Raw genomic sequence first — 115,343 nt, 5'->3', positions numbered from 1 at the left:
AATGAAAGAACGGACGCCAATAACTCTATCCGGATTGTGCCTGCTCCCGCTGCTCTTCTTTGCAGGCAGCCTGCGGGCACAATCTCCCGCCAGCCAACTGGCCACCCTTACCCGCGTTTGGGCCACTGCCAAATACTACAGTCACGATGTTTCCGCCGGCCAGTACAACTGGGATACCACCTTCCTGCACGCGGCGTCCCGCATCCTTGCCAGCCGGAAATACCCCGTGATCAATACCGAAGTGCAGCACCTGCTTACCCTGGCCGGGCGCAACCCCGAGCCCCCCATCAAGGTGTACGACAGCATGGCCATCATGTACCGTAACTATGATACCTTATGGATTGGCGATGACCGCAACCTTACCGATACCCAGCGCCTGCAGTTGCACTACATGATGCAGCATCCCACGCGCCTGCATAATTATTATGTGCGCACAGAAGCATCGATCGACAGTGTGTATGCACCTGCCAACGAGAACGTCTATACGCAATCACCCTACCCGGATGCGCCTTACCGCCTGCTTAGCCTGGCCCGTTTCTGGGGCTGCATCCAGTACTTTTTCCCCTATAAATATTTGCAGGACCGGCCCTGGGTGCAAAGCCTGGAGCCTTTAACGGAAGTATTTCTCAACGCCAAAGACGCCAATGCCTACCAGCGTGCCCTGGCCCAGATGACCGCCACCGTAAACGATGCCCGCACCAGCCTTGTGCCGGACAACTGGGACGCCGTGGCCGGCCACTACCAGGTGCCGTTTACGGTGTACATCGTCGATAATAAAGCGGTGGTGCTGAACATCTCTGACAGTAACGCCATCAAAGGCACGGAGATAAAACCGGGCGTCGTGATCGATGAAGTGGATGGCACCCGTATCGCAGACCGCATCCGTTATCTTATCCCCTACATCCCGGCCAGCACGCCCGGCACCCTGCTGCGCGACATGGCGCCCCTGCTGCTGCGCAGTGACAGGCAGGAGGCCTCCCTGGTGTGTTATACCAAGGAAGGCCGCAAGTTCAAGGCTAAGTTCAAACGCCCGGACAAGGTAGCGCCCGCGCCGGATACCCTGGCCCAGGCGCCGGCTTTCCGCCTGCTGGACAACAACATTGGTTACATCCGTTTTTCACAACTGCACATGGATAATACGGATTCCGTATTGCAGGCCATGATGAAAACAAAGGCCATCCTGTTTGATATGCGGGAACCCGTTACCGATACCTCTGTATTGTACGAGGTACCCCGCTACCTGCTTACGGACATGACGCCCTATGCTTTTGTAACCGCGCCCTTTTTCCCGCTGCCCGGTACTTTCCATTACCAGCTGGCCAGCCACGGTGCAGACGACAACCATTACATAGGCCTCAAAGCCAATCCAGACCATTATCCCGGTAAAATAGTACTGCTGGTAAACGAGCACACGCAGAACCTGGCAGAATGGGCCGTGATGCTCATCCAGGCATCCCGCCGCGCCATCGTGGTGGGCACCCAGAGTGCCGGATCTGTAGGGCCGCTTACTACCCTGCCGCTGGCAGACGGGCACCAGGTCACCTTTACCGCCCAGGGCAGCTATGCACTGAACGGGAATGTGATCCAGCGCAAAGGGGTGTCCCTTTCCATCCCGGTCAGTGTGTTTATTATTGATGTGCAGCATAACCGGGACGTGATCCTCCAGAAGGCACTGGATTTCGTGAATAACAATCCTTAACGCCTGTACAACGTATTATTCCAAAGCAGAACTGGGCAATACCTGCGTTTACCACAACAATAAAAAAGGCCTGTTGCAAACCAGCAACAGGCCTTTTTTATCAGATCGTCAGATTATAGAGGGCGTTCTTATTAAGCAGTCATCCACCTATTTAAAATGCACCACCTTGTCCTTTATGTAAAAGGCGGGGCCGTTGGTATATTCCAGGTTGGTCAGGTAAGTTTCCAGGGTATCGGTGCGGCGCAGCATGCCGTTAAAGCGCATGGAGCTTACACCGGGATTGTCCAGTACCACGTCTACCCCAAACCAGCGGTTGAGGATATGGCCCAGGTCTTCCAGGGAGGCGTCCTGGTAAATGCAGATGCCCTCGCGCCAGCCCAATACCACGCGGGGGTCAAAGCGTTCATTGCTTTCCTCTTTGGTATCGGACACGGTGAGCTGGAAGCCCGGCTGCACGGTGAGGGTCTTATTGGGCAAGGCCAGGTTTACAGCGCCTTTTACCAGGGCCAGGCGGGTTTGCCCGGAGTCGTAGGTATTGATGTTAAATTCTGTGCCCAGCACATTTACCGTGCTGTGGGGCAGGTGTACCATGAAAGGCTTGCCCGCCTGGGGCACTACTTTTACATAGGCTTCCCCGTCTATGTCTATTTCGCGGGTGTTGCCGGTGAAGCGCAGGGGGAAATGGATCTTCGTGGCAGAATTCAGCCACACTTCCGATCCGTCTGGCAGGTTCAGTTTGTAATCCTTACCGATGGGCACGGTGAGGGTTGCCCACTGTGCATCGGCGGGCACATCACTGAAGCTCAGGGTGTGCTGCTGGTTATGCACGGTCATACTGTTCACCTGTACCTGGGGGCCGCTGCTGGAGAGGTCCACCGTTTGCCCGTTAGCCAGGGCCAGTTTAATATGATGCGGGTCTATGTTGGCGGCAATGGGTGCCGGCGTGTTGGAAGATTTGCTGCCGGAAGAGGAGTTAAAGTAAGGATAGATCCGGATGATCCCCAGCAACAGGGCTGCGGCCGCACCATACATGACCAGGCGGCGTACCCGGGTACGTTGTTGTTTGCGTCGCCCGTACTCAAATACGGCTTCTACCGGCTGTTCCGGCCGGTGAAGCGCACGCTGGCCTGCATCCGTAGTGAATACAGCGCGTACCTCCGACTGGATGTCACTGCCATCCGGGTGTTCCTCCAGCAGGCTGTCCAGCAGCTGGCGGTTATCCGGCGTGAGTGTACCCTGCAGTTCATCGATGGTCAGGTCTTCAATTTGTTGGCGGTAAGGCTCCATATCACATAACTATACAAAAAAATACGCGGGAAGTAACACGCGTTATCGAACAACGTGGCCCAGTTTCTCGCGTACCACTTTCAGGGCACGACTGACCTGATTCTTAACAGTGCCGAGACTGATGTTCATTTCGTCGGCGATTTCCTTCTGTGATTTATTTTCCAGGTAGGAGAGCTCAAAGGCCCGGCGGGCGGCAGGCGCGGAAATACCCGCTATGGCAGAACGGATCTGGTCTCCCAGCTCCGTCATCTCCAGGTTGGCCCTGGGTGTTTCAAAAGTATCCTTGTAATGCCGGTAATCCGCCTGGCTGCGCAGGTGGTTCCTGGCAGTTTTGATCCGGTTATGGCACCTGTTGCGTGTGATGGTCAGCACATAAGGCTGAAAAGGACGGCTGGGATCTATCTGGTCGCGCTTTTCCCAGATGGTCCAGAACACATCCTGGGTCAGGTCATGCGCATCCGTTTCATCCCGCAGCAAATAAAAAGCAGTGGCATAAACTTTTTCCTGGTAACGCTTGTAAAGCAGGGCAAAAGCAGTCTCATTGCCTCCTATCAAGGCTTCCAGGATCTGTGCATCCTCCAGTAAGTCCGAGTTCAGCATAATCAAACTGTTAAAAAATGACAATCCAACACTCCAGGTGTTAAACAAAGCAGTCAGTGCGAAAATAGATCAATTTAAAGGTGATGCTACCGGCGTGCACACCGGCCAGGAAAAGCGCTTCTCATTCCATTCAATCTTAGTCCCAAGATAGTTCAAGTTCAGGAAAATATAAATTGAAATCGGAATGGTTAACGCTGCGTTAACTTAAGGTTGAGGCGGCTCTGTCAAATCGATCATTGGTGTTTCATTGGCCCGTTCAGTTCTGGCTATACTAAAACGCGCTGGCCCCGGGGGCATCCGGAAATTATGTACGGGGGAAAAACCTGGGCGGATTGAACAGGAAGGAAAATTTCTCCCGGCAGGTGTTCGGGCGGCGGGCCGCGGGCCACAGGGAGCCAGGAGAGCGGATCACACCATAAAAAAGGCCGCTCCATCCCGGAGCGGCCCCGCCAGCAAGCTGGGATAGGTTTATTTATAAATGTACACTTCGATCTTTCCGTCCTGTGTAATGGCGCCGCGGTACATGCCTTCCGTATTAAAAGGCATGGCCATGTTGCCATTCTTGTCCAGTGCAATGAGGCCTCCATCGCCACCCAGGGCCCCTACTTTGCTGATCACTGCCTTGCCTGCATCCTTTACACTGGCTCCTTTGTATTCCATCTGCGCACTCAGGTCATAAGCCACCACGTTACGGATATAAAACTCGCCCCAGCCGGTGCAGGACACCGCCACCGTTTTGTTATTGGCATAGGTGCCGGCGCCAATGATGGGAGAATCTCCCACGCGGCCATACTTCTTGTCTGTCATGCCACCGGTGCTGGTGGCTGCGGCCAGGTTGCCGTCCTTGTCCAGCGCCACGGCGCCCACGGTTCCAAATTTATTATCCCGGTTCTGGATACCCAGCTTTTCCGCCATGGCATGTCCCTGGGCCGCTTTGACGGAGTCTTCCTTCAGGGCCTGCTGCAAGGCATCCCAGCGCTCCGGTGTCCAGAAATAATGCGGGTCTACGATCTCCAGGCCTGCCTCTCGGGCAAACTGCTCTGCGCCTTTGCCTACCATCATCACATGCTCCGATCTTTCCATCACGGCACGTGCCGCGCTGATGGGATTTTTGATCACGGTAACACCTGCCACGGCGCCAGCCTGCAGGGTTTTCCCGTTCATGATGGCTGCATCCATTTCATTCCGCCCATCGTGGGTGAATACGGAACCTTTCCCTGCATTGAACAGGGGGTTATCTTCCAGCGTGCGCACGGCGGCTTCCACCGCGTCCAGGCTGCTGTGGCCTGTTTTCAGCAGGTCATAGCCTGTTTGCAGGGCCTTGGTAATGGCCGCTTTGTACGCTTCCTCCTTTTCCGGTGTCATGTTCTTTTTCAGGATGGTGCCGGCACCGCCGTGGATCACCATCACATACTTTTGTGCGCTCACGGCGCCTGCGGCCACCAGTAAGCAGATCATCATCCCAATGATGCGCTTCATATTATTGCTTGGATTTTTGTTGTTGATGTAATACCCCATTGCGCACCCACCACCAGTACCAGGTACCACCAGTGGCCTTTGCCGGATTAAAGTCCGCCACGCTGAAATGCCCGTTGCCCGCGGGTGTAGCGGCTATCTCATACACTTCCAGCGCCTGCTGGTGATGCTCCCATTGCAATGGTTTACCGGGTGCACATACTTCCGGCCTGCTGCGGGCAATAATGAAATAGGCCCTGTTCTCTCCCATCACGGTGGCCTGTCCATTTTCGTCAATGCACACTGCCGTTCTTTCATCGGGGGCTATGCCCCAGGGCAAGGTATGCCAATCCGTAACAATGCGCGCCATAAACGTCACATGGCGGCCGGCGCGCTGACGGGTTATATAATGCTGGTCTGTGAGCACCTTCTCCATAAAAGGCGGGTGCAGGAAATCATTATTGTGCACCGTTACACTACTGTCGTATGGATCTCTGAGCACCACGCTGCTCTCTGCACTGATATCCCCGCTGTAAAAAAATCCACTCAGTGAAGCGCATCCCGCGCTGGTACCGCCTACCGGCACATGCTTCACGCGCATCAGGTAGTCTATCGCATCGCTGGTCTTGGTATGCTTCCAGTAGCGGTAATAGTTAGACTGGTCTCCCCCGGAAATAAACAACATTTCTGCATTCCGGATCATGCGGGCCACACTGTCATTATCCGCCAGTTCCCGGCTGTTGATCACCAGTGTTTCCACGGAATTCACCTTGCCGCAGCTATCAATATCGCGGTTATACGCATCATCTCCCGTGGCGCGCAGCACCACTACATCTCCTCCCCCACTCCGGTCTATCATCCACCGGAAAGCCGTCTTTACATTCCCGCCGCCGCCAATAATGCAGAGCCCTCCTTTTGTAATGGCCTGCACATCCGCCGTATCGCCCAAAACCCCAACAGAAGCGGGTCTCCGCTGGGCCAGGACAGGGATCATGTAGCAGGTAGTAAGTATTAAATACGCGAAGATTACGCGGGTTTGTTTTTTCATGTTTCGGTTTTGAAAAAATGTACAGCGTACAACGTATAGCGTACAGCGTACAGCGTACAACGTACAGCGTACAACGTACAACGTACAGCGTACAACGATGATCTAAGCGTACCAGCACTCGCAGTACGTTGTACGCTGTACGTTGTACATTGTACGATTATTATGGATTCTGCCGCATGTTCTTATTTGCCTTCATTTCCGCATCGGGGATGGGATACACGTAGCCTTTGTCTGTAGGCTTCAACGTGGCGGCTCCGGCGGCGTTCACCACATCCGCAGGCTCCCGGGTGATGGTCATATTACGGCGACGCAGGTCGTAATAGCGGTGCCCTTCGAAAGCCAGCTCCTTGAAGCGCTCCAGGTAAATGGCATCTATGGCGGCGGTTTTGTCGGCCAGGGTTACCGGCGTGTAACCATTGATGCGGGCAGCTCTCAGCGTATTCAGGTCATCGGCGGCGCCGGGCAGGTCAGACAGTTCTGCACGGGCCTCTGCGCGGACCAGGTACATTTCACCGGCACGGAATAACTTGATATCCGCCAGGTTGGTTACGTCGGCCAGGGGCTGGTATTTGTTGACGATATACGGGGCCAGGCCGGGTGTATTGTCGGGATTGGGCAGGGCCACCCAGGGAAAGCGGATATCGTTCGTTTTATCAAAAGTGTTCAGCAATTCAAAGGATGGAACATACAGCGCCACGCCATTGCCATAATCATAAAAAATATCGCCCAGGTACAGGGCATCATCCGTGGTACGCTTGTTTTTCCAGATCACATCTTCCGTGCCCTGGTCTGTCCAGATCTTGCCGAAGGCCGCTTTGGAAGCCAGGGGTACCGCGTCTATGGCTTCCGTGCTGAAAATGCGGGCACTGTCCCACTCATTATCATACAATGCCACACGGGCCTGGATGGCGCTGATGGCCGGTTTGGTAATGCGGGTCACATCGGTGAAATCGTCCGGCATCAGCTCCTTGGCGGCATGCAGGTCGCTGCGGATGTCCTGCAGCACTACTTCATAGTTATCGCGGGCGGGGGAGCTTATTTTGGAAGAAAGCATATAAGGCACGCCCATAGCGCCGCTGTGATAGGCTTCTGCAAAATTGCGCAGCAGGTCAAAGTGACAATAGGCGCGCAGTGCCAGCAGCTCCGCCTTGTACCGGTCGCGGGTGGTTTCTTCACCGGCTTTTACCTTTACGTTATCTGCCGCTGCCAGCACGCGGTTCAGGCGGTCTATCACCACGTAGTCCTCTTCAAAAGGGGCGGTGATGGTGGTATTGGAGGCATCCAGCTGCCAGCGGTACGTGTCAATATTCCGTCCGGAAGTATTGTCGGCCGGCAGGGTACACTCATCGCTGGTAAGCGCGGAGTTGCGCACGTAAGAAAAGCTTACACCGGCATAAGCGCCCAGCAGGCCTTTGTTCAGGTCCGGCACGGTTTCGTAGGCCGTGGAGGCATCCAGTTCATCGTTGGGTTTCAGGTCCAGTTTATCCGAGCAGGCCATGGCGCCTAACGTGCACGCGCCTACGCAGTAGTATAAAATATGTTTCAGTGTCATGAGGTGCCGCATTAAAAGTTAAGATTTAAACCAGCCGTGAAAGTCTTGGGATTCGGGTACGCAAAGAGCGCTTCGTTGTCGCTGTTCTCCGGGTCAAAGCCTTTCCATTTTGTCCAGGTAACGAGGTTCTGTCCCTGTACGTAAATGTTCACGTCTTTGATAAAACCATTTGCCCATTTATTGAGCACCGTTTTAGGCAGGTGATAGCCAATGCTCACATTGCGCAGGCGCAGGTAGCGGGCTTCCTGTACGTCCAGGCTGGAATAATGGCGGGAGTAGTCCAGGCTGGGCAGGATAGCCTTGTCCCCTGGTTTGCGCCAGCGGTCGTACAGTTCCCGCTTGGTCTGGTTACTGGTGTTGTATTTCTCGTTCTCGTTGTAATAGTCCTCGTTGTTATAGCGCATGGTATGGCCGGTGAAGGCAAAGAGGGCACTGCCGTACAGTCCCTTCCAGGTTACGCTGGTATTGAAACCGCCCGTCAATGCGGGGATGTAACTGCCCAGGGTAAAGTTCTGGTTCACATCGTCATACTCGGTCGTGATCTTGCCATCGTGGGTGTAGAACTGGCCACGGCCTGTCTCGGGGTCCACGCCGGCCCATTTGGGCGCGTACTGGGTGCCAAAGGGCAGGCCTTTGCGGATCAGTACCGTTTCGTTGTTGCCGTACAGGAATTCACCGGTATTGCCCAGGTCTGTAATCACGTTCTTGTTGTAGCTCACGTTTACGCCTATACGCCAGGTGAGGTCCCTGGCACGCACCACCTCACCCTGCAGGTCTGCTTCTATGCCGCGGTTGCGCATGGCGCCCACGTTGAGCAGCAGGGTTTCAAAACCGGAAGTGAGGGAAAGGGGCTGTTCCACAAACAGGTTGTAGGTCTTCTTGTTATACACATCCGTTACCAAACGCAGGCGGTTATTGAACAGGCCCAGGTCAAAGCCGATGTTCAGCTCACGGGCATATTCCCAGTCGTACTGCGGATAGCCGGGCGATACCGGGATCTGCGCGGGAATGCCGCCATAAGAAGTGGTGCCAAAGGCTGCAAAGTAGCCATAGGGGCTACCAAACGGGCTGGCCACCGTACCATAGCTGGCGCGGAAACGCAGGTCGCTGATGGCGGTGATGTGCTGAAAGAATTCCTCTTTCTTGGCTTCCCAGCCCAGGCCCACGGAGTAGAACGGATGCCAGCGCTGTGCCACTGGCACCGTGGAAGATCCATCATAACGCAGGCTGGCATTCACCGTGTACTTTTCATTCAGCGTATAGCGGCCCAGTGCCATGTAAGACACCAGCCCGTAAGCAGATCGGGCGCCGCTTACATCGGGAATAAAAGAATTGTCCGGTGTACCGGGTGTGATGGCGCCTGCGGAGTAAGGCAGGCGGTCGTCCAGGCCATAGCCGGTGTAATTGAAACTATGCAGGCGGCGTTGATTGTATTCAAAATAAGCAGATACTTCCAGGTCATGCTTTTGTGCAAAAATGTTGGAATAAGTAAGGCCGGAAGTGGAGATCAGCGCGGTATTGCGGCTCAGGCCTTCCCCGTAGCTGCCCTGCCCGCCTTTGTCTACCGAGCGGCCAATATGACTATCCGGGTTCACATAACTTTCAGACACAATATCACGATAGTCAACACCCAGGCGGGCCTTGGCCACCAGGCCTTTTGCAATGCGGTAATTGAAATTGCCGCTCAGCAGGCCTTTCAGCTGGCCTTCCGTGTTAGTGGCATTCAGGATCGCGTCCAGCGCATTGCTGCCTTCCCGGTCGCCAATAGCGCCGTAATCCGTTGCAATATCAGATGTGATGAGGGTGCCATCCGGCGCGTAGGGCGATTCATAAGGCAATGCATAGAACGTGGAAGCCACGGGGTTGATCACTTTACTGCTCCCCTCGCGGGAAATATAGCGGCTGCGTGCATAGCCTACGGTGAGGTTTACGCTGCCGGTAAAGCGGTCCAGGTTAATGTCCATGTTATGCTTAAACGTGTAGCGTTCCAGGCCGGAGCGCTTTACGATGCCATCCTGTTTAAAATAATCCAGGGACGTGTAGAAACGCACGTTGTCGCTCCCCCCTGTGAGGGCCAGTTGCTGCTGGGAGAAACGGCCATTTTGCAGGAGCACCTTGCGCCAGTCTGTGTTGATGTGGCTTACGCTGTCCAGCTTATGATCCAGCAGCGCCAGTTCATCGGGGGAAAGGTTTGCATTGTCCGGGTTATCGCGGGCATATTCCCAGCCGGCGCCCAGTGTTTGCCCTTGTTCCAAGCCTACCTGGTGTTCAAACTCCAGTCGTTCTTTGGTGTTCATCATGCCATAATGAGCGGTGGGCAGCTCTGAAAAACCGTACTGGGAACGGTATTCCAATGCCACCTTGCCGGCCTTGCCTTTGCGCGTGGTGATCACCAGCACGCCATTGGCCCCGCGCGAGCCATACAGCGCGGTAGATGCCGCATCTTTCAGCACCGTTACAGATTCAATATCATTACTGTTAATTGCCTGCAGGTAGTCCGGTTCAATGGGCACACCATCCAGTACATACAGCAGCTGGGAGTTGCCCGCCAGGGTGCCGATGCCGCGCAGCACCACGTTAGCGCTGGTGCCGGGCTGGCCGGAGCCGGAGGTCACTACCAGGCCGGGCACGCGCGCCTGCAGGATATTATCGAAAGTGGCCATGGGCACTTCCGCAATTTTATCAGCGCCCACTACGGCGGCGGCGCTTACAGATTTATTACGGGTATAGTTCGTATAGCCGGTTACCGTTACACTGTTCAGGGTTTGCACATCCACTTCCAGGTGCACATCCAGCAGGCTGCGCCCCCCTATCACGTGCTGCTGCTTTGTATAGCCCACCAGGGTAAATTCCAGGCTGGTAGCGCCTTCCGGCAGGGTAAGGGTGTAATTACCGTTAGCATCGGTCATGGCACCGGCGTGGGTGCCGGTGGCGCGCACGGTAACGCCGGGCAGGGGCAGGTTATCAGCGCCAGTCACCCTGCCACGGATGGTATGGTCCTGTGCCGCGCTGGTATTGGTATAAAGCACCACCAGCCCGTTTTCTTTGAGGGCATAAGTGAGCGTGGTGCCGGCAAAGGCCTGACGCAGCACTTCGTCCAGCGTGGCGGCGGTGGCACTCACCGTTACCTGCGGTACGGAAGCCAGGCTTTCATTATGGTAAACAAAGCGGTAGTCCGTTTGTTTTTCCACCGCCTTGAGCACCTGGGTAATGCCCGCATTGCGGAGTTGCAGGGTGATCTTTTCCTGCGCGTGGCTCTTGGCCACCACCTGCATGCAGGCCACTAAAAACAATAGCGATGTCAATTTCATAGTCAGGAGGAATTGCCTCGCCCGGCGGGAATGCAATTCCCGGCGACAAACAGCGATTTTTCGCATAAATTTGGTTGGGTTTAGTGAAATGAATAATACGTATGCATTTTCCTCAAACCTGCTTTTTTACAGGGGCAATGTTGGCGCATTGTCCCTGCTTTTTTATGGGCAGGCGTCAGTGACTTGGTTGACTTGATTTACAGGTGACTGTTACTTCTTTATTACGATCTGATCCTGGTTTGTTGTGAAATTAAAATGATAGGAAAGCTGCAAAGCCTGCAGGGCCTCTACGATACTCTCGCTCTCAAATGTTCCACTGTATCTGTATTGTTGCACTTCATTGTCTTCAAATACGATGGGAATGCCGTACCATTTTTCCAGCCGTGCGGCGATATCTTTTAGTGATTCGTTCTCAATTTCCAACCGGTTGTGGACCCAGGCATTCTCTGCGTTCCCGCCATGGTACTGCATTTGCAGGGGTACGGTGCGGGGCATGTTCTTTTGCGGGGCAGTAGGCGCCCCATTACCCACCACCAGTTTTTCATGGGCTGAGAGTACCACTGGTGCGGCGCCCTGTGCCTGCACGGATACCTGGCCGCGGTACAGGGCCGTTTCTGTGGCCTTGCCGGGATAAGCGCTTACATTAAAGCGGGTGCCCAGTACTGTGATATCTGCATGCGGGGTATGCACCACAAAAGGGCGGGCGGCTGCGTGCTGCACATCAAAGAAGGCTTCCCCTTCCAGGGTGAGGCACCGGTTGCTCTGGTTAAAACCTGTGTCCAGCGTCACTTTACTCTGGGTGCGCAGGGTGATCACAGAGCCATCGGGCAGCAGTACAGTTTTACGGGGCAGGCTGCCCGCGCTAAAAGTGGTATTGGCTATTGCATGCGCATGTTGCGTACGGAAAGTAAAAGTGGTAATCAGCAGCACCAGTGTGGCGGCAGCGGCTGCACCGGCCATCCACAGATAGCGGCTGCCGGCGGGTTTGCGCAGAGTGGTGGCCGCTTCGCGGAATGCATCAGCTGCGGGCGTGACCGTTTCACCGGATACAGCTGCTCCAGGTGAAATCGCTTTACCCAGCAATGCCTGCAACTTTGCCTGCTGCGCCATACCTTGGCGCAGTTGCTGTAGCTGCTCCAGGCGGTTGCCCTGCCTGGCGGAGAGGATCGTTACCAGGTGGCGGGCTTCCTCCAGGACGGCCGCCTGTTCGGGATGCGCCCGGGCATATTCTTCCCAAAACAGCACCTGTGCCGGGTTTGCGCCGGTACACGAGGCCTGGAAGCTTTCGTCGCACGCGAAATCTTCTATGCGGTATTGGGAGTAATCCATCGTCATCGTTTTTATACTGACGGTAAATGGGCGGCTATTTCCCGGAAAAATCTCAACTTTTTTTTCCGCCCGGCTGTAGTAAGGCCTGGCGCAGGGTTTTAATGGCGTCGTACACCGTGTTGTAGGCGGTTTTAATGGTCTGTTCCGTTTGGGCGGCGATCTGCTCATAAGAGAGGCCTTCAAAGAATTTAAGCCGGATCAGCTCCGTCTGGCGGGGGGTAAGTTGTTGTAAGGCAAGGTGCAGGCGGTGTTTCAGCTCCTCATCATGCTGTACCCGGATGATGATCTCTTCATAGGATAGTTCACTGTGATCGCCCTCGATGGCCATATCACGGGCTGCGGCGCCCTGGCGGGCCTGGTAGTGATGCTGGTCAATGAGGGCATGGCGCAGTGCCGTAAAAAGATACGCCTTTACCTGCTCCACCTCGGGCAGGCGCGTGCGCTTGTCCCACAGGCTGAGGAACAGCTGGTTCACGCAGTCCTTTACCAGTTCATCATCCGCACAGCACTTCAGTCCAAAGCGCAGCAAATGGAAGTAGGTATTGTTGTACAACGCAAACAACGCCGCTTTGTCACCCTGGCGGACCTGCTCCCAATACAGGCGGTTATCTTCGTCCATGGGGGGAAAATAATAATTTCCGGTTAACAATTTCCAGGGTTGTCGAAATCGCAGGTGCAGCTCATTACTCTTCCTTCAGCAACTCCCTGTTCCCGTGTTCATCCACCCGGTAGTATTTACCGCGGTCCACCATCAGCGCCTGGTGCTCCCCGTTGTGCTGGTTCACATCCACGGCTATCACTTTCCCGTTATAATGCGTGGTCACCACGGAATCCACAATAGTATGGCCCACCACGATGTGCTGTACACCATAGCTGCGCAGTGTACTGTCTACCTGCTCCATGCTGGCCTTGGGTGTGGCAAAGTAGCCGCGGTACCAGAAAATGCCGGTGCGGCCCAGGAAGGGTTGCAGGTGCTCCGGTGCCTGCGCGTGGGGCGTGGCGTAGTACGGGCGGCAACGGTTGTTGATATCTGCTAAGGCCAGACCTTGCTGGTTTACCTCCTGCGATACGCCCCCATGCAGTACAAGCAGGTCTCCTATTTTCTCAATGATATTCTTGGTGCGCAGCCAGCGGCCCAGTTCCGTCTGGGAATCAAACAGGTCCTGGTAAGAACGCTCCATCAAAGCTGCATGGGCCGTGTATTTGGGCTGCACGTAGCGGAAGTCGCCACTCAGGTTCATGATGTCATGGTTGCCCAGGATCACGTGCACCATGCCGCCGTGCGCGCCGGCGTCCTGCTCCAGTTTATACAGCAGCCAAAGGTATTCCACCACGGTGCTGCCCCGGTCAAAGAGGTCGCCGGCTATCACCAGGTGGCCTTTGCCATAGGTCCAGTTATATTGTTCGTCGATGATCTTATTGGCCAGCAGCAGCGTGCGGAAGGCGCCAAACTCGCCCTCAATATCGGATACGATAAAGAGCTTGTCCGGCATGTGGTATTCCACGGGCGGGCTTTGCAGTGCTGCCTGTAAGGGCACTTCAAAATCCCAGTTGGGCCGGTCGCTGAACTGTACGGGAAGGGAAAGGCCGTTCTTCATATCGGCCAGCATGGTATCGGTGCGCACGGTGCTGTCTTTCAGGTACTGCACGTGCAGGTGGATGTCTTTATAAAAAACGTAAGGTCCGTCGTTGGTTGTCTGTGTTGAATCTTGTGCCATAGCTTGATGGGCCAAGATAGTAAAAACTGCGCTCACGCAGGCAGTGCGCCAGGATAAATGCATGCAGGGCCTGTATTAGGGATGTTGGTTTTCTTCCAGTAAGTGCCAAAATACAAAAATCTACAGATAACTGAGCCACCACTGGCGGTGTGTGGCCTTGTATTGCCCAAACCTGCGGCAGGGCCAGTACAGGAGCGCGATCACCAGGGCCCACACGGCGTACACTACGCCCAGGGAAAAGCCCCAGTCAGCGGGGCGGAAGGCAAATAGCAGGTTCCCGCTGGTACCCTCCGCAAAGGTGCCGCCCGTGGCAAAGAACGCAATGGTGCAGAGCAGGTGTACCAGGTAAAAATGCAGCACATAGTAGAAAAATGGCACCTTGCCGTACACTTCCAGGAAGCGGGTAAACGCGGTGTTCATCCTTTCTGCAAGGCTCAGGCCCACCAGCAGGGCACCCACGGTAAGTGTGCTGTATGCCAGGGAGGGCGGGTATTTGTTTACATTGATAAACGACAGGAAGGTGCGCCAGCCTTCGGCCTGGTGGCTCCAGGGCTGGGGATCGCCATAGCCGTTAGCGGCGCGCAGCACCACGAAAAATGCCAGTGCGCCCAGCCCCATGTACAGCAGGCGGCGCTGGCGGGTAAGTACCTGCACGCCGGCGTTCCAGCACCACTGCCCGCAGGCAAAGCCCAGGAGCATGAGGGCTGTCCACGGCAGCACGGCATAGAGATCCAGGAAGCGCTGGTGGCCTATCTGCACTATGCTGCCGCTGGAGGTAAGCGCCACGCGCAGGAAGGTGCCCAGGCCACCTGCTGTGGGCAGGGTAAGCAGGTCCGTGATGTTATGTCCCAGCAGCAGTATGAAGCCCACGGCTGCTACCACCGGCCGTCCCAGGGGCTGCAGCAATGCCAGTATGATCATGCTCCAGCCGATGGCCCAGATCACCTGCCAGATGATGAGGTGATAAAGCGGGTCAAAGGTGATGGCAAGGGTCATGATCGCCATTTCCACTACCAGCAACCAGCAGCCGCGCTTTGCCAGGAAAACGGACAAGGCGGTGGGGGTGCGGCGCTGCCCTGCTATGCTGGCTGATACGCCGGACAGGAAGAGGAAGCCAGGCGCGCAGAAATGGGTGACCCAGCGGGTAAAGAACAGGGCGGGATAGGTCGCCGCGGGATCTACCGGGTTGATGCTGCTGTTGTGAAAAAAATCGCGTACATGGTCCAATGCCATGATGATCATGATAAGACCGCGCAGTATATCTACCGAACGGTAACGCGTGGATGGGGTTGCGGAAAGTGGCTGCATTGTGGTGGACGGGATGTGCCCTTTGTAAAGCTAGGGAATGTGGGCGACATTTCCCGTTGCAAAGCCAGCGCAGGCGGGCCTGTGCGGATTTTACCCCCACTGGATATTTTTCCCGCATTTTGCGTTAATGCAGGCTATTGTTGTTACTACTTATTTTAGCTAAATCGTTTTTTTACTGCGCCCCGTCCTCGATATCCATCTGCTAAATCGATTTTTTTTAGAAAATTTTGTTAAATTCACTTGCATTAATCTTGGATATTACCTACGTTTGTTATGTGAGAGAGAACGGTAGCACCACAGTACCGTAGCGTATGTAGAACCAGAAAGAGAATTATCAACCGGATCGCATATCATTAGCGTAGGACCAGCAGACCACTGACGGGTTCCATTAACATTCAACCAGTTTTTTCCTGAACGGCAGTATTGCAGTTTACAATGCCGTATTCCAGGCCTGGCGCGCCTTTCACGCTGCTATGCCTATATTAAGAACATATTTCCGCAACGCGTCGCAGCCCGCTGCCAAGAATTACAGTGCGGCCTGTGATCAGGCTTTCCATGCATGCACAAGACACCCGCCCGTCAAAAAAATAATGTCGGCAGGTGAACAGGATTGTTATGCATTTACCACAACGCAGGTCGTAGTTAAAAAACAGTTGCCTGGGACAGGGGATTTTATTGCCAAAAAATCAATGTAGGGAATGCTTACAAAAGCCCTTTCCCCCCAACGGAAGATTGTATGCCTTTATCAGACCAGCAGGCGCGCAAAAACAACCATCAACAAATCAACAAGCGAATGACTCAACCATTTTTCTAAACGTATCTCGTCTTTTCATTTCAGCACACAAAACACAATTTCATGACTGTTAATTTTACCAAAAACAGCCATCGTTGGGGCTTTATGCTCTTAACGATCCTCCTGTTCTGTGCCACCACGCTACGGGTGGTAGCCCAGGGACCGCCTTTAAATATTACTGGCGTGGTTAAAGACGCCAAGGATGGCAACCAACTGATTGGCGTAACGGTAACGGTGTCCGGCACCAAAGGCGGCTCAGTGACCAATGCAGAAGGTGCATTCAGCGTAAAAGCTTCCGAAGGCGCCAATATCACCTTCAGCTGCATTGGCTATGTACCGCAAACTGTAAAAGCACACCAGGGCCAGGCCCAGCTCACCATCCTGCTGAAACTGGACCAGCGGCAACTGAACGATGTGGTGGTGATCGGCTACCAGCAAACATCCCGCAGGAATGTGACAGCGGCGGTGACCTCGGTGAACCCGAAAGAAATGCAGGACATCCCCACTCCCACCTTTGACGCCCTGCTGCAGGGCCGTGCACCGGGGCTGGACGTACAGAACTTTTCCGGTGAACCGGGTGTGCGTTCCAACGTGGTAATGCGCGGTAACACGGCTGTAAGCCGGAACATCAACAGCAACATGGCCGATCCCAACGGCCGCGCCTCCCTGGCCCGTGCACTGAGTGGCCCCCTCTACGTGATAGACGGTGTGCCCCAAAGCACGGAAGACCTGGCGGCCATTGCCTATGGCGACGGTACCAACACAGACGTACTGGCGGGTATTGCTATCAATGACATTGAAAAAATCGACATCTTAAAAGATGCCTCCGCCTCTGCCATCTACGGTTCACGCGGCGCAGGCGGCGTGATCATCATCACCACGAAGAAAGGCGTGGCCGGCCGTACCAAGGTGGATTTCACCACCTATCACGGTTTCACGGAAAGACCACACCTCGATAAAGTGGTGATCGGTGCAGAGGAACGCCGCGCAAAAATGGCGCTGATCAATCACTACGGCAACTGGGATAATCTCCAGGATATTCCCCAGATCCTGACAGATTCGCTGAACACTGCATTTAATAATGCCAACGATTACCTGGGCCAGATGTACCAGACCGGTTATGTGGGAGATTACAACCTGTCCTTTACCGGTGGCGGCGATAAAGTGACCTACCGCTATGGCCTGGATTACTACAATGAAGAAGGCATCGTTAAAAAATCAGGGTTGAAGCGCTACGCATTTAATTCCAGCATTGGCCTTAATCTTGCCAAGAACCTCACGCTGAATACGCAGATCCGCTACTACCGCCTGGACCGTCCCCGTTCCATGAATGAGTCTACCGGCAGCTATGCCGCATTTGACGGCGGCTACTATGCAAACAGCTACCTGCCTACCTCCCTGCTGTACCTGACACCGGCCAACAAGGAATATATCTTCGGTGATTCCGGTAAGAGCACAGATGGTAACGTGAACAACAACCTGTCCATCAGCCCTATCCTGAACTGGAACATTTCCAAACATTTCAGCTTTAACACCACGCTGTCTTACACGATAAGCAACAGCCGCCGCGATACTTACATCCCCAGCACCGTGCGCAGGGATGGTACCGGTGAAGCCACCAGCTTCGAGGATAACTCCTTCTACTACCTGATGTACAATACGCTGCAGTACACCACCGCGTTCGGGAAAGACCATCACTTCAATGTGCTGGTAGGCCAGAATACGGAATACAGCCAGTACCGCATGACGCAGGCTTCTGCCATTGGCATTCCCAATGACCAGATCCACACGGTGACCGTGGTGGATAAAAACCTGGCAGATACCCGCACAGACCTGCTGCAAAGCGGCATCCAGACCGGGTTCCTGCGCGCTAACTATTCTTTCAAGGACCGCTACCTGCTGTCTGGTGTATTTAATGCAGACGCATCTTCCCGCTTTGGTTCGGACAACCGGTGGGGCTATTTCCCCTCCCTGTCTGTGGGCTGGATCATCAGCGACGAGCCTTTCATGAAGCAATACGCCAACTGGCTTACCCTCCTGAAACTGCGCGGCAGCTTTGGTGTGAACGGTGCACAGCCGGATGGTGGCGACATGTATCTGGCCTATAACACCTATGATATTGGCAACGGTAGCTTCAGTGGCTCCAGCAGCCCAGTGACCGGCAATAACATGGCTTATACCTACAATGGTGTTCCTTCCGTGGCACTGAACTACAATGCAGGCCTGACCAACAATAAACTCAGCTGGGCCAAAACAAAACAATACAACGTGGGCCTGGACGTGACCCTGCTGGACGGCCGCTTTAACTTTGTAGGCGATGCCTATGTGAAGCAGACCACCGGCGGTATTTTCACCCTCTCTGTACCGGTAACCACGGGTTATTCCACCGTTACGGCCAATGCAATCGGCATCCGCAACACCGGCGTGGAAGCCCAGTTCATCGCCAACTACTTCCGTCCCCAGCACAAGTTCCAGTGGCAGACCATCCTGAACCTGTCTCATAACGACAACATCGTTACAGACCTGCCCAATGGCGGCCGCGATATCTACCTGGATAAATACCTGCTGAGAAGAGGCCATGCGTTGAACTCCTACAACGTGTTCAAGCAAACCGGCATTTATAGAACAGATAAGGACGTTCCCTTTAACCCGGTAACGGCCCAGCCTTCTGCGTTCTACGGCTATCCGTTCAAGGGGGGTGATCCCATCTGGCAGGATACCAATGGCGATGGTGTACTGGACAACACAGATTACATCATTGCCGGCGATCCGAACCCGAAAGTGAGCGGGGGGTTGAGCAACGTATTCAGCTACAAGGGCTTTACCCTGAACATCTTCTGCGTATTCACCGCAGGCCGCACCATTTACAATGATTACCTGGCCGGCAAACTTTCCCAGCTGGTGCCCACGGATGATGGTAACTCCAATCCCTACCACTCCCTGAGCATGCACGCCATGCCGGACCTCTCCGGTATCAACTACTGGCAGAACCCGGGCGACAATGCACAATATCCTTCCCTGAGCTCCGTGTCCGGTACCCGCTACAAGTATGCCGCGGTAAGCTCTGCCTGGCTGGAAAAGGGTGATTACTTCCGGGTAAAGAACGTATCCCTTTCTTATTCCCTGCCCTCCCGTGTGGTGGACCACCTGCACATGAAACGCATCCGCATTTACACCATGCTGGATAACGTGTACATCTGGCAGGCATCCCGCAATGTACCGGATGCAGAAGAAGTGAATGCCTTTGGCGTGTATAGCGGCAGTGGCTACCCCATTCCCAAGAAATACACCATGGGCCTGGACATCAGTCTCTAATCATGACAAAACAAGGATCAATGAAAAAACTTATTTTATACAGCATAGGTATAGCGCTGGCTGCAGCGGTGGCAGGGACCAGTTCCTGTAAAAAGATACTGGACCAGGAACCGCATAACTCCACCTTCACAGACGCTTATTTTAAAACAGAACTGGACGCACGCACGGCCAATGCAGGCGCCTACTCACTGCTCCGCCGCGTGCTGCTGAACGATTTCAGCTGGCACACCTACGGCGACATCCCTTCCGGCGACATTGTATGTGATGGTGATGTGTGGCACTCCCCCATCGTATCCGGCCAGTTCACCGGCCTCAATGTGCAAAGCAGTAACTGGAACTGGCAACAGTATTACCAGATCCTCCAGCAGGTAAACCTGATCATTGATAAAGTGCCCGGCATCCCGGATGCGCAGTTTATCAACGAAAAGAAAAATCATATCATCGGGGAAGGCTACTTCCTGCGCGCTTATACTTATTTCTATATGAGCCGCATCTGGGGCGATGTGCCGTTGAAACTGCAGCCGGACCTGGATATCACCACGGTAAAGAATATTCCCAGAAGCCCCGCAGACTCCGTACTGGACCAGTGCCTGGCGGATGTGGCCAAAGCAGAATCGCTGCTGGACTGGGGCTACACTGTCGAAAACGACCGGGCCGTACGTGCGAACAAAGGCAGCGCCTATGCGCTGGAAGCCCATATCCGCGCCTGGCGCCACGACTATGCCGGTGCAGAGAAAGCCGCAGACGCCGTGATCACGCAGGGTGGCTACCACCTGCTGGATTCTTCCAGCTACAAACTGGTATTCCAGGGTAAAAGCATGGAAGGCATTTTCGAGATCAACATCAATGACGGGCAGAATGAAGGCATTGCCATTTATGATTACTATGGCAACTACGGCATCCCCGCTTACCCGATGGAAGATCCTTACATCACCAACAAAGACGGGCTGCAATGGTGGACCAATACCGGCTATATCAACAAACTGTGGCCGGATGAAGATACCCTTGCAGACGTGCGCTACCGCGACTTCTTCCACTATCCGAAGAATGACGGCAGTGGCCAGATCATCAAGTACTCCAACATTGCCAAGCTCTCCGACCGTGACCTGCGCATGAGCAACAACCTGCCCATTTTCCGCCTTGCAGATATTATGCTGCTGCGTGCAGAAGCATTGAGCGCGCTGGGACGCAAGGCAGAAGCCCTGCCCCTGCTGAACGCCGTGCGTGAAAGAGCGGGCCTGGCAGACAATGACGGCAGCGGGGACCTGGATACCGACATCCTGGAAGAACGCCTGCGCGAATTGTATTTTGAAGGCCAGTCTTACTACGACCTGGTGCGCACCAAAAAACTGCCGCAATACAACGAACACTTCCCGTCTGACCAGTTCAGCAACGGCTCTCCTGCCGCCGGCTGGCTCTGGCCCGTGGACCCGAATATGTTCAAGGACGATCCCACCCTGGTGCAAACACCCTACTGGAGAGGTAAACTCTAAATCTTTAAACGCCGTAACATGAAACATAAAATATTCCTGCCCCTCCTGGCAATGGCTGTTGTGACGATCTTTTCCTGCAAAAGAAGTTATACGGAAGGTGGCACCATCCTGGACCCGCACGTGAACATGACCACGTACGATTACCTGAAGACCAATCCCCTGTTTGACACGCTGGTACTGCTGATAGACCGTACCAACCTGAAGGACGAGGTAAACAGCGCGGGTACTTTCTTTGCCGTGTCTGACTATAGCATAGACAACTACATCAAGCTGAAAAAGCAGGACCTGGCTACCAAGCTGAATGATGAAAATCTGGTGTACACCTTTGACTCACTGGACTACCAGGTACTGAAAGACTCCCTGCGCGCTTACCTGTTCAAGGACCGCATCCTGAATGCAGACCAGAACACCGCGGGCCGCCTGTTCAAAGCAAACGACGGTGAACTGCGCCTCGTGAACCTGGTGCCGGACTATTCTTACACGAACGACATCTTTACCCAGGCACCGATGATCCTGTACCTGAACAAGATGATTGCAAACAGCCCGGGGGAAACAATCCCCACGGATTCTACCGGCATCGGCGGACTGCAGGACGACCAGTTGTTGAAAACCCGCTGCCAGACCAGCGGCATCATCACCACCACGGGCGTGCTCCATGTGCTGGCCAACCAGCATACCTGGACCTATTTCCAGAACCAATACAATTGATCACCCACTTTACCTGAACAAATATGAAAAGCAGCATAAAATACTTCGGATGCGCCCTCATCGCCCTGGCGGCGGCGACCGGATGCAAGAAGGTAACCAATGGGTACCTGAGTGACCAGATCCGTTACATAGACAATCCCATCCGCATAGGCCGTGGTCTTATCCAGCAGACCAATGCCGTGTCCAACGACGGATCATCTGCACCCGTTACTTACAAACTGCTGGATATCCGGGATGCAGCCACCCACAAACACGCAGATGCCCTGGATCAAAAGTATGATCACTACGAATGGACATCTCTCTTTGATGCACAGACGGATACTTCCATAGACCTGCTGAACCAAAAACGCAAACTGGTAAACTCCACGGTATACGGGTTTGATCAGCATACCGGGGCCTTCACTTTTTACGGCACGTCAGTAAACATTCCACTGGGCACTTATGAATTCGACATTTCTGCGAGCAATGAGAATGGCACCAAGGTGTTCAAGAACATTGCCACCTTCACCCTGGTAGACACGCCCGCCTATCACGTGGGCGATGGCGGCGCCGCCTGGTTCCAGGATGGCACGAATGACAATGGCGACATCGGGGTGCCCCAGGTGACCATTGAACGCGTAGCCAACGAAGGCACGCTGGTGAACCTGAAAATAATAGGCTCAGACGGCAAGCCCTTCAACCCGGCAAAAGGTGAGATCATCCGCCGCGGCGACCGCAGCGATTTTCAAACCTATGCACAGTTCCACCCGCTGGTGTATACCGACTCCACCATGACGTGTAACTTTGAGACCACGCCTTTCCCGCTGCAGCAAAGCACTTACGGCTACCTGATCTATTACCGTATTCCCAGCCAGTTCGTCACCTTTGATGCAGGCTACACGCCCACCACGGCGCATATTTACAGTGCCAACCCCCGCTTCCAGTTTAATATTTACCAGGAAGGCACTTACAATGTGACCGTGAAAATGCAACACTGCCGGCATATCTAGCACCCGCTATATTTTTTCTGACGTGGTATTTTAGCAAAGGCCGCCTCCTCACAGGGGCGGCCTTTCTCTTAGCCCATCCCACATTAAAACAATATTAATTAACACCTTACCGGAACTATTTTTTATTACCTTCGCGTACATGCATCAAAGTACCCTTTTGAAATGGCGCCAATATGTCTCTGTGCTCTGCTCAGTGATATTGCTGGCTGTCTTCTTTTCTGTACAGTGCATCCGCAACTTTGATGTGGGCAATACCATCTACCTGCCTATCACTTCCGTGCAGGCCAGCCATCATACCCAGGAGCTTTCCAGCCCCAAACACGCGCCCACTACCCGGATCAAGATCCGGCTTAATAAACGCTTTCAATCCACCAGCATAGGCTTTGCCAGCAAATGGCCGGAGCCGCCGGTGATCACTTACCTGGAACTGGTACGCCAGTACTATTTCTATGACAGTAACCTGCTGTCCACCATCCGCCTCCACGAATCCCTGCGAGGGCCTCCCGCCTTATCTTGCTAACAGCCCGTCCATAACCGGAAACCAGCACTTTTTCCTTTAAAAATTATCCGTACTCCATGCCTACTTTCCTTTTTGGGAAGCGGGGCAGCAGCCGTGCTATGTGCCGTACCCGTATGTTTACGGGCCTGCTCTGCATGCTGCTGGGCACCGCTTCCGTACACGCACAGTCCAGGGCCTATACCCTTTCGGAACTGACGAACGCGGCCGTGCACCACTTCCCTTCCATACAGCGCAAACAGGCGCTGGTAAACAGCGCTAATGCCGGCATAGCCGATGTGCGCAGCAGCTATCTGCCCAAGCTCACCGCCAGTGACCAGGTGAATGTGGCTACTGACAATTCCATAGCAGGTACCTACCTGCCCATGGCGCCTATTCCCTCTTCTTCTGCCGGCGTGCGGGCCGATAATATTTATACGCCCGCCGGGGCCAACCTGGCCAGCCTGTATAGTGAATACACGCTCACTGACTTTGGCTACCGGGGCGCCCGCATGGCAGAGGCCCAGGCCGGCAAAAACCTGCAGGAAGCAGACCTGGCGCGGGAAACCTACCTGCTCAAGTGGCAGGTGTGCCGCCTTTATTTTAACCTGCTGAAAGCCCAGTTCCAGTTGCAGAATGACCACCAGAACCTGGACCGCTACCAGCAGATCTTCCGTGTCATCAAGGCGGTGACGGCCAGTGGCATTACCGCCGGCGTAGACTCCAGCCTGGCCCGCGCGGAAATGTCGCGCACCATGATCAACCTGAACCAGCAGCTGGCCAATTACCACCAGCTGCAGGCGGAGCTCAGCTACCTGAGCGGTTTTGCAGCCGACAGCCTGGTGCTGGACTCCCTCACCACCGGGTTTGGAGCGCCTTTGCGCATAGGCCGGGACTCACTCCCACGGGCCTACGAAACATTGCCCCTGGGCATTTTTGATACCCTGATGGTGAATACCGCGGATACCAGCAACCCGCTGCTGGACTATTACCGCCGGAATGCAGATCTGTACGCTGCCACAGAAAAGGCCACCAGCAAGGGCTTCACACCCAAGATACTGCTGGCGGGCAGCCTCTGGGCCCGTGGCTCCAGCATCCAGTATGACGATGATTTCAAGTCTGTAGGCTACGGCTTTGGCTACCAGCGCTTCAATTATGGCGTAGGACTGGCCTTCACCTACGACCTGTTCTCCGGTTTCCGCCGCCGCACCAAGGTGGCCATGGCCCGGTTCCAGACGCAGGCCGGCAATTATGAAGTGGAGCAGCAACAACTTTCCCTGCAGAACAGCGTGGCCAAAACAGACGCCGCCCTGGCAGCCACCCGGGATAACCTGGGCCAGTTGCCATTACAGCTCAAAGCCGCCGCAGACGTGTACCGCCAGAAGCTGGCCCAGTACAAGGCGGGCATGGTGAACCTCATTGACCTCACCAATGCCACCTATGTGCTGTACCGCTCCCAGACTGATTATGTACAGACCCTGGGTGACTGGTACCTGCAGCATGTAGATAAAGCCGCTGCCACTGGTAAGCTGGACGATTTCATTCAACAGATCCAACAATAATTTTATGGTAAAAGCAGCCTTACAAAGGCCCATCACGATACTGGTGCTGTTTGCCGGATTACTGCTCTTTGCAGTGATGGCCTTCCGCACCATACCCATCGATATTTTTCCGAAGCTCAACAGCCCTACCATTTACGTGGTGGAACAATACGGCGGCATGTCTGCCAAACAGATGGAAGGTTTCTTTGCCACCCGCATGCAGGACCAGTTCCTGTATGTGAACGGGGTGAAGAACATTGAGAGCAAAAGTATCCAGGGCCTGTCCCTCATCAAGCTTACGTTTTATGAGAATACCGACATGGCGGAAGCCTCTGCCCAGGTGGCATTGCAGGTGAACCGTACCATGGCCTTTTTCCCGCCGGGCTCCCTGCCCCCCACGGTAGTGCGTTTTGACGCTTCTTCGCTGCCGGTGGGTGAGCTGGTATTCAGCAGTAAAACACGCCCGCTCAAAGAGATCTTTGACCTGGCCCTCACCCGCGTGCGCCCGCTCTTTGCCACCGTACCGGGCATGTCTGCACCGCCGCCTTTTGGCTCCAACGCGCGCACGGTGCTGATCAACGTAGATCCTGAAAAACTGCGCAGCTATAACCTCTCCGCCGATGAAGTGGTGCAGGCCATTACCCAGAACAACGCCATCACCCCTTCCGGCAACCTGCGCGTGGATAGCACCATGTACGTAACAAGCATGAACTCACTGGAAGAAAAAGTGCAGCATTTTGAAGACATACCGGTGAAATCCAACGGTGCCACCGCGGTGTTTGTACATGATGTGGCCACCGTGAGTGACGGTGCGGATATCACCGTGGATTACGCACTGGTAAATGGCAAGCGTTCCGTGTATATTCCCGTGGTAAAAACGGCGGATGCCAGCACCTGGGATGTGGTGCAGACCTTGCGCAAGCGCATCCCTGAAATGAAAAGCCTCCTGCCGGATGATGTGGATATCAGCTACGAATTTGACCAGTCTGTATTCGTGATCAACTCCGCCAAAAGTCTCATGACGGAAGGCATACTGGGCGCCCTGCTCACAGGTCTCATGGTACTGCTCTTCCTGCGCGACTGGCGCAGCTCTGTTACGGTGGTGGTCACCATCCCCGTAGCCATCGTCAGCACCCTGCTGTTCCTGAAACTGGCCGGGCAAACCATCAATATGATGACCCTGAGTGGCCTGGCGCTGGCCATCGGCATCCTGGTAGACCAGGCTACGGTGACCATTGAGAACATTCACCAGCACCTGGAAATGGGTAAGGAAAAACGCCTGGCCATTTACGACGCGTGCAAGGAAATTTCCTTCCCGCTGCTGCTCATCCTGTTATGTATACTGGCGGTGTTTGCACCGGCCTTTATCATGACCGGTGTGCCCAGGGCTATGTTCCTGCCGCTGTCATTGTCCATTGCCTTTGCCATGATCATTTCCTTCGTGGCCGCGCAAACGCTGGTGCCCATCCTGGCCAACTGGCTGTTGAAAGCGGAAATGTTCCAGCAGCATGCCCACGCCGGCCTGGCCCTGGACGCAGAAGAAGTGAAAGAAGTAAATGACCATACCAATAAAGAACAGCAACATCCCGATAGCAACGGCTTCTTTCAAAAGATCAAAAGCTGGCTGATCCGCAAGCTGACCACGTGGATGCCTAAACGAAAATTGTGGGTGCTCACTTATATAATACTGGTGCTGGGTGCAGCCGGCGTGGCCTTCTGGGGCATTGGTAAAGACCTGCTGCCCAAGACCAATAACGGCCAGCTGCAACTGCGCCTGCGCGAACCGGATGGCACCCGCCTGGAGGTAACTGAGCAGGCTACCAAAGGCGTACTGGCATTGATAGACTCCACGGTGCAGCACCATGTGGCCATTTCCTCCGCTTACGTGGGCCTGGTGCCGTCTAACTTTGGCACCAGTAACCTGTATATTTTCAACAGCGGTACCCAGGAAGCCGTGCTGCAGATCAACCTGGACGAAGACTATAAGATAAAGACGGAAACGCTGAAAGAACAGCTGCGCAAGGCCATTGCAGCGCACTATCCGCAGCTGAAGATCTCCTTTGAGCCTATTGAGCTTACGGAAAAGATCATGGCGCAGGGCGCCTCCACCCCCATTGAAGTAAGGGTGGCCGGTAAAAGCATGGCAGACATCAAATCCTTTGCGGCCAAGGTGTTACAACACATGCAGGCCGTGCCCTTCCTCCGCGATGTACAGATAGCACAGCCCCTCAATGTGCCGGTGGTGAACATCAATTTTGACCGCCAGAAACTGGCCATGATGGGCGTGGCGCCAGACCAGGCAGCCAAGAGCGTGACTGCTGTTACCTCCTCCAGCCGCTATACCGCCAAAAACCTGTGGCTGGATGAAAAGTCGGCCTACACCTATCAAACACAGGTGCAGGTGCCGGAGTACATCATGAACTCCACGGAGCAGCTGAACGCGGTGCCCCTCATCAAAGGACAGCCCCGCCCCATCCTCTCTGACGTGGCCACACTGCAGGTAGACACCTTACCCGGTGAGTACGATCGCAGTGGCCCCCGCCGCTTTGTGACCATCAGCGCAAATATATCCGGCAAGGACCTGGGCAGTGCTACCGCCGCCGTGGAAAAAGCGGTGCAGGAAGCGGGTACGCCGCCTCCCGGCCTGGTCACGGAGGTGAAAGGGATGTCATCCCTGCTTACGGAAACCATGGACTCCCTGCAAAACGGCCTGCTGGCGGCCATCGTGGTGATCCTGCTGCTCATGGCGGCCAACTACCAGAGCTTTGGCCTGGCCATCACCGTGCTGTCCACGGTGCCCGCGGTGATCCTGGGCGCGCTACTGGCCCTGCTGGCCACCGGCGCCACGCTGAACCTGCAATCGTACATGGGTATCATCATGAGCACCGGCGTATCTGTGGCCAATGCCATCCTGATCGTCACCAATGCGGAAAAATTAAGAACGGAATACCGGGACCCTTTCCGGGCGGCCATTGTGAGCGCGGGCATCCGGCTGCGCCCCATTCTCATGACCAGCCTGGCCATGATAGCCGGTATGATCCCCATGGCCTCCGGCCTGGGCGAATCCGGCGATATGTCTGCCCCACTGGGCCGCGCGGTGATAGGAGGCCTTATTGCCTCCACCCTGGCCGCCCTGCTCATTGTGCCGCTGGTGTATGGCTGGGTGCAACAAAAGAAGTCTTTTGACACGGTATCACTGATGCCGGATGACAACGCACCGCAGCACTAACACAAAATTGATCTATCGAACTCAAACAAATTAAAGATATGCGTACCCTTTATTTTATTTCCCTGGCCTGCATCTGCTTCACTGCCTGTGGCGTGCACCACGAGCAGGTGGCCACCAAAGCGGAAGCGCCGGTAAAAAAAGGCCCCGCCTACGATGTGGTGGAAGCCACCGCCGGCAGCCTTTCCCAGCAAATGACGCTGCCCGGGCAACTGGCCGCTTATGAAGAAGTAAGTATTTTTCCCAAGGTGAACGGCTATGTCCAGCAAGTACTGGTAGACATCGGGGCCAATGTAAAAAAAGGCACCCTGCTCATGACACTGGAAGCCCCGGAACTGGAACAGGGCAGCGCCCAGGCCAAAGAGAAATACGCCACCGCCAAGGCCGACTTCCTCCTCTCCCGTGAACGCTATGCCCGCATGCGGGAAGCAGCGGAAACAGATGGTGCGGTGTCGCCCCTGGACCTGGCAGCCACCCGCTCTAAGACCATGGCAGACAGCGCCCTGGCCAATGCTGCCTATGCCAACTGGCAACTGCAGGAAACCCTGCACAGCTACCTACGTGTAACCGCTCCTTTTGATGGGGTGATCACCCAGCGCAACGTGCACCCCGGCGCCCTGGTGAGCGATGTAAGCAAGGACAAGCCCATGCTGGAACTTAAATCACTGGACCGCCTGCGCCTGCAGGTGGACGTACCGGAAGCCGTGGCGGGCACCCTCTCTGTGGGCGATACGCTGCGCTTCCGTCTCAGTGCATTTCCCGGCCTTACCTTCAAAGGCCAGATCAGCCGCAAGTCTGACAACGTGAACCTCCAATACCGCGCGGAACGTATAGAAGTGGACGTTGCCAATCCGAAACATGAACTGGCCGCCGGCATGTATGCAGACGTACTGGTGACCAGCCAGCGCAAAGTGCCAGGCTGCATTGTTCCCAAAACCGCCGTGGTAACCGGCACCGACCGCAAATACGTGCTGCAGGTGGCGGACCATAAAGCCATCAAAACAGATGTAAGCACCGGCAACACCCATGATGGCAAGATCGAGGTGTATGGCGCCATTCAGCCCGGGGCCCGGGTGATAGCCAATGCCAATGACGAGATCAGTGACGGGGCGATAATTGATTAAGGATGAAGAAAGGATCGTTAACCAGGAGGGACAGGCATGCGGGAATAACAGTGAATGATTAATGACCCATCCTGAAACACGAAGGGTGTACACTTTAGCGGTGTACACCCTTTTTAATTTCTTTTCGCACTAACAGTTACGCGTATACGTAATGTGTATCTCCTGTAAAACAATTGACTCTTTTCCGGGGAGTAAAAGGACATCAACAAACAGGACGAAAGGCCAACTGTACATTGCCTTTTTGGCTATATAACATTACGCAGTGAAAACTTAATTAAATGTTAAGCGGCAGCTATTTAACATTCCGTTAAAGGTTAATGTGTACCCGTAATCCGGGGCCCGCATTTTACGTTTTAGCAAGTAAATCAATGATTCATCTATGAAATGGTTTTATACTACGTTTAGTATGTACGCAAAATGGCCCGGGTGTCGTACTTTTGCGCTGAGAATCAATAGAACGAATAAGGAATTAACTGATGAGCAATTACACAACAGACCTGCCGGAAATGGCTTCCGGTCTCACACCGCATCCGTCATTACCCGAACTTGCCGCCGATCACTTTGTGCTCACCTGGCAGGAAGGGCCGCAGCCGGGCGTTCCCCTCAAAAATGATTATTACGCCATTGTACTTTGCCTGGGGGGCAGTGCCACCAAGATGGTAGGCTCTTTCCGGCTGGATGTAAAACCGCATTCCCTCTTTATCATTGCGCCCCAGCATACACACTACTTTGAGCAAAGCTCCAAGGACCTGCAGTTACTCAGCATCGTGTTCCGCCCTAGTTTCCTGGCAGATAGCTTTTTCCGTGACCAGGAGCTGGAGACCCTGCTGGACCAGCATCCCGGCTGCCCACCCATCCAGCAGCTGCAACCCGCCCAGTTTGAGAACATCCTGCGGCTGTACCGCAAAATGTACCGGGAGCAAAAACAGGCAGACCGTTTTCACCTGCAAATGAGCCGCCTGCTGCTCATGGAACTGTTTTACGAAATGCACCGGGCCATTACCCGCTGCCCGGAGAGCAGCGCTCATCCCACCTCGCGCCAGCACCAGCTGTACACGGAGTTCCTGAAACTGGTGGACACCCATTACCTCACCAAACGCACCGTGCAGGAATATGCAGACCTGCTGTTTGTAACGGCCAAGCACCTGAGTGAAGTGATCAAACATGAAACCGGGAAAAATGCGCTGTACTACATTCACCAGCGCCTGCACCAGGACGCGCGCCACCTGCTCAGTACTTCTGCCCTCAGCGTAAAAGAGATCTCAGACCGTTTAAATTTTGATACGGCCTCCCACTTCAGCCGCTTCTTCAAGAACATCACGGGCTTTAACCCGTCTGTGTTCCGGCTCAACCTCGCTTCGTAATTTTTACACCCATTTATACAAATTCAAAAGAGGCTATTTCCGTTTGGGAATAGCCTCTTTTCATATAGCAAACTAATTATAGCCTGTTATTTCTTAGAGCCAAAAGCGTAGGCTACGTGCAGGCCAATGCTGTTGAAAGAGTCGCCTCCGTCATAGATCTTGGAGGAGCCGTCCCATTTCACCGCTACGTCCAGGTAGTTATGATTTTTACCCAGCGGGAACAGGTAACCGATCTGCGGTGTATAGAGGAATACAGCAGATTTGTCTGCCCCTGCATCGCTCTTGTTTGCCAGGATGTTTACACCTGCCTGGCCCTGGATGTAGAGCTTATCGATGTGGGAGAACGGGTAGTAACGCAGACCAGCTTTTACCGGGATAAAAGAGAGGTCCTGCAGGTTGTTCTTACCAAAAACGTCGGTATAACCAGCGTTCAGGGTTACGTACAGGGTACGTTTTACGATGGCCAGGTCAGCTTCCAGGGAGCCACCTACGGAGCCTCCATAAAAGTCGTTGAAGCTACCTACGGTCACGCCGCCTTCTACACCGGCGCTGTAGATCCACTTGGGTTTTTCACCACCGGTTTTATCGTTTGATTGTGCATTTGTAGTCAGAGAAGCGAAAAGTAAAAGTGCCAGTCCGGCGAGTCCTTGTTTGAATCTGTTTTTCATTTTGTTTCCTTTTTTGATGTGCTTAATTACATTCGCAGCTGCTATATGATCGAATTGACTTGGCAAAACTACGCCCGCTGTACCAGTCCATCAATCCCAATTTCACGGATTGATGAACCAATTTTTCCGGCAGCCCTGAAACAGGCCACCACAGCCAATTTCATGGTACATATACTTTGTAAACGCATAAAGTTTCTTTTCTATTTACTATCTTTGCATCTATAAATACAATTGCATGAAAGCATTCACCGGTTTACTGTCACTCCTGCTCCTGGCAGCCGCCTGTAATCAAACCACCAAGCCTGCCGGCACTAACGCACCGGCAGCGGATACTGCCATGAAAGCCACTGTGGCCGCTCCTAAATTTGAAGCCGCGCTGGTAGATAATAAAAAAGATCCTTCCTGTGGCATGCCGGTTACCGCGGGCATTGAAGACACACTGCATTATAAAGGAAAGGTATTAGGCTTTTGCTCCCAGGAATGTAAGGACGCCTTTGCAGCGAAGCCGGATAGTTTTGTAGTGGTATATAAATAGCAGCTTACACATCTGTCTTATAAAAGCAAAAGGGAGGATCACTACAATGATCTTCCCTTTTGCTTTCCGGAAATTGTTATCCTTTAAGGAACTTCGCCAAATACTTCGCCGTCCTGCTAAGCGGCTGGTTGCTCACTTCTGCCGGAGTGCCCGCCACTACTATCTTTCCGCCCTTCTCTCCTGCACCTGGCCCTACGTCTATCACCCAGTCACTGGCGGCTATCACCCGCATGTCATGTTCTACCACGATCACGGTGTTGCCATTATTTACCAGTCCTTCCAGCTGTACTACCAGGCGCTCCACATCTGCTGGATGCAGGCCCGTGGTGGGCTCGTCCAGGATATACAACGTGTTCCCGTGGCCCGCGCGCTGCAATTCCGTGGCCAGTTTAATGCGTTGTGCTTCCCCGCCGGAAAGCTCGGTGGCAGGCTGGCCCAGGCGCAGGTAGCCCAGCCCTACTTCCCGCAGTATATGCAGGGCGCGGTGCACCGGAGGCTCGTCTGCAAAGAAATCATACGCTTCATCGACTGTCATGCCCAGCACGTCGGCAATGTTTTTATCGTGATAAGTTACTTCCAGTGTTTTGGCGTTGTAGCGCGCACCATGGCAGGTGGGGCAAGGCGCGTACACGCTGGGCAGGAAGAGCAGTTCCACCATCACAAAGCCTTCCCCTTCGCAGGTTTCGCAGCGGCCTTTGGCCACGTTGAAAGAAAAGCGGCCGGCATCGTAGTGGCGGGCTTTGGCCATTTTGGTGGCGGCAAAGCGTTTCCGCACATGATCAAAAAGACCGGTGTAAGTGGCCAGGTTAGAACGGGGCGTGCGGCCAATGGGTTGCTGGTCTACCTGTACCAGGCGTTTGATACGGTCCATGCCAGCAACGATCTGGCCACCCAGGGTCAAGGGGGCGGGTTCATCCAGCGAGGCCGTGGCTGCTTCGTCACTGGTTTGAAGGCCCAGGGAAGCGCTTACCAGTTCTACCAGCACCTGGCTCACCAGGCTGGATTTGCCAGAGCCGGAAATGCCCGTTACGCTGGTCATGACGCCCAGCGGAAAATCCACATCCAGCTGGTGCAGGTTATTGCGGGTAATGCCTTTCAGCTTTAACCAGCCATTGGGCTGGCGGGGCGGCGGTGTTTGGAAAGCGCCGGTGGCAAACAGGAAGCCCCTCGTCTGCGAATCCGCCACGGTGGCCAGTCCCGCGGGAGGGCCGCTGTACAGTACCCGCCCGCCTTCCGCGCCTGCGGCAGGGCCCACATCCACAATCCAGTCTGCATGCCGCACCACGTCCAGTTCATGTTCCACCACGAACAAAGAATTGCCGGAAGCTTTCAATTTATCCAGGGCGCGCAGCAATGCTTCCGTGTCCGCGGGATGCAGGCCTGCGGAAGGCTCGTCCAGTACATACACGACCCCAAATAAGTTAGAACGCACCTGCGTGGCCAGGCGCAGGCGCTGCAATTCACCCGGTGAAAGCGTGGGTGTGCTGCGCTCCAGTGAGAGATAACCCAGCCCCAGGTCCAGCAGCACCTGCAGGCGGCCCTGCAGGTCTTCCACGATGCGCTGCACCACCAGTGCTTTTTCAGGATGCAGGACATTGTCCCTGGCCTTAGCCGCCTTGCCCGAAGGGCTGATACCCTGCAATACGCTTTGCAGCAGGTCCTGCATTTTTTCCAGGGGCATGCGGGATAGTTCGGTAATATCCAGCCCCGCAAATTTCACCTGCAATGCCTCCTGCTTCAGGCGCTTCCCGTCGCACACGGGGCAGGCAGCGCTGATCATGAACTGGGACACCCGCTTTTTCATCAGCGCACTCTGGGTGTTGGCAAAGGTGTGCATCACGTAGCGCTTGGCCCCGCTGAAGGTACCCATGTAACTGGGCTCGGCTTTGCGTTTCAGGGCTTTGCGGGTTTCTTCCGGTGTAAGGCCCGCATATACCGGCACGGTGGGTGTTTCTTCTGTGAAAAGGATCCAGTCCCGTGTTTTCTTAGGCAGGTCTTTCCAGGGAATATCCACGTCAATGCCCATGGTCACCAAGATATCGCGCAGGTTCTGTCCCTGCCAGGCGGTAGGCCAGGCAGCTACGGCACGCTCGCGGATGGTCAGCGTATGGTCCGGCACCATGCTTTTTTCTGTTACCTCATACACGCGGCCCAGGCCATGGCAGTGGGGGCAGGCGCCTTCCGGCGTATTGGGCGAAAAACCTTCCGCATAAATAATGGGCGCCCCTTTCGGATAGTCACCGGCGCGGGAGTAAAGCATGCGCAGCAGGTTACTCAGGGTGGTAACACTGCCTACGCTGGAGCGGGTAGTGGGCGCGCCCCTTTGCTGCTGGAGCGCCACGGCAGGTGGCAGGCCGTCTATCTCATCCACTTCCGGCACAGCCATCTGGTGGAATAAGCGGCGGGCGTAAGGCGATACCGATTCCAGGTAGCGCCGCTGGGCCTCTGCATACAAAGTACCGAATGCAAGCGAGGATTTGCCGCTGCCAGATACACCGGTAAATACTACCAGGGCATCACGGGGAATGTCTACGTCTACCTGTTTCAGGTTATGTTCCCGGGCGCCACGCACGCGCACGAAGCCGGAAAAAGCGTTTGTTGTATCAGCCATGGTCCTGGGCGCACAAAGAGCGTGCCCGGCTATTGTTGCCGTTTCGTAACCTTATTTGTCCACTTCGCCGTAAAATATGCCGGCAGCCCCGGCGCCGCTTCGTACATTCACGGTGTCATCAAAAAGGAAACAATGACCACACCACGCAAACGCTGGCCCATGGTAGCTTTGATACTACTCATTGGCCTGGGCATCCTGCAATTCTTCCATCCCGAAACGGAAGCCGCCCCCGTTACCGGCGAGATCCAGGCACCGCCTGCTGTAAAAGAGATCCTGGTAAGGGCCTGCTACGACTGCCATTCCAACCAGGGGCAATTAAAATGGTTCGACAAAATGGCGCCGGCCAGTTGGCTGGTGGCCCGCCACATCCGCGATGGCAGGGCGATGCTCAATTTTTCCACCTGGGATTCCCTGGCGCCCGCAGCCCAGAGTGCGGCGTTGTATACTTCCATCAACCAGGTACTTTTTGGTGTAATGCCAAGGGCCGACTACCTGCTGCTTCACCGTGATGCCAGGTTGTCTGCCACGGACATCGCCACGCTGCGGGATTGGGTAAATACTTTTAAAGCACATCCCAAAAAGGACACCGGCCAGGTACCCGCCACCATCGCGGAACACGCGGCATCCGTGGCGGATGCGCCCAATGGTATTGCCTACCTCAAAGGCTGGGACCAATGGCAGGTAGTAAGCACCACAGACCGTTTTGACAATGGTACGCTGCGCGTGATCTATGGGAATGATATTGCGGTAAAAGCCATTCAACAGAAAAAGATCCACCCCTGGCCCGATGGTGCCGTATTTGCAAAAGCCGCGTGGTGGGCCGTGCGCGACAGCCTCGGGCGGGTACGCCCCGGTGATTTTTTCCAGGTGGAATTTATGATCAAGGATCAGCAAAAATATGCCCGGACAGAAGGCTGGGGCTGGGCACGGTGGAGAGGCCTGCAGCCCAAACCCTACGGCAAGAACGCCTTGTTCACCACGGAATGCACCACCTGCCACGCACCGTTGAAAAACAATGATTTTCTCTTCACCCAGCCCCTGGCCTTAAATGCACATTGATCATGACCATGTTTAAATACCTTCCCATAGCTGGTACCCTCTTCCTGTTTGCCTGCGCGGCGCCGCAGGTGGAAGACCGCTCCCGCTTTAATGATACCGCTTCCCTTGCTGCCGGCACTTTACCGGTAGACCCACTGCTGTGGAAGGCCCTGAACACCTTTACCGATACCGTCCTCCACACACAGGCCACGCTGTATGCCAATGACAGCGCTTACCGGTTTGCCCGCACCAGCGGCGGCGCCACCTACCCCGCGCAGGCACAACTGGCGCTGGTCACCTGGCAGCAACAGGACGATCCGCACTGGCTGGGCGCGCGCACTGCGGGGGCTATAAGATCGGTGGATCTCATTACGTTCGATGCCCATGCCGCACCGCAGTATGCGCACTACGAAGGCCATCCCCTGAAAGCCGCTGCCAGTATAGATCCGGAAGACAGTGCACACCTGGCCTGGGCATTGAAACAGCCCATCCTGGCTGTACCATAAATGCGTAATTTGCGGCATGCAAAGTTTTGAAGCATTCAAACAGGAATGGAACTCCTCGTCTTCCGTACCGCTTACGGAAGCACAACTGGCTATTTGCAGGCAAAGCTACCGGCAGCATATTGAAAGTGACATAGAACGCCTGCATTTTGAACGATTGGATGCGGCCAAAACCACCTCCCAGCTGGAGCAGGTGCTGCAAACCAGTTTCCAGCACGGGGATGTTGCCACGCCCCGCACCTATGTTTTTGTGTACCCGGCCTTTCCTGCGCCCGGCCTGCAGCGCTGGACGCTTGCACTGACACCCGGTGAGGACGGCTATAGCATGCAATACGATGTTTTTGATCCCCCCACCACACCCGGCGGACCGGAACAGCGCCGTACTACTTCCGGCAAACTGGGTGTGGCGCTGGGCCACGCGTTACAAGCGGCCATCACTACGCAGGTAACCAGCAGCCGCCCCAAAACGGGCAAATGGCATGTGCTGGATGGCTCCCTGTTCTTTTTATTTACGCAGGTCAATGGGCAGTGGCGGGCGGCCCGCACTCACCCGGTAGAGGATGATACCCCGCCCGGCAAGCTCGCCGCTATTTTGGAAACACTGGTACAGCAGGCAGGCAGCAGCGTATCAGAAGCCGCACTGCTGGCGGATTTACAGGCACTGGAACAAATGGCAGCCGCGGCGGATGCAGCGGAAGCACAGGCCCTGCAGCTGCTGAAAGCACTGGATACATAATGCAAGGCGGCGCAGGCCCTGCAGTTACCGAAACCACTGGATGCATAAGGCAACGCGGCATAACCCATACCGCGCATTGCCTGGCGCAGCGGTAATATTTTGTTTCATTTCCGGCCCCCGCGGCAACATTTTCCTTTTACGGTGAAAAGGGTGTACTCCTGCGGCCAGGCCCGCACACGCTTGGTGCATTTTATGTACATTCGATGCACAACTGTCGTTATGATTGAGCGATCCCTCTTCAAGATTTTTTCCTTTTACAATGCGGAAGTAGCTGCGGATATTCCAGACTACCAGCGTCAGGTGTTTACAAAATTCGGGCTGAGCATTAACCAGGTGTACCATCCCACCATGACGCATTCCCAATTCCTGCACCAGACCTGCAAGCAGGTGACCGATACGGACTACCTTATTTTCTTCGATATTGATTGTGTGCCCACGCAGCGCATGTGGCTCAATAAACTGATCACGGACCTGCTGGAGCCCCGCACCATTGTGGGCTGCGCCCAATCCGGCCAGCAGGGATGCACCCTGTATGTGTCTTCTTTTTGTTTTGCCATCTCCACGGCTTACCTGCGGGAGCTTAACTACCCCGAAGCCGGCCAGTCCCTCACAGACCGCGTGCGCCAGCAAGGCGGCAACATCAGTTTCTGGTGGCCCACCCACGTGGAAGATCCGCGCTGGCAACTGAAGCACCCGGTGCACAAAAGTTTTGGGCCGGGCACCACGTACGATGACATGGTATACCACGCGTTTGAGTGGAGCGATGGCACGGGGTTTATTAATAAGTGTAAGGAAATACTGGCCCGGGAAGAGGGGCCTGGGAATGATTAAAAGCACCGGTCCACCACTTTTTTGCCACTCATCACAAGGGTTTGCACCACCGGTTTTAATGCCGCATTTTTGCAGCTCACAACGCATTTAATGACAACCTTCAAACCCGCTCCCCTCCGGCATTTGCACGGGCTGGACCACCTGCGCGCTTTTGCCATCACCTTTGTATTCCTTTATCACTACGGGCGCATTTTCCCACACCCGGCGTGGACCAACACCATCAGCGCTTTTGGGTGGACCGGCGTGGACCTCTTTTTTGTGCTCAGCGGGTACCTCATTGCCTCGCAGCTCTTTGCCGGCATTGCCGCCGGCAAAGGCGTGGATTTTCCCACTTTCTTTATCAAACGCGTATTCCGCATCCTGCCGGCTTACCTGCTCACACTGGGCGTGTACGTGGCGCTGCCCTCCTTCCGGGAGCGGGAAGCCCTGGCTCCGCTGTGGAAATACCTCACCTTTACCCAGAACCTGGGCCTGGACCTGCGCACGCAAGGCACCTTCTCCCACGCCTGGTCACTGTGTATTGAAGAACAGTTTTACCTGGTGCTGCCACTGGTGCTGATAGCGCTACTGGCCATGAAGCAACTCCGCAAAGGCGCATGGTTGCTGGCGTTCCTGTTTGCGGGCGGCTTTGTGCTGCGGGCCTTTTGCTGGGATCATTTTGTGGCGCCTTTCCAAGGGGAAGATGATGCATGGGTGCGTTGGTACACCTGGTTGTACTACCCTACTTTTTGCCGGCTGGATGGCTTGCTCGTGGGCGTATCCGTCGCAGCGCTCTTCCGGTTTAAACCCGCTGTGAAAGCGCGCTTGCAGCCGCATGGCAACCTGCTGCTGCTGGCCGGCATAGCCGTGCTCACGGCAGCTTACTTTACCTGTGCAGACCCGGAAAGTTATGCGGCGTCCGTGGCGGGGTTCCCGCTTACAGACCTGGGTTATGGATCGATCGTCATGGGGGCGGTGTGCCAGGGTTCCATCCTGGATAAATATCGTACGGGCATTACCGTTAGGCTGGCCACCTGGTCTTACGTACTGTACCTCACGCATAAGATCGTGATCCATGTTACCCAAAACGGGCTCCGCGCCTGGGGATGGGACCTGGAGAGCAACGCCACCTTTGCCGTATGTACCGTGGCGTGCCTGGTGGTGGCATGGCTGCTGAATAGGTTGCTGGAAAAACCTTTCCTGCGCCTGCGCAACCGGGTGCTGCAGAAAAGGAAGCAACCGATGCCGGCTGCCGTGACGGTATAGCAGAAAGTTACGCGGGCCACAGGGCCGCTTTAGCCAAAAGCTACGCCGCCCGCTACAGTTGCTTTATAATGGCAATAATATCTTCTTCGCCCAGGGTTGCCTCCGCATGCTGGAAGCTGTCAAAGGCTGCCTGCCCCAATGGGGTGGCCAGGCCCAGGTGCTTGGCCAGGCGCAGGTCTTTGGCAATATGCTTCAGCGCAAAGGCTGGTGCATAATTGTTATCCAGGATGGCTTGTCCTTTTATTTTGATGAAAGGATTGCCCAGGGCGGAGTTGTTGATCAGTGTGAGCAGGTCTGCCGTGGCAATGCCATTGTTGCGCGCCAGTAACACCGCTTCTGCCAGGCCTTGCGCATGATAGGCCAGCATGCTGTTGATGGCCAGTTTGGCGGTATTGCCGGCGCCATGATCCCCGACCCGCATTACCAGGCGCCCTATTTTTTCCAGCACCGGTTTGGCTTGTTCAAAGGCGGCGGCCGGTCCGCCCACCATGATCACCAGGGCGGCGTCCTGTGCCTGTTTTACACTGCCGGATACCGGCGCATCCAGGTATTCATTGCCTTGCTTATGCAGGCTGGCGGCCACCTCCCGGCTGATGTGGGGCGACACGGTGCTCATGTTGACCACCAGCTTCCCGCTCACACCTGCTGCCAGCAGGCCTTCCGGGCCCTGCACCAGGTCGTGGATAGCAGCATCGTCCGATACCATCAGGAAAATAATATCAGCGCCGGCCATGGTTTCCTTGGGCGATGTGGCGGTATTCCCAAACCCGGTTTCCTTGTCTTTGCTGCGGTTGTATACCGTTACAGGGTAGCCGGCGTTTACCAGGTGCTGTGCCATGGGATGGCCCATTTTGCCCAGTCCTATCCAGCCTATTACAGGTGTGCTCATATGTGCATGATTTATTGTTACGTAATGATCAGTCCTGCGCTGCTACGATCTGCCAGCTGCGCAGCCTTGCAGCGTCCAGGTGCAGGAGGTGGTGCAGCAATGCTTCCAGTTTTGCGGGCGTGGCTGTTTGTTCCACTGATGGTGCATAACGCTGCAAAAAATCGCTGGGCGCATACGCCAGCAAAGGCCGGCGCGCCGCCGGCGCCACACCGGGCAGGAAGCCATGGTATTTGATGAAAAAATCGGTGAGCAATTCATTGCTGAAATACAACTGCATGGCTTCGTAATGCCCATTGGCCGGCGTTTCGGTGAAAAGGTAGTTGCCGGCTGCGGCCAGCACCAGGCCGCCTGCGGCCACGCTCACCGCAATGGTGGGAGCTTGCACCTGTACGCTGCCATTTATGACCAGCAGGGCCAGGTTGCCATGCAGCGACACCGGTACGTGGTCCTCCGCCACCGGCGTGCGATAGCGGGCCAGGCCCACCCCGTGTGGGTCCGGTACGCCTTGCTCAGCAATGTTGTATGGAAGGTGGCGGATGTTCACGTTGACAAAAATCGTGGATTTGAAAAATACTGCTTTTTTTCGTGGGGGTATGTGATTTTTGTGTGACGGCCGGGAAGGCCCCGGATTTTTTCGCTTCGCGTAAACCATTTTCCCGATACGATGGTGTAACCCCTGCAGTCGTTATCATCTTTGCGCTGCTAAGCTGCCCCGGCGTACTTATCAGGTATGCCGTGTCATCATCACACTACCCATCCCGATAACCAACATTAACAGATGAAACCATTCATTCCATGCGCCCTTGGCCTGGCCATTACGGCCACCAGCCTTCCTGCGCAGGCCCAGGAGCAAAAACGTTCCATAACAGACACCACCCATCAACTGCAGGAAGTGCAGGTCATTACGGGCTATAACAAGTTTGCAAAAAAAGAATCCAATAACGTGGCACGCCTGCCGCTCCGGAATATTGAGAACCCGCAGGTGTACAACGTGGTGCCGCATGAAATACTTACAGACCAGGCCATTGTAACTTACAATGATGTACTGAAAAATGTAAGCGGTGTAAGCCAGGGCCTCGTGAACGGGTCCAATACTTTTTTCCTGCGCGGTTTCCTTACTTCCAGCCTGCTGCGCAATGATATGCAACAGCAGATCGGCAACAGCATTGAAGTGCAGGGCATTGAAAGAATAGAAGTACTGAAAGGGCCTTCTGCCACCCTTTTTGGCAGCACCCTCACTTCTTTTGGCGGGCTGGTAAACCGCATCACCAAAAAGCCTTACGAAACCTTTGGTGGTGAGATCAGTGTAACCCGGGGCGGGTTTGACCTGAGCCGTATTACCGCCGATGTGAACACCCCGCTCAATGCAAACAAAGGCCTCTGCCTCCGCACTAACCTTGCCTACCACGATGAAGGCAGCTTCCAGGATGCCGGCTTCACCCGGCGTTTCCTGTTTGCCCCTTCTTTTATGTACAAGGTGAGCAACCGCCTCACTCTCCTCCTGGATGCGGAGGTGTATGCACAAAAGGCAAACGACTTCAACCGCCTCTTCCCCCAGGCCTCGCTCACACTGGACAACCCGCGCAAACTGGGCATTGACTACCGCCGCTCTTACAGCAGTAACGATCTCTATGAAACCAAACCTTCCGTAACGGTGTATGGCCAGGCCAAATACAAGCTGTCTGACCAATGGACCTCCACCACGGCCTTCTCCCAGACCAATGCAACGGTGGATGGCTACTGGAGCTGGAACCAGATCGTACGGGACAGCATGGTGACCCGCAATCCCGGCCATGAGCATACCATCCAGGGGTCCACGGAAGTACAGCAGAACTTCAATGGCGACTTCCTGCTGGGCAATATGCGCAACCGCGTGGTCCTGGGCCTGGACTACCTCACCACTGCCACCCGCAGCGCCGCATCCACGGTCAACGGGTTTGACAATGTGCTCATCCACCAGAAAGATCCCCGCTACTATGAGCTCACACCCGCCAGGCTGGACGCGGCTTTAGCCAAGGTGCCCCTCGTCCCTGCATGGACCGGCCGGGATATCTACAGCGCATATATTTCCGATGTGCTGAACATCACTCCCGCCCTGTCTGTGATGGCCAGCATCCGCGTGGACCACTTTGTATCCAGAGGCACCAGCACTGCAGATACTACTTACGGCCGTTACCATCAAACCGCACCTTCTCCTAAACTGGGCCTCGTGTACCAGGTGATCCGGGACAGGCTGTCCGTGTTTGGCAACTATATGAACGGCTTCCAGAACAATAGCCCCGCGCGCCAGCCCAATGGCCAGTACACGGACTTTACACCTTCCCATGCCAACCAGTGGGAAGCCGGCATCAAAGCGGATCTGCTGGCAGGCCGCCTTACCGGTACGGCCAGTTACTACCAGATCAATGTAAATGATGTGATCCACACCGCATTTGATGGCAGCGGGTTTTCCGTGCAGGACGGCAGCCAGCTGAGTAAAGGGTTTGAAGCAGAAGTGATTGCCAACCCCGCTGCAGGGCTCAACATCATTGCCGGCTATTCGCACAACGATATTTACACCAGGAACCAGGATGCCACCGGCCAGCACGATGGCCTGCGCCAGTGGAACGGCCCCGCAGAAACGGCCAATCTCTGGATCAGCTACCACCTGCGCAGCACCGCGCTGAAAGGCCTGCAACTGGGCATTGGCGGCAACTATAACGGTAAGGCATATATTACGCAGACCCACACGCAGGGCTCCTTCTACATCCCGGAATACACGGTGCTCAATGCATCCCTGGGTTATGAACGCAACGCGTGGCGGGTAGTTTGCAAACTGGATAACCTCACCAACGAAGTATACTGGGGCAGTTACATCAGCCAGATGATGCCCCGCCGCTTCAGCACCACGGTGGCCGTAAAATTTTAAGCAACGCAAATGGTAAAGAACATTAAACGCTGGCTGGCGTGGCACCGCTGGACCAGTTTGATCTGCACCCTGTTCCTGTTCATACTCTGCATTACAGGGCTGCCGCTCATCTTCGGGGAAGAGCTGGAAAAGGTCTTCAGCAGGGAAGCACCTTTTCCGCCCATGCCGGCCGGTACACCCCTGGTGAGTTTTGACAAGGTAGTAGCGCAGGCCTTCCAGCGCTATCCCCATGATGTCATTAATTTTATGTATCCGGACGATGATTATCCGCAACTCGTGGTAAGCATGTTACCTGATCATGCATCGCCCCCCAAACTCGCGCACAACCTTTATTTTGATGCCCGTACCGGCATCCTGCGCAGGGATGAGCCACCGCTGACCAAACAGCCGCCGGACTTTATGCGCACCATGCTGGCGCTTCACCGGGATATGTTCATGGGACTGAATGGTGAGCTATTCCTTGGCCTTATGGGCCTGTTGTTCGTGATCTCCCTGGTCACCGGCGCAGTATTGTACGGCCCTTACATGAAGAAGCTGGAATTTGGCACCGTGCGCCGCGACCGTAACCGCCGTTTCAAATGGCTGGACCTTCACAACCTGCTGGGCATCGCTTCGCTGGTATGGCTGGTGGTCGTGGGCGCCACCGGTGTGATGAACGAACTGGCCACCCCTCTTTTCGGCCTGTTTGGACAAACAGAAGTAAAACAAATGCTGGCGCCCTACGCAGGCAAACCGCCCATACCCAGGGACAGCCTGTACTCCACGGAGGCGGCGTATGAACATGTAAAAGCGGCCCTGCCCGGCATGGAGGCCACCAGCGTGGTTTTCCCGGGCAACCCTTATGGCAGCGCCTATCACTACCTGGTGTGGACAAAAGGCACCAGCAATGTCACTTCCCGCCTGTTCACCCCTGTACTGGTGGATGCGCGCACCGGCAACATCACCCACATCATAGACCTGCCCTGGTACCTGCGGGCCCTGGAAATGTCGCGCCCACTGCATTTTGGCGACTATGGAGGTATGCCATTGAAAGTGATCTGGGCCTTATTTGATGTGGTGTGCATCATCGTACTGGCATCCGGCGTGTACCTCTGGTTTGCACGCCGCAAAACGCAGGAAGCCTATTTTTCTCAAATCGAAGCAAACATGATCAATGGCTAAAGCAAACGTGGTAAAAGTATGGCGCACGCCGCTCCTGCTGGGTATCCTCAGCGGTTTTGGCCTGCTGGCAGCGCTGCTGGGCAACGGCGCCTGGAAGGCATTTGGATGCACGGCACTTATTGTTCCGCTATTCATTATCTGCTGGAAAGTCCTGCGCCGTAAATCATAAAGTCCTGGGATGTCTGCACGGCCCGCCTTGGAGGGTGTAGGCCATAAGATGGACCAGGCGCTAATCACAGCCCGTGGAAAACTTCCGCGGGCTTTTTTATTGCGCCCTGTACGGTGCAGAATTAGTTAAGAACCCTTATTTTTGGACCCGAAAGGAAATTGTGCAACATGCATTACCCCCTGATCTTTTTTTGTACCTGAACCGTAACCTCCAAACCATTTCAAACCCATGAAAAACGCTTTTGTACTGATGGCTTGCAGCGTAGCCATGATGGCCACCTCCTGTAACAACCTTACCGGTACCGGCAAGGGAACTGACTCCACTGCCTATGCCAGTTCTTCCGAGAACGACGCCAATGCGATCATTGGCTACACCAACTCCGTGGTAGACCTGCTCAATCATGACATGGACTACCTGGACCAGATGTCGCGCTACGTAACGCAGGTAGACAAAGCCCTGCACAACCCGGGTGACCGCTTTGCTTTCCTCAGCATCTCCACTCCTTTTTCCATGCCCAGGATCAAAGCATTCAACGACAAGAACGATCCTGCCCATCCTTCCAGCGCCCTCGCAAAGGAAGACCAGGCTTTCTTTAAAGCCCACATGGCGGCCTACACTGAGGCATCCGGCAAGCTGGAAACATTCCGCAAGGAAGAAGCAGACTACCTGAAGGCAGAGGACTATAAAGACGACAAAAGCGTGAAAGGCCTGGCCCTGCTGGATTCCATCCGCAATTACGCCGGCATCATGATCGATGAAAAAACAGCGGTGATGAAGCGCATCAACACAGTGGCCGATGCGGCAGAAGCCGTGGCCCTGAAAGACAGCCCCCTGCGCCAGCCCATCCACGACATGAAAGCTGATATGGCCGCTGTAAAAGCATTTGTGTCTGGCATGGGCCAGCATGCGGATGATTACAAAACCTTTGCAGATTCCGCCCAAACCGGCTACAGCAGCCTGGAACAGGCACAGACCGCCCACGCCGCCGCCAACAGCGACAACGTGAAAAAAGCAGACAAGGATTCCCAGTACAAAAATTTCTATGACAAGTACCACGACTTCCTGCTGCGCGCCAAAAAGATCATGCGCGACGCTGGCGATGCCGGCAAGCTCACAGACAGCCAGCTGGAAGACCTGGACAATGATTACGAAAGCATGATCACCGCGTACAACTCCTTCACCAGCTAAGTCATTATTGCCTTTTATTTAAGAATGAGCACCGGCACCCGCGTGTTGCGGTAAATGCCTTCTGAGATGCTTTTGTGGGTCAATGAATACAGGAAGCTGTACTTGCCCGGCATGGCAATGATGAGCTGCACATCGTGATCTTCCGTAAAGGCCATGATGCCCTGGATAATATTCCGGTCATTGCGGTAATGCAGGGAAAAATTATAGTGGTGCAGGTAATTACGCAAAGCGGCTTCGGTTTCGTAGAAAGATGCATCCGGCTCCTGGTAGCGGCCTTTGGGGTCAATGTTGAGCACCATCAGGTTTACGTGGTGCCACAATGGGGAAACCGCCAGGGCATTGAGTTTGGAGAGATGATGCAGGGCGTTGTAATTGTAGGGCACCAGGGCGGTTTGCACCGGGCGGTAACGGTAGCTGGCCGGCACTATCAGCACGCGCACCGGGCTGGTTTTGGCAATGCTGATCACACTACCGGCAATGGTGCTGCCACTTACCTGGTCATGATCGTCGCTGCCGATGATAATAAGCTCCGGTTTTTCTTGCTGCACCAGTTCCAGGATGGCGCGCAGCAAAGGGGCCTCGCTCTGGGCGGTACACACCTTTACATCCGGGCCGGCCTGGGTGACCAGCTGGTGGCAAAGCTGGTCCAGTTTTTCCCGGGCATCCCGCCGCTCCTGCTGGCGGTATTCCTGGTTTACCGGCGCATATTCGGCAGACACCACGATGTTATCGAACACATTGTCGTAGAAAGTTTTCAGCAGGATGATGCGTTCGTACTCATAGCGTTTGGCCCAGGCGGCGCCAAAGGTCACGGCATTGTCCGTGGTAGCGGTGAAGTCAACGGGTATCAGTAACGTTTTCATAACGACTCCTTGAGTTTATGGTTCATGCGCTGCACCAGCGCAATGGCTTTCTCAATGTCCGCTGCACGGATGCCTCTTCCGTGGCTTTTTCATACCGTTCAATTAACCAGGGATCCAGGTTGTCCATTAACGACTTTCCTGCTACAGTTAAGAATATCCGCTTGTTGCGGCGGTCCTGTTCATCTTCCTGGCGCATCGCCATGCCGCGCTTCACCAGGTTGTCTGCCAGGTAGGTCATGCCGGATTTGTCTTTGATCAGGACATCCGCAATTTCCTGCTGGTTGGCCCCGTCATTGCGGGACAGGTAAAAGATCACCTCCAGCAGCTCGAAAGTAATGTTCAAATCCTGTTCCTTTATTTTCAGCTGGATCTGCTGCCGCAAAAAGTTCTTTGTTCTGCCATGGATAGGGCCAGTTCCCGGGCCAGTTGGGCCAAATTCCCTGCTGCCATGTGCTACTGCAAATTTACGTTTTCCCAGTGCACGGCGTCCCCGGGGGGGGTGAGCATGGCTACCCGGGCCTGTACTTGGGCATAGTGGGGAGCCAGGCGGCCCGGGAGTGAGCATGGTGATCCGGGCCTGTACCCGGGCACAGTGGGGAACCAGGCGGCGGGGATTATTAGTTTGAATTTAAGCTGATTTTTAAGAGATGGACGTGCGTTGGGGATTTCATCGTCCTTGCAATGGCACAAACCCCGTTACCGGCTCCTCGCAAAGGTTGCATACATAATCTGCGGGCAGGGCTTCAAATGCAGTGCCGGCCGGCACCTGCGCACCCGGATCTCCTACTGCGGGATCATACACGGTAAGGCAAGCCCCGCACTGGTGCAATGCAGGCGGCGCCACCTCCTCCACCACGGGCGCCGCATTGGCCACCTGGTATTGCTGCAGCACATCCTGGCGGCTGATATGGTCATAAAATTCCTTGCAGAGCGATACCAGGTACACCCCCAGGTGCTCTTTCATGACCTGCTCCCGGTACAGCAGCCATTCACTGGCATTGGGATTAAAATCCTTTGCATAATAAATATCAAACCGGTCCATGGAGCGCAGGCGCGACGTGGCATGGCTGCCGCGCAGGCGGATGATCACGGAGCCAAACAGGGCGGTGCTCCGCTTCAGCCGCACATTGAAACAAAGCCCGTAGGTGCGCACATCTTCCCGGTCAAAATGCCGGATGATGGCCCGCTTGATCACCAGGTCATCTTCATCTTCCACGATCCAGTTCAGCTCATTGGCGGCATGCCGCACATTCACCCGGTGCTTGCCCAGGATGTAGTCCCAGAGCGGGCGGTGGGCCGGCGCTATGTTACGTACCACCAGCGATTTCCAGGTGGTGAGATACAATTCACCCACGTTTGTTTCCCGGCAGGCATTGCAGCAATCCTTCAAAAAGCTGACGGGAAACGTTTCATCGCGGCGGTAAATGCCCAGCCAGTATTGCTGGTCTTTTTGCTTATTGAATCCTTCATAGTAGGGCAACTGGAAAGCCGGCAAGGTAAGCGGCGTAGTAATGGCCCGCCCGATGTAAGGTGATACCCATTTTACGGCTTCGCGCAATGCGCTGATCTCCATGAAACCCTTTAGCATAAAGTCTTCCAGCACCTGCGATACCGGCGCCACATCGCTGCTGTACACCAGCTCCGGCCAGTGGTATACCGTAGCCGTTTCCGGGAAGCGCAATGCCAGGTGCCAGTAATGGGTGTGGGCAGATGCGATCCAGTTAATATGACTGGTAAAATAAGGCACAAAAGTCTGGTCCCGGTCGCACAGGTTGATCTTCAACCGGGGCGTGAACTGGAACGTATCGAAAATATCCTTGTAAGCCCCTTCCGTAAGCCAGCTGTCCGCCAGCATAATGCCGGCCGCGGGATAGGTGGAAGTGATGTTGGGCAATGGCTTCCGCCCCTGCTGAAAGGATACGTGCTGTGCATTGCAGCCCTGCTGGAAATTTTTGAAATGTTTCTCCGGCACCTGCAGCTGCATTTGCTGGCGCAGGCTGAAACGCACTTCCTTTACCTGCGCGGCCGCTGCCAGTTCCAGCACGCGCAGCAACATACCCGGTGACACGATGCCGCCGGTAAAATTGATCGTAACAGGAATGCCTTTTCTCATACACAATGTTTTATACCAATGCCGGCGTAGCCTGCTTTTCCAGCTCCCGCTCCAGGATGGCCTTCACTTCCGACTTGCAGCTGCCACAGCCCAGGCCCGCGCCGGACGCAGTAAAGAGGGCAGATAATGTCGTAACCCCCGATGCGATCTTACTACAGATATTGCCTTCGCCCACATTCCCACAGGAACATACCAGCTTTCCCTGCACCGGTTCTGTTTTCTTGCCGGAGCGCAACAGGGAAAGCCGCTTTTCTGATAATTCTGTTTGTTGTTGTATCAAATCCTTAAACTCCTGGAACTCTGATTTATCGCCAATAAGGATAGCGCCCACCAGTTTGTCCTGGAACACAATGCATTTTTTATAATACTGCTGCGAGCGGTCTGTGAAGATCACTTCCTCGTAACCCGCGTCCTTAGGCGGTTCTATCACGCCCAGGGAACAAAGGTCAAAGCCGTGTATCTTCAAAATATTCATACCTACCGTGCCGTTGTACACTGCCGACACATCTCCTGCCAGGTAACGGGCTATCACGTCGGCCTGCTGCTCTGCCGCGGCAGTGATACCATACAGGCTACCCTTAAATTCCGCGATCTCTCCCATGGCATACACATTCGGATCAGACGTCTGGAGGTAATCATTTACCACCACGCCCCGTTTGCATGTAAGCCCTGCAGCCTGCGCCAGTTCTATGTTTGGCACGGTGCCGATGGACATTACCACGGCCTGGCATTCCAGCAGGCGCCCGCTTTTAAGCCGTACAGATTCCACCGCCGCAGCACCCTGGTACAAGGCCACTTCATCGTTAAAGATCACTTCTACCCCGCGGTCAGTAAGCGCTTCGTGCAGCAGCTGGCTGCCCAGCAGGTCCAGTTGCCGGTCCATCAGTTTAGAGCTGCGTTGCAGCACGGTAGCCTGCACCCCCACTTCACGCAGGGAAGCCGCCAGCTCTATGCCCAGCAGGCCACCGCCTATGATGAGCACCCGGCCTTTTGCAGGGTCCACGTGTTGCCTGAACCGGTCTGCATCTATGCGGGTGCGCATGGTAAAAATACCTTTCAGCGGGGGCGTGTCTTTAAGCATGGCCGGCCGGCTGCCCATACCCAGCAGCAGTACATCGTACGGATGCACTACACCCTGGTCGTCTGTAATGGTCTGCTGTTCACGGTCTATGTGGGTGATGCTTACGCCTTTCTTCAACTTCACATGCATATCCCCTTCCTCCTCTTCTGTCATTTTCACGATCTGCTCCCAGCGCTGGGTGCCGCTGATATAGTCTGGCAGCATCACGCGGTTGTAGAAAGGAAAATTCTCTTTGCTGAAAATGATGATCTCGTCCTGCTTGTTCCGGGCACGGTAACTGTGCACAAATCCATGTGCCGCGGCGCCGGCGCCAATGATCAGGATGCGCTGGAAGGGCTTCTCATAGCGGCTCACCGCCACTGCACTGTATTTGAAATCCGGCTGTTTGGAAAGCGGGTCCACCAGGTTGGATGTGAGGTTGTTGGCCCTTTGCAGGTCACTGTTCAATATTTTGCCCCAGTGCATGGGCAGGAACACTACCCCCTTTTTGATGTTGCTGGTCAGTTGTGCTTTTACCCGCACGCTGCCCCGCTTGTTCTCGATCACCACCAGGTCGTCCTGCGCTATGTTGCGGGCCGCCGCATCGTCCGGGTGGATCTCCAGGAAAGCGTTGGGGATATGCTGTTTCAGTTTACCCACCTTGCCGGTCTTGCTCATCGTATGCCACTGGTCGCGGATGCGGCCGGTAGTAAGGATCAACGGGAAATCCGGTGAAAGCGCCTCTGATTCATTTTCATCCGGGAAGCTGTGGATGACGGCCTTCGTGGAAGGCGTATAAAAACGGTGGTCTGTAAAAAGCCGCTGGGTACTGCTACCGGTGTAAGGCCATTGCACGGAGCGTTGTGCCTTCAGCACTTCATAACTTAACCCGCTGATGTCAATGTTAGTACCCTTGGTAAGCTGGCAGTGCTCTGCATAGATCTCCGCCGGTGAGGCATAATCAAACCCGGGATAACCCATCTTTTGCGCAAACCTGCAAATGATCTCTGCATCCGGCAAAGCCTCTCCCGGTGCGGGCCGCAGCTTATCCAGGTAACTGATGCGGCGTTCCGCGTTGGTCATCGTACCTTCTTTTTCTATCCACCCCGCCGCGGGCAGTATTACGTCTGCATAGGCCAGCGTTTCCGGCTTATGGGAGATCTCCTGCACTACTACAAACTTTGCATTGCGCAGCGCAGCTTCTGCGCGCTTTGCATCCGGCAGGCTTACCAGCGGGTTGGTACACATGATCCAGATGGCTTTGAGCTGGCCGCTTTCCAGGGCTTCAAACATCTCCGTGGCAGTAAGCCCGGGCTTTTCCGGTATGGCACCACCCCCCCAGAAATCCTGCACTACTTTGCGGTGGGCAGGATTCTCCAGGCTGCGGTGGGCCGGCAATAAATTAGACAGCCCGCCCACTTCCCGCCCGCCCATGGCATTGGGCTGCCCGGTGAGGGAAAGCGGGCCGGCGCCTGGTTTTCCGATTTGACCGGTGATCAGGTGCAGGTTGATCAAGCTGAGATTTTTATGAACGCCTTTCACACTCTGGTTCAGCCCCATGGTCCACATGCTGAGAAAACCACGGGCCCGGCCTATCATGCCCGCCGCTTTAATGATGAGGGCTGCCGGTACGCCGCAGATCTCCGCTGCTTCTTCAATGCTGCGTTGCATCACCGTTTCCCGGTAGGCGGCAAAACCGCTGGTATGTTGTTTTATAAAATCGTGATCCGCCTTTCCTTGTTCTATCAGCACGCGGCCTATGGCATGGTGCAGCACGATATCTGTGCCCGGCATCACCTGCAGGTGCACATCGGCCAGGGCACTACTCTGCGTAATGCGCGGATCGCTCACAATGAGCTGTAGTTGCGGGTTGGCAGCCTTTGCGGCTTCCACCCTTCTCCACAGAATGGGATGGCACCAGGCCGGGTTGGCACCCGCCACCAGGATGCAGTCTGCCAGTTCTATATCATCATAGCACACTGGTACCGCATCTTCTCCCAGCGACATTTTATACCCGGTTACTGCACTGCTCATGCAGAGCCTTGAATTGGTATCGATATTGTTGCTGCCAATGAACCCTTTGATGAGTTTATTGACCACGTAATATTCCTCTGTAAGACATTGGCCGGAGGCGTAAAAAGCCACGGAGTCCGGGCCGTATTTATCAATGAGCGTCTTGAATACGGCGGCGGTACGGGCCAGGGCATCGTCCCAGGAAACCCGCTTCCGTGGCTGGTATCTGTTGGCACGCATTTCAGGATACAGGAGACGGTCACTGCTGTCCATCACGGTGTAGTGCAGGTTCATGCCCTTGGAACAGAGCATGCCTTTATTCACGGGGTAGTCCTTATCCCCTTCCACTTTCAACTGACCATTGCGGTCTTCCTGCACCACGATGCCGCAGCCTATGCCGCAATAGCAACAGGTGGTTTTAACTGCTCCTGCCATAAAAATCGTATTAGGTACTGTGTATTAGGTATTAAGTACCTGTTTTTCTTTAATCTGCCATTGCCAGCACCGGGCCGGAAGCCTCGTTGGGCAAGGCTTGCGGCGTGTTGGTGAAGCGACACAGGAATACGATGGCGGCTACGCCGATGACGATGAAACCGATATAGGAGAAAGCCTGTACGTAAGTGATGCTGTCTGATTTAAAAAGGAAACCAAAGAGCATACCGCCCACGTTGCCGCCCGCGCCCACCACGCCGCTCACCAGGCCTATGTTACGTTCATTGATAAAAGGCACCAGGCCGTAAGTGGCCCCGTTGGCCATCTTGAGGAAGAGGGCAAAACTGAGCATGGAAATGATGGCCATGGGCAGGCTGGCCGCCTGGGCAAACAAAAGCAGGCCCAATCCTTCCAGCAGCAGTACGGAAGCCAGCAGGATGCCTTTGCCTTTGAGGCCAAAGCGCAGGCCCACCTTGTCGGAAAACAGGCCGCCGAGCGCCCTGGCAAAGAGGTTCATGAAGCCAAAGATACCTGCCCAGAAGCCCGCATCTTTCTGGGATAACCCGAACGTATCTACGAAGTGCAGGGAGGCTACGTTATCAAAGGTGATCTCCATGCCAAAGCACATCCCGTATGCAAGTGCCAGTGCCCATACCCGCACATCACGGAGGATGGACCAGTTGGCCTTTTTAGTGGAGCCTTCATGGCCCGTTTCGCTGAAATTGCCGGCGGGCGTGTCTTTTGTGTAGCGCCAGTAAATAAAAGCTATGATCCACATCATTACCCCGGGCAGCAACATGGCGTAGCGCCAGGCTTCCGATTTAGTGTAGCCCATGCCCACGATGGCGGCAAACACCAGGGGCATCACCATATTGGTAACACCGCCACCCAGGTTGCCCCAGCCGCCGGTAATGGCGTTGGCCCGGCCTTTCAGGTGGGCGGCCACCATCATGGAAGTATGGAACTGCGTGATCACGAAAGAAGCGCCGATAATACCGATACAGAAGCGGAAGAGCAGGAACGTGGTATAATCATGGGCCAGGCCTACCAGCATGACAGGCAGGGAGCCCACCAAAAGCAGTCGCACCGCGGTTTTACGCGGCCCCCAGGTATCACATAACCGGCCTATGAGCAGGCGGGCGATGATGGTGGAGGACACCGATGCTATGATGATATTGCCCACCTCCCCTTTGGTAAGGTGCAGGTCTTCGCGGATGGCGGGCATCAGCGGGGCCAGGCCAAACCAGCCAAAGAAACACACGAAGAACATCAGCCACGTAATGTGAAAGGTGCGCATCTGCAATGAGCCCAGGCTGAAAATATTGAGTTTTTGTAAGGGTTGATTGTTCGCTTGCATACTGGCCGATTTTAAAAATGAAGAGAAAAGACCTCTTTTTATTTCAACACTACCTCGGGGTGAATGATGATCATGAGGTAAGCCCAGTTACTGTTGCTTTTTGCGTTGACCACATTTTTTACCGTGGCGCTGGTGAGTGCATCAGTGCTCCAGTAGTGGCTGTAGCCGGCTTCAAAAGCAATGGCCTTTGTGAGGGTGTAGGTAGCCTGCAGATCGGCCTCTGTACCAAAATTGCGGCTGTAGCTGTGCCCCGCACCGGGCACATTGCTGGCGCTCAGGAACTGGTGGCCATCCAGGGCCAGGTTCCATCTTGCACCGGGTTTCCATTTTGTTTTCAGGTAGTAGTCCTGCAGGCCATGGTTGCCAAAACCGCTGGCCACGTAATAGTAATCCATGCTGCCCCAGAACCGGTGGGGTGTACCATAGAGCGGGTCAAACGCATGGGAAGTGTGCCCATTGCTGCCCCCACTGGTGTAGTCCACGCCTGGTCCTATGCTGAAGGTTTTCGTGGGATTGAAAAAAAGCGCAGCGGATATTAATTCCCCGTCTATCGTTTGCCCGCTGGCGTTATGCCCAAACTGGTAGTATGCCGATGCGGTGATTGTAAATGCGGCTACGCTTTTAGTAAAATAAACACCGGTGGTCATGCGGTTAAACGTGCCGTTGCCATAGCTTTTCAGGCCGGTGGTGCTGTCTGTGTGGAAGGTGGAGAACTGGTCTGCCAGGAAGAGGAAGGAAGCGCTGCCATCTTTGAGCTTCCGCTTCAGATAGGCAAATTCCAATCCCTTGTAAGCCGCGCCCCCATTGGTATTGGCGGTGTAGTTGCCTGGCGGTGTTTCATTGTACACCGTGCCGCTGGCATTCTCCTTGTTCTGGTTAAAAGCGCCGGCTACGTGCAGTACCCATTGCGGCGTTTCGTATTTGAGCAGCGCGGCATCATGGTGGCGGCCTTGCTGCAGCCAGTCCAGGTTACCGAGCAGGCGGGAATCATCGTATACAAATTCCTGCCGTCCTATTTTTAAACTGAATGTTTTGGTGAGACGGGCCGTGTCGGAAAGCAATACTTCCGCCCATGCCTCGTACAGCATAAAGCCGTTAAGGTCCGCGGTGGTAGTGCGGTTGATCGTTGAAACATCCTGCCCCCATACCCGCACGTCCTGCGCGGTAAATCCCACTTTGAGGCGGGTGCTGTTAAAGCCGGCCATGAGGCGGCTGCGCTGGGAGGTGAATACTGCGGGGTTTGCACCCTGGGGCAAGGGAGCACCCTGTCCATCGCGCAACTCTGTGCGGGTGCGGAGTTGTGCACCCAATGTAACTTGTGCCCGGGCCGTGTGATAGCATAAACTGCTCACCAGCAGGCAGCTGCTGCCTGCATACAGAAAGGTTCTTTTCATTTTGGTTGAAATTGAAGTGAGCATCTTGTACCGTGTACAATTTTTATTCTTCTACATCCACGCCGATATAAATACGGTCTTGTTCCACTTTTACCGGGTAGGTTTGCAGGGAGCATTCCTGGTCATCGCTGAGGCAACGGCCGTCTGAGAGGGAAAATGTTTTTTTGTGAAAAGGACAGGCCACTTTAGGTTCCCCATCCTGTGAGCCGATCATTCCACGGCTCAATGCCATTTGCCGGCGGTGGGGACATAAATTCTGCGTGGCATACCATTCGCCACGGCGGGCAAAGTGAAAGAGTGCGATCTGTGTGTCTCCGTATTTCACACAAACGCCTCCATTGGCCGGAACATCGGCCACCGTACAGGCATAGAACCAGGTACGCATCAAGGGTGCGGTGATAGACATAACAAAGTTTTTTTATAAATGTGTGCATCCCTGCATTTGCAAGGCTTCCTTATTTCCATTCAGCGGCCCGCTTCTGGGCCCGCATGTCTTCAAATTTTACAAACGGATCTTTTTCTGCCGGTGCATTTACAAAGTGGGAGAAACGTTTGCGCAGTTCGGGATTTTCCACTACTTCCTTCCATTCACATTTGTAAGCTTCCACGAGCAGCTGCATTTCCGCTTCCAGTGCGGCTCCCAGGCCCAGGCTGTCATTCACCACCACGTTGCGCAGGTAGTCCATACCGCCATCCAGCTTATTCAGCCAGGTGGCCGTGCGGGTCAATGGGTCAGCCGTTTTTATGTAGAACATGAGAAAGCGGTCTATGTAACGGATGCAGGTTTCGCTATCCACATCAGCGGCCAGGAGCTGCGCGTGCTGGGGCTTGCTGCCGCCGTTGCCACACACATACAGGTTCCATCCTTTCTCCGTGGCAATGATGCCGAAGTCTTTTGACTGGGCTTCCGCACATTCGCGGATGCAACCGGATACGGCCGACTTTAACTTGTGCGGTGCGCGGAGGCCGCGGTAGCGCTCTTCTATCCGGATGGCAAAGCTTACAGAATCGTGCAGGCCAAAGCGGCACCAGGTAGAGCCCACGCAGCTTTTCACGGTACGCAACGCTTTTCCATAGGCGTGACCACTTTCAAAACCTGCGTTGATCAGGGCTTCCCAGATGGCCGGCAGGTCGCTGAGATGGGCGCCAAACAGATCGATGCGCTGTCCGCCGGTGATCTTCGTGTACAGGTTATATTGCTGGGCCACCTGTCCTATTACGATCAGTTTTTCCGGCGTGATCTCACCGCCGGGTATGCGGGGCACCACGGAATAAGTGCCGCCCTTTTGTATGTTAGCCAGGTAACGGTCGTTACTATCCTGCGCCACATCATTGCCTTTCTGCAGGATCATCTCGTTCCAGAGACTGGCCAGGATAGAAGCTACCACAGGTTTGCAGATCTCACAACCATCCCCGTTGCCGTAGTGGTCCAGCACTTCATCAAAAGAAGTCAGTTGTTTTACTTTGATCAGGTCGTACACTTCCTGGCGGCTGTAGGCAAAGTGCTCACAGATCACGTTGCGGATGTACTTGCCCTGCGCCTTCATGGCAGCGGAGATCAAATCTTTTACCATGGGGGCACAGCCCCCGCAGCAGGTGGCGGCTTTAGTGCATTGTTTAACGGCGTCCAGCGTTTCCGCACCGCCTTCCACTGCTTTGCAGATGGCGGCTTTGGTCACGCTTTCACAACTGCAGATCAGGGCATCGTCCGGGAGGGTCAGTACACCGGCTCCCTGTGAAGCCCCGCCCCTGGCGCCCAGCAGCAGGTCTTCGGGATTGGGGGGCAACACCACCTGGTTCCTGGCCGTTTGCAGCAGCATGTTATAGGCTTCTGCATCACCTATCAGGATGCCGCCCAGGAGATATTTTCCATCATTTGAAATAAGGATGCGTTTGTAGATCCCTTGCATGGTGTCTTCAAACACAATGCTGCGGCTACTTTCAGCGGCCACAAAGGGATCACCGAAGCTGGCCACATCTATGCCGATGAGTTTCAGCTTGGTGCTCATATCAAAACCATTGAAGGATTTTTCCATCCCCAGCATATGATGCACGGCTACATCTGCCATTTCATACCCGGGTGCTACCAGGCCGTAGATCATGCCTTTGAATAAAGCGCATTCGCCAATGGCATAGATAAAGGGATCGGCGGTCTGCAGGTGCTCATTTACCACGATGCCGCCACGGTGGCCGGTTTCAAGGCCCGCCAGTTTTGCCAGTTCATCCCGGGGCTTAATGCCTGCAGAGATCACCAGCATGTTCACATGCAGGGAAGTATCATCCGCGAAGCGCATTCCTGCTATTGCGTCTCCTCCAAAGATCTCCGTGGTATTTTTTTGCAGGTGTATGCTTAGTCCCAGCGCTTCCAGCTTGTGCTGCAGCATGCGGGAACCGGCGTCATCTACCTGGCGGGGCATGAGGCGTGGGGCAAACTCGATCACGTGCGTATCGCTGATACCTAGGTCCAGCAAGGCTTTGGCAGCCTCCAGGCCCAGGAGGCCACCACCTATCACTGCAGCCTTCCGGGCCTTGGGTGCATAGTCGCGCATCAGTTCCAGGTCTTCAATGGTGCGGTAGATGAACACACCTTGTTTATCCACCCCGGGAATGGGGGGTACAAAAGCGGCGGAGCCGGTGGCCAGCACCAGGTAGTCATAGCTTTCGGTGATGCCTTTATAAGAATGCACCGTCTTATGCGCACGGTCTATCTGCTGCACGGGATCGCCCAGGTGCAGGCGGATATTGTGCTGCACATACCACGACAATGGGGCCATGGTCAGATCGTCTGCTGTCTTGCCGTCAAAGAAGGCGCTGAGGTGCACGCGGTCGTATGCGGGGCGTTGTTCTTCTCCAAAGACCACCAGTTCCAGGGGGGTATCACCTGCCTGGGCCAGCAGTTTTTCGCAGCATTTATAGCCCACCATTCCGTTTCCAACGATTACTACTTTCATAATGGGTGATTTAGGAGAGAATTCCTGGGCCAGGCTTAAACATATTATAAAATAATATATTTAATATTTTAACGCAGGTATTTGGTTTAAAAAGCATTATTTTTATGATTACAATCATGAAATTAAAAAAGAACACTGTCATTTTAAAGCCTTTTATCGGATATAATTCATATTTTTTTAATTAAAATATGTAGCCAAATGTACGCAAAGCCCTTCCTTACATTAGTAGGCGCCGGTCCCGGCGACCCCGAGCTGATCACCCTGAAGGCCATCCGCACCCTGGAGCGGGCCAACGTAATATTATATGATGCGCTGGCCAATGACGCCCTGCTTGCCTATGCCCCGGCTACCTGCCATATAGAATATGTGGGCAAGCGCATGGGCTGTCATGCCCTCTCCCAGGCGGAGATCAACCAGCGCATTATAGACCTGGCCCGCCAGCATGGGCACGTGGTACGCCTCAAGGGTGGCGACCCATTTGTGTTTGGCCGCGCACAGGAAGAGATCCGCGCTGCGAAAGCCGCCGGCATTGAAGTAGCCGTTGTACCTGGCATTTCCAGCGCGCTGGCCGTACCCGCTTCCCAAATGATCCCCCTCACCTGCCGGGGCATCAACGAAAGCTTCTGGGTAACCACCGGTACCACACAGGATGGCTCGCTTTCGCCAGACATTGCGCTGGCAGCGCGTTCCAGCGCCACGGTGGTGATACTCATGGCCATGAGCAAGCTGGAAGCCATCACGGATATCTTCCGCGCAGCAGGTAAAGCGCAAACGCCAGTGGCCATTATTCAAAATGGCACCCTGCCCGCAGCCCGCATGGTAACGGGCACGGTCACGGATATACTTTTTAAAGTGCAACATGCAGGTATCAGCAATCCCGCCATCATTATGATAGGCGAGGTGGTAAACCTGCATGCTGAAAATACACTGGCCGGCTACGCCATGCAGGCCGCCCACATTCATCATTAGCCTATGCTGCAAGACCGCTTCCACCGCAGGCATAATTACCTGCGCCTTTCACTGACCAACAACTGCAACCTGCGCTGCGCCTACTGCATGCCGGAAGAAGATTATGTGCACACGCCATCCGCAGCACTTATGCAGGCGCCGGAGATCCTTTCCCTGGCCAGCACTTTTGTAAACCTGGGGGTGGACAAGATCCGCCTTACCGGCGGAGAACCGCTGGTAAGGCGGGATGCGGCCGATATTATACTACAACTGTCCCGGTTGCCGGTGTCGCTCACCATGACTACAAACGGTACCCGCGTACACCAGTTCCTGCCGGTGTTAAAAGCCGCGGGCATCCGCAGCATCAACGTAAGCCTGGACACTTTACAGCGGGATAAATACCAGTTGCTCACCCGCCGGGATGCACTGCCCCTCGTTACCGGTAACCTGCAACGCCTGCTGGATGCGGGTATACAGGTAAAGGTGAACGTGGTGGTGATGAAAGGTTTTAATGACCAGGAAGTTTTTGATTTCGTGGAATGGGCCGGCCGCATGCAGGTGCAGCTGCGCTTTATAGAGTTCATGCCTTTTGCCGGTAACCAATGGCAAAGCAAAAAAGTATTCACCCAGGCACAACTACTGGAACGCCTGGGCCAGCGGTACAACCTGCACCCGGTGGCGGGCGCGCCCCATGATACGGCCCGCCACTACTGCATTCCAGGCCATGCCGCTTCCCTAGCACTGATCAGTAGCATGAGCGCTCCCTTTTGCAGCACCTGCAACCGCCTGCGCCTTACCGCGGATGGCAAATTGAAAAGCTGCCTTTTTGCCGCGGAAGAAACAGACCTCCTTACTGCCCTGCGCAATGGTGAGGAGGTGGAAGCGCTCATCCACCACAACCTGCAGCGCAAGTTTGAAACACGCGGAGGACAGTTCCAGCAAGGGTTTGAGGCGGTACAACATTTAGTGAACAGGAGTATGATAAATATAGGAGGATGATCACCGTAGCCGCAGCAAAAACATTATTAGGGCAGCACGCAACGCCTATGCCCGCAAAGCCGCTCCCCCTGCAGGATGCAGCCGGGCTGGTACTGGCGGCGGATGTCTTTGCCCCGCAGGATATACCCGCCTTCCGGCAGTCTGCGATGGATGGCTATGCCTTTGCATTCCACAATTGGGCAGGGCAGCCGTTGTCCATTACCGCCACTATACCAGCAGGTCACACCGCGCGCACCACGCTGGCGGCGGGAAAGGCCGCACGCATTTTTACCGGCGCGCCCATACCGGATAATGCGGACACGGTAGTGATCCAGGAAAAAACGGAAGTAGCGGCAGCCGGCCTGCACATCCGCGATGAAGTAATAAAAGCGGGTGCGAATGTACGCCCCATTGGATCGGAAGCCCGGAAAGGCGCCCTGGCACTGGCTGCCGGCACCCGGCTCACACCGGCGGCCATTGGCTTCCTGGCCACCCTGGGGCTGGATGAAGTAGCGGTGCATGCACGCCCACGCATACAGGTGATCGTAACCGGGAATGAACTGCAAACGCCCGGCCACCTGCTGGCATACGGGCAGGTATATGAAGCCAATTCTTACACGCTGTGTGCGGCACTGGCCCAGCTGCAGCTGCACAACATACCAGTACACCATGCACCGGACCATGCCGTACACCTGCAGGCCATTATTGCAGCAGCATTGGATACCACGGATGTACTCCTGCTTACCGGTGGGGTAAGTGTGGGGGATTACGATTATGTGGCACAGGCACTTGGCAACTGCGGCGTGGAAACACTTTTTCACAAGGTGGCCCAGAAGCCTGGCAAACCCCTCTTTGCCGGCCGGCTGGAAGATAAGCTGGTATTTGGTTTGCCGGGTAATCCGTCCTCCGTACTTACCTGCTTTTATGAATATGTGCTGCCTGTCATAGAGCAAAAAATGGGTATTACTTATAGCAACGTACAGGCGCAAACGTTAGTGCTGCGCAACGCTTACCAAAAAGCCGCGGGCCTTACCCACTTCCTGAAAGGGCAGTGCGATGCCGGCGGCGTTACCTTGCTCACCGGCCAGGAATCTTACAAGCTGCACAGCTTTGCCGTGGCCAATTGCCTGGTACAACTGGATGCAGACCAGACCAGTTTTGCAGCAGGCGATCCTGTTATTGTTCACCGGTTACCTTTCTAGTTTATGATCCTGTCCAATCCCTTACTGTTATTTTACGCACTGCTACTGCTTGTAGCATTCCTGTATGCTTCCGTAGGTCACGGTGGCGCCAGCGGCTACCTGGCGCTCATGGCGCTTTTCGGGATAGCCCCCGCAGTGATGAAACCTACCGCCCTGCTGTTGAACCTCTTTGTATCGCTTACGGCTTTCATACAGTTTTACCGGGGCAAATATTTTTCCTGGAAGATCTTTATCCCCCTGGCCCTTGCATCCATCCCGCTATCATTCATTGGCGGCATGATCACGGTGGATGGGGCCATTTACAAAAAGATGCTGGGCGTTTTACTGCTGCTCCCCGTGATCCGCTTTTTCTTTTTCCAGAACGTGCCCGATACGGAGCTGAAGGAAAGTAACCCCTGGTGGTCGCTCCTCATTGGTGGCGCGATAGGGCTGCTTTCCGGCATGATCGGCATTGGTGGAGGGGTGATCCTTTCACCTGTGTTACTGCTGCTCAGGTGGAGTAACCAGAAACAAGCGGCGGCCATCAGCGCGCTGTTCATTTTTGTAAACTCGCTGGCGGGCCTGGGCGGGCAGCTTACCAAGGGCATACAATTTACGCCGGGCATGATCAGCTACGTGCTGGTGGCCTTCCTGGGCGGCCTGCTGGGCGCCTGGGTGGGTGCGCGCAAATTCAGTCACGGGGCACTTAAATATTTGCTGGGCACCGTGCTGGCCATTGCCGCTTACAAATTATTATTCACCGGTGCATAAATGTTCTTTACAGATGCCATTGACCATTTTATGTTTTGGGCCTGTTGCCACCATTACGCAGCAGCCACGCTTTGAGTGGCCGCACGCGCAGGATACGGCCAGCCTGCAGGCGGCGCTGGAAACACGCTACCCTGCATTACAACACACGACTTACCGCATGGCGGTGAACAAGTGCCTGCACAACGGCGTGCAGTCTCTGGAAGACGGCGCCGAGATTGCTTTACTCCCTCCATTTTCCGGCGGATGAAACGGTATGCAAGACAGATCACATTGCCCCAACTGGGCATGAGCGGGCAGCAAAAGCTGCAGGCAGCAAGCGTGCTGGTGATAGGGGCGGGCGGCCTGGGATGCCCTGCCCTCCTGTACCTGGCCGGCGCCGGCGTGGGCCACATTGGCATCGTGGACTTTGACATCGTCGCATTGCACAACCTGCACCGGCAGGTGCTCTACACCATGCAGGACATAGGCCGGCCCAAAGCCCTCGCAGCGCAGCAACACCTGGAAGCCCGTAACCCGGACATTCACGTGCACGCCTATACGCAACGGCTGGACCTGGAAGGGGCGCTTACGCTCTTCCCGCAATACGATGTGATCATTGACGCTACGGACAATTTTAATACCCGCTACCTGGTGAATGATTGCTGTGCGTGGCTGCAAAAGCCGCTGGTATATGGCAGCGTGTCACAGCTGGAGGGGCAGGTAACCGTTTTTGATACGCCCTACAATTACCGCGACCTTTTCCCCGAACCACCAGCACCCGGCACCATAGCGGATTGTGAGCAAGGCGGTGTGCTGGGTGTACTGCCCGGTATAGTGGGCACCGTGCAGGCTACGGAAGCCATCAAACTGGTGACCGGCATAGGCACTCCCTTGCGCGGGCAGCTTTGGGCCTACAATCTATCTAATCAATCCACCTACATGATCCAATATGCTGGCAGCGCATGGCGCCCGGAAAGTGAGGCTGCACTGCGCACCCTGCATACACCAAAAGCATCTTACACCATCATAGACGGCGCGCAGTACCATGCCTTACGGGCGCTGGAAGACACACTGGTAGTGGATGTGCGCCAGCCGCACGAACTGCCGGCCAGCACGGCAGACCTGCAATTGCCCCTGGCGGAGCTGGAAAAACAATTGCCGGCATTGGCAGCAAAACACATTATCATCATTTGCCAGCGTGGCATCCGCAGTGAAAGAGCGGCGGCCCTGCTGGCGCAACAATACCCGCGGGTGTACAGCCTGCGCGGGGGACTTGAAGCCTTACAGCCATGAAGCACATTTTTACAACAGGGCCGGTGCCACCACAACTCATCGCCGATAGCATTGCGGCGCACAGCAAGCAGCAAAACATAGGTGCCCACAGCATTTTCCTGGGCCAGGTACGCAACGACGAGGTACATGGTGCGCAGGTAACCGCTATTGAATATAGCGCCTATGAGGCCATGGCCCTGGAACAAATGCACCAGATCCGGGAAGACGTGATCACCCGTTACCAGCTCACCTGTATGCATGTGCACCATAGCCTGGGCATGGTGAAAGCAGGGGAGCTTTGCCTGTTCGTTTTTACTTCCGCACCGCGCAGAAAGGCCGCCATAGCGGCTTGTGAGGAAGTGGTGGAGCGCATTAAGGCAACGCTGCCCATCTGGGGAAAAGAAATTTTTGATAACGCCTCCGTTCAGTGGAAACAAAATACGTAGCACATGGTCAACATCACACATAAGCACAACACGCTCCGCAAAGCCATTGCACAGGCCACACTGCAGGTATCGCTGCCCGCCACCATTACCGCCATCCGTGCGCGGCAGGTACCCAAGGGAGACGTGCTGGAATTCAGCAGGGCGGCGGGTTTGCTGGCCATCAAAAAAACCAGCGACGTGATCCCGGATTGCCATCCGCTACCGGTGGAATATGCCTGCATCAGCCACGAAATTGAAGACCAGTGCATTCGCATCCAGGTGGAAGTGCACACCATTTACCGTACGGGCGTGGAGGTAGAGGCCATGCATGGAGCCGCCATCACGGCGCTTACCATGTATGACATGCTGAAACCCATTGACCCGCAGGTAAGCATCGGGGAAATAAAACTGCTGGAGAAGAAAGGCGGCAAATCTGACTATGCAGACAAGCTGCCGTCGCTGCTTTGCGCGGTGATCGTTTGCTCAGACTCCATTGCGGCCGGTAAAAAACAGGACGCTGCCGGCAAGGCCATTGTACAGCAATTGGAACAACAACACCTGGAAACGGCCACTTACGAGATCATCCCCGATGATCTTGAGACCATCCGGCAAAAAGCACTGGCGCTTAAAGCCGCAGGCTACCAGCTGGTGATCTTCTGCGGAGGTACCGGCCTTTCCCCGCGTGATGTAACACCGGAAGCCATCGCTCCCCTGCTGGACCGGCCGGTGCCTGGTATTATGGAAGCAGCGCGGCAGTATGGCCGGGAACGTACGCCCTATTCCATGTTATCCCGCGGAGTGGCGGGTTTCAGCGGTAACATGCTGGTGCTCACATTGCCCGGCTCTACCAAAGGGGCCACGGAAAGCATGCAGGCACTATTCCCCCACCTGCTGCATATTTTTAAAGTAGCCAAAGGCGCCCGGCATGACGTTGCACAATAACATAGGGCTGGTGCTTTGCGGCGGGCAAAGCACCCGCATGGGACAGGACAAGGGCCAGCTACGCTACCATGGCCTGTCCTGGGCCGAGCGGGCTGGCTGGCTGCTGGAACAGCTGCACCTGCCGGTGTATTATTCCGTCAATACAACGCAGCTGCACACTTACCCCGCACATTTATCCTTTATCCCGGATGATGCGCGCGTGCAGGCAGCTGGCCCGCTGAAAGGCCTGCTCAGTGCGCATTTACAACACCCGCAGGCAAATCTCTTTGTACTGGCCTGCGACCTGCGCGATATGGAACTGGCGCCCCTGGCGCACCTGCAAGCCCTGCACCAGGAAAACACCGTGACCATCTTTACGAACGATGGCCAGGACGAGCCACTGGCGGGCATTTACCCCGCCGCCTGCCTGGCTGCACGGTATGCACAGCCGCTTTCCCGGCACAGCATGAAGGCTGCACTTCAACACCTGCCGGTGCAAAGATTGCCACTGCCCTCAAAATGGAAAGCCGCATTTGCCAACTTTAACGCCCCTTCCGACTTCCCCTCACCCCACGGGATTTCGTATCTTTAAGGACAGGACCCTGCTACATAAAAATCCTTCCTTATGCAATACAGAAAATTAGGAAACACCCACGAGCAATTATCGGCCATAGGACTGGGTTGCATGGGCATGAGCTTCGCTTATGGCACTACAGACGACACGGAAAGCATTGCCACCCTGCACAAGGCGCTGGACCTGGGCATTAACTTCTGGGACACCGCCGATGTATATGGTGCCGGCGAAAATGAAAAACTGATCTCCAAAGTACTGGTACCTAACCGCAACAAAGTGTTCATTGCTACCAAGTTTGGCCTGAGCATGCCCGCGGGCGGCGGCCCCACTAAGGTGACCGGCACACCGGCTTATATGAAAACCGCTGTGGAAGCCAGCTTACAGCGCCTGGGCATTGACACCATTGATCTTTATTACCTGCACCGCGTAGATCCCGAAGTGCCCATTGAAGAGACGGTGGGCGCCATGGCACAACTGGTAAAAGAAGGTAAGGTGCGTTACCTGGGCCTCAGTGAGGCAGCCGCCGCCACGCTGCGCAAAGCCTGTGCCGTGCACCCCATCGCCGCATTGCAAAGTGAATATTCTATTCTCACCCGGGATGTGGAAGGCGCCGTACTGGACACCTGCCGCGAGCTGGGTGTGAGCCTGGTGCCCTTTTCCCCGCTGGCCCGCGGCCTCATTACAGATGGGCTGGACCTGGACACCCTAACGGACAAGGATCTGCGAAAAAACCTGCCCCGCTACCAGGGGGAGCATGCGGAAAACAACCGCCTGCTGCAAAAGGGCTTTGCAGACTTTGCCGCCGGCAAACAATGCACCACGGCCCAGCTGGCACTGGCGTGGGTGCTGGCACAAGGTGATGATATCATCCCCATTCCCGGTACCAAAAAACGCAAATACCTGGAAGAAAATGCCGGTGCAGTGAACGTAAAACTCAGCGCACAAGACCTGCAGGATATTGAAGCACTGCTGAAAAAATATCCCAATATCGGGGAGCGCTATGCTGCCGGCTTCATGCGCGATGCCGTGAACAAATAGGGCTGGCATGTTGCAACAGACAGCACCGCCAGCGCTACAGACAGCCTGATGAGCAATACCGGCGCAAGTGGCAACGCCTCCCCACGGCCTGCCAAGTGATACCGCTGCCCACCTGGATGGCACTTTATCAGACACAAGTAAGTCCAGCAAACCATAAATGAAAAGGCCGCTTCCATGAAGGAGCGGCCTTTTCATTTATCATTTAATCACTGGTCAGGCTTTTAGGGCGGGTAAGTTTAGCCCAAAGCCGCGGAAAGAAGGGTAGTGTGTTCTTACATTTCCGGATAAAGCGGTTAGAAAGATCAAAGCGGGAAAGGAACGCATGGTAAATGCGGTCATCGTAAGTGGTACCATATCCAAACCGGGTATGCTCCGGGTGGTACAGCGTCCATTGCGGGTCTTCAATGGCGGTAGGCCACCAGTAGCAGGCATTGCCACCGTGGCGCAGGGCCGTTTCCGTTAGGTTCTGGCCGGCGTCCATGTCATCGTCCACCATTTCCATATCCGGGTAGCCCAGCTCCTTCAGGTAGTCTGTGCGCACCCCAAAGAAGAAGGGTGATACGTAGAGATTTTTTGCATCACGCAGATGGTTGGCAGTTTGCGCTGCCCCCGCCACCGTGCGGGGTGTTTCCAATTGCTGCAGTAACCGGGCCAGCCAGTCCTTTTGCAGGGGTATGCAATCAATGTCAAAGAAGATCAGTATATCCGTATCCGTTACTGTGCGGCAGATGTGGTTGAGAAAATCCCCATGGCCAAAGTCTTCATTTACCACGTGCTCCACCTCCTGGCCAAAGTAGCGGAACACGGCCTTTTGATAGTGGGGCACTTCAGGATTTACATTGCCCTTGTAGAAAGAAAAAATTCTATAAGTAGGTTTTGACGACACGGTTTATCAATTACGGTGTAAAAATTTTTTAATGGACTGTTGGATGGGCGTGCCCTTCACGTTAAAAGGCGCCAGGTAAAAATAGCGCATGCGCTCTGTTTCATAATCACGGCGCACCAGCTTTGCACGGGCCAGGAACATGCGCAGGGGGCCCAGCAGCACCAGTTTCCGCTTGTTCTTATGCGCCACCTGCTTCAGTATATACAAGGCATGCTCATAGTTGGCCAGGATGGCCGTAGCCTCCCGGATGCCTTCCAGCAGGCGGTCGCGGTAGGCCAGGGTGAGGCGCTCCCGTGGAATAAAGTGTTGCAGCTGCATACGCTCGTCGTAGTACAAAGTGTATCCCCACAATTGCAGGCGCTTGATGTATTCAAAGTCATCGCCGGTACTGAGGGAATGACCGTTCCTGCCATTAAGCACAGTAGGATACCGGTCGCTCAGGGCTTCCAGGAAAAGGCTTTTCCTGGTCACCAGACCGGCACCTACAATATAGCCTCTTTCCGTAATATCGCCGGATGAAGGTGCAGGTACACCCGTGGCGTAGTAAGCCTTGTAGGCATCAAACCAATCGGGATAGGCCGCCACATCTGACACCGGTGCGTTTTGTCCGCCCGCGGCGCCAATGCGGGCATCACGCTGCAGGGTTTCCCAGGCCACGTACACATAATCCGGCCCCAGCCAGTTATCATCGTCGCAAAACACGAGGCACTCATACAGTGCTTCCTTTGCACCACGCTTGCGGGCAAACATTTGCCCCGGCTGCATTTCATCCACGATCCTGCACACAGCATTGTGCGGCGTTTGCGCCGACCAGATGGCCTGTGCCACGGCCACCGTATCATCTTTCGATGCATTGTTGACCAGCACGATCTCCCACTGAAAATCATCCGGTACACGCTGCCGGTTCAGGTGCTGCAGGGTTTCCGGCAGCCTGGCGGCGCTGTTGAAACAACAAATGATCACGGATGCTCCTTTATCTGTCATGTAAAAAAAGTTAAGGTCAGGCTACTGCCAGCCGGTCTATGATGCGGCGCACCACGCCGGGCAACGGCTTGTCCAGTGCGGCATAAGTACCCGCGTTGACGGACAGGAAATGAATGAGATCAAATTTCTTTTGCTGCTTCGGCTGCAGGCGCCACTTCACCCAGCGCACCCACGCCTGGCGGGCAAAGCGCGCAGGCGCTATCAGCTTGGCTTCCAGCTTACTGCGTTGCTCCGGGAACACCTGCAGCAGCGACAGCTCATAACACACAAACGTGCCGTACAGCAGGCGCTCCAGGTAGCGGGCATTGGCCCGGTTACCAGGAATGATGTGCGTAAGCGCCAGCGAAGGCGCCACTCCGGCGGCATAGCCCTCTTTGATGCAGAGCAGCACCATCTGCGTATCTTCCCCGCTGCTCAGTTTATTACCATTGCGGCCTTCCAGGGTATACACGCCCTGTTGTGCCTGTGCTGCATATTGCTTCAATAAAAAAGCTTTGGTGCAAAGCCCGGTACCAAAAGGATAGCACGACTGCCAGTCCGGCTCCGAGGCAAAGCGGACATCCGTTTCATGGCGTTGCTGGAAAGCCCCGTAAGCCAGCCCGGATATGGCTTCCGGCACACCGTCTATAAAGTCCACTTCCACCCTGCCCGGGCCCCAGGCAGCCACCTGCGGGTAAGCGGCGGTAAGCACCTGCAAGGCCTGCAGGTAACCTGGTTGTGGTTCATTATCATAGTCAAAATAAACAATGTGCGTACCGGTAGCCCTTTCAATAGCGGCCATGCGCGCATACTGCACGCCCTGTTGCTTTACCAGCAACAGCTCCATTTGCGGGCAGGCCTTTGCAAACGCCTGTACACAAGGCAGTGTGGACAACGGCGTGGCACTGTTGTTATCTACCAGCAGTATTTCCGTGGAAAGGCCCGTTGTGTCCAGGCTTTGCACGGCCTGCAGGCATCGCTCCAGGATGCGCACGTCCGGGTTGTAAGTACATATGACAAGTGAAAAATCCATGTGGTAATCCGTCTGTAAATAAAAAAGAAAGCGCTATTACTTTTTGCGGAACAGGCCACGTACCCATTTCTTAAAGCGGCGGCGCAACAGTTTGTCTTTCTGTACCTGGTGGTAATGTTGCCACTTGGCCTGCAACCAGAAATCTTTCTCCAGGAAAAAATAGTCCGCTTCTTTTTCCGGCACAAAATACTTTGGATGGCGCAAAGGCTTATCCAGCCTGCCGGTGGCCAGTGCTGCCGCGTGTTGCTGGGGCACGTTAAAGGTATGTGTGGCATCTTCGCGGAAGCCGATATTGGAGATCAGGTTCACATTGGGCGTGATGCAAAGGCCGTTGCGGAAGAAAGTGATCATGTTGAACTGGTAATCCCAGGAATTGATCTTCCCGGCCTTGAGGTCGTGGAAAATTTCTTCCCAGCTTTTTACCAGCATGGCATCCGTGAAAATATGATGCAGGTGGCGGGTGGCCTCCGGCGCTTCGTAACCTTCCAGGTCTACGCGGTAATGCTGCCAGGCCCTTCTCCAGCTGGCCCAGCCCCAGATATGGCTGTACTGGGAAAAGTAGTAACTGCCCTCCCCCCACACCCTGCCCTGCTGCAGGTTAGTGCCGGTAATATTCATCATGCGCTCATCATCACAGTAGCGGGTGAGCATTTCATCACAAAAAGGAAAAAAATCTTCCGCCGGCAGGCAATCATCTTCCAGGATAATGCCTGCTTCCTCATGGTCAAAGAACCAGGTGATAGCCCCGGCCACGGCCAGTTTGCAGCCTTTATTGGTATTGCTGTACAGGCGGTGTACTTCACAGGGCCAGTCTATCTGCTCATACAGCCGGCGGGTATCTGCCACCAGTGCGGCATCTGTAGGCACCTGCGGGCGGGGGCCATCTACGGCCACATATAATTTTGCCGGCTGCACCGCGCGTACTTTTTCCAGCACCTGGCTGGCGGTATCCGGGCGGTTGAAGGCCAACAGTAAAACAGGATGTTTAACCTGGTAATTCATGAGCGTTACTTATTCACAACAACATTTTTGCCGCGGGGATGTATGACTGCCAGAAGGCCGGAAACTTGGCCCAGGCGTGGCATCCCAGTGGCAGCACCCCCTGCTGCCGTTGCAGCAGCATTGGTGCATTCACCTCAAAACTAAAACGCGCGGCGACCTCCGGCGGCGCCACTTTAAAGAACGGGAACAGCACCGGTACAATATGCGTCCAGATCATATCTTCATGAAAATACCAGCCGGTAAAATAACCGGTGAGCTGATCATCAAAAATAACCTGCAGCAAAGCCGGTGATACCCAGCGGCGCAGGAAACGGAACTTTTCCAGGAAGAAACGCTGGCGCTTCCACCGGGACCGGTACCTGCGTAACTGGTCCAGTGCTTTTAAGCAGGACGGTATGCGGCGAATGGAAAACCCTGAATTGAGCTGTGGCAGGAAACCCGCATGAGGCGTGGCTTCCATAAACCCTTCAAAAATAGGCGCCCCGATAAAATCATAGGTAAACCCGTGATGCCCCTCAATGTCCGCACTAAAGATCCACGCATCCAGTTCGTAGGTCATTAAAAATTCATAAGACGTAAACAATTGATAAAATGTTACATCCATTTTCATTTGATTGTAAGCATGCACAGAGGCCAGCCAGGTGGCGGGTACCGGCTGTAGCTTTAAACCAGGATGCACATCAAGATAAGCCTGCGGTGAAAGACGTTCCGGGTATACGAGATAGACAGGATAATCCACCAGTTGGTTGCGGCAGGCTGCCAGCGATGCAGCTTCCGCGGGCGATGGAACAGCCTTGTGAACAGGAACAACCACACAAAGGGAACGGATATGGTGCATAAAATGGCAAGCAGGTTTTTACACGTGCAAAAATAAGGCAAAAATGATAGAAGGACCGGTGAGCTGCCGTGGCCGGTGGTGATGGTAAATCCCGGCAATGCCGAAACCGCCATAGAAGCGTTTAACAATATGCAGGTGCACAGGCAGGAATGATGGCGCAGCAACCCTGGTTATTGCAATAAGCCATGGAATGAAGTGATCACATTGTTTACCCCCCCGGGAGCCTGCCGCCGTCTTTCTACAGGGGGAGGCTTTTGTTTGATGGTAAAACGGCCGAGCTGGGATTATCGAGCAACCTGCTCCCCTACCCGCAGGTACAGGACAGTGAAGCCCCGGAAATGCCTTATCTTATTGTGCAATCCCCTTTTGTACAGCCCATGAAGCATTTCCACGTTATTGCCTTTTTGCTCTTTTGCAACCTGCATGCGCAGTGCGTGTATGGCCAGCAGGCAGACACCGCGCAGTTTCCCGCACATTTTTCCGCATCCTGGATAGCACCGCCCCGCGTGTCATTGCAGGACTATGGCGTGTATCATTTCCGGCGGATGCTGCACCTGCAGCGGCTTCCCAAATCCTTTGTGGTACAGGTATCCGCAGACAACCGTTACCAACTGTATGTGAACGGCCATAATGTAACCAGTGGCCCCCAACGCTCCGATGTTGCCCACTGGCATTACGAAACCCTGGACCTCCGCCCCTACCTGCAAAGCGGCACTAACGTAATTGCTGCCACCGTATGGAACCAGGGCCGCTACCGCGCATGGGCACAGCTTTCCCTGCAAACCGGTTTTTGGATGGATGGGGCCCTGCGCTCAGATACCAGCTGGCGGGTGCTTAACGATACCGCCTATACGCCGCTTACCGAAGGCGCCCACATCACCGGGCCCTTTGAAGCGCTGGATGCCGCACAGTACCCGTGGAACTGGCAGCAACCTGGCTATGATGACCAGGCTTGGCCACATGCCATCCTTTCTGAAAAAGCAATACCTGCGGGCAATGCGCCTGCCGGTACCCGTGGCCTGCTGGCGCGCAATATTCCCTTACCGGAAAACACACCGCAACACTTTGCCCGCATACGGCGCCATACGGGCGTTAACGTTACTGATACATTCCTGCAGGGTGGACATGCCTTTACCGTGCCGGCCCACACGCAGGCCACGCTGCTGATAGACCAGGGCACCCTTACTACCGCCTACCCTGAACTGCTGATAAGCGGCGGTAAAGCGGCCACCATCACCCTCTCCTATGCAGAAGCCCTTACAGACGATAAGACGCACCAGAAGGGCAACCGCAACGAGATTGATGGCAAAAGCCTGCATGGCAATAAAGACCGTTTTGTAGCCGATGGCGGCAACAATCGCCTGTTCCGGCCACTTTACTACCGTACCTTCCGGTATGTGGAAATGCAAATTACCACCGGCATGGCACCCTTGCTGGTAAAGGACCTGAGCAGCCGCTTCACCGCCTACCCGTTTGTAAGACAAGCCCGCTTTGCATCCAGCGACACTTCCCTGCAGGCGCTGTGGGACATGAGCTGGCGCACCAGCCGCCTGTGTGCTTATGAAACGTACATGGACTGTCCTTACTACGAGCAGTTGCAATACATTGGTGACACCCGTATACAGGCGCTGATCTCCCTGTACACCAGCGGTGATGCCCGTTTGATGGAAAACGCGATCCGGCAGTTTGATCAATCCCGCCTTTCGTATGGCCTCACCCAAAGCCGTTATCCATCCGGGCAATTACAGGTGATCCCGCCGTTCTCCCTTTTCTGGATCCTGATGCTGCACGACCACTGGATGCTGCGGGACGATCCGTCTTTTGTAACTGCCCGCCTGGAGGGCGTTCGTGCGGTGCTGGACTGGCATGCAACATATATAGACAGCACCGGCATGCTGGGCGCCATGCCGCACTGGAACTTTGTAGACTGGCCCGCAGCGTGGCCCTGGAAAGGACTGGACAGCCTTAGTGGTGTGCCACCCAGTGCGCTCACGGGGCATTCCGCGGTGCTCACTTTGCAATACGCGTATGCACTGCAACAAGCTGCCATCCTTTTCCGTGCTGCCGGTGATAACAACGAAGCTACCCACTGCGAAGCCCTGGCCACCGGGCTGAACGCCGCCACCTACCGCGCCTGCTGGAATGCCGGCAAAGGCTTGCTGGCAGATGATCCCAGCCAGCAGCAATACAGCCAGCATACCAACGTGATGGGCGTACTTTCCGGTGCCATTCCTCCATCGCAGCAGGCTGCCCTGCTGCAACGCATGGTGCAGGACACACAACTGGTGCAATGCACCATCTACTACCGTTTCTATTTGGTGCAGGCCTTCAAAAAAGCAGGCCTTGGTGAAGCTTACCTGGACCTGCTGCAACCCTGGCGGAACATGGCTGCCATGGGGCTCACCACCTTTGCAGAAAGGCCGGAACCCACCCGCTCCGATTGTCATGCCTGGAGCGCCAGCCCTGCTTACGACCTGCTGGCCACCGTGTGTGGCATCTCCCCGTCAGCAGCGGGTTTCCGGCAAGTGCGCATTGCACCGGCATTAGGATCATTGCAGTGGGTGGAGGGAGCCATGCCGCATCCACGGGGGCTCATTGAAGTGCGTTTTGAGAAGAAAGGGAATGGCCTGCAGGGCCGTATTACGCTGCCACCGGGCCTCAGCGGGGTGCTTACCTGGAAAGGGCAACAAGTGTCACTGCAACCGGGCACCCAAACCGTGCACCTGGCTGCAGCGCCCTAAAACGAAAAAAAGCGTTGTCACAAACGTAGCAACGCCTTTGTTAAAGATCGGTTATTTACTGTATGCATTGGGAGAAACGCAAAAGCTGCTTTATTGCATACGCGTTGAGCATAATATGGATGGGGCATTACCGGCCAAACTGCCGCAGATGATGGTCTGTATGTTTATAGGCCATTCTGCCCACTTCCTCCAGCGTCATCTTTCCGAAAAAAGGGTGGACATATTTTGTAGGGACAGGGTGAGCATATCCTTTCACTAAAGTGATCCATTTTTCCTTTTGCGTTTCAAAGTCTTCACCTGCATCTTCGACGATCAACTCTTTCAACGTAGGAACACTTTGTTTCACCGGCTTATCATCTGCTATCATACTTTTCAGTGCCATTTTTCCAAAAAGGTGTCCCAGCCAGACCCGCTTGGTTTTCCTTTCTCCCTTCATCACTTCTTCCCAGCGAATGCAATGTTCCACCATTTGTGACACATTCATTTTACCCCACAGCGGCACTTCACTGCCCACCAGGGTTGACAGGCGCACCAGCAATGCATTCCTGTCTTCAGCATTCAATATTGTTCTCATATCAGTGGAGTTGTACCAGTAAGAACCAATTTACGGAATCCCTTTTTAAAAGGGCGTCAAGACCGCAAAATTGTAGATAGGCTACCCAAAGAATTATTCCACCACCTTTATGTTCTCAAAGTTTTAGCGGGGTTGGCCATGGCTGTTTTGATGCTTTGAAGACTGACAGTTAATAATGTAATAAATAACAGGCCGGCGCCTGCAGCCATAAAGATCACCAGGCCGGCGCTATGCGATACTGGTAATTTTGCAGCCAGGTATGAAAGCAACCTATTTCGCCAACCCGATCTGTTTCATGAATGCCTGGTTATCCCAGAACAAATATTCTTCGATCATTTTTCCGTCCCGCCAATGCCCAACAGTGCACATGCTTATTTTAAACTTTTTACCGGTGGGAGGAATGGTTTTCCCATTTCCGACCGGCATCGGTTTTGAAAAAGTGCCTTCCATTTCGCCAATCACACACGTGTAATCGCCACTGCCAAATTTCACCGGGTGTGAAGTGATCCTGGTATCCGGGGCAAACACAAACTGGCCCTTTAGCAGGTCGGTATGCTGCGGGAACAACCCTGTAGACACCGTACCATCAGGGTAATACACTTTTATATTGGGATCATGGCTAACCGACAGCGAATCCCACATCTGGTTACTGTAAAACTGGAAATCCAGGGTATCGAAGCGGCGCAAGCGTTCCTGGGTTAACAGGTCATTATTATTTGATGCCGGGCTGGCTGAGGATTGCGTTCCTGTTGCAGCAGGCTTCGGGGGATTAGTACATGCCGTGCACAAGATAATGGAGGCAACAACCGAGCGTAAGACCAGGGTCAATATACTTTTCATAGTTTTAAGTATTTATTGTTAAAAATGAAAGTACCAATTGCAATCCATTGACTATCGCTTGCTTCCTTCGCATCAATGGCCGTTTCTTCCAGCCGGGATCAATGGTTCAGGCGTTGCAGCTGTCCATTACCTTATCCGGTATTGGGATTATAACTCCTTATTAAACTTCTTAAGACGGAATGACAGGTAAAGCTCGAAGATGCCCATAGACACAAATGCCATGGCCGTATAAATGACAATAGTAAGACCGGCGAACACCGGGTTCCAGATCATAATAAAGGCCAATACAATGCCCACTATTCCTATAAACAACAGCCAACCCCAGTCTGGTACCTTTAACCTGCCAAGCTCAATAGAAAGACCGATGGCCAGGGAGGAACGAAACAAAATGGCAAACCCAATATAGAATGGCAGTACGAGCATTGTAAACGCGGGTGTAGCCACCAGCAGTAATCCAACAAGCGTATCAACGATCCCCGCGGCTAAAGACCAGCCCCAACCAACCGTATATTTTCTGCCGGATACGGCAAAGGATATTTCCATTATTCCGGTTACCAGGAAAGCGGCCGCGAAGAAAAAAGAGAGCGCTACATAAGATGACACCGGGGTCATAAATACCCAAATGCCTACCACAATGAACAGTAAGCCCAGTATCAGCTCAACGTACCAGCTACGGGCAATTGCCTTAATTTGACTTTCCATAACCTGAATTTTACTATGATTATTTAATGATTTCGTAAATACGTCAGCAACGGTCATCTCCGTTGTCCCGCCCCCTGGCCGTGAATAAGGGCTACCGGGGTAAATGATGGGTGTAAAGTAAAAGCATTCAGGTTCGCGGGAGAATGAGGAGCATCACGAAAAACAATGACAGGGATCACGAAAGGTTGCATCCGGCGCATACCGAACGCCTTAACTTACAGCCGTCTGTTCTTTGGGGTTATCATTGTCCCCCGCGGCCATTGGGGGGATCGCCTGTACCGCGTTTTAACTACTCAGCCAAATGACTGCCGGAATTCCAGCGGGGACATCCTGGTTTGCATTTTAAAAAGCTTACCAAATGACTGTGGGTGCTCAAAGCCCAGCATATAAGCGATCTCGTTCATGGTAAGGTTTGTGGTAGAGAGCTTTTCTTTGGCCAGCTCAATTATCTTGTTTGTAATGAACTGTTTGGTACTTTGCCCGGTTAATGACTTCAGCAACCTGCTGAGGTAGCCTGGAGACAAGTGCAAAGCGTCAGCGAAATATTTCACCGGAGGCATCCCTTTCAGGTGAAGATCACTTTCTTCAAAGTAGCTGTTGACCAATGCTTCCATCTTATGGAGCACCTGGTAATTACCCGCCTTGCGCGTGATAAACTGGCGCTGATAGAATCTTTCTGCATAAGTGAGCAGTAGTTCCAGCTGGGCAACAATAACGTCCTGGCTGAGGTGGTCGATCCTTGCCGTGTATTCCTGGCGGATATCCTGCATGATCCGGATGATCAATTGCTGCTCAATATCGGACAGGTGTAGTGCTTCATTTGTTTTATAATCAAAAAACTCATACCTGCGGATCTTTTTCAAAAGCTCCGTGCCCCACAACAGGTCCGGGTGAATGAGCAGCAGCCATCCTTTATGACCGTCCACCGTTTCCCGGGGGCCATCGATGGCAAGTACCTGGGCCGGTGCCATAAAAAGCATCACACCTTCATCGAAGTCCACTTCCTGCTGACCGTATTTAAGCCTGGCATGAAAGGTCTTCTTGAGGGCAATGCTGTAAAAATTCATGACAATTGCCTTCAGTGGTTGTTCAGGATTATAGGGAATATCTTCAAATCTTGTCAGGCTCACCAACGGATGTTCGGGCTTGGGAAGTCCCAGCATATGATGGTACTCCGTAATGGTTTTTAAGTGTAACGGTATCTGTTTTGCTGCCATATAACTGGTCTTGATCCTATAAATTCAACAACGCCTTTAACCCGGTCTTCAAATCAGCGGGCTTGCGGCCAAGGGCATTTTCCAGGTCCGTTGCCACCATACTCCCCTGTCCATTGGCTATGTCTGTAAAAAAAGGAGCCATCATCTTAACCGCCTGCTCAGGCACCCCCGAAGATAGTGCACTAGCCGTGTAAGCCTCCATTGAAACGGGCGTATAAGTAATTTTCACCCCATAAAGCTCACTCAGCGTCTCTGCCACGTCATAGAACGAATAGGCCCTGGTCCCGGTAAAATTATAGCTACGGCTATCCAGGTGCTCGTGGGCTAACACGTTCCCGATCGCCTCCGCCTCTTCGCTCCTCAGGGCATAAGCAACCCGGCCATCACCGGCCGGCAGGTTAATTCCCTTTGCCAGGAAATCTTTGCCCAGCATATAATGCGCCATGGAATCCATATAAAGCACGTTCCTGAATATCTGGTAATTCAGCCCGCTTGCCATGATATAATCTTCTGTCTCAAAGTGGCTCAGCATGATGTCATTAACCAACGTATACCGGTCCTTAAGGCAATTACCGGTATAAGACAGGGATCTAACCCCACCCTGCTTCGCGGCATCGATCACATTTTTATGTTGCTGCATTATTTTCGACCTATCAACGCCGGAAACCAGCAATACCCGGTCAATACCATCCATAGCCCGGTCTAAGGATGCCCGGTCATCATAATCGCCAATGCGTATATCGATGCCTTGTTCTTTCAAGTGTACCGCTTTTTCTTCCTGCCGTACAAGTGCCGCGATCTTTCCCGGGTCAATCTGGTTGCGGATCAGCGTATCGATGACCTTACCGCCCAACTTTCCGGTGGCGCCGGTTACTAGTATCATAGTTTTTGCTATTAAGTGGAAGACAAAGGTCGGCACAAGGCTGTTAGAAAAATGAGTCAAATCTTACTTTATGTAAGTAAAATCTGACCCATGGCGATTAACTGCCTTTTCGCCACCTGCTCCGATACTCCCCGCCATCGGCTTTCGGAAAAGATACAAGGTTCTCTCCCTATATATTAACCTTCAATTTCATGTAAATCCTTAATTTTAAGGATGAAGTTCGAAATTCATTTACCATGCGACGAGTTGCTTCCCTACATAAAGCACTTGATCATTTCGGAAAACGAACAAGAAGCGGCCTATCACGTGCTACCTGATACGGCACTGGTGATGGGTTTCCAGTATTTGGGCAAATTGGCTTACCGCGATGAAACTAAATGGAACCCGCTTGCCCCCGCGGGTATTACCGGCTTGCTTGACACTTACCGCATATTCCAGAACACCGCCGGTATCGGCTCCGTACTGGTCGTATTCCGTGAAAATGGCGCTGCCCGGTTCCTGAAAGCACCCTTACACGAACTATTTGGTGAAAGCCTTTCGCTGGAACATTTCTTTGCAGGTCCATCACTGGCCGAACTCGAAGAAAAACTAACCATGGCCACGGACGACCAGCAGCGTATTGGTCTGATCCAGCAATTTTTGATCGAACATTTAAACGTAGGGCATGCAGACCTAATGGTGAGCCACGCACTGCAACTCATTCATCAATCCAAAGGCACCATTCGCATGAGTGAACTGGCTCGGCTATTACATACCAGCCCCAGCCCTCTCGAAAAGCGCTTCCGGCAGGAAGTTGGCGCATCACCGAAAAAGTTCTCCACTATTGTACGTGCCCGCAATGTGTTAACCGCTATGGAAAACGGAAACTGGGACTATGCAGCCTACCTCTCTGCATTTTATGACCAGGCCCATTTTATAAAAGACTTCAAGAAATTTACCGCAGTAACCCCGGAACAATACCTGAGGCGTTTAAAGTAAACGGATTTTTACAATCGAACGCGGCAGGGCCGGCCTACCTTTGAACATCAAAATTAAATACGATGTTCACTCTACTTCAAATGAAGGCGGCACACGCCAAAGTAAAAAGCGGCGCAGACTTCCCTGCTTATGTACACGAAATAAAACAACTGGGCCTGCTGCATTATGATTTCGTGGTCAAGAACGGGCAAACCGAGTACCACGGGGCGAATGGATTTCAGCTCAATGGTGACCCGATCTATGCCGAAAAGGACATATTTGCGCAGGCTTCACCAGCTGCCGTTCGGCAGATCATTGCCGAACATCAGCAAGGCAAAACCGACTTCTTGACCTTTTGTCAGCAAGTGGCAGATGCAGGTATTGAAAAATGGATCGTTGACACGCAGGCCATGCTGTGTATTTATTACGACCTAAAAGGTAACAGCGTGGTGGTGGAGCCGATACCTGTCTGTTAACAATAAGATGAATATCTGTAAAAAAAAACACCATAAGGCCCACTAGTAGAAAAAATCTCAGGAATTTTTTCTATCTTTCATCCGCTTTCCGGAAGCATCCAGTCCGCGGAAATGGGCAAAGCCCACCGGTGTAATCTTCGATCCATTACATTATTTAACTTAACTTCTTGCCTTAATGCGGACACCGGCAAATTTAAAAGAAGGAAAGTTATGTCTACAGTACGACGCCGCCTACCGGCACAGCCCCATCTCGACGTTCCCAAACGACAAGCCCGCGAACTGCTCCACCAGATCCAACTACATTCAAAGGAAGCCGTCGACCGTGTGAGACGCTGTCATCCGAAATTCCATGCTGCCGATGATGAATCCATCGTAACCCGCTTAAAACTTAGCGATGCGCAGCTGGTGATAGCGCGGGAATACAATTTCTCTTCCTGGGCACAACTGAAGCTGCGTATAGCGGCTAATACCGCAGCAGAGCAGATCCGCGATGCAATCCGCGCCAATGAAATTGACGAGGTTATCCGGTTGCTAAAAGACCACCCCGGCCTTCTGGACGTACCTGTAGTGAGTGGTAACTGGGGGCCGCCCATGAGCCATGCTGCGAACCTGGGTTTGCTTGACATGGTCAAAGCGATCAAGGCACTGGGTGCAACAGATATTCAGCATGCCTTCGACCGGGCTTTGTTGCAAGGCAAGATCGAAACGGCAAGGTGGTTGCATGAACATGGTGCAGTGTTGGTGCCAGGCATTATCATGGGCGCCTGCGAAACGTTGAATAGCCAAGGCTTTGCATTTGTGGATGATGCCGGCGGGCCCTTGACCAACGAAAAGGGCGACAGGCTGGCCCCACTTGCCCTGGTGCTTGAAACGTACAGCCGCAACCCGGATGGGAAACACGCGATCCTGCGGCGATTTAAGGCCCGGGGCTACGACATACCGGACACGCCGCTGATGGCCTTCCATTTGGGTGATCTCGACCGGCTTAAGATCCATCTAAAACACGACCCGCAACTGCTGAACAGGAGATTTGATCATCAGGAGATCTACCCACCCCAGTTGGGTTGCGGGATCGAACGGTTGTCGGGCATGTGCGGCACGCCGGTCACTGGGACCACGCTGCTGCATTTGTCCATCGACTTTGATGAACGGGAGATCTTCGACTGGCTGCTAGCAGAAGGAGCAGATGTAGATGCAACTGCGGTAGTTGATGAGGAAGGTTTTGGCGGCCATACGCCGTTATTCAATGCCATCGTCAGTTGCGCCTATGTGAACGGCCGCCAGCGCGATGGTTATATGGCACGCCGTCTTTTAGACCAGGGAGCAGACGTTAATATCCGGGTGAACTTGAGAAAGTATCTCGATTGGCGCGAAATCCCCGGATGGCATATTGCACGAAATGTGACACCGTTGGAATGGGCGCAGGGCTTCCCGGAGCAGGGATGGGTGAGCAGGGAGGTGGTTGCCATGGTGGATCAGGTTATCCGGGCAGCCGGCCATGGCGCTTAGAAAAATAAGGCGCAATAACAGGTAAGCTGGAATTGAATACAGCCGGGCAATTCCGCCAGGCACCATGGCAATAGCTACCTGGTCCTGCCTGTAACATGTAGTGAACTACCGAATTGCCCCGGATTTAATAATGAATCAAATATTCCAGGCTTTGAGCAGGCCACTGATACAATTGAAGTACTAAATAGAAGAAAGTGAACGCATTCATCATGACTGCACCGCTGCCATGAACTTTTCACTTCAGATCAATAACCGCATTGTCCAACGGGAATTGCCGGTAATATACGGTCTTGATCTGGCGTTCCGCATTTCCTTTCCAGGCCGCGCCTTCATCCATTGCATCTGTATTTTGTGCAATACCCTGTTGGGTAAACTCTTTGATCACAAAGGGCAGTCCTTCTGCCCCAAGCGGGGACGGCTTGTCCATGATTTGAAAATGGAGGTGGGGCTCATCACTATTACCGGAATTGCCCAGTAAACCCAGCACCTGCCCTTCTTTGACGCGGTCACCCGCGCGTACCGTTATCTTGCCCGGCTGCAAATGCGCATATATGGCATAACGTCCGCTTCCCAGATCAAGGATAACATAATCTCCCACAATATTATCAAGTGTTACTACTCTTTTTTCCCGCTCACTCGTACCGGTTTGCTCCGCAAGTCCGTCTTTCACCGCATAGACGGTTGCATCAGCCACCGCTAACACAGGGCGGCCATAGCCGTAAAAATTGGCGTTTTGCTGAGGTTCTCCGTGGAAAAGCTTTCCGTCCTGCCCCACTTGCATAAAGTCTATAGCGAAACGTTCCGCTATTTGCAACCGTCCGTCAACAGGATTGAATGAACGCCGGTGCCCCGAACCGCCATAGGCATTAAAAGCAACCCAGCCGGCACCCTTAACTGGCGGACCGATTATGACTGCTGTGCCGCTAAGAACAGCAATGTCCGGCCCAGGCATGTTCCGGACAATCGTTTTGCCCATATTATTCTGAAAGCTAAAAGTAAACAAATGGCCTAAGGAAGCAGGAATACCCTGGTTTTGTTCAAGGCTCATATCTATGAAGATCACGGCGGCCTTTCCTGGCTCCAGCGTCTGGGTTTGAACAGTATCACCTGTGTTGCCAAGCAGGTGATTGGCTAAAACCAAGTCATCCTTCAGGGAATTTGAATCAAGTACTGTAAGCTGCCCTCCAGGATTGCCAGTGATATGTAATGCTGACAACTTCACAGGGAACGGCGCATAATTGACCAGGTGAAGTTCGTAACTCAAACGTAACTGATTGTCAACGGAAAACAGCTGCGGTGCAGGACCGGTAGTCACGTCAATGGGAAAACTTGAATGTTCCTGGCCGGCCGCGGAAAGTACATGACCCCCCAAAAATAGCAGTAGAGCAAGCGTATGCGCCTTCATAGTATACAAATATATGTTAGGCTAAAAATAAGGAATCTCACTCTGATTAAACCCATGGATACATTGCGATTTTAATATAAGCGTCGGTAACGGGGTTTTGATAACAAATAGCTTTCAATGGCTGCAAAATTTCCGTCTGCGGCCTCACCGGGCGCCTGGGCTTTCAAATAGGTAGCCCAGTCCTTTGGCGTTCCGTTATAAACCTTATCAGGCACATCAAGCTTTGCGCCAGCTTCAACTAAAAGCTGCACGGAGGGTAAGTCTCCCGAACTGACAGCGTAATGTAAAGGAGTGCCGTGGCTATGGAAGCCACTTTCGGCCTCAGGAAAGCCATTGGGGCTTATATTCATATCCAGCAATACTTTTATCTTATCTGCTTTCCCGTAATACGCAGCAGCTGCAAGAGCAGTCAATTTTTCGTTATTAGTTGCCTGGTTTCCTAATTTATAAATATCCAATTGCCGTTCCAGGCAAACAGCCAATGCTAACGTCAGGTGAGCGCCCCGGCTTATCAAGTGCCCAGCTGCCTCCAAGTTGCCATTTGTCAAGGCTTCCATCGCGCAATCAGGTGAGGCCCCGGCATCTATCAGCAAATCCATTGCTGGCAATAGTACACCTGATACCTGCATAGTATGGCTGGAGGCTACTAATTTTAAGGCATGATCAATTTGATAAAGGCAGGTATCAGGAGCCAGCTGCTTAACTGTTTCTATGAGCTCCTCAATAAGCCTTATCATATTACCGGGCCTCTTGCCTTTGCGGACAGGATTATCCGCGATAAACCAAAGCAGATAAGGATCTTTAAAATAGCCTTCCTGGTGGTTTATTAACCTCCTTTGAACAAGCTCTGGATATTTACGGAGTAAATGCATTAAGTTGGCAATATCACCTGCGTCAATCAGCGCTATTGCAAGGATCACCCGTGAATCTTCTGCATCTATCATCTTCATAAACTATTGCGTTTGTTCTGTCCAATCCGAAAACTTAGTTTCTTCAGGTACATCAGTTGGGCTTTCAAAATGTAGAATGTATCCATCAGGATCAATAACCCTGACATCCCACATCTGGTTACCTACAAAAGGCTCTTCGGCCTTTATCCCCTTCGAGAGGAACTCTTTATAAAGGGCTAAAGCATCCCGGCACTGGAACCAAATGCCAATCCCAACGCCTTTTTCCGCATGTATGTGCGGATGATCTCCGCGGTATTCCTGCAACATCAAGGCTACGCCTTCGCGTTCCAGCCAGCACCATTCAATAACGCCCCTTGGCAACCATGTATTTTTTATGGTAAAGCCCAGTCCTTCTACATAAAATACAAGTGACCTCTCCATGCTAATGACCATAAACATGGGTACGGCCTGTGTGATATTAACATTGTCATGTGCAGTTTCCATAAGCTTGCTTTGGTAGTCTATTTACCTGATTTTTTTATTCAATCACCGAGCAGTTTTGTCACTTCAGCATGATTCCTTTTACGTGCCCAATCTGCAGGTTTTGCCCACTGCGTACGGGTGGGCGGCTGTGGATCAGGCCCAGGGCCAGGCAGCAACTTTACCAGGCCTAACCTTCTCCAGCGAACGGCCCAGCCTAAAATCACCACAAGGTTATTCTAAGAATGCCAGAATGTTCCCGTCCGGATCAGCTATATAGAACTCTTTTCCATAAGGCATATCCCGTAACGACTGCGAAATTGAAATGCCTTCAGTGCATAGTTCATCATACAGGCTTTCAATATGGCTTATGTTGAATATGATGGAAACATTCTCGCTATTTCCCTGGCTACTTTTTCCTTCCGCATTATCCCCGTCTACTTTGAGGTGAATGGAATAACCATCTTTTATGATACCTGCATAAAAGTCCTCATAGCGGAAATCCACACTAAACCCTAAAGCATTGGCGTAGAATTGGACCGCCCGGGCAATATCTTTTACCAGAAGTTGCGGGCTCATCCTCTTGATTTTCGAAGGGACGGATGTTTCCATGATTATCTGTAAAACCTTTAAAAGTGAGACTGCAAGAAAAATAGTTATTAACGGTGGGCAGGTAGTACAAGGTTCTAGTGTTATAAAGTCGCTACGCCAAAGCAATGAGAATAGCCGTCATCATCCGTGAGGAAGAACTCCGTTTGTCCATAGTCCCGCTGTTCAATTGCTGACACCTCATAGCCCATTCGCGCCAAACGGTCTCTTGTAGCAAAAAGAGCATCAGGCGTCCAGTAAAGCCGGATGCCTTCATATTCCCGCCCTATCGGCCCACCGGCGCGTTGATTAAGCCAAAAGCAGACCTTTTCGTTAAACACCATACAACCTACTAACACACCATCCTGCCTTATTTCCCGGTCTACCGCCAGCCCTAAGCCTTCTACCCAAAAGCGCAGGCTCCTTTGTAAGTCGGCGCTCGGAATCACAGGTATGCAAGCCTGCATAGTCATAGATAAATTATTGATAGCAAGTAAATGATAATGATGTTTACAATATCCGATTCCTACTACATGAAACAAATTATTTTTATAAACAGCCATAAATCCTACACAATTAGATTTATAGCTATGAATTTGGGAAGCGCTACAGGCTATGCTTTAGCAATTTAAGGGATTAATCGTAGTTTAGCGCTATGAGAGCATGCCTTATCCGCGTTTTTTCAGGCAGATACCTGTTTCACCTGATTGTTTGGTTGGTATACGGCGCTTATAACCTGATGAACGTGGAAGATTATATTCACAAAAAAGGCTGGCTGTTTACCCTTCCACCGCTATTCATCTCGACCGTCCTGCTGGCTATGCTGATCTATGTAAATGCTTTCCTGCTCATTCCCCAATTGCTTGACCGTAAAAAAACGGCATTTTACCTGCTGAGCGTACTGCTGCTCGTCATACTTAATACTTACCTGAAAAGCCTAAGCCAGCAACATTATGATACGATAGTGTGGCCAAAGGAGGTCATGAAACTACCCGACTACTTCAAATGGAACTTGTTCAACAGTGTCTGGTCTATCCTGATCTCTACGTTGTTATTATTCAGCCTTCGCTGGAGCGAACAAAAAGATCGCGTTAAGAATATCGAGGTAGAACAATTACACATCGAATTGAAATATTTACGATCTCAAGTTAACCCACATTTCCTGTTTAACGGCTTAAATACTATTTACGGCAATATTGACATCAAAGACCAGAAGGCCAGGGACATCCTGTTGCAGTTCTCCGGATTGCTCCGTTACAGCCTATACGAAGCGGATGCTGACTTTGTACCACTGACAAAGGAGGCTTCCTACATCGAAAACTATGTAGCTTTACAGAAGGCCAGAAGTAACAGTAATCTTCGGGTAACACTTGATATGATCATGGAGGATGGCCATGTGAAAATTGCCCCTTTATTGTTCATGCCCTTTTTGGAGAATGCCTTTAAGTTTAGTGCCAGCGATGAGGAGACAGAAAACAGGATAGCCATCCGGCTGGTACAAAAGGATAAGCACGTCCTATTTGAATGTACGAACACCTGCAATGACGACAGAAGGGTATCGGGTGGTATTGGGTTAGCCAATGTCCGAAGGAGGCTTGACCTGCTTTATGGCAAAAACTATGTCCTTGAAACAAAAAACGATGCATTTAACTATTATGTAATGTTAAATATTATAATATGAAAAGGCTGACGTGTATTATTGTCGATGATGAACCTGTTGCCCGTAAAGTTTTAAGGGAGTTTGTTGATCAAGTTCCTTTTCTGGAGCTTGTCGGTGAGTTCGAGAGTGCGATCAAAGCAAAGTCTTTTATTGACTTGAATTTGACAGACTTAATGTTCCTGGACATTGAGATGCCAAAGTTATCCGGCTTAGAATATCTGAACACGGCAAACGGCGACCTTCCCCTGGTAATAATTACCACTGCTTATCCCAAATATGCTATTGACGGTTATGCCCTCGATATTATTGATTACCTGCTGAAGCCCATTGCATTTAAAAGGTTTCTGAAAGCAGTACAAAAATGTAAGGACTATAAGGATCTAAAAGAACTGGCAACAGGCCATGTACCACCCTCCTACTTGTTCATCAAAGGTGACAAACGCCTTGAAAAGGTTGAATTAGTGGATATCCTTTATGCAGAGAGCTTAGGCAACTACGTTAAGGTAGTCACGCCCAAAAAAGAAATAATTACATACCTCACCCTCAAAAGCATTGAAGAGCAGCTTCCTTCAGCCGATTTTATTAAAATTCATCAATCCTTTGTTGTCAATTTCTCTAAAATAGAATTTATCGAAGGAAACCAGGTAAGAATAAAAAATCAATCCTTGCCCATTAGCCGGAACTTTCGGCAAAAATTGATCAGTCGCGTCGAAAAGCAATTACTGAAGCGTTAAAGGATAAGATCAATCCGACATCACCACTTACAATAACCTGAGGTTACGATCTGACACACAATTCAATATAAAAAGGGCTGTCTCTTTTGTTTATAAGACAGCCCTTTTCATTTTTACAATCCGGGAAAGCGATAAGCAATTAGAAAGTGTAGCGGCCACCAATCTGCATTTGCCAGCGGGAGGCAAACGGATCCACGGAGTACGGTTTACCGGGATCGGTGAACTGGTACAGCGGGTATCCCTGCGAGCTACGCGCTGGTATGTATGGCTGCAAACCCACGCTGGCCGTTGAATTGTAAGTATTGGGCGAAAAATACACCCAGCCCCAGTTCTTATTCAGCAGGTTGGTAAGGTTCAGAATGTCCAGCGATAGGGTGAAGGTATGCGGCGTCTTCTTCGCAATGTTGAAGTTAAAATCCTGCGCAAAATGGAAGTCTGCGTCATTGTTCCATGGTGTGCGGCCTTCATTGCGCTCGGTGAAATTACCGCGGCGGCTGCGCAGGTATTTATCTGCATTGATGTACGCATCAAACGCAGCGGCTTGCTGCTCTGGCGAGCTTACCACCGTGCCATTCTTGTAAATGGGCGCAAAGAAATTCACCGTTTCGCCCTTGGCGGGGATGTAGGCAAGGCTGATCTGCTGCGGCGTGTTCTGCGGCGTATAGTTCACAAAACCATAGGTGAACGGCGAACCGGATTGCGCACTGGCGAATAACGAGAACGTACTGCTCGTAAATGCAGACCACACCCTGCGGTAAGACACGCTCACCACAATGCGGTGGCGGATGTCAAAGTTGGAATTGGCCAGCGTGGGATTATTCGGATTCAGCGCCTGGTTCAACTGCCAGTTAGATTCCATGGAGTTGCGGATACCATTTGACAGGTCTTTGGACTGACCATAGGTGTAGGCCGCGGAGAAACCCAGGCCGCTATTGAAATTGCCTGCCACCTGCGCGCTCAGGCTGAACCGGTAGCCTTCCGTGGTGTTGCTCATTTCATATGCATTGGCCAGGTAAGGGTTCAGGCTGTTGGAACCGGCAAAGACAGGCTGGCGCCGGAATGAGGCCGCAGTATCGTAACTGTAATACGTGGGATTGTCCACGAGATTAACCTGCTGGAATTTCACATCGCGGATATTTTTTGTAAAAATACCTTCCAGCGTATATTTCAGGCCATGTTGATCTTTGTAATCCAATGCCAGGCTACCGCGTAACACTTTGGGCATTTTAAAGCGGTTGTCTATTACATCTATCTGGGTTTTACCGGCGTTCGGGTCGTCTACCTGCTGGCCATTGGCGGCCGCAAAACCTGCAATACCTGGTGCACTGCCCTGGGTGTGCACCAGTGGGTTGCCGTTAAACACATACGGCGGGTTGCCATCGGTTTTCTGGTCGTACGCACCGTAGGTATTGCCTGTGTTGTAGAAGGCGTAGCCCAGCCATGCAAAGGGAATGCGGGAAGTGAACATGCCGAGGCCCCCGCGTAGAATCACACGCTGATCGCCCAGCCAGTCGTACCGGAACCCGATGCGGGGTGATACCTGTACCTGCCCAAGATAGTTTTGCCTGATCTTGTTTAGCGGCGTATAGGCGTAGGTGTTACCCAGGTAAGGATCGGTCTTGGCATTCGCGGCCTTGTCGCTCAGGGCCTGCTTCCGGGGCACGCCCTGGTAGTCGAAGCGCAGCCCGTACGTGATCCTGAAGCGGTCATTCACCTGGAACTCATCCTGCGCATACCCACTATAAAAGTTTACATTGAACACCGCGCCGGGGTGCGACAGGATGTAAGCACGATCGTTGTTAGTGTAATTATAGCTGCCCTGCACCCGCTCGGGGTTGTTGCCCAGGAAGTCTTCAATGCTTTGATAGGTAACGCGGCCGTTCCACGCATTCACAAAACCATACGTCACTTTGTACAGCTCATTGTGTGTGCCAAAGGTCATGGTGTGTGCGCCTTTGCTGATGCTCACGTTATCCGTGATCTCCATGGTGCGTTGTTTCTGGTTGAAGATAGACGCTTCGCGGTCGGTGCCAAAAAAGATGGTGCTGCCCGGTTTGCGGCCTACGATCTGCACCTGCGGGAAAGCCGGATCGCTGCTGGGGTCACGGTAATCGTGGATGGCGGTGTAGCCTACCAACAGCGAGTTGGATATGCGGTTATTGAAGCGCGAACGCAATTCGGCTACCGTAGAGGATTGATTGTTGGTTTGCTTATACGCGATGCTGCCAAAGCGGAAATCGAACTGGTCGCGCTCCATGTTGATGGCTTCGGAGAAGATGGTGTTATTGCGTACCGCCAGCTGGTGTTTGTCACCAATGTTCCAGTCCAGGCGGTTGAACAGCTTATTGGAATTCGCATACGCATTGTACTGGCCATACGTACCCGGATCAAAATGCAGGGTATTAACGCTATAGTTACGGATGTCTTCCGCATCTTTTTCAGACAGCACATCCGCTACCGCGGCGCTGCCTGCTACCTGCAGCACCGCTTCCTGGCGGCGGGTAATTTCTTCATTCGAGAAAAAGAACAGTTTATTCTTCACGATCGGGAAGCCCACGCGGAAGCCGGTCTGGTAGTCATGATAGTCAGCAGGCATTTTCCGGCTCTTCTCAAACCCGGTGTTGTCGGGGCCTACCAGCGATGCGTTGCGGCCAAAGAAATACATAGAGCCATGTACATCGTTGGTACCGGAGCGTGTTACCGCATTCACACTGCCACCGGTGAAGTTGCCGATCTTCACATCGTACGGGGCGAGGTACACCTGGATGTCTTCGATAGCATCCAGGCTCACAGGGTTGGTACGGGTGGAGGAGCCTGGCATGCCGGAAGTACCGGTTTGCCCGCCTATTGAGGGGCTGAAACCGATGGCGTCGTTATTGATGGCTCCATCGATCGTTACGTTATTGTAACGGAAGTTGGTGCCGGAAAAAGAGTTATCCTTCGACGCCTGTGGCACCAGGCGCGTCATGTCCGTGATGCTGCGGTTGCCCGAGGGCATGTTGCGAAGCTGCTCACGCAAAATGTTCTGGCCCGTACCAAACGTATTGGCCGCAGGCCCGCGTTTCTGCGCTTTTACTTCTACGGCGGTCAGCGTCTGGCTGTTGTCTTTCAACATAAAATTAAGCAGCAAAGGCTCCCCCAGAGAAATTTGGGCAATAGTGCGTGTCTCGGTCTGCATACCGAGGAATTTCACTTCAATGGTATAGGGGCCGCCCACCCGCAGCCCGGGCAGGTTGTAGCGGCCATCGTTGCCTGCTGCCGTACCATACCTGGTGCCGGATGCCGTATGCACGGCCATCACGATAGCGCCGGGAATGGGCTGCCCGTTGGCGTCTTTCACCGTGCCCCGCAGGCCACCGCTGGTTTCCTGCGCATGCAGGTGCAGCGCGCTCAGGCTGCACAGCCACAGCAAAGCATAGCGTAAATATTTTTTCATATTATTCAGTATAAGAAATTAAGGAACGATGACCTGGTCTACCACGTGTACTACGCCATTGTTAGCTACATTATCCGCGCGTATGATATGGATGGGCGTAATATTGCCATCGGCGGTGATGGTGAACCCGTCTGCCAGCACGCGGAAATGTCTTTCCCTTGCTGACTGAAGGTTGAACCAGGGAATCCCCCAGATCATACCACCTTTCATGGCAGCGGAAAAGACGGTATTAAGGTTGAAATAATAATCAAAGATGTGATGTATTTGCTCCGGGTCTACTTGCTTCAACGCGTTGGTATCAGCATATCCATATGTTCTGAAAGCCGCGTCCGTAGGGGCTAATACGGTCATTGTAGAATCAGCCAGGAACTGGCTTGCCTTCCTTACCTGGTCTACAGGGTCTGGCATGGCCAGGTACCCATCCACACCCAGGATACGCAGCGTAGCAGCAAACATGGTCAGGTCCGGCGCGTTGTTGATAAAATCAGTCATGGTTCCGGTAGGTGGAAGCGCTACCCTATTAATCTTATGGATAATGCCATCGCCTGCCGGAATATTGCCTTGTACCACTGCAATCCCATTTATAAAGATGCCATAGTAATTCTTGGTGACCAACGGCTGATAACGTGGATGCTGGCAGTGTACATACTGGGAATAGAAACCTACCAGGTTATCACTCCCTAATTTCCCCTGCACAATGTGATATTGTACGATGCCTGCCAGCGTTGCAGGCGCCATGCTGCCGATCTTTTCCGTGGTAAGGCCGGCTGCCTGCATGGCGGAATCCAGTGGGGCAAATAAGGTATAAGGACCTGCGGTGGCAAAAGTAGAATCGTTCAGCATTCCCGCCCGCTGGCATGCGGCCCGGAACAAGGTAAGCTGTGGATCTGTGTTTACATATTCAAATAAAGTTGGCTTGGCCGTTACCACCAGCGCATGATCGTCTTTGTTACAGGCGGTCAGCATTCCCACAAAAACGGCAAGCAAAATGTATATCTTTCTCATTGCAATATTGATTGGATCTTAAACAATACACCGTTCTTAGCCGGCATGTCTGCATTGACCTGCGTGGGATTATAAATAACATTATCGTAGAAGATGCCGGCCCCGTTGAACGTAATGCTGTTGTATCCCGTGGCTGTTCCACCTACGGCCACGTTTTTGCCATTCTGCATAACGATGCTGCCGGTAGCCGCGGCGGCGCGGTATAGGTCGCGCTGGAAATAACGGCCCTGCAGGAAGTGGCCTTTGAGCAACGTGGCCAATGCAGCGGGATCTGCCTGCAGTATACCGTTAATGGAAGTAAGGTCCATCCCCGGTACTGAACTGTTCTTAAACGCATCATTTACTGGCGCCAGGACCGTGTACACTGTATTGCCGGCAAGCACCTGCTCCAGGCCGGCCCTTTGCAGCGCGGCAACGAACATGGTGAGCGCCGGTTCATTGCGCATCATATCCAGCACGGTATTATACTGTTCAGGGTTCATGATCCCATCTATGCCATTTACGTTCCCATTGGAGGCATAATTATCTATGATGCTTACCTGCTCTCCGTTTACCGTGATCATGGTATCACCGTTTTCCAGGTATTTTTCCAGGTGCAATGGGCCGCCGTTCAGGGTTTGCATGGCTGTATCTGTACCCAGCGGCAATGCGCGTAAAGACACCGAACCGGGTACAATGTGGTATTGCATAATATCCCGTAACCGTTGCTGCGTAAAAAATTGCCACATATAAGAACTCACGCCTTGCACATTAAAGTGCAACCAAGCGGCATTGGTGGGCGCAAACATGGTATAAGGTCCTTGCTGTGTCATGGTATCCTGCATGGCGCTGAACTGCAATGCCGAACTTGTAAAACTAAACGTGTAGTTGTCTTCCAGCACAAAGCGAATACGCGCTTCATAGCCGGGGTCCTGCGGCGCAGGTCTATTATCGTCTTTCTTACAACTGGCCATGGCCGCACATACCAGCAGTAAAGGAAAAATTCTGTTCATCAGGTATAACTTGATTTAGTGAATCGGGTAAAAAAGCTTATCAACCTTGTACAACGCACCATAGGGCGTTACAAAGTTCCGGGTGGCCGTCCTGGCGTTATCATCGTGGGGAATGGTGATGGTCATGTTATGCCAGGTCATGCTGGCCACACCATCATTTGCCGAGAACTGCAGCCCGTCTTTCAGGTGCATGTTAAAGCCGTCGAAGATGTAGTTGCTGGATATTGCCCAGAAAATATTATATACCCCATTGTTAATCGCAGGCGTGGTCAGATCGCCATACAGGACCATTACCGGGAAAGCGGTATTCTTATAGGCCAGCGAATAATTATACAACATCATGCGGCCTACCAGGGTATCAAGCGGCGTTTGGTTAAACGTCAGGAAGTCATCGGTGTAGCCATAATGCGCCCCGCTTTTTGCAAATTGTACCAGGTCTTCGTGATCGTGAAAGCCGGCCGCTTTGAATGCCGCATTGGTAGGCGCAAATAAGGTGGGAAAATACCCGCGTGACAGGGGATTCATCTGGTGGGAAAGCCAATAAGCATTCTGCAACAGCGAATCGGACAGCGCATCCCCGAAGGTGTTATTAAAATAATCCACCCGGATGCTGTCATTTACCGCAAGGGCTTCGCGGTACATGCTCAGATCTGGCTCCTGGTCAATAATATCTAGCAGGAAATCCTGGCGGATGGTACTCAACACCTTGCCAACCGGGAAGATGTAACCATTGGATGCACTGATACGCTCACCGGCAGCCGGCACTGTAAAACCATTGAAAAAGAAGTCGCCTGCTTTTAGCACATACAGGAAATAGTTGTTAACCGTATAACCGGTAGCCTGGTTAAAGCTGGTATCGCTCCGCAGCGTGGCCACTTTTATACTTACAGCCGGCCCCTGCATCGCGGTTTCGTCCATAGCGGCCGTGGCAATATGATACGTGATCAACTTATTCAAAGAATCTTCGGGCAGGGTATTGAGCACCTGCTCCGTGTAACCGGCGGCCATCAAAGCAGAATCCGTAGGTGCAAAAATGGTGTACCCACGGCCGGAGTCCACGAGATGGGCCAATCCCAAACGGGTGAATGCTTTATTGAAAAGCTTAAGCGAAGGTGCGTTAGACAGGGCCGTTACCAGGCTTCCATCTTTAAACGGCTGGGAGTGGGAAGATACTATGTCTGAGTCGGAAGGCCGCAGGCAGGAAGTCCAGGCCACCAGCAGTAATAACACCGGTATATAATGAATACGTTTCATGCAATACATTGAATAAGATGATTATTTGTGGAGATATTCCGGTAAAGCCATCAGTTCATTGGTCCCTTGTACAATACCGTTGCGGCAAATGTGATCCGGATCATCAAAGGTTGCCTGGTCACCGTACTGGTAGGGATTGCCCCACCAAGGGTCCGTAGGATAGTTCAGAATATCGAAATAATTGAAGGGTGTAATGCCCACTTGTCCAGATAAAAATACCAGCATGTAGTCGTTGGTAATGATAATCGGCGGATTGGCCGCAGGCCCATAAAATCCGCTCAGCATAGGCGCATCCTTAAAATCGGTGGTAAAGAAAACGCCGGTGTGGATGATAGCATTGCCTACCAGCCATTTCTTATACTGTACGGTGTCCAGCGCCTCCACCGCCAGAGAATCCATGCCGTGTTTTCCATAAGCATCGTTCGTAGGTGCCACTAACACCATGGGCCCATTTACATCCAGGGAATCCCACAATCCAAAATGTTTCATAGCCCTTACAAACCAGGTATAGCGCGGGTTTCCCGCCAGGAATGCCTGCATGGACGGCGCCGGGGCCTTGATAATATGATCCATAGAATGGATCACGCCATTACTGGCCAGGATATTGGATCGCACTGCCGTGGCGCCATTGATATGCAGCACTGCGTTTCCATTTATGCTGGGAGCTTGTAGCTGGTAGGGCCCTGGAACAGGTACGGAAAAATACAGGGAGTCACCGTTCAGGTTATGATAGATATAATTGATGGTCTGTGGCACGCTGTCTGAACTGATGCTGCCCCTCAGGATCATATTTTGCAAGTAGGTGCGCAGTATACCGGCGTCCATGTGTTGCAGGCTGTCCGGTGCATAACCCGCCGCCTGGAAAACGTCATTGCCAGGCACCAGTAACGTGTACTTATTGTTGCCGGTGATCATAGAGTCAAGCCCTGCATGCTCCATCGCATTGTAAAACATGGAGAAGCTGGTATTGTTCTGCAGGATCTGCGCCAGGGAGCGCGATCCCGTTTGCTGCCCGGGCAGTACCGCATCGTCCTTTTTGATGCAGGCCTGCAACAGCGCTATGCCCAGCAGTATATAAAGCGTCTTTTTCATGGCTGTTTAGTTTTTAGGCAATTCGTTAAAACCGCGTTGGATCTGCATCATATACACGCGGTCGTACACCATCTCCATAATGTTCACCGTACTGTATGCCTGCCATTTGCTACCGGTATTTACCAGCAGGTTCAGGTTGGGTGTGTACAAGGGCGCAATGGTTACATAAGGATCGTAACGGTTAAACGTCCGGGGATCAGCACTGCAACGCAGGGTAAAATCCGGCGTCACATTATTGGCATCATGCAGGTTAAAGAATACATGTGGCAGGGTGCCATAGCCAAGGCTGCCGCCGCCGGCGGAAGTGAGCCCATTCATGTAACTGCGCACCGAATCCTGCAGGAAGAATGAAGATTGTGGCAGCATGGGCAGCGAAAGATAAGCGATCGAGGTATCCATACGGGTTTGCAGGGTGGTATAGTAAGCCTGGTTATAACCCGGGTAAGGAATGTAAGCAACGTTGCCCGCCTGGCCCATGTTACCTATATCATCGTAGATATTATAGGTGGCATAAATGGTGGTACGGTCGGAAAACCGGTTGGTAAAACCATACTTGGAAGTCAGCGGTTCTGCACCCGAAAGGTTTACAAAGCCTACATACAGTTTGTTCTCTTCAAACGCCTGGTGCGTAAATGCTTCTCTCCGGATATACAATCCATACTGACCATTATCCAGGTCGCGCGATACGGCTTCCATCGTATACACTTCTCCCGGCTGCAGGTCTACGACCGTATCGATCAGGACCCGCTGCCGGATGGCAACGGATAACTGGCTGAAATAAAGATTGCTCTTGGGGCGTGACACGAACAGGATACGGTGTTTGCCGGACGGCACAGCCGCCCAGGCGGAAAGATCAAATCCATTGATCGCCGGCGCCGTCAGTACATGGGCGTTACCCGGGTATTCCATGTTCACCGGGGTAAGGTCTACCTGTACGATCTGCCCCCTTTCATCCACCGTAGTATGCCCGATGGAGTTGTTGGCTTCATTGATCGGGTATGAAAGGCTGTACAGCTCCCGGGTAGCCATGAAGTCGCCTACAATGGCCCCGGTATCGGCCACCCCTTGTGCATCGGTATGCGGGTCCATCAAAAAAGTGAGGAAGGGATTGGGCTGGCCGGTATGCAGCGGATCTATTCCCTGGGGCATATCGTTGAACACGCGGATGTAGGCAGCCTTGGGCACCAAGGGCCCTTCTGCGTATTTCTTGCAGCCGGCCAGGATCATAACACCGCCCAGGATGACCGGTATAATATATTTTTTCATCGCTTAGTTATTGTGTTTGATTAAGACCATCCTTGCACTGGCTACATTGCCTACTAACGCGATCGTATACACGCCGCTTTCTACATTTGTGGTCGCCCCCCCGTCATACAATGCGGGATTAGCCACAAACCCTTTAGCAGTATTCAGCGGTGCTATGTTGGCCAGCAGCTGGCCGGGGATCTGTGGCAACGGGGCCGGCTGGGAGGCATACACCCGCACCAGCCTGGGCGCGTTCAACTGTTCCGGCGGTAGCAACCCACTGGTACCATTATACTCAGACCACGGTCCCATGAGGAACATGATAGCCGGGTTGCGGCTGGGCTGCACGCCGGACCGAAGGTTGATAAAGGCACTCGCGGGGCGTAGCGTATCTCCGTTGAGCACCATCGGCAAAAAGGACTGCTGGTCATTCAGGAAAGTAGCATAAGGCAGGTCCGGGCTCAGATTAAGGAAGCGCGTTTTGAGATGATACGGGTACCGCCGGATGTTATGCGCTCCATTGGTACCATCGTCCGGTATCGCCGCGTTATCGAAGTAAGCCTGTGAATAAACGCTACCGGTCATATCATTGGCCTCGAACAGTATATCCACTTTGTTATCCGGTGTAGTATAGGCCCAGATACAATAATTATCGTAAGGATATAAGTTGATGCTTTTCTTCGCTAATACACCGCCGGCAGCATCGGTTACCTCCACGGTATGGCTTCCCTGCACAAAGATGCTGTATGCCGGAGTGATGGCCTTATCCGGCGTACTGTTACCAACATAATCCAGCGTAACCCCGCTTAATGGCTGTCCGTCTACTTTAACGGTAACCTGCTTGCCCGCTACTGCGTTCACCGCCTGCATACGGGCATAAGTATAGTTGACACCCGGATCCTGCTCGGTGATCACGTGGTACACATTAAAGAGGCTGGTAGTGGCGTATTTCTGGCAATCCAACGTCCTGTACAGCGCAGGCGCCACTACAATGCTGTACACCCCGCCTGGCTTAAAAGTGCGCAACTGGTTGGCAATGCCCTGCTGGGAAGGCGGCACAGCCATGCAGGGATTATAAACAGGATATTCCGGCGCTTCGGCATATTGTTTTGTAATGTCAATACTGCCTCCTTTGCTATCGTACAGGCGGAAGAGAAAAGAGCCGTAATCCAGCGTGGCATAGGCAGAGCTGCTGCCCTGGGCAACATTGGTAAGCTCCTGCGCTACGGCCGTGCCGTCTGCAAACGTAAGGCTCACGGGGCCACCTATGTTATTCACATCTTTACCCAGGCCCAGGTTAATGATGCGTAGCTTAAACTGCTGTGCATTTGCCGGCGCCACATTATCGCGCCGCAGCATATGGATGGTACCGTCGCCCTGTACATAATAATCCCGCGGCGACAACACATCGTTTGTAATCACGGTATCCAGCACAAAGTACTTAGGCACCCCGGAAGTATTCTGGATGGGCGCACGGCTCCGGATCTGGAGGCGGATGCTGCCCGTTTTATCCAGCAGGCCATTGGGTACCGTAAATGGCGACCCGTTGTCTGCGCTTTCCCAGGCCCCGCTTGGAAAAAAGCTCAGGCCTAACTGCGTCCCCTGCTGGGGGCTGGTGTTGCCACTGGTGGAAGGATAAGCGGTGAGTGGCACGTTATTGATGGTCATATCCAGTTGGCCGTTGTAAAAATTGAACATGCGGATACTGGAGTTCGACTTATTGATCACATCCGTGAGGGGCAGCTTATTATCTGATTTATCTTTGGCACAACTGCTTAAGATGACCAGCACCAGCAGCAGTGCTATATTGCAGCGATTCATCATGTCTTAGAATAATTTATACGTGAGGCCCAGGGAATATTCTGTACCGCGGTTAAACTGGCGGTAGATGTAAGTGGTGCCATGGTATTTGCCATTGTTGCCCGGGTTGGTATACACCTGGCGGAAGTCCGGGTTCAGGATATTCTTTGCATACCCTCTTACCAGGAAACGCCTGCCCAGTTTTTGGCTGAACACCAGGTCCAGGATGGGCGCAGGCCGGTCGTACAGGTCGGGCGTACCATCCAGCTGCACCTGTATGAGACGGGCCCCCACCATGTTAAAGCTGGTGGTGATGGTGGTACCCGTCCTGGCATTGGCGTAATCGATGTAAGCATTGAAGGAATAAGGCGCCTGCTCAAAAACCGGGCTGGTGGCCGGCGCGCGGCGGTCATTGATACGCGCTGCATCCAGTCGCGCTGCATTTTTATCAATGGTACTTACATCAAAAAGGATATTGGCGCCCAAGAAAAAGTTATGCAACGGCCGGAACAGTTTACCCAGGTCACGGCGGGCTTCGAGCTCTACGCCGTACACGTGTCCCTTATTCACATCATTCTGATAAATGATGAGGGGGAACTCCGGTGCAGTAGACTGGTTACCCTGCGATTGGTACATAAATACACGCTGTAAAGGATGTTCAATGGTCTTGGCAAACACAGATGCTGCCAGTACTTCACCGGGGTTAGTGAACCATTCCCAGCGGAAGTCCATGCTGCGGGTAAGCTGGTTCTTTAGATCAGGATTACCACCTATTACGGCAAACTGGAAGGGATCAAACTCATAAATATTAGTCAGTTCCCGCAACTCCGGGCGGGCCAGGGAGGTGCTGTAAGCCAGGCGCAGGTTCATATTCTGCAAACCGGCATATACCATATTAAAGGAGTAGTAAGGCTTATAGTCTTCAACATACCGTGTATCAGGCTTGCTGGTGCTGTAACTGGCCGATTCATTTTTCAAGCCGGTAATGGCACTCAGGCTGGCCGGCACGTATACATTGGCAGTATCCACATGCGCGCTGATGTCCGTACTCTCAAAACGCACCCCGCCAATCAAGCGCAGGTCTTTTGTAAGCTTGGTATCCACCATGCCATAAAACGCGCGGGTTTCATAACTGCCCTTGTAGTTATTGGGCGCCTTGCGGATCTGGTAGAGGAAACCACCAACGCGGGGCTGGCCCTCGTTATCATACCCGGAAGGATTCTGCAAACCAATATAGGTGGGCGATACCAGCTTGTTGATGTCCCCTCCTACCGCGTTGAGGATACCAAGATCGCCCCCTCCCAGCGTGGTGCCGGGCAGGCCCAGGATATTTTCCGAGAAAGTGCGGTCGCGCTTCAGATAATTACCACCAAACTTAAAGGTTTGTTTTTGCTGGCCAATGCGCAGGCTTTCTGTAATATCCACTTTGGCGTTGTAGTTATTCTCCACCAGCTCGCGGAACTGGCGGCCGTTGGGGTCTGCCACGATCACTTGCCCGTTATCACCTCCCACGCCGTGTACCAGGCCGGCCACAAATGCATAAGTGTCTGTGCCAATGCCTACCCCATCCGGATCTGCATAGCGCACCGTATGCAGGTTAGCCAGGTCACTGGAGCGGAAATCGGGATCGGTTTGCTTACTGCGGGATGTGCTGAGATTGTAGCTGATCTTGGGCGACCAGGAGGTGTTAAAAGGCTGGTGTTCCCCCTGCAGGTTGTAAGTATCAAAGCTGCGGTGTGTCATGCGCAGCTGGTTGATCACGTTGTACACCGGATATGCCAGGCCGGTGTTCTGCCAGGCGCCGGTAAGGTTACTGGCTTCCGATTCCGCGCCGCGGGTGCCTACAAACTGGCCCTGTATCTCGTTACGTGCATTAAAGCGGTATGTAAGTCCTGCCAGGCCGCCATAGTTCAGTGTTTTACGGCCGGTATTCTCCCGGTAGCTCAGGTATTTGCCCAAGCGTGGATAATCTGGCGTTGTAAAGTTAGCGATGTGTAACGGTGAGTAGATAGCGGTGTTGCCAGTTACCACACCTTGGTAAAGACTGTACTGGTTGCGTTCCGCGTTATAAATATCTTCAGTGCGCTGGTAATAGTTGGCATTGAGCACCACCCCCAGTGCGCGGTCATGCCGCAGGTGATACGTGTTTCCCAGCGAAACGGTGTATACCTGGTTAGGATCCGCCTTCTGGTAAGAGGTGGCCAGCACGGGATCAAAGCCCTGCATGATGTTGCTTACGCGCTGCGCTTCGGCTGCCAGTGCAGGATTGTTGCGGCTTTGGATAAACATATCCTGGATTTGCACCAGGCCGCCCGGATATTGTTTCGCCAGGTTGGTAAAATCTTTGGAGAGCGCATGGTCTTTGACCTTCTGCCCGAAAAAGCCAATATCGCCATTATAAAAACTATTATACTTACCCCCCCAATCCGATGTTGGAGTTATAACCTACCTGCGCGGTAAACTCCACGATCATGCTCTCGGGGATGGATTTTGTTTTCAGTTCAATGATGCCCGCGGAGGCATCTGCCGGGCGGTCGGGGCTCAGTGTTTTATATACCGTGATATTGTCCAGCAATGCCGCTGGCACCAGGTCCAGTGGTACCGCACTACGGTCCGGGTTAGAGGATGAAAGGCGCGCGCCATTCAGTTCCGCGATCACCGAACGGTCGCCCAGACCGCGAATGGCCACGTATTTATCGTCCGTGATCGTAACGCCGGTCACGCGTTGCAACGCCTGCGTGGTGTTAAGGCTCGCGGTCTTTTCCATGTTCTGTGCGGAAATACCGTCAGACACCACAGCGGCGTTGCGGCGTTCATTGAGCAGGCTTACTTCATTGCCGACGCGCTTGCGGGCGTCCACCCGTACTTCCTGCAGCGCGGTGGAAGAAGATTGTAAATACACGTTCAATGTTTGGGTAGCGTGCTCGCGGATAGCAACATGTTGCTTCTTTGATACAAAGCCCACGTAGCGTACTTCCATCTCGTACTCCCCAGCGGGTACCGAAGCGTTGAAATGGCCATTGCCATCCGTGGTGAACGGTTTCCCGTTAAGAAGGATCACTGCGCCGGGCAGCGCTTCTTTCCGGCTGGCGTCGTAGACCGTTCCCGCTAGGACGCCTTCCGCTGGGGGGCGTTTCACCGTTAAAATGCGGTCTTTGGAAATGCTCGCACTCAGGCCGGTACCGGCCAATATACGGTCCAGTGCCGTTTCAACGGGCACGTTGTTCAGGTTCAGGGAAATGTTACGATCCGGCAGCAGGTCTGCATTATAAGCGATGCCCAAAGCGGCCTGTTTTACAACGGCAGCCAGTGCAGCTTTAATGGTCATGGTGTTATTCAGCGTAATACCTGCACGGGCCTGTTGCGGCTTTGCGGCATCCTGGCTGTAAGCTGCTGCCAGTGGCCCGCCAGTGAGGTAGGCGCATAGCAATAGCCTATGAAACAATCTTGTACATTTCAATTTCATGGTATCAATATTTCAGAAAATAAATGCGAGGAAACCCGTGTAGGTTATGGCTGCAGCGGTTGCAGTATAATCGTTCCGTTTACGTTCACATGTTGCAGTTCCAGCGAGTTGCAGATCACATCCAGCACTGCAGGCAGCGGTGCATGTTTATATTGTAAGGTTAAATGTATGTCCTCCAGGGAGGCGTTTTCCAGGCGGATGTTGGCATGATAGATCTGTTGTAATTCCAGTACAACTTCCTTGAGCGGGGTGCTTTCAAAATGCAGGTCGCCATCCATCCAGCTCAGGAAATTATCTACATTGGCATGCGTGTATTCAATCAATGGCCCTTCCCGCGGTACCAGTGCAGCTTTACCGGCACTCAACAACAACCTGGCCGTACGGACGCCCTGCAATGCAATGAGGCCTTCTTTTACGGCTACCATCACGGCGGTATCGCCCTTGTTCTCTGACACATTGAAGCTGGTACCCAGCACCGTGACAGCAGCATTGCCTGCGCGTACGATGAACGGATGATCCGCATCTTTCGTCACTTCAAAAAAGGCCTCGCCCTGCAATGCAATTTCCCGGCTGTGGCCAGTAGTGAAACGATTGGTATAGGTCAGGATAGAATTTTCATTGAGGTGAATGCGCGATCCGTCGGGCATGCGCAACAGCTTGGATTCGCCGGCACGGGTATACACGATGGTCTCCTTAATGGGATGCAACACATTGTACATGGGGTTATTGTTCCAGAACGCGGACAAGCCGACCATCACCAGCACAGCAGCCGCGGCGCTGATAGCGTATAATCGCTTCCGGGAAATGCGTTTCAAAGCGGGTGCAGTAGCCGCTTGCAGGCGGCCGCGCACGCGATCCGTCGCCTGTTGAACTTCTTCCCGGGACAATTGCAGGCTGTTTTCCGGCTTTACTTCCCGGAACCAGGCCTCAAAGCGGGCGTCCGCTTCGGGATGCTCCGCCCCTTGCAGGTACTGTTCCATCAATTGTTTCAGGCGATCTTTCTCTTGCTGGTCCATCAGGGAAATAAGGTGTTGCTGCTAATAAGATGCAGATTTAAAGCGGTAGTACTACGTGCGGGGAAATTATTTTTCGAGGAAGAAAAAAATAAAGGGTAACAAACTGAAAAAGAAGTAAGTAATATGTTTTAATTCGCGGCGTAACACAGACAATGCTTTGGTGAGCTGGTTTTTCACCGTTTGTTCCGCCACATCCAGCTGGGAGGCTATTTCTTTGATGCTGAGGTCTTGTTCGCGGCTGAGGATAAAGATCTCCCGGCATTTTTCCGGCAGGCTATTAATAATGCCCTGCAACTGTGTTTCCATTTCCCGCGCGGCGATGATTGCATCGGAAGCCCCGCCAGCACTCACTTCCAGGGCTAACATCTCGTCAATGAAAGGTTGGGTATTTCTAGCACTGCGCAAGTATTGGAGGATCTCGTTGCGCATCATGCGGAAGAGGTAGGCCCCCACGTGGGTCTGGATGTCCAGCTGTGCGCGCTTTTCCCACAGGCGTATAAATACATCGTGCACCAGTTCTTCGGCCACCTCGCGGGAGTGAAGTTTGCCGGCGGCGAATACGAACAGCGGCCCTGCATATTTATTATACAGCGCCTCATACGAAGGATGATGATGGGCTTTCATCCCCGCAACCAGGGCCAGGTCGTTCTCCGCAAAACCCGTTTTCATGCGCAGCGATTAGTTTGTGCCTGTAAAACTATCTTTCTGCGCGCAAGAATGCATGTGGGGAGGCATTAACGTATTGTTACGTTTTTGTGAACAAAAATCGGGAGGTGCCTTTTCGCCGGGTAATTTACCGTAGCACCCTATGGTGTCAGATCGGAATATTTGGCTTTACGGGAGGCATCAAAAACATGGACCATGCCCATTAGAAACTGGAGCATGATCCTGAATCAATTTTTAACTATTTTCGATGGACGGGTGAAAATCTAACCGATCCTGCTTACCTCGATTTTTGAACTTACACTTCCTGAAATAGCCCCGAAGATTCATTGAAAATCAGCTATTTGAATATATTTTTAGCCCATTATTAACTATTAACATGCTGTACTATTAAAGGCCAATGCATGTTTAATTTTCGAGACTTTGACCCCATTCCTGACTTGATGAACTGTAGCATTATTTTATCTTAATAAAGTATATTCCTTTAATATCTTCGGCGTTATACAGATCTCTAATAGAATCTCCTTCCAGGCAAATTCGGGTTTCATTATCATAACTGAAGCAGTTTACTAACAATGTGTTCTGCAGCAGCAATACCGCGTTTCCTATTTTTCTATTTAATAAACTGGAATGCAGTATAAAGTTATAAGTACTATCTACAGCGATCCTTACCAAATTATCACCGTGATTTCCCCCCCTTTTTGACACTATTTTATAAATCGAATCTGCCTTACGTGCATAAATCAGGTAATACGAGTTAATTGAATCTACTTTATAGACTGTATAGCCCTTCCTCTCCTCCCTGCGATAATTTTGAGCATTCGCCATATTAGAGCTTGAGCCCGCGAATAATAAGACTGCTGTAATTAGACTATATTTCATGGCCATCATGCTTTATTTGCAGTTACGTCACTATTATAACAGGTGGCTGATTTGCTGCCTCTATAGAATCCAGCCCTGTTAGCATTTTGATAAGAACCTGCAGGTAACACATTTCCTTTTGTATCATATGCGGTTTCAAATATAGGACCAGCTTGTGGCATTCGGCTGTGTGAGCGGCTGTATAAACCGACCCAGGCGTGACCGATACACCTGATACAATCTAAACACTGCTTTACATGGTGTTGTAGGCGCTTAGTTATTGCCGCCAGTCGTTTGCGGTGGCGATTAAAACGACTTCGATCAATGAGGTTGATAAACTGATCAGCATAGTCAGTTTTCAACTTACTCCAAAGTAGATTTTTTCGATGAGGTTTTTCATGGCCCGGCTCTCGATGCACAGTTCAGCGTACATCTTCTTCAGCTCAGCATGTTCCGCTTCCAGATCCTTCATCCGCTTAACATCAGCGCCTCCATGCCACCGTACTTCGACTTCCAGTTATAAAAAGTGGCTTCGCTTATTCCAAGGTCCCGGGCAATATCCTTAACCGAAATGCCACCTTCCTACTGTTTGATGGCTGTCACGATCTGACTTTCTGTAAACTGCTTGCGTTTCATAATTCAAGTTTAAAGTTAACAATTCATTCAATTGGTAACTCTAATTCTTGTGGCCAGAGCCCTGGGAAGCTTACAGGTCCGGCTACCCATTTGCAGCTTTGTCTTAAAAGTGGAGCAATACGCGGATTAGTTTTTACATCTGTTTGCGCCTGTACATTTCGTCAGACAACCAGGCAAAACAAAGCAATCAAAAGGGATAATCATTTCATGATACAGGAGATACTCCGGGATTTATGCGCGGGTTAAATTCGTAAACAGTCATTTGTTTATCAAATAACTCAATGCATTGCAAAAAAAATTAGTAACTTAAACGAATGAAGGGTAAAAACTATCAACCAATGGCATTAGTTATGGATACATAAAAAAATATTTTTGAAATTAAAAAATGGAAAAGAGATTACTATTTTCTACAAGAAGAATCACGAAATAACTTATACAGTTTCGCTTACTTTTCGAAACAATATGTTTAAGCTTCATTCTTATTACTTGGATGGGAACAACGTTTTAAGTGAAGAAAATTACAAAGACGAATCCTTAATAGAAGTCTCAGATTTTAATCAGTTTATTGACCTTATAATTGCAAAATTTCCTGGTATAGAAGCTACAATCTAGGAGAACCATCATTTCCAATGCACCAAGAAAAAAAACAACTATTTTTTGGGGGCCACAGGATATACGGTAATCAAGTTACCGGCATTATCAGTAATTATTTGCATCCATGAAGTGGCTACCCCACCTTGTTTCAATGCAGAAGTTCCTACGTTTTCACCAACATTCACTGTCCTCACATATTGTCCATTTGATATAGGTGTCGCGGGAGATGCCGCAACGTCTTGCCTTTTTAAGATATCCAGCAATTCGCCAGGTTCAATAGTAAAGACTGATCTACTTTGTGCTACAGGACGATCAAAATGCTGATCAAGTACATGCTCCCAGCCCGCAGAAACCGGATTTCCTGTAGGCTCTCTTAATGGGGTAGTTCTGGTTCGGCCGTTAGCAACATTTATTCTGGACTGAACACGGCCAGGGACGTTAACATTTGGCTCTCCTACAACAATATCTGCGGCAGGAACATTTGCTGCCGGAAAAAAACTACTATATGTTATTTGTTCTAGGGCAAAAAACAACCTTCACCTTATAGCAGAAAAAGGAAGAACCACGAGACGAGGTGCGCCACTCGGAACCACTATTCTGTTGGCAAATGTGCAGTACAGTTACGACGGCTAAGAGTTTTTCATAAAAAATATTTTGCGCAGCATTTACGTAGTTGCAAAATAAAGAATAACTGAAAGCATATGAAACCCAGTAAAAATGCAGCCTGCCCTTGTGGAAGTGGTAAGCTATATAAAAGATGTTGCTTACTCACGGGAGGCATCATCCTCACAAAAACGAGCGGTTACAAGAAGTTCAACAAACACTTAAACCGGTATGAAACAAATCTTGACCACCACTACTTTACTTTTGATTATAGGGGTTGCGACTTCCTTGACTCAAAACTGCCTTCCCTACATACATAGACTTAAACTGGAAGCTGGAGGCACATTGGGCTTTGACAATGATCACTTTATTGGAAATATTCATCCAATAGTAAATTCGGATTATTCGATTATTGGAGATGCAAGAACCAAAGAAGAACTTGCCGTTCCTCCTGAAGAGGAAAATACAACTTCTATCTATAAAATACAAGATTGCGGTAAACAGACAATACACGATTTCTGGTTCACCCATTCAAACCAAGACTTGCTTACAGGTAAATCAATCTCCGAGCTACAAGTAAAGGATGTAAGCAACAATCCTACAAAATAGAAATCAGTGATTTTCTCAGTTGATCAAAAAAGCGAAGTTCCTCTATATTCTCTGACAATAAACGGATTTTTAGAATATTCATCTGCGATCTTTTTCAAAATTTCAGCCTCCGTTGTCACAAAATCAATATTTAGGTGAGCTGAAACTTTAATAATTAACGGCACTTTTACATGTGAAATATTTAAATCGCAATAAAATCTGTTCGGTTTTCCAGTCACAGCATATGGATAAGAAATTAATTCCTTTGTATATGACAAAAGATCATTCGTTGAAAAAATAAGAGCGCCTCTGAATGAGTTTGGAACCCCGTTTGCTTTGAACAACTCTCTAAGTCTTGACAGACTACTTCCATTATTAGGGAACCATTCACTATCCTCATACTCATGATTCACTATCCAATTTGACCCATCGTCTAATGAGATAACGATCTCTTTGAATAATCCTTCATAGAATTTCAAAAAATCATCCAATCCGATTTCTTTTCCATCATAGCCTCCTGGCAACTGGAACGAAATTCCAAACCAGCCACTGGCAGCATTCTCACTATCCTGCAAAAAATCGTTAAAATATTGTCTGTTGTAAGGAAGAATGTATTTACCGCTTTTTTGGAAACTTATCATAATTTTAGGTTTATATATTAAGGCGCTGCAAGCGCACCAGCAAGAGACAGACCTCCGGTTTCAGGTGCGGCCAAAACTGCACCGCCCCATTTGATAACCTCCCATACGCCTACTACAACGACTGTCACAACCGTAGCGGTTTTAACTACAGTAGACGCTTGAGGGTAAACAGTATCATAATCCTTCCCTCCATTCTTTTGAACATCCCAATGTGGAGCATGAGTACCTTTATGGTCGTCAGGAACCCACACGTCCCCCTTTTTGTCAATCCATCCCATACCTCTTGATGTGCGTACTTTCCTAGCTCCGCTTTTGGGTGCCTTATACCCGTACTTTTCATCAGGAGGATTGTCCTTCATATTCTGCAACGTTTGCTGATTCTTTTCAGTATCTCGTCCAGATTTTTTGCCTCCCTCATCTGTTGACAATCCGAACAGAGGTTTTAAATCCCTAAATATATCATCCCTTTGATAGGAACCATTTCCCGGGGACAATCCACTGTTGTCAATAAAAGATAGTCCTGAAATTTTTGATCCTTCAGAAAGGTTATTATCGCTGGCATCATTCGACTTTGTGCCAGAGATAATGTCAAAAGATGACATTCCATCGGGATCAACCTTTGTGACCGCATTATCACTTCCATAGTTATAAGGCGACCATCTGTGGTCCTGTTCTGCTTTTGGGTCTATGCTTGTCCATCGACCAATAGCAGGATCGTAGAATCTTGCGCCATAATCATACCAATCAAGGCCGGTTTTACTAATAAACTCATGATACTGTAATTCTTTCCCGTTGTAAAGAAAGTTATTCTCCCGTTTATTCAACGCACGAGAACTGATCCCTGTCATTGTCAACCCAAATGGATAATAATGGTTCTCCTCCGTCAGAGGTCCGCTATTATGCTTCACTACTAAGTTATCAAAATAAACATCTTGCCCGCTTTCATTACTGGTGTATACATACAAAAATCCTGTACTTTTCACAATCAGTTGGTCAGAAGCAAGCACTTGTAAGTTATCAGGATTGGCCTGCAACTGCTTTACACCGCTGTTATCCTGTAAATTAAATCTATCATCGAACATTACAAAATTCAAATATGCTTTAGGCTTCAAAGCATAATTGGGGTCACTATGCGTTAATTGATTATACAAACTACTGTCAAATGCCACGGAGATAGGCGAATTGGAACCCGTACCAGCATGCCCGCCATCGCTTACGTTGCCGCTCAGGAAGGCTAACGCCAACGAGGAAAGCATTTGTCCAACGCCAGCCGTACCGCCGGTACCGCCTGTTGACTTATAAAATGCATGTACGCCTGCTTGTACTGTATCCCCTGCCATCACCCTTAACACAAGGGATGGTCCTATCTTCTGTCCATTTACACCGTTCAACTTTGCCACGTATTGATTAGGGTTAGTCGTATTGTCTACTGGGTACCCTGCAGGCAGTGCCGTCCTAGTATTTTCAATATTACTAAACAATGCATCTTCCGTAGCGGCATTGGCACTTTCCATCGTGGCAGCATATTGAGCCGTATCACGCTTTTCAGTAAGCACCATCCGTATGCTGCCAAGGTAATCTTTGACAAAGTAATCATAGCTGTATTGAAGCGGCTTTCCTGCGCTATAAGTGGCTCTAATTTGTCCCTCACCATGAGCAACCGTTTGCAGGCTATCGTTTCGGTAAATAATACCCGGCATGTAATCAAGCCTGGTCTGCAACATTGGCGTCTGAGAGCTATCCTTTACAATTTTGCGCAACTTCTGTCCGTTGGCATCATATACAAACTGGATAATACCCTTTCCTTCTACTACAATGCTATCCGGCATGTTCATATAATTGTACCGGATAGATTTGATCGATTTGTTCAGATCCTGCACCATGTTCCCGCAGCTGTCGTACTGGTAGTCATCCCCGGCATGCCTGTCCGTAAAATCTCCTAACCCAGTATCCTGGCTGCCGGTACTGTCGGTCACTGAAAGCAATTTGTTACTATTGGGTTTATAAGAATAAGCCAGTCTGTCCACCTGGATAATGCTGTTTCCACTTATCCCAGCCTGTTGCATATGCCCAATATTCCCATTGGCGTCATATAGCACATTACTCATTGAAAAGTCAACCTTATCTTTCTTAAATGAATCTCCTGGTGTATTCTGTTGAGAGAATGCCGCATTAACAACGCGCCCAGATTGGTCGTATCCGTAGTCATATTTCCTGGGTATGCCATCTCCACGTGACTTCCACTCCACACCTGAAATGTTCCCATTATATTGGGGAGTGGCAAACCCGTTGTCAAAACCAATTAATTGCCCAAACCAATTTGACGTATTGCCATCCGTAGTTACATAGTCTTTGTTAATAGAAGTAAGCCAACCTCTTATATTATAAGTGTATGCAAGGCTCTCCTGCTGGCCACCATTCGCAACTCCTAATAATTTCTGTGCAGGACGCCCCAAGGCATCATACTCATTTTGAGAAACCACCCGGTCCAATGCACTGTTGTTATTTAGACGCTGGCGCAAACTGGTTAGCCTGCCATGTGTATCGTAGCTCATCATGGTCAGTAACTTTACAGACGGCACAGTAGGCGCATGGGCGTTGGAGTGATCTAAATAAGTGCTTAAAACTTTGCCACTAAAATTGTACAAGCTGGTAACATTGTCTTCTCCACTTCCGATGTTATCGGCCTGCTTCTGGATTTCCAGCCCCTTATCATCGTAAAAATGCGTGGTAACAAGCCATTGGTTGCTATTTAGCACCCTTGCCTTCTGCACAGTCATTTGTCCCATGGGCAGGCGTTGTTGTGATTGAGTTACTGCATTTGTATTGTTTCCCGCATCAGTAAAGCTTGCATAACTACCCGTGTAAGTTTTGGCACCGGGTACAGCGTAACTATCGTAATATGTGAAAGTCAACGGCAGGTATCCGCTTATATTTGGCAACGGGTTGGTAGCCAATACTCTTTCTGTGGTACCGCCTGTAGTTGGATCAATATAGGCAAGAATCTCTGCGCCGTCTTCAGTAGTAAACTCATCCTGGAAAGTAATAGATTGGGAAGCCAGGTAGCTTTGTACGCCGGTATTACGGGTTGACACCACCAAATCTGCCACACCAGGAAGTGTGTAACTTATGATCTTAGTAGTCTCTACTCCATTCATTTGGCTCTGCAAGGAATCCCTGGTAGCATTGGAAGGATAAAGAGCCGTCATGTCCGGCCTGTTGAGGTTATCATAGAACGTGACCAGCCACTCTCGGGTGGGCGCTTTCGCCGCCTGGTTGGCATCCTGAGAGAATACCAACCTGTCTAAATTATCATATATCATTTGTACGGTACCTGCACCAGGTACTTTTTTGGCGATCATCCGTTCCTTTCCATCATATTGGTATTGATAACAAAGCTCTTTTGCGATATCTGCCGTAAGCGTCCAGTTTGAGTGGATCTGCTCAACCGCCAGCGGCGGAATCACCACCCTTAACCGGTTAAGATAGTCGTAAATATAATAGGTACATAACCATCCGCTATGGCCGGTAGTTAGTGTCACTCCAGTCGCTAGTTGTATTTTTTTCAAAACAACATTACCTTGTTTATCCTTATAGATGATTTGTTGTTGCCCCTGTTCGTCCGTCGTTAGCTGTCTAAAAAGGGTGCCTGCTGCGTAGGTGGTAGTACTAGCAGGTAACACTAGCTGATCATCATTGATGTCCCAGCGACGAACGCTGTCTGATGCAGTATTCACAAGTGCCGCATTCTGTACACCACGGCCTGCACCGGTCCATGACGCCCCCGGTGCCTGTGTTTGTAATACCCGGTTTGAGGAAATCATCCTCAAGCTGCGGGCGCTGGGATTGAAGATGTACAAACAACAATTAACGAAAATCTTTAGCCGTCCCTTTTATTGCGGCATTATCAATCATGCCTTACTGGAAGGAAAAGTTGTGGAAGGAAATCACCCAAGGCTAATTAGCCCGGACTTATTTATTAAGATCAATAATCTTCGCAGGGAAAATACGGGGTTAGGCGTACCCCACCTGCGCGAAAATGATAATCTCCCATTGAAGGTATTTGTTAGATGCGCCGCTTGCAACGAACCATTTACCGGATACATTGTAAAGGCCAAGAAACTTTACTATTATAAATGTAGAACCATAGGTTGCAAATGCAACAAGAGTGCTCTTCAGCTTCATGATGCATTCAAGCGGGAGCTGGATCGGCTAAAGGTAGCGCCGGAGTTCATGCCCGCTATTCTGGAAAAACTATTTGCCAGGTTCTCGGACGAAAGCCGGGAAGATCAACAGAACGTAAAGCTATTAACTGCGCAGCTTTCAGAAGTCCAGGGGAAGATTGACAAGATAGAGGAAAAGTTCTTTATACAGGAGAGTATGAGCAAGGAGGCCTTCGAGAAATTTCACCAGCGACTAACCGCCGAGAAGGCCAATATTGCCAAACAGCTATCGCAATGTCAAAATTCCATTTCGAACCTTGATTTTATGCTTGAAGAAGCAATAAAGCTTTGCTCAAAACTCGCTACAGTATGGACTTCCGGAGGAATCAAAATGAAAGAGCAACTGCAAAAAGTCGTTTTTCCGGAAGGAATTGTCTATGATCAGAAAATTGGGGCATTTCGAACTCCAAAAATTAATTCCGTATTCCTAGAAATCGCGCTATCAGCGCGGTTTCTAGCGCAAAACGAAAAAGGGACAAATCATGCTAGTGATGATTTGTCCCTTTTAGCGGACCGGACGGGACTCGAACCCGCGACCTCCGCCGTGACAGGGCGGCATTCTAACCGACTGAACTACCGATCCATTCCCTTTAAATGCGTTAGCGCTTATCGGGGGTGCAAATATAGTAACAAAAATTCCACACGCGCAAATTTTCGCCTCAATAATTTCAAAAAAACTTCAAAACCAGCCACCAGTAAGTGTTACAGCAATTTCAAATGATAAAATACATTGTCCGGCACCATGCGCGGAAAGCTCTCTGGCAACGCTTCCACCGCAATCCGCTCAAACCCGTTACGCTCATAAAAACGATGGGCCGCCTTCAATAATTCCACCGTCCCAAGGTACACATCCCTGATCCCCAATTCCCTGCAGCGCGCCAGCAATACTTCCAATAACACCGTAGCAATACCCAGCTCCTTCCCCCGGTATTCCTTCGCCACAAACATTTTCCGGATCGTGGCAATAGGCCCTTCAGACACCTTCAACGCAATAGTGCCCACCAGGCGCCCATCTGTCTCTACACCCCAAAAACCGCCACCATCGCGGTAATAGAAGCCATCAATATTGACCAGGTCCGGCTGCCCCTCCAGTGAAATGGGCACACCAAATTCTAATTGCTGTATCGGCAGGATCAGGTTGATCACCTGTGCACTGTCCGCATCATGTAATGCACTTACTATCATTTTTCCAAGCTTTAAAAAGGCATTACAAATATATGTAGTTAACTACATAAATTGAAAACTTATTTTTTCACGACAAGAAAAAACCGCTGCTCCCCGGAGAACGCAGCGGCTTTATATGGTGGGTGGCTTGCATCAAAGTAACAGCGTATCTATCCGGTGCGCCTGCACCATCTCCAGCCTGGGCGACCAGGAAAACACCGTAAAATACCCATCCTGCGATGCCACCAGCGCCAGTGCATCATGCTGGTCATGCACAAACTGCGCAGCGGAAAAATGACGGGTACCTCCCAGCGCTGATGCCAGCACCTCCACGGAATGCCCATCTACCACGGGTTCGGAGAACATTACCTTTTCCACGATCGTAGAATAAGGAGAGCGCGTGATCTTGGCGCCAAACGCCAGCAGCTCCATATTTTCATTGATCAGCGTAGCACCATCCACTGCCGTAAGCCCGCTCAGGTTTTCCACTTCCCGGCGGATGGCATTCTGCCAGAACAATTCGCTCACCAGCGTATTGTCCTTGCGGATCAGTTCTGCAATACCACCAAATGCAGGCGCCACCTGGTATTGCAGGGGATGGATAATGCTATCCTTCCAGCGCCTGCTTTGCGAAGGCACCACCAGCAGCGCGCCCCCGTGCTTATGTGCACGCATGGACACCGCCATCTGGATAAGCACATTCACCGTATTATTCCACAGCGGCGATGCATCTATACCCAGCAACGCCGTTAGTATAGCTGGCGTATCGGGCTGCAGGCCACTGTCTTCATCAATCACTTTTACCTGGTCGCCTTTAAGCACCGCTACGTTGGTGAACTTTCCCAACCCGGTAATACGGCGATGTTTGATCACCAGCAATCCAGGCTCTGAAACATCCACCACAAAGCAAAGATTGGGCACCGCGGTAGTTGTGCCCCACACCACCAGTTCCCCGTCCTGCTCCCATACACCCACATGGATGCCGGCCCGCTCCACACCGGGCGCCAGCTTGGCCAGCATCTTGGCATTGAAGGGTAAGGGATGTTCAAAGATCAGCGGGTTACTGGTCTGCACCGGGCGCATAAAGGCCAGGGAAATACGGGTGGCATTCCCCTCTTCCCTGCTCAAACTGGCCCAGAAGGCCGTGTCCACGATCTTCTCTATGGTGCAGGAATTAGGCACGGTGGCCACGCAATCTTCCCTGGCATCCTGCGCCAAACGCCGGTGTTTTAAAAAATGTGCTTCTATCTGTTCGGCTACCTGCCTGGCTGCCTGATAAGTGGGTGCATACATAATCTCCATAATTCCATTCGTTTCAATTGTTGTTGCTAAATCCTGTCGCTCCGGAAACGGTGCCGGTCTGTAAAGTCTTCATATACAAATTTAACGTCTTTTCGGGGAATAAGTGAACAAGTCTGTCCGTGATGATAACAACTTGTTTTTCATAGGATTACATTAGATCAGGGCTTAACTACTGGACTACATCAATAAAAAATTGTGGACTACCTTACTAGTCCAACAATTTTCCATCTTTGCGGTACAACACAATCTCCATGACACGCTATCAACCGCTTGCTATCTTCCTGCTCCGCATCGCTACCGCGGCCAATTTCCTTTCCGCTGTGGCGGGCCGCCTGGGTTTCTGGGACGGCAGCCCAATGCACACCGCATGGCAGGGCTTTGTACAATATACCGGCCAGGTAAATTCCTATGCGCCGGCATCCATCGTTCCCTTCCTGGCGCTGGCGGCCACTATGATAGAAGTGATCATCGCCCTGTTACTGATCATTGGCTACAAGACCCGCTGGGCGGCACTTGCTGGCTCCACCCTTACTTTCATTTTCTTTGTCAGCATGAGTATTTCCTTTGGTACGCAACAGCCCATGAATTACTCCGTGCTGGTGGATTGTACGTCCGCCCTGCTGCTGGCCGCCATGCCGGCTTACCGCTGGAGTGTGGATGAAAAACTAGCTCAAAAAATATAGTATATGCAGGCTAATAAATTATGGGTAGTACTCGCCTTTGCCACGGTGTACCTGGTCTGGGGCTCCACTTATTTCTTCATTCAAATGGGTATACAGGGCTTTCCTCCCTTACTGCTGGGTGCATTGCGCTTCCTGGCAGCGGGATCGCTCCTGCTGGGATGGTGCGCCATAAAAGGAGAGCGCATCTGGCAATGGCAACACGTGAAGCACGCCGCGGTAAGCGGTAGCCTGATGTTGTTTGTGGCACTGGGACTGGTCATGTGGGCAGAACAAAGCCTACCCAGTGGCGTAGTGGCCATCCTGGTCTCTTCCTCCCCACTCTGGTTTGTACTGCTGGATCGCGCAAAGTGGCAACAAAACCTGCGCAACAGGGCCACCATCCTGGGTTTGCTCACCGGATTTGCCGGCGTGGCCTTACTGTTTGGAGAGCAGTTGCTCCATGATGTAAAGCAGGTACAAATACTTCCCATGCTCCTGCTCCTGGTTAGCACAATTGCATGGTCTGCCGGGTCACTGTATTCAAAATATAAACTTACCGGTGGTGCTGCACCGGTGAATACGGCCTGGCAAATGCTGGCCGCGGCCGTGCTCTTTGTACCTTGTGCATGGCTGCACGGCGACGTACAACAACTGCACTGGGCGCAAATACCCGTGGCCGCCTGGTCTGCCTTGATCTACCTGATCGTGTTTGGATCCATCGCTGCTTTCAGCGCTTACGTTTGGCTGCTGCAGGTAAGGCCTGCCACGCAGGTAAGCACTTACGCTTATGTAAATCCTGTGATCGCGGTGCTACTGGGGCTTTTCTTCGGGCACGAGCCTATATCCCTGTTACAGATGGGCGGGCTGCTGGTCATCCTCACCAGTGTATTGCTGCTCAACCTGCAAAAATACCGCGCGCTGAAACCTGCGCCCAAATTGGGTTTCATCTGAACATATAAACCAGGGAAAGATCCACTACAGGTGACCGGTAAGAACAGGTACTTTAGTAACAGCAATTGATGGCTGCCAGGGAAAGATCCACTACAGGTGACCGGTAAGAACAGGGGCCCGATAAGGTCCGCAGCATCCTTCCTCCTGCATATTCCGTAAGGACTGGAACGTCCGCCGCATACTGTTGCAAATATGCTAACGGAAGGAATAATAAATGGAAATATTGCCATACTCGTGGCTATAGCCATGCTTCAGTAACGCCGTGGAAGTATTCTGCATGTAAGACAAACCGAAGGCACCCAGGCTGATCACGCCGCCATAATTAAGCCCATACACCAGCTTTTGAATGCCGGCCCGGGGCCGGTTCACGGTTAAGGTCTTGTATTCATCTTCAGGATCCTGCGCTTTCAGTTGCCCGTCCAGCAGGCTATTGTTGATCACCCACTGCACTTCCGGCCGGAAAACAATGTAGGCCTGTAACACCCGCGGGCGGCGGCTTTTAGCTGGCCGTACATCACTGAACTGCTGAATGTATCCCTTGTAATAATTATGCATTTTGCCAATCCTTAGTAATGGGTATAAAGACAGGCCACTGAACATGGTACCTGCACTGGCCTGCGTGCCACCGCTCAGCTCCACGTGCGGGCCCCATTGCGCCAGCTGTTTTTCAAACCGCATATTCAGGTTTACCAGGAATTTGTTTTCCAGCTGGTGCGACCATCCGTGCGGGCGCTCAAAACGGAACAGGCGATGGATGAACCGCTGGGAAGCCTCTCCCCCGGCTGCGGGGCCGCGCACACCGAGGATCAGCTCTGAGAAAATAGCGTAATGTTTTACAGGATTGAATGCATACACGGAGTGGGTGGCATACAGGGCGGCGGAATACGCGTAGTCATCGGGGCGGTAATCGTAATCGGTAAGACTGTCCGGGGTAAACATCAATTGCGTGGCAGACCAGCCGTAGGTTTGCACGCTTTCTTTGCCTGCCTTGGGCGCCCACCGGTCCAGGAAAAAGTGATCGGGATGGTCTTTCGTGTAGAACAGGTCCAGGCGGAAACCGTTGGTATAGGCCTGGTCTGTGGGCAGGAAACGGATATTGAGCCCATCGTTGTCATCGTAAAGCCGCAGCATCTTGTTCAGATCCTGCCCCTGCAACCGGGGCACGGCTGCCAGGAAATATAAGAGCAAAAAGAATAATTTTTTTTTCACGTCCGGTCTTTTTGAGTCATTTGCCATTCGGTGCATAAGCCCGCGGAACACGGGGCCCTGGAAAGTGGGCCGTGAAAAAGGAGTGCTTGCTCATGCGACAGTTTATGCTGTCAAAAGTAATACAAGTTTCCACGCAGCCCAAGTTAAGAATGTAACCCAGGCGCGCCCATGGCGGTTCCCAAAGTGCCGGGCATAAAAAAGCGAATGGCCCCGTGGACCATCCGCTTACTTTTATGTTGACCTACTTTTGCTGGTCGTTTATGCGTTATCGGGAACGAAACGCATGGAAATGGAGTTCACGCAATGACGGGTATTCTTAGCAGTAAACCGCTCACCGGTGAACACGTGGCCCAGGTGACCTCCACAGTTGGCGCACACAATTTCTGTACGGCGGCCGTCTGCATCCGGCAGTCTTTTTACGGCACCCGGGATCTCGTCGTCGAAACTGGGCCAT

The 115,343-nt window shown here is 52.6% G+C and carries 95 protein-coding genes, 1 tRNA gene and 3 pseudogenes (1 of these 99 only partly in view); 41 read left to right on the top strand and 58 right to left on the bottom strand.

Translation table 11 applies throughout. The features are described from left to right. Positions 1–34 precede the first annotated feature (34 nt). On the top strand, positions 35–1,699 hold the full coding sequence (locus tag DCC81_RS08475) for a S41 family peptidase (RefSeq protein WP_165806490.1): 1,665 nt from the start codon (positions 35–37) through the stop codon (positions 1,697–1,699). A gap of 147 nt (positions 1,700–1,846) precedes the next feature. On the opposite strand, the gene DCC81_RS08470 is transcribed toward DCC81_RS08475, so the two are convergent. The 10 genes from DCC81_RS08470 to DCC81_RS08425 all read right to left on the bottom strand — a co-directional run bounded on the left by DCC81_RS08470 (position 1,847) and on the right by DCC81_RS08425 (position 15,307). Then, on the bottom strand, positions 1,847–2,986 hold the full coding sequence (locus DCC81_RS08470) for a FecR domain-containing protein (protein WP_108686105.1): 1,140 nt from the start codon (positions 2,984–2,986) through the stop codon (positions 1,847–1,849). 42 nt (positions 2,987–3,028) lie between these two features. Further along, a complete protein-coding gene (locus tag DCC81_RS08465) occupies positions 3,029–3,586 on the bottom strand; it encodes an RNA polymerase sigma factor (RefSeq protein WP_108686104.1) in 558 nt (185 codons plus the stop codon). A 468-nt stretch (positions 3,587–4,054) separates the two neighbouring features. Continuing rightward, on the bottom strand, positions 4,055–5,065 hold the full coding sequence (locus DCC81_RS08460; protein ID WP_108686103.1) for an isoaspartyl peptidase/L-asparaginase family protein: 1,011 nt from the start codon (positions 5,063–5,065) through the stop codon (positions 4,055–4,057). A 1-nt stretch (position 5,066) separates the two neighbouring features. Then, positions 5,067–6,089, bottom strand: a complete 1,023-nt coding sequence (locus DCC81_RS08455; protein ID WP_108686102.1) for a cyanophycinase — start codon at positions 6,087–6,089, stop codon at positions 5,067–5,069. Positions 6,090–6,249: 160 nt separating this feature from the next. Then, complete coding sequence (locus tag DCC81_RS08450; RefSeq protein ID WP_205686275.1) at positions 6,250–7,641, bottom strand: RagB/SusD family nutrient uptake outer membrane protein; 1,392 nt, start codon at positions 7,639–7,641, stop codon at positions 6,250–6,252. An 11-nt stretch (positions 7,642–7,652) separates the two neighbouring features. After that, positions 7,653–10,952, bottom strand: coding sequence for a SusC/RagA family TonB-linked outer membrane protein (locus DCC81_RS08445; RefSeq protein ID WP_108686101.1), 3,300 nt, complete (start codon positions 10,950–10,952; stop codon positions 7,653–7,655). A 210-nt stretch (positions 10,953–11,162) separates the two neighbouring features. After that, on the bottom strand, positions 11,163–12,281 hold the full coding sequence (locus DCC81_RS08440) for a FecR family protein (RefSeq protein WP_165806489.1): 1,119 nt from the start codon (positions 12,279–12,281) through the stop codon (positions 11,163–11,165). Positions 12,282–12,333: 52 nt separating this feature from the next. Then, on the bottom strand, positions 12,334–12,900 hold the full coding sequence (locus tag DCC81_RS08435) for an RNA polymerase sigma factor (RefSeq protein ID WP_108686099.1): 567 nt from the start codon (positions 12,898–12,900) through the stop codon (positions 12,334–12,336). Between the two features lie 64 nt (positions 12,901–12,964). After that, the gene (locus tag DCC81_RS08430) at positions 12,965–13,999 is read right to left on the bottom strand and encodes a metallophosphoesterase (RefSeq protein WP_165806488.1); all 1,035 of its coding nucleotides are present in this window, start codon (positions 13,997–13,999) and stop codon (positions 12,965–12,967) included. A gap of 120 nt (positions 14,000–14,119) precedes the next feature. Further along, complete coding sequence (locus DCC81_RS08425; protein ID WP_108686097.1) at positions 14,120–15,307, bottom strand: DUF1624 domain-containing protein; 1,188 nt, start codon at positions 15,305–15,307, stop codon at positions 14,120–14,122. An 856-nt stretch (positions 15,308–16,163) separates the two neighbouring features. Here DCC81_RS08425 and DCC81_RS08420 point away from each other — a divergent pair. From DCC81_RS08420 to DCC81_RS08380, 9 genes are all read left to right on the top strand, one after another. After that, on the top strand, positions 16,164–19,415 hold the full coding sequence (locus tag DCC81_RS08420) for a SusC/RagA family TonB-linked outer membrane protein (protein ID WP_108686096.1): 3,252 nt from the start codon (positions 16,164–16,166) through the stop codon (positions 19,413–19,415). A 20-nt stretch (positions 19,416–19,435) separates the two neighbouring features. Continuing rightward, a complete protein-coding gene (locus tag DCC81_RS08415) occupies positions 19,436–20,908 on the top strand; it encodes a RagB/SusD family nutrient uptake outer membrane protein (protein WP_108686095.1) in 1,473 nt (490 codons plus the stop codon). An 18-nt stretch (positions 20,909–20,926) separates the two neighbouring features. Then, a complete protein-coding gene (locus DCC81_RS08410) occupies positions 20,927–21,616 on the top strand; it encodes a hypothetical protein (protein ID WP_108686094.1) in 690 nt (229 codons plus the stop codon). A 23-nt stretch (positions 21,617–21,639) separates the two neighbouring features. After that, positions 21,640–22,605 carry a DUF5007 domain-containing protein gene (locus DCC81_RS08405; protein WP_108686093.1) on the top strand — a complete coding sequence of 322 codons (966 nt, stop codon included), beginning with the start codon at positions 21,640–21,642 and terminating at the stop codon, positions 22,603–22,605. A gap of 139 nt (positions 22,606–22,744) precedes the next feature. After that, the gene (locus tag DCC81_RS08400) at positions 22,745–23,125 is read left to right on the top strand and encodes a hypothetical protein (RefSeq protein ID WP_108686092.1); all 381 of its coding nucleotides are present in this window, start codon (positions 22,745–22,747) and stop codon (positions 23,123–23,125) included. A gap of 56 nt (positions 23,126–23,181) precedes the next feature. Further along, complete coding sequence (locus tag DCC81_RS08395; RefSeq protein ID WP_108686091.1) at positions 23,182–24,663, top strand: TolC family protein; 1,482 nt, start codon at positions 23,182–23,184, stop codon at positions 24,661–24,663. A gap of 4 nt (positions 24,664–24,667) precedes the next feature. Further along, complete coding sequence (locus tag DCC81_RS08390) at positions 24,668–27,871, top strand: efflux RND transporter permease subunit (protein ID WP_108686090.1); 3,204 nt, start codon at positions 24,668–24,670, stop codon at positions 27,869–27,871. A 38-nt stretch (positions 27,872–27,909) separates the two neighbouring features. After that, the gene (locus tag DCC81_RS08385) at positions 27,910–28,992 is read left to right on the top strand and encodes an efflux RND transporter periplasmic adaptor subunit (protein ID WP_108686089.1); all 1,083 of its coding nucleotides are present in this window, start codon (positions 27,910–27,912) and stop codon (positions 28,990–28,992) included. A gap of 476 nt (positions 28,993–29,468) precedes the next feature. Next, positions 29,469–30,356 carry a helix-turn-helix domain-containing protein gene (locus DCC81_RS08380; protein WP_108686088.1) on the top strand — a complete coding sequence of 296 codons (888 nt, stop codon included), beginning with the start codon at positions 29,469–29,471 and terminating at the stop codon, positions 30,354–30,356. An 86-nt stretch (positions 30,357–30,442) separates the two neighbouring features. On the opposite strand, the gene DCC81_RS08375 is transcribed toward DCC81_RS08380, so the two are convergent. After that, positions 30,443–31,024: a hypothetical protein gene (locus DCC81_RS08375; RefSeq protein WP_108686087.1), complete on the bottom strand. Its 582-nt coding sequence runs from the start codon at positions 31,022–31,024 to the stop codon at positions 30,443–30,445. Positions 31,025–31,259: 235 nt separating this feature from the next. Between DCC81_RS08375 and DCC81_RS08370 the strand changes: the two genes are divergently transcribed. Next, a complete protein-coding gene (locus DCC81_RS08370; protein WP_108686086.1) occupies positions 31,260–31,559 on the top strand; it encodes a YHS domain-containing protein in 300 nt (99 codons plus the stop codon). 76 nt (positions 31,560–31,635) lie between these two features. On the opposite strand, the gene uvrA is transcribed toward DCC81_RS08370, so the two are convergent. Continuing rightward, positions 31,636–34,170: an excinuclease ABC subunit UvrA gene (uvrA, locus tag DCC81_RS08365; RefSeq protein WP_108686085.1), complete on the bottom strand. Its 2,535-nt coding sequence runs from the start codon at positions 34,168–34,170 to the stop codon at positions 31,636–31,638. A gap of 132 nt (positions 34,171–34,302) precedes the next feature. Here uvrA and DCC81_RS08360 point away from each other — a divergent pair, with 132 nt between their 5' ends. The 5 genes from DCC81_RS08360 to DCC81_RS08340 all read left to right on the top strand — a co-directional run bounded on the left by DCC81_RS08360 (position 34,303) and on the right by DCC81_RS08340 (position 38,523). After that, the gene (locus DCC81_RS08360; RefSeq protein ID WP_108686084.1) at positions 34,303–35,229 is read left to right on the top strand and encodes a heme-binding domain-containing protein; all 927 of its coding nucleotides are present in this window, start codon (positions 34,303–34,305) and stop codon (positions 35,227–35,229) included. A gap of 2 nt (positions 35,230–35,231) precedes the next feature. Further along, entirely contained in the window at positions 35,232–35,714 is a 483-nt protein-coding gene (locus DCC81_RS08355; RefSeq protein ID WP_108686083.1) for a hypothetical protein, read from the top strand. A gap of 16 nt (positions 35,715–35,730) precedes the next feature. Further along, the gene (locus tag DCC81_RS08350; RefSeq protein ID WP_108686082.1) at positions 35,731–36,447 is read left to right on the top strand and encodes a hypothetical protein; all 717 of its coding nucleotides are present in this window, start codon (positions 35,731–35,733) and stop codon (positions 36,445–36,447) included. Between the two features lie 219 nt (positions 36,448–36,666). After that, the gene (locus DCC81_RS08345) at positions 36,667–37,278 is read left to right on the top strand and encodes a hypothetical protein (protein ID WP_108686081.1); all 612 of its coding nucleotides are present in this window, start codon (positions 36,667–36,669) and stop codon (positions 37,276–37,278) included. A 90-nt stretch (positions 37,279–37,368) separates the two neighbouring features. Then, positions 37,369–38,523, top strand: a complete 1,155-nt coding sequence (locus tag DCC81_RS08340; protein ID WP_108686080.1) for an acyltransferase family protein — start codon at positions 37,369–37,371, stop codon at positions 38,521–38,523. A gap of 52 nt (positions 38,524–38,575) precedes the next feature. Here the strand turns inward: DCC81_RS08340 and DCC81_RS08335 are convergent, their stop codons facing one another. Further along, a complete protein-coding gene (locus DCC81_RS08335) occupies positions 38,576–39,412 on the bottom strand; it encodes an NAD(P)-dependent oxidoreductase (protein WP_108686079.1) in 837 nt (278 codons plus the stop codon). A 28-nt stretch (positions 39,413–39,440) separates the two neighbouring features. Beyond that, positions 39,441–39,956 (bottom strand): hypothetical protein, encoded by a 516-nt coding sequence (locus DCC81_RS08330; RefSeq protein ID WP_108686078.1) that lies wholly within the window; start codon positions 39,954–39,956, stop codon positions 39,441–39,443. Between the two features lie 234 nt (positions 39,957–40,190). Here DCC81_RS08330 and DCC81_RS08325 point away from each other — a divergent pair, with 234 nt between their 5' ends. The 4 genes from DCC81_RS08325 to DCC81_RS08315 all read left to right on the top strand — a co-directional run bounded on the left by DCC81_RS08325 (position 40,191) and on the right by DCC81_RS08315 (position 44,838). Then, positions 40,191–42,320, top strand: coding sequence for a TonB-dependent siderophore receptor (locus DCC81_RS08325; RefSeq protein WP_108686077.1), 2,130 nt, complete (start codon positions 40,191–40,193; stop codon positions 42,318–42,320). A gap of 9 nt (positions 42,321–42,329) precedes the next feature. Then, the gene (locus DCC81_RS08320; RefSeq protein ID WP_108686076.1) at positions 42,330–43,481 is read left to right on the top strand and encodes a PepSY-associated TM helix domain-containing protein; all 1,152 of its coding nucleotides are present in this window, start codon (positions 42,330–42,332) and stop codon (positions 43,479–43,481) included. Next, a complete protein-coding gene (locus DCC81_RS25535) occupies positions 43,474–43,650 on the top strand; it encodes a hypothetical protein (RefSeq protein WP_165806487.1) in 177 nt (58 codons plus the stop codon). The genes DCC81_RS08320 and DCC81_RS25535 overlap by 8 nt, the downstream gene beginning before the upstream one ends. A gap of 228 nt (positions 43,651–43,878) precedes the next feature. Then, positions 43,879–44,838, top strand: a complete 960-nt coding sequence (locus DCC81_RS08315) for a hypothetical protein (protein WP_108686075.1) — start codon at positions 43,879–43,881, stop codon at positions 44,836–44,838. Positions 44,839–44,852: 14 nt separating this feature from the next. Here the strand turns inward: DCC81_RS08315 and DCC81_RS08310 are convergent, their stop codons facing one another. The 8 genes from DCC81_RS08310 to nirB form a co-directional block, all read right to left on the bottom strand. After that, a complete protein-coding gene (locus DCC81_RS08310; protein WP_108686074.1) occupies positions 44,853–45,701 on the bottom strand; it encodes a universal stress protein in 849 nt (282 codons plus the stop codon). Between the two features lie 22 nt (positions 45,702–45,723). Then, positions 45,724–46,044 (bottom strand): MarR family winged helix-turn-helix transcriptional regulator, encoded by a 321-nt coding sequence (locus DCC81_RS08305; protein WP_205686274.1) that lies wholly within the window; start codon positions 46,042–46,044, stop codon positions 45,724–45,726. Positions 46,045–46,368: 324 nt separating this feature from the next. Beyond that, on the bottom strand, positions 46,369–47,814 hold the full coding sequence (locus tag DCC81_RS25825; RefSeq protein ID WP_108686073.1) for a rubredoxin: 1,446 nt from the start codon (positions 47,812–47,814) through the stop codon (positions 46,369–46,371). A 10-nt stretch (positions 47,815–47,824) separates the two neighbouring features. Further along, entirely contained in the window at positions 47,825–51,322 is a 3,498-nt protein-coding gene (locus DCC81_RS08295) for a nitrate reductase (RefSeq protein ID WP_108686072.1), read from the bottom strand. A 49-nt stretch (positions 51,323–51,371) separates the two neighbouring features. Beyond that, entirely contained in the window at positions 51,372–52,676 is a 1,305-nt protein-coding gene (locus DCC81_RS08290) for an MFS transporter (RefSeq protein ID WP_108686071.1), read from the bottom strand. 38 nt (positions 52,677–52,714) lie between these two features. Next, positions 52,715–54,070, bottom strand: a complete 1,356-nt coding sequence (locus tag DCC81_RS08285) for an alginate export family protein (RefSeq protein ID WP_108686070.1) — start codon at positions 54,068–54,070, stop codon at positions 52,715–52,717. Positions 54,071–54,113: 43 nt separating this feature from the next. Beyond that, positions 54,114–54,476 carry a nitrite reductase small subunit NirD gene (gene nirD / locus DCC81_RS08280; protein ID WP_240612930.1) on the bottom strand — a complete coding sequence of 121 codons (363 nt, stop codon included), beginning with the start codon at positions 54,474–54,476 and terminating at the stop codon, positions 54,114–54,116. Between the two features lie 49 nt (positions 54,477–54,525). After that, entirely contained in the window at positions 54,526–57,021 is a 2,496-nt protein-coding gene (gene nirB / locus DCC81_RS08275; protein ID WP_108686069.1) for a nitrite reductase large subunit NirB, read from the bottom strand. 198 nt (positions 57,022–57,219) lie between these two features. On the opposite strand from nirB, the gene cobA reads away from it, so the two are divergent. From cobA to DCC81_RS08225, 10 genes are read left to right on the top strand one after another with little or no spacing between them, the layout of a single operon-like run. After that, positions 57,220–57,990: a uroporphyrinogen-III C-methyltransferase gene (cobA, locus tag DCC81_RS08270; RefSeq protein ID WP_108686068.1), complete on the top strand. Its 771-nt coding sequence runs from the start codon at positions 57,220–57,222 to the stop codon at positions 57,988–57,990. A gap of 3 nt (positions 57,991–57,993) precedes the next feature. Next, the gene (gene moaA, locus DCC81_RS08265) at positions 57,994–58,968 is read left to right on the top strand and encodes a GTP 3',8-cyclase MoaA (protein WP_108686067.1); all 975 of its coding nucleotides are present in this window, start codon (positions 57,994–57,996) and stop codon (positions 58,966–58,968) included. Next, positions 58,965–60,149 carry a molybdopterin molybdotransferase MoeA gene (locus DCC81_RS08260; RefSeq protein ID WP_108686066.1) on the top strand — a complete coding sequence of 395 codons (1,185 nt, stop codon included), beginning with the start codon at positions 58,965–58,967 and terminating at the stop codon, positions 60,147–60,149. Before moaA ends, DCC81_RS08260 begins: the two co-directional genes overlap by 4 nt. A gap of 3 nt (positions 60,150–60,152) precedes the next feature. Further along, complete coding sequence (locus DCC81_RS08255) at positions 60,153–60,899, top strand: sulfite exporter TauE/SafE family protein (RefSeq protein WP_108686065.1); 747 nt, start codon at positions 60,153–60,155, stop codon at positions 60,897–60,899. 13 nt (positions 60,900–60,912) lie between these two features. After that, positions 60,913–61,146, top strand: coding sequence for a MoaD/ThiS family protein (locus tag DCC81_RS08250; protein WP_108686064.1), 234 nt, complete (start codon positions 60,913–60,915; stop codon positions 61,144–61,146). Continuing rightward, positions 61,143–62,171, top strand: a complete 1,029-nt coding sequence (locus DCC81_RS08245) for a HesA/MoeB/ThiF family protein (RefSeq protein WP_108686063.1) — start codon at positions 61,143–61,145, stop codon at positions 62,169–62,171. Before DCC81_RS08250 ends, DCC81_RS08245 begins: the two co-directional genes overlap by 4 nt. After that, the gene (locus DCC81_RS08240) at positions 62,168–62,596 is read left to right on the top strand and encodes a molybdenum cofactor biosynthesis protein MoaE (RefSeq protein WP_108686062.1); all 429 of its coding nucleotides are present in this window, start codon (positions 62,168–62,170) and stop codon (positions 62,594–62,596) included. Before DCC81_RS08245 ends, DCC81_RS08240 begins: the two co-directional genes overlap by 4 nt. A 3-nt stretch (positions 62,597–62,599) precedes the next feature. Further along, entirely contained in the window at positions 62,600–63,517 is a 918-nt protein-coding gene (gene moaCB / locus DCC81_RS08235; RefSeq protein ID WP_108686061.1) for a bifunctional molybdenum cofactor biosynthesis protein MoaC/MoaB, read from the top strand. After that, positions 63,501–64,088, top strand: coding sequence for a molybdenum cofactor guanylyltransferase (locus tag DCC81_RS08230; RefSeq protein ID WP_108686060.1), 588 nt, complete (start codon positions 63,501–63,503; stop codon positions 64,086–64,088). The genes moaCB and DCC81_RS08230 overlap by 17 nt, the downstream gene beginning before the upstream one ends. A gap of 33 nt (positions 64,089–64,121) precedes the next feature. After that, entirely contained in the window at positions 64,122–65,108 is a 987-nt protein-coding gene (locus DCC81_RS08225) for an aldo/keto reductase (protein ID WP_108686059.1), read from the top strand. A gap of 202 nt (positions 65,109–65,310) precedes the next feature. Here DCC81_RS08225 and DCC81_RS08220 read toward each other — a convergent pair whose 3' ends face one another. From DCC81_RS08220 to DCC81_RS08200, 5 genes are read right to left on the bottom strand one after another with little or no spacing between them, the layout of a single operon-like run. Then, a complete protein-coding gene (locus DCC81_RS08220) occupies positions 65,311–65,994 on the bottom strand; it encodes a glycosyltransferase family protein (RefSeq protein WP_133177610.1) in 684 nt (227 codons plus the stop codon). 6 nt (positions 65,995–66,000) lie between these two features. Further along, the gene (locus DCC81_RS08215; RefSeq protein ID WP_108686057.1) at positions 66,001–66,978 is read right to left on the bottom strand and encodes a glycosyltransferase; all 978 of its coding nucleotides are present in this window, start codon (positions 66,976–66,978) and stop codon (positions 66,001–66,003) included. Between the two features lie 16 nt (positions 66,979–66,994). Next, on the bottom strand, positions 66,995–67,990 hold the full coding sequence (locus DCC81_RS08210; RefSeq protein WP_108686056.1) for a glycosyltransferase: 996 nt from the start codon (positions 67,988–67,990) through the stop codon (positions 66,995–66,997). Positions 67,991–68,026: 36 nt separating this feature from the next. Beyond that, on the bottom strand, positions 68,027–68,992 hold the full coding sequence (locus tag DCC81_RS08205) for a nucleotide-diphospho-sugar transferase (RefSeq protein WP_108686055.1): 966 nt from the start codon (positions 68,990–68,992) through the stop codon (positions 68,027–68,029). Positions 68,993–69,005: 13 nt separating this feature from the next. After that, positions 69,006–69,830 (bottom strand): DUF5672 family protein, encoded by an 825-nt coding sequence (locus tag DCC81_RS08200; protein WP_133177609.1) that lies wholly within the window; start codon positions 69,828–69,830, stop codon positions 69,006–69,008. A 254-nt stretch (positions 69,831–70,084) separates the two neighbouring features. Between DCC81_RS08200 and DCC81_RS08195 the strand changes: the two genes are divergently transcribed. Beyond that, on the top strand, positions 70,085–72,571 hold the full coding sequence (locus DCC81_RS08195) for a family 78 glycoside hydrolase catalytic domain (protein ID WP_205686273.1): 2,487 nt from the start codon (positions 70,085–70,087) through the stop codon (positions 72,569–72,571). A 127-nt stretch (positions 72,572–72,698) separates the two neighbouring features. On the opposite strand, the gene DCC81_RS08190 is transcribed toward DCC81_RS08195, so the two are convergent. The 5 genes from DCC81_RS08190 to DCC81_RS08170 form a co-directional block, all read right to left on the bottom strand. Continuing rightward, on the bottom strand, positions 72,699–73,145 hold the full coding sequence (locus DCC81_RS08190) for a DinB family protein (protein ID WP_108686053.1): 447 nt from the start codon (positions 73,143–73,145) through the stop codon (positions 72,699–72,701). A gap of 270 nt (positions 73,146–73,415) precedes the next feature. Continuing rightward, positions 73,416–73,985, bottom strand: coding sequence for an ester cyclase (locus DCC81_RS08185; protein WP_108686052.1), 570 nt, complete (start codon positions 73,983–73,985; stop codon positions 73,416–73,418). Positions 73,986–74,132: 147 nt separating this feature from the next. Beyond that, on the bottom strand, positions 74,133–74,687 hold the full coding sequence (locus DCC81_RS08180; protein ID WP_108686521.1) for an HdeD family acid-resistance protein: 555 nt from the start codon (positions 74,685–74,687) through the stop codon (positions 74,133–74,135). A 293-nt stretch (positions 74,688–74,980) separates the two neighbouring features. Further along, on the bottom strand, positions 74,981–75,904 hold the full coding sequence (locus DCC81_RS08175; protein WP_108686051.1) for a helix-turn-helix domain-containing protein: 924 nt from the start codon (positions 75,902–75,904) through the stop codon (positions 74,981–74,983). A 16-nt stretch (positions 75,905–75,920) separates the two neighbouring features. Then, positions 75,921–76,787 (bottom strand): SDR family oxidoreductase, encoded by an 867-nt coding sequence (locus DCC81_RS08170; RefSeq protein WP_108686050.1) that lies wholly within the window; start codon positions 76,785–76,787, stop codon positions 75,921–75,923. Positions 76,788–77,000: 213 nt separating this feature from the next. Between DCC81_RS08170 and DCC81_RS08165 the strand changes: the two genes are divergently transcribed. The 3 genes from DCC81_RS08165 to DCC81_RS08155 all read left to right on the top strand — a co-directional run bounded on the left by DCC81_RS08165 (position 77,001) and on the right by DCC81_RS08155 (position 79,729). Continuing rightward, entirely contained in the window at positions 77,001–77,765 is a 765-nt protein-coding gene (locus tag DCC81_RS08165; protein ID WP_108686049.1) for a helix-turn-helix transcriptional regulator, read from the top strand. A gap of 62 nt (positions 77,766–77,827) precedes the next feature. Further along, positions 77,828–78,220 carry a DUF1398 domain-containing protein gene (locus tag DCC81_RS08160; protein ID WP_108686048.1) on the top strand — a complete coding sequence of 131 codons (393 nt, stop codon included), beginning with the start codon at positions 77,828–77,830 and terminating at the stop codon, positions 78,218–78,220. Between the two features lie 210 nt (positions 78,221–78,430). Next, positions 78,431–79,729 carry an ankyrin repeat domain-containing protein gene (locus DCC81_RS08155; RefSeq protein ID WP_108686047.1) on the top strand — a complete coding sequence of 433 codons (1,299 nt, stop codon included), beginning with the start codon at positions 78,431–78,433 and terminating at the stop codon, positions 79,727–79,729. 235 nt (positions 79,730–79,964) lie between these two features. Here DCC81_RS08155 and DCC81_RS08150 read toward each other — a convergent pair whose 3' ends face one another. From DCC81_RS08150 to DCC81_RS08130, 5 genes are all read right to left on the bottom strand, one after another. Next, a complete protein-coding gene (locus DCC81_RS08150; protein WP_108686046.1) occupies positions 79,965–81,134 on the bottom strand; it encodes a M23 family metallopeptidase in 1,170 nt (389 codons plus the stop codon). A gap of 71 nt (positions 81,135–81,205) precedes the next feature. Beyond that, positions 81,206–82,084, bottom strand: a complete 879-nt coding sequence (locus tag DCC81_RS08145) for an ankyrin repeat domain-containing protein (protein WP_108686045.1) — start codon at positions 82,082–82,084, stop codon at positions 81,206–81,208. 3 nt (positions 82,085–82,087) lie between these two features. Next, complete coding sequence (locus DCC81_RS08140; RefSeq protein WP_108686044.1) at positions 82,088–82,528, bottom strand: glyoxalase superfamily protein; 441 nt, start codon at positions 82,526–82,528, stop codon at positions 82,088–82,090. Positions 82,529–82,738: 210 nt separating this feature from the next. Then, complete coding sequence (locus DCC81_RS08135) at positions 82,739–83,083, bottom strand: VOC family protein (RefSeq protein WP_165806486.1); 345 nt, start codon at positions 83,081–83,083, stop codon at positions 82,739–82,741. 113 nt (positions 83,084–83,196) lie between these two features. Continuing rightward, positions 83,197–83,655 (bottom strand): VOC family protein, encoded by a 459-nt coding sequence (locus DCC81_RS08130; RefSeq protein WP_108686042.1) that lies wholly within the window; start codon positions 83,653–83,655, stop codon positions 83,197–83,199. Positions 83,656–83,837: 182 nt separating this feature from the next. On the opposite strand from DCC81_RS08130, the gene DCC81_RS08125 reads away from it, so the two are divergent. Further along, on the top strand, positions 83,838–84,773 hold the full coding sequence (locus DCC81_RS08125) for a sensor histidine kinase (RefSeq protein ID WP_165806485.1): 936 nt from the start codon (positions 83,838–83,840) through the stop codon (positions 84,771–84,773). Then, positions 84,770–85,486 (top strand): LytR/AlgR family response regulator transcription factor, encoded by a 717-nt coding sequence (locus DCC81_RS08120; RefSeq protein ID WP_108686040.1) that lies wholly within the window; start codon positions 84,770–84,772, stop codon positions 85,484–85,486. Before DCC81_RS08125 ends, DCC81_RS08120 begins: the two co-directional genes overlap by 4 nt. A 139-nt stretch (positions 85,487–85,625) precedes the next feature. Here DCC81_RS08120 and DCC81_RS08115 read toward each other — a convergent pair whose 3' ends face one another. From DCC81_RS08115 to DCC81_RS25360, 14 genes and pseudogenes are all read right to left on the bottom strand, one after another. Next, the gene (locus tag DCC81_RS08115) at positions 85,626–88,922 is read right to left on the bottom strand and encodes a TonB-dependent receptor (protein ID WP_108686039.1); all 3,297 of its coding nucleotides are present in this window, start codon (positions 88,920–88,922) and stop codon (positions 85,626–85,628) included. 18 nt (positions 88,923–88,940) lie between these two features. Continuing rightward, positions 88,941–89,927 (bottom strand): fasciclin domain-containing protein, encoded by a 987-nt coding sequence (locus DCC81_RS08110; RefSeq protein WP_108686038.1) that lies wholly within the window; start codon positions 89,925–89,927, stop codon positions 88,941–88,943. Further along, a complete protein-coding gene (locus tag DCC81_RS08105; protein WP_108686037.1) occupies positions 89,924–90,919 on the bottom strand; it encodes a fasciclin domain-containing protein in 996 nt (331 codons plus the stop codon). The genes DCC81_RS08110 and DCC81_RS08105 overlap by 4 nt, the downstream gene beginning before the upstream one ends. A gap of 15 nt (positions 90,920–90,934) precedes the next feature. Further along, positions 90,935–92,173, bottom strand: a complete 1,239-nt coding sequence (locus DCC81_RS08100) for a fasciclin domain-containing protein (protein ID WP_165806484.1) — start codon at positions 92,171–92,173, stop codon at positions 90,935–90,937. A 21-nt stretch (positions 92,174–92,194) separates the two neighbouring features. Next, positions 92,195–93,265, bottom strand: coding sequence for a fasciclin domain-containing protein (locus DCC81_RS08095; RefSeq protein ID WP_108686035.1), 1,071 nt, complete (start codon positions 93,263–93,265; stop codon positions 92,195–92,197). A 6-nt stretch (positions 93,266–93,271) separates the two neighbouring features. Beyond that, positions 93,272–94,531 (bottom strand): hypothetical protein, encoded by a 1,260-nt coding sequence (locus DCC81_RS08090; protein WP_108686034.1) that lies wholly within the window; start codon positions 94,529–94,531, stop codon positions 93,272–93,274. Positions 94,532–94,534: 3 nt separating this feature from the next. Next, positions 94,535–96,334: a DUF4397 domain-containing protein gene (locus DCC81_RS08085; RefSeq protein ID WP_108686033.1), complete on the bottom strand. Its 1,800-nt coding sequence runs from the start codon at positions 96,332–96,334 to the stop codon at positions 94,535–94,537. Between the two features lie 3 nt (positions 96,335–96,337). Next, positions 96,338–98,599, bottom strand: coding sequence for a TonB-dependent receptor domain-containing protein (locus DCC81_RS08080; protein ID WP_133177607.1), 2,262 nt, complete (start codon positions 98,597–98,599; stop codon positions 96,338–96,340). Between the two features lie 124 nt (positions 98,600–98,723). Continuing rightward, positions 98,724–99,776 (bottom strand): carboxypeptidase-like regulatory domain-containing protein, encoded by a 1,053-nt coding sequence (locus DCC81_RS08075; protein ID WP_108686031.1) that lies wholly within the window; start codon positions 99,774–99,776, stop codon positions 98,724–98,726. A 44-nt stretch (positions 99,777–99,820) separates the two neighbouring features. After that, positions 99,821–100,792 (bottom strand): FecR domain-containing protein, encoded by a 972-nt coding sequence (locus DCC81_RS08070; protein ID WP_108686030.1) that lies wholly within the window; start codon positions 100,790–100,792, stop codon positions 99,821–99,823. Positions 100,793–100,858: 66 nt separating this feature from the next. Further along, positions 100,859–101,461 (bottom strand): RNA polymerase sigma factor, encoded by a 603-nt coding sequence (locus DCC81_RS08065; protein ID WP_108686029.1) that lies wholly within the window; start codon positions 101,459–101,461, stop codon positions 100,859–100,861. A gap of 1,094 nt (positions 101,462–102,555) precedes the next feature. Then, positions 102,556–102,699, bottom strand: a pseudogene (locus DCC81_RS26130) (IS982 family transposase); the annotation flags it as partial. Beyond that, positions 102,696–102,952: pseudogene (locus DCC81_RS25820) on the bottom strand (transposase); the annotation flags it as partial. The pseudogenes DCC81_RS25820 and DCC81_RS26130, both read right to left, overlap by 4 nt. A gap of 650 nt (positions 102,953–103,602) precedes the next feature. Next, on the bottom strand, positions 103,603–104,079 hold the full coding sequence (locus tag DCC81_RS25360; protein WP_133177605.1) for a hypothetical protein: 477 nt from the start codon (positions 104,077–104,079) through the stop codon (positions 103,603–103,605). A 168-nt stretch (positions 104,080–104,247) separates the two neighbouring features. Here DCC81_RS25360 and DCC81_RS26040 point away from each other — a divergent pair, with 168 nt between their 5' ends. Next, a complete protein-coding gene (locus tag DCC81_RS26040) occupies positions 104,248–104,469 on the top strand; it encodes a YecA family protein (RefSeq protein WP_108686026.1) in 222 nt (73 codons plus the stop codon). Continuing rightward, complete coding sequence (locus DCC81_RS25530) at positions 104,381–104,758, top strand: hypothetical protein (protein WP_165806483.1); 378 nt, start codon at positions 104,381–104,383, stop codon at positions 104,756–104,758. The genes DCC81_RS26040 and DCC81_RS25530 overlap by 89 nt, the downstream gene beginning before the upstream one ends. Before the next feature lie 23 nt (positions 104,759–104,781). Here DCC81_RS25530 and DCC81_RS08040 read toward each other — a convergent pair whose 3' ends face one another. Continuing rightward, on the bottom strand, positions 104,782–105,378 hold the full coding sequence (locus DCC81_RS08040) for a hypothetical protein (RefSeq protein ID WP_108686025.1): 597 nt from the start codon (positions 105,376–105,378) through the stop codon (positions 104,782–104,784). Between the two features lie 17 nt (positions 105,379–105,395). Beyond that, positions 105,396–109,238, bottom strand: coding sequence for an RHS repeat-associated core domain-containing protein (locus tag DCC81_RS08035; RefSeq protein WP_205686272.1), 3,843 nt, complete (start codon positions 109,236–109,238; stop codon positions 105,396–105,398). Here DCC81_RS08035 and DCC81_RS26035 point away from each other — a divergent pair. Beyond that, positions 109,231–109,326: pseudogene (locus DCC81_RS26035) on the top strand (hypothetical protein); the annotation flags it as partial. The gene DCC81_RS08035 and the pseudogene DCC81_RS26035 sit on opposite strands and share 8 nt — an antisense overlap. Before the next feature lie 784 nt (positions 109,327–110,110). On the opposite strand, the gene DCC81_RS08025 reads toward DCC81_RS26035, so the two are convergent. The 3 genes from DCC81_RS08025 to DCC81_RS08015 form a co-directional block, all read right to left on the bottom strand. Further along, a tRNA-Asp gene (locus DCC81_RS08025) sits at positions 110,111–110,184 on the bottom strand. 119 nt (positions 110,185–110,303) lie between these two features. Further along, on the bottom strand, positions 110,304–110,786 hold the full coding sequence (locus tag DCC81_RS08020) for a GNAT family N-acetyltransferase (protein ID WP_108686024.1): 483 nt from the start codon (positions 110,784–110,786) through the stop codon (positions 110,304–110,306). Positions 110,787–110,918: 132 nt separating this feature from the next. After that, positions 110,919–112,067 carry a putative sensor domain DACNV-containing protein gene (locus tag DCC81_RS08015; RefSeq protein WP_205686271.1) on the bottom strand — a complete coding sequence of 383 codons (1,149 nt, stop codon included), beginning with the start codon at positions 112,065–112,067 and terminating at the stop codon, positions 110,919–110,921. A 251-nt stretch (positions 112,068–112,318) separates the two neighbouring features. Here DCC81_RS08015 and DCC81_RS08010 point away from each other — a divergent pair, with 251 nt between their 5' ends. Further along, on the top strand, positions 112,319–112,750 hold the full coding sequence (locus DCC81_RS08010) for a DoxX family protein (RefSeq protein WP_108686023.1): 432 nt from the start codon (positions 112,319–112,321) through the stop codon (positions 112,748–112,750). 3 nt (positions 112,751–112,753) lie between these two features. After that, a complete protein-coding gene (locus DCC81_RS08005; protein WP_108686022.1) occupies positions 112,754–113,680 on the top strand; it encodes an EamA family transporter in 927 nt (308 codons plus the stop codon). Positions 113,681–113,875: 195 nt separating this feature from the next. Here the strand turns inward: DCC81_RS08005 and DCC81_RS08000 are convergent, their stop codons facing one another. Both DCC81_RS08000 and DCC81_RS07995 read right to left on the bottom strand, forming a co-directional pair. After that, complete coding sequence (locus tag DCC81_RS08000; RefSeq protein WP_165806482.1) at positions 113,876–114,889, bottom strand: lipid A deacylase LpxR family protein; 1,014 nt, start codon at positions 114,887–114,889, stop codon at positions 113,876–113,878. Positions 114,890–115,147: 258 nt separating this feature from the next. Then, positions 115,148–115,343, bottom strand: the 3' portion of a protein-coding gene (locus DCC81_RS07995) for a methionine-R-sulfoxide reductase (RefSeq protein WP_108686020.1). The gene runs 170 nt beyond the window's last position; the window shows 196 of its 366 coding nt (coding positions 171–366); the start codon falls outside the window, past its right edge — the gene reads right to left on this strand; it ends in the stop codon at positions 115,148–115,150.

It is taken from the genome of Chitinophaga parva, from assembly GCF_003071345.1.
In the GTDB taxonomy this organism is placed as follows: Bacteria; Bacteroidota; Bacteroidia; order Chitinophagales; family Chitinophagaceae; genus Chitinophaga; species Chitinophaga parva.
The sequence above is the reverse complement of the archived record's forward strand: the minus strand, read 5'-3'. Positions and strand labels throughout refer to the sequence as shown.

Excerpts from the sequence above, each read along its gene's own strand:
- DCC81_RS08470 (WP_108686105.1), bottom strand. The coding sequence starts at position 2,986 with ATGGAGCCTTACCGCCAACAAATTGAAGACCTGACCATCGATGAACTG.
- DCC81_RS08465 (WP_108686104.1), bottom strand. The coding sequence starts at position 3,586 with ATGCTGAACTCGGACTTACTGGAGGATGCACAGATCCTGGAAGCCTTG.
- DCC81_RS08460 (WP_108686103.1), bottom strand. The coding sequence starts at position 5,065 with ATGAAGCGCATCATTGGGATGATGATCTGCTTACTGGTGGCCGCAGGC.
- DCC81_RS08455 (WP_108686102.1), bottom strand. The coding sequence starts at position 6,089 with ATGAAAAAACAAACCCGCGTAATCTTCGCGTATTTAATACTTACTACC.
- DCC81_RS08450 (WP_205686275.1), bottom strand. The coding sequence starts at position 7,641 with ATGACACTGAAACATATTTTATACTACTGCGTAGGCGCGTGCACGTTA.
- DCC81_RS08445 (WP_108686101.1), bottom strand. The coding sequence starts at position 10,952 with ATGAAATTGACATCGCTATTGTTTTTAGTGGCCTGCATGCAGGTGGTG.
- DCC81_RS08440 (WP_165806489.1), bottom strand. The coding sequence starts at position 12,281 with ATGGATTACTCCCAATACCGCATAGAAGATTTCGCGTGCGACGAAAGC.
- DCC81_RS08435 (WP_108686099.1), bottom strand. The coding sequence starts at position 12,900 with ATGGACGAAGATAACCGCCTGTATTGGGAGCAGGTCCGCCAGGGTGAC.
- DCC81_RS08430 (WP_165806488.1), bottom strand. The coding sequence starts at position 13,999 with ATGGCACAAGATTCAACACAGACAACCAACGACGGACCTTACGTTTTT.
- DCC81_RS08425 (WP_108686097.1), bottom strand. The coding sequence starts at position 15,307 with ATGCAGCCACTTTCCGCAACCCCATCCACGCGTTACCGTTCGGTAGAT.
- DCC81_RS08420 (WP_108686096.1), top strand. The coding sequence starts at position 16,164 with ATGACTGTTAATTTTACCAAAAACAGCCATCGTTGGGGCTTTATGCTC.
- DCC81_RS08415 (WP_108686095.1), top strand. The coding sequence starts at position 19,436 with ATGAAAAAACTTATTTTATACAGCATAGGTATAGCGCTGGCTGCAGCG.
- DCC81_RS08410 (WP_108686094.1), top strand. The coding sequence starts at position 20,927 with ATGAAACATAAAATATTCCTGCCCCTCCTGGCAATGGCTGTTGTGACG.
- DCC81_RS08405 (WP_108686093.1), top strand. The coding sequence starts at position 21,640 with ATGAAAAGCAGCATAAAATACTTCGGATGCGCCCTCATCGCCCTGGCG.
- DCC81_RS08400 (WP_108686092.1), top strand. The coding sequence starts at position 22,745 with ATGCATCAAAGTACCCTTTTGAAATGGCGCCAATATGTCTCTGTGCTC.
- DCC81_RS08395 (WP_108686091.1), top strand. The coding sequence starts at position 23,182 with ATGCCTACTTTCCTTTTTGGGAAGCGGGGCAGCAGCCGTGCTATGTGC.
- DCC81_RS08390 (WP_108686090.1), top strand. The coding sequence starts at position 24,668 with ATGGTAAAAGCAGCCTTACAAAGGCCCATCACGATACTGGTGCTGTTT.
- DCC81_RS08385 (WP_108686089.1), top strand. The coding sequence starts at position 27,910 with ATGCGTACCCTTTATTTTATTTCCCTGGCCTGCATCTGCTTCACTGCC.
- DCC81_RS08380 (WP_108686088.1), top strand. The coding sequence starts at position 29,469 with ATGAGCAATTACACAACAGACCTGCCGGAAATGGCTTCCGGTCTCACA.
- DCC81_RS08375 (WP_108686087.1), bottom strand. The coding sequence starts at position 31,024 with ATGAAAAACAGATTCAAACAAGGACTCGCCGGACTGGCACTTTTACTT.
- DCC81_RS08370 (WP_108686086.1), top strand. The coding sequence starts at position 31,260 with ATGAAAGCATTCACCGGTTTACTGTCACTCCTGCTCCTGGCAGCCGCC.
- uvrA (WP_108686085.1), bottom strand. The coding sequence starts at position 34,170 with ATGGCTGATACAACAAACGCTTTTTCCGGCTTCGTGCGCGTGCGTGGC.
- DCC81_RS08360 (WP_108686084.1), top strand. The coding sequence starts at position 34,303 with ATGACCACACCACGCAAACGCTGGCCCATGGTAGCTTTGATACTACTC.
- DCC81_RS08355 (WP_108686083.1), top strand. The coding sequence starts at position 35,232 with ATGACCATGTTTAAATACCTTCCCATAGCTGGTACCCTCTTCCTGTTT.
- DCC81_RS08350 (WP_108686082.1), top strand. The coding sequence starts at position 35,731 with ATGCAAAGTTTTGAAGCATTCAAACAGGAATGGAACTCCTCGTCTTCC.
- DCC81_RS08345 (WP_108686081.1), top strand. The coding sequence starts at position 36,667 with ATGATTGAGCGATCCCTCTTCAAGATTTTTTCCTTTTACAATGCGGAA.
- DCC81_RS08340 (WP_108686080.1), top strand. The coding sequence starts at position 37,369 with ATGACAACCTTCAAACCCGCTCCCCTCCGGCATTTGCACGGGCTGGAC.
- DCC81_RS08335 (WP_108686079.1), bottom strand. The coding sequence starts at position 39,412 with ATGAGCACACCTGTAATAGGCTGGATAGGACTGGGCAAAATGGGCCAT.
- DCC81_RS08325 (WP_108686077.1), top strand. The coding sequence starts at position 40,191 with ATGAAACCATTCATTCCATGCGCCCTTGGCCTGGCCATTACGGCCACC.
- DCC81_RS08320 (WP_108686076.1), top strand. The coding sequence starts at position 42,330 with ATGGTAAAGAACATTAAACGCTGGCTGGCGTGGCACCGCTGGACCAGT.
- DCC81_RS25535 (WP_165806487.1), top strand. The coding sequence starts at position 43,474 with ATGGCTAAAGCAAACGTGGTAAAAGTATGGCGCACGCCGCTCCTGCTG.
- DCC81_RS08315 (WP_108686075.1), top strand. The coding sequence starts at position 43,879 with ATGAAAAACGCTTTTGTACTGATGGCTTGCAGCGTAGCCATGATGGCC.
- DCC81_RS08310 (WP_108686074.1), bottom strand. The coding sequence starts at position 45,701 with ATGAAAACGTTACTGATACCCGTTGACTTCACCGCTACCACGGACAAT.
- DCC81_RS25825 (WP_108686073.1), bottom strand. The coding sequence starts at position 47,814 with ATGAGAAAAGGCATTCCTGTTACGATCAATTTTACCGGCGGCATCGTG.
- DCC81_RS08295 (WP_108686072.1), bottom strand. The coding sequence starts at position 51,322 with ATGGCAGGAGCAGTTAAAACCACCTGTTGCTATTGCGGCATAGGCTGC.
- DCC81_RS08290 (WP_108686071.1), bottom strand. The coding sequence starts at position 52,676 with ATGCAAGCGAACAATCAACCCTTACAAAAACTCAATATTTTCAGCCTG.
- DCC81_RS08285 (WP_108686070.1), bottom strand. The coding sequence starts at position 54,070 with ATGAAAAGAACCTTTCTGTATGCAGGCAGCAGCTGCCTGCTGGTGAGC.
- nirD (WP_240612930.1), bottom strand. The coding sequence starts at position 54,476 with ATGTCTATCACCGCACCCTTGATGCGTACCTGGTTCTATGCCTGTACG.
- nirB (WP_108686069.1), bottom strand. The coding sequence starts at position 57,021 with ATGAAAGTAGTAATCGTTGGAAACGGAATGGTGGGCTATAAATGCTGC.
- cobA (WP_108686068.1), top strand. The coding sequence starts at position 57,220 with ATGTACGCAAAGCCCTTCCTTACATTAGTAGGCGCCGGTCCCGGCGAC.
- moaA (WP_108686067.1), top strand. The coding sequence starts at position 57,994 with ATGCTGCAAGACCGCTTCCACCGCAGGCATAATTACCTGCGCCTTTCA.
- DCC81_RS08260 (WP_108686066.1), top strand. The coding sequence starts at position 58,965 with ATGATCACCGTAGCCGCAGCAAAAACATTATTAGGGCAGCACGCAACG.
- DCC81_RS08255 (WP_108686065.1), top strand. The coding sequence starts at position 60,153 with ATGATCCTGTCCAATCCCTTACTGTTATTTTACGCACTGCTACTGCTT.
- DCC81_RS08250 (WP_108686064.1), top strand. The coding sequence starts at position 60,913 with ATGCCATTGACCATTTTATGTTTTGGGCCTGTTGCCACCATTACGCAG.
- DCC81_RS08245 (WP_108686063.1), top strand. The coding sequence starts at position 61,143 with ATGAAACGGTATGCAAGACAGATCACATTGCCCCAACTGGGCATGAGC.
- DCC81_RS08240 (WP_108686062.1), top strand. The coding sequence starts at position 62,168 with ATGAAGCACATTTTTACAACAGGGCCGGTGCCACCACAACTCATCGCC.
- moaCB (WP_108686061.1), top strand. The coding sequence starts at position 62,600 with ATGGTCAACATCACACATAAGCACAACACGCTCCGCAAAGCCATTGCA.
- DCC81_RS08230 (WP_108686060.1), top strand. The coding sequence starts at position 63,501 with ATGACGTTGCACAATAACATAGGGCTGGTGCTTTGCGGCGGGCAAAGC.
- DCC81_RS08225 (WP_108686059.1), top strand. The coding sequence starts at position 64,122 with ATGCAATACAGAAAATTAGGAAACACCCACGAGCAATTATCGGCCATA.
- DCC81_RS08215 (WP_108686057.1), bottom strand. The coding sequence starts at position 66,978 with ATGACAGATAAAGGAGCATCCGTGATCATTTGTTGTTTCAACAGCGCC.
- DCC81_RS08210 (WP_108686056.1), bottom strand. The coding sequence starts at position 67,990 with ATGGATTTTTCACTTGTCATATGTACTTACAACCCGGACGTGCGCATC.
- DCC81_RS08205 (WP_108686055.1), bottom strand. The coding sequence starts at position 68,992 with ATGAATTACCAGGTTAAACATCCTGTTTTACTGTTGGCCTTCAACCGC.
- DCC81_RS08200 (WP_133177609.1), bottom strand. The coding sequence starts at position 69,830 with ATGCACCATATCCGTTCCCTTTGTGTGGTTGTTCCTGTTCACAAGGCT.
- DCC81_RS08190 (WP_108686053.1), bottom strand. The coding sequence starts at position 73,145 with ATGAGAACAATATTGAATGCTGAAGACAGGAATGCATTGCTGGTGCGC.
- DCC81_RS08185 (WP_108686052.1), bottom strand. The coding sequence starts at position 73,985 with ATGAAAAGTATATTGACCCTGGTCTTACGCTCGGTTGTTGCCTCCATT.
- DCC81_RS08180 (WP_108686521.1), bottom strand. The coding sequence starts at position 74,687 with ATGGAAAGTCAAATTAAGGCAATTGCCCGTAGCTGGTACGTTGAGCTG.
- DCC81_RS08175 (WP_108686051.1), bottom strand. The coding sequence starts at position 75,904 with ATGGCAGCAAAACAGATACCGTTACACTTAAAAACCATTACGGAGTAC.
- DCC81_RS08170 (WP_108686050.1), bottom strand. The coding sequence starts at position 76,787 with ATGATACTAGTAACCGGCGCCACCGGAAAGTTGGGCGGTAAGGTCATC.
- DCC81_RS08165 (WP_108686049.1), top strand. The coding sequence starts at position 77,001 with ATGAAGTTCGAAATTCATTTACCATGCGACGAGTTGCTTCCCTACATA.
- DCC81_RS08160 (WP_108686048.1), top strand. The coding sequence starts at position 77,828 with ATGTTCACTCTACTTCAAATGAAGGCGGCACACGCCAAAGTAAAAAGC.
- DCC81_RS08155 (WP_108686047.1), top strand. The coding sequence starts at position 78,431 with ATGTCTACAGTACGACGCCGCCTACCGGCACAGCCCCATCTCGACGTT.
- DCC81_RS08150 (WP_108686046.1), bottom strand. The coding sequence starts at position 81,134 with ATGAAGGCGCATACGCTTGCTCTACTGCTATTTTTGGGGGGTCATGTA.
- DCC81_RS08145 (WP_108686045.1), bottom strand. The coding sequence starts at position 82,084 with ATGAAGATGATAGATGCAGAAGATTCACGGGTGATCCTTGCAATAGCG.
- DCC81_RS08140 (WP_108686044.1), bottom strand. The coding sequence starts at position 82,528 with ATGGAAACTGCACATGACAATGTTAATATCACACAGGCCGTACCCATG.
- DCC81_RS08135 (WP_165806486.1), bottom strand. The coding sequence starts at position 83,083 with ATGAGCCCGCAACTTCTGGTAAAAGATATTGCCCGGGCGGTCCAATTC.
- DCC81_RS08130 (WP_108686042.1), bottom strand. The coding sequence starts at position 83,655 with ATGGCTGTTTATAAAAATAATTTGTTTCATGTAGTAGGAATCGGATAT.
- DCC81_RS08120 (WP_108686040.1), top strand. The coding sequence starts at position 84,770 with ATGAAAAGGCTGACGTGTATTATTGTCGATGATGAACCTGTTGCCCGT.
- DCC81_RS08115 (WP_108686039.1), bottom strand. The coding sequence starts at position 88,922 with ATGAAAAAATATTTACGCTATGCTTTGCTGTGGCTGTGCAGCCTGAGC.
- DCC81_RS08110 (WP_108686038.1), bottom strand. The coding sequence starts at position 89,927 with ATGAGAAAGATATACATTTTGCTTGCCGTTTTTGTGGGAATGCTGACC.
- DCC81_RS08105 (WP_108686037.1), bottom strand. The coding sequence starts at position 90,919 with ATGAACAGAATTTTTCCTTTACTGCTGGTATGTGCGGCCATGGCCAGT.
- DCC81_RS08100 (WP_165806484.1), bottom strand. The coding sequence starts at position 92,173 with ATGAAACGTATTCATTATATACCGGTGTTATTACTGCTGGTGGCCTGG.
- DCC81_RS08095 (WP_108686035.1), bottom strand. The coding sequence starts at position 93,265 with ATGAAAAAGACGCTTTATATACTGCTGGGCATAGCGCTGTTGCAGGCC.
- DCC81_RS08090 (WP_108686034.1), bottom strand. The coding sequence starts at position 94,531 with ATGAAAAAATATATTATACCGGTCATCCTGGGCGGTGTTATGATCCTG.
- DCC81_RS08085 (WP_108686033.1), bottom strand. The coding sequence starts at position 96,334 with ATGATGAATCGCTGCAATATAGCACTGCTGCTGGTGCTGGTCATCTTA.
- DCC81_RS08080 (WP_133177607.1), bottom strand. The coding sequence starts at position 98,599 with ATGTTTATCCAAAGCCGCAACAATCCTGCACTGGCAGCCGAAGCGCAG.
- DCC81_RS08075 (WP_108686031.1), bottom strand. The coding sequence starts at position 99,776 with ATGAAATTGAAATGTACAAGATTGTTTCATAGGCTATTGCTATGCGCC.
- DCC81_RS08070 (WP_108686030.1), bottom strand. The coding sequence starts at position 100,792 with ATGGACCAGCAAGAGAAAGATCGCCTGAAACAATTGATGGAACAGTAC.
- DCC81_RS08065 (WP_108686029.1), bottom strand. The coding sequence starts at position 101,461 with ATGAAAACGGGTTTTGCGGAGAACGACCTGGCCCTGGTTGCGGGGATG.
- DCC81_RS26040 (WP_108686026.1), top strand. The coding sequence starts at position 104,248 with ATGAAACCCAGTAAAAATGCAGCCTGCCCTTGTGGAAGTGGTAAGCTA.
- DCC81_RS25530 (WP_165806483.1), top strand. The coding sequence starts at position 104,381 with ATGAAACAAATCTTGACCACCACTACTTTACTTTTGATTATAGGGGTT.
- DCC81_RS08040 (WP_108686025.1), bottom strand. The coding sequence starts at position 105,378 with ATGATAAGTTTCCAAAAAAGCGGTAAATACATTCTTCCTTACAACAGA.
- DCC81_RS08020 (WP_108686024.1), bottom strand. The coding sequence starts at position 110,786 with ATGATAGTAAGTGCATTACATGATGCGGACAGTGCACAGGTGATCAAC.
- DCC81_RS08015 (WP_205686271.1), bottom strand. The coding sequence starts at position 112,067 with ATGGAGATTATGTATGCACCCACTTATCAGGCAGCCAGGCAGGTAGCC.
- DCC81_RS08010 (WP_108686023.1), top strand. The coding sequence starts at position 112,319 with ATGACACGCTATCAACCGCTTGCTATCTTCCTGCTCCGCATCGCTACC.
- DCC81_RS08005 (WP_108686022.1), top strand. The coding sequence starts at position 112,754 with ATGCAGGCTAATAAATTATGGGTAGTACTCGCCTTTGCCACGGTGTAC.